Genomic DNA, 110,279 nt, shown 5'->3' on the forward strand with positions numbered 1-110,279 from the left:
CCCATAATCCTATGAAGCAAGCATAGACCAGAATAGAAAAATAGCAGTACAGGAATAGCTCTCCTGTACTGCTACCAATACTCCCGTTCAAAGTGAGCTATTCCTCAGCGAGCTTGATGCTTATGGGACAGCCCCTTCAATTATTTAATCTCCTTTTGCCAAAGCTGCCTCACAAGTTGCTTCAAATAAAGGGACTGCGACCAGCGGTCACTAATCTCCGACTGCCGAGAACCAGCCTCATCTGACGTAATCGCATACGATGCAGGACCCAGCTCAACGACGACAGGGAATAAATCATTCTCTTTTCTTTGTCCATTAAGCCAGTGTCTCATTGCACTGCCCCACCATCTGGAGAAATGGGGTACCATCGGATGATTGCCTGTTTCCCCTGGGTCGATCTGTATTTGCTCGCCATTTGAAATACGGGTATGAATACTGTACGTGTTCGGCAGCAAGCTTTGCAGCATCAGCTCCGCCTCATCCGAAATCGTATGAAGCTCACCAGCTACGACATAATGTGAATAGTCAATCGTAAGCCTCAATTCCGGCAGCGACTGCAAATATTGCCGTGTTCGGATGAGATCCTGTGTAATCGTACCTCGGTGCGTCTCTACATAAACCGGGATGCCCGCCTGCCTCGACAGTGCATCAATTCCTGATAGCAGTTCAATGGCGGAATCACCAATGAGGAAAGGCGTCATCACCTGTGCATTGATGTAGCCGATGTTTTCGAATGCTGCTGCTTTTTCCAAAAACTGAGACATCTCGTTTAGTGAAGAAGGATATGCATTTACACTAAATGACATGTTGTATTTATGAAGCAGCTCCTTCCATAAGCTGCTTTCCTCAGGTGCCGGCACAAAGGCGTTAATGCCGTCGAAACCATTCTCTGCTATTAGCTTGAATTTCCCTTCCATATCTTGCGCATGCCCCGCTGTTCCTTGCAACCCGCTCATACCCCACCAGGACATCTCAACCAACAATTTATCTTCTGTTTTCATCATTAATTAGTGCGGATAGGCCATATCAAATTCAACTCCGCATGGTCCTCCGTCCGGGTTAATTTCCAAATCTACAGCGGTGCCATCCTGTCTAAACAAAGGGCGATAATGATCGCTAATATGAGTTGCTGACGCATTCGCATAATGGCAGATGAAGGCTCTGCGGAATTGATCCTTTGTTTTGTTTCTGTACGATCCATGAATCAAGTTCCCGTTGAAAAATAGCACGTCGCCTTTATCCATAATTACCGGCATCGCCTTGTGATCCTTAGGTGGCTTAACGAAATGGGAAGTGAACGATTCCGTTGAATCCGCAATTTCAGGACAGCTAATTTCATGCTCGCTCGTCTTCGGAACGACAAGCAAGCTGCCGTTCTCCTCATTTGCCGCATCGATCGCCGTCCAAGCTGCGATACAATTGCCTGGCTCCACCTGCAAATAAAAATTGTCCTGATGCAGCGCTTGACCTCGTGAGCCTGGCGGCTTGTAATAAAACATGCTTTGGGCTGCGAGCGCTTCTTCACCATAAAGATCGGCTAATACGTCCATGACCGGTTTATGGAGCAAATATTTTTTGGACGTCTCATTAAAGCGATGCGGATGCATGACCCGCGGATAACGCTTTAACGGATCATCTGTCTCCCCTGACAGATCAGGCTCAAAATAACCCGGCACTGCTTTATGGCTCATTTCCTCGAAAGTTTCTTCTATCGTGCGAATATCTTCCTGAGAAAAAAGGCCTTTTATCACAATGTAGCCCTCAGTACGAAATTGATTAACCTGCTCTTCTGTTAGTGCAATCAATGCTTCTGTCATCGCATAACGCTCCTTCACTGAATTAATCATTGCTCTTGACATAATCATAGTGGTTTCGCTATTTTTAAGGAAGAATGATTACTGCTGAAAACTACTTGTATTATGCTATCTTGAAAATGAAGGAGGAGTTTGTCATGCTTCCAAATCATAGAAAAGAAGCTGAAACAGAAGCACATGGCGGTGTGTTTCTAAGTGGTCTATTTGATGAATCCGACTCCTATCGTTATCGCAGGCCAAACGGAATAAGTGATTGGCTTATCTTTTACACCTTAGAGGGTGAAGGCTATTTACGCACATCCGCTGGAGAGAGGCGCTGCCGCAAGGGACAAATCGGGCTGCTGCGCGCTGGCATTCCCCACGAGTATGGGACGGTTGCGGGAAGCAGCTGGCACTTTTATTGGGCACATTTTCAGAAACTACCTGAAATCGACTATTTGCCAAAGGATGAAAGCATCGTCATCACGATTCCAGACGGCAATATGAGAAGTAGAGTACAACTCACCTTCGACCATATATTGAGTGATTCGAGAGAGCGGGCAAGCTTCTGGCAAATGTTATGTGAGAATGCACTGCGCCAAGTGATATTGCTCACAGCGCAGCAGCTAGATAAACGGCTAGATCCTCGCATCGAGCTTGCCCTGCAATATTTATCACAGCATATGGAGCAGCCGATACGCATTGAAGAGTTGGCTCGGTCAGTTGGATTATCTCTCTCGCGGCTATCTCATCTATTCAAGCAGGAGACAGGAACAAGCGTGGTCGAGCATCTGAATCATCTGCGGCTTCAGCAAGCGGCTCTTCTCATGGAGCATATGGGCCGTTCGGCAACCGAAGCTGCGCTTGATGTCGGCTTTAACAATTACAATCATTTTGCTGCGTTGTTTCGCAAAAGTTATGGCGTAAGCCCACGAACATACAAAAAGGACAAAGCCGCTCATAACGAGTAGCTTTGTCCGTAGGGTTCCATCTATTTAATTAGGAAGTAATCATTAAACCTTTTGTACGGCTAAATCAAGCCAATCCATCTCTTCCTTGGTGAGCGTAATGAGCGAGCCTGCATCACAGGAATGAAGCTCTTCCGCTGATTGCGCGCCAATCAAGGCACAAGTCGGAAACGGTTGGTTTAGCACGTATGCTAGCGCGATCTGGATAGCAGTAACGTTTTTCTCAGCTGCCAACTGCTTTGCACGCGCCAGACGCTCCCAATTCTCATCGCTATAGAACACGCGTACAAGATCCTCATTATCTCTCACTTCGGGAGTAAATCTACCTGTGAAAAATCCTCTTGCCTGCGATGACCACGAAAGCAGCGGGAATTGCTCTTCCTCATGCCAAGCGCACGTTTCCTCATCAGCAGAGACGCAGCCATGCCAGAACGGTTCATTCGCTTTCGCAAGGCTAAGGTTCGGACTGCTGAATGAAAAACCGACAAGTCCATTTGCAGCTGCGTATTCATTCGCTTCCTTAATACGCTGCCATGTCCAGTTTGATACGCCAATCGCTCGAACAGTTCCTGCTTTCACATGCTCATTAAGAATATCGATAACCTCTGCTGCTGGTACTGCTGGATCATCCCGGTGCAGTGCATAAAGGTCGATATAGTCGGTTTGAAGACGCTTCAAGCTAATCTCCAAATCATGAGCAATAGCCTCTTTGCTCACGCGCGAACCCGTATGATCATGATGTGCGCCCTTGGTCAAAATAACCAATTGCTCCCGATTGCCGCGTTCTTGCATGTAGCGGCCAATCACTTCCTCGCTTTCCCCGCCGCAATAAATATGGGCTGTGTCAATTGAATTGCCTCCAATCGCTAGAAAAGCATCTAGATTAGTTGCTGCTTTCTCGTAGGAATCGTTATAGAAATAATCCGACCCTTTCATTAAGCGAGATACCTGCTTGGGTGAACCTTCAATTTGAATATATTCCATCGTAGTTTTGCCTCCTTAATTATGGTTTCGTTATATTTTAATTCGTGTATGCTCGTGAGCAGAAAGCAGGCATGCATCGATTACTTTCATGTTGTTAACCCCATCAGCGCTGCCGAACTGAAGCTCTGATACACCGTTAATGGCATTTGCCATATGATCGGCCTGCAAAGTGTAGGCGTTTACATGCGGCACCTCAACTTCACGGCGCTCTCCTTTTGCATCGACGAAGAAATTGCCGCTTCCCGGCGCGCCAGTCACAAATGCGGAAGGCACTTCGATAATACCCTCTGTACCTAGCACCTCAAGCGGGTTGCGGAATGCTGCCCACATGCCGCAATCAAACGTCAGTGAAACCGCACCTTCAAACTCGATTAATCCAGAGGCCATCATATCGACATGATCATGCTCTGGTGAGAACAAAGCCTGAACGGTAACGGCTTCAGGTTCTTTGCCAAGCAGCAAGCGAGCAGCATTAATTGGATAACAGCCTACATCGTAAATCGAGCCGCCTCCCCACTCCTTGCGGTATCTCACGTTTTCTTTATGTCCTGCATTGTTGAAGGTAAACGCACTGCGAATGCCGCGAATGTCGCCAATTTCCCCATCTGCGATCACTTTCTTGATCATGTCGTATCGAGGGTGATAGCGATACATAAAAGCTTCGGACAATAACACGCCTGCTTTCGCAGCGGCTTCAGACATTTCAGCTGCTTCTTGCGCAGTCAAAGCAAGCGGCTTCTCGCATAAAATATGTTTTCCTGCTTCAGCAGCCCGGATCGTCCACTCTCTATGCAAATGATTTGGGAGTGGAATGTATATAACGTCAATAGAAGCATCTGCAAGCAATTCTTCATAACTGCCGTAAGCAGTCGGGATATTCAGCTCTTCTGCCGTCTTCTTTGCCTTGTCCACGTCACGGCTAGCAATAGCCGCTACCTCATTTAATTCCGAAAGATGAAGGCCAGGTATTACTGCGCCTTTGGCAATTCCAGCGCAGCCCATGATGCCCCATTTTAGTTTCTTTGTCGTCACTCCATCGTCACCTCAACCATTATTTTATTATTATATTGCGATTGCAAGCTGAAACTAGTTACACCATCAGTTCAGAGCGCTGCACCTAAATCGTGAGGTACAAATTAGTATCAAACGATTTCATTGTGCTTGCCTCTAGTTTAAAGTAGATAACCAAAAAATAAAATGATATTATTTTGTTATAAGTTAAAACAATATTGTCATTGAGGTGAGCAACATGCAAAGACAAATACATCTGCTTACGCTGCCAAATAATCCTTTTTTCTGTTTACCTGAATCCGTCGGGAATTACTGGAATGAGCCTGATCATTACACGCTTCGTATGGCGGGAGCGCTCAATAACTTTAATATTCATTACGTTGTTTCTGGAAAAGGTTATGTGGAGTGGGATGGCGAGGTGCACACCCTCGAGGCTGGTGAAGCTGTTCTTTATTTCCCCTTGCAGAGACAGCATTACTACAGCAGCAAGGATGATCCGTGGGATATAAGGTGGGTTCATTTTTATGGGAGCGGGCTTCAGGACTATATGATCGAACGAGGTTTTCACAAAAGCCAGCTCTGGACAATCCGTCAGCCAACCGCTTGGGAACAGGTGCATGAGGATTTGCTGGTCGAAGCAGAAAAGTCTCGCATGCTGCATCCGACCAAGCTTTCTGCTCTCATGTATGCCATACTCGCAGTATTCATCGAGCAAGCTGTACCGATATCCGGCAGCAAAGCTAGTACGTCCGGCAACCGCATCTTAAAGCTGCTCCCTTTAATGCAGCAGGAAGCGGCTGAGCCGTTCATACTCGAGCAATGGGCTGAAAAAGCAGGAGTTAGCCCCTACTATTTTTGCAAATTGTTCCGAAATGTGATGGAAATGACGCCAATGGACTTTATTACACGCTGCCGGCTTCAAATGGCGAAGCAATGGCTTCTGGAGCGCAAGGATGTTAATATCGGACAAATTGCTAGTGATGCCGGCTATCCGAGCGTCAGCTACTTCAACAAAAGATTTATGGCTCATGAAGGGATGACGCCTACGGTATATCGTCAGCTTTACGGGGTGTAATACGAAGGTTACTATTGGCGCTGTAAGAACATATATGCACTTAATGCTCTCTTTCGTGAGTAACCTGGCTGCTCTCGTGCTCTGTAAGAACCTATTGGTTCTTACAGACACTTATGAATGTTACTTTTGGCGCTGTAAGAACATATATGCGCTTAATGCACTCTTTCGCGAGTAACCTGGCTGCACTCAAGCTCTGTAAGAACCTATTGGTTCTTACAGACACTTATGAATGTTACTTTTTGCTCTGTAAGAACATATATGCACTTAATGCTCTCTTTCGCGGGTAACCCAGCTGCACTCGAGCTCTGTAAGAACCTATTGGTCTTACAGACACTTATGAATGTTACTTTTGGCGCTGTAAGAACATATATGCACTTAATGCTCTCTTTCGCGAGTAACCACCCTTCACTTGGGCTCTATAAGAACCTAATGGTTCTTACAGACACTTATAAATGTTACTTTTTGCTCTGTAAGAACACATATGCACTTAATTCTCTCTTTCGCGAGTAACCACCCTTTACTTGGGCTCTGTAAAAACACATATGCGCTTAATGCTCTCATTCATGAAAGTAAGAAGTAATATACACACGCTTAAATTCCTAATGGAACCATATACAGTCCGGTATCTCCGTCGTTTTTCATCACAACATCAACGCCATACGTTTGCTTAATCGTTTCCACAGTCACGACTGTCTCAGGCGCACCTTCTCCTACGATGCATCCTAATTTCATCACAATAATATGGTCGCTGTATCGAATAGCCTGATTCATATCATGCAGAACCATCACTATCGTAATTCCATGCTTACGGTTCAGTGTCTTTACTAACTCTAATATTTCGATTTGATGATAGATATCTAAATATGTCGTTGGCTCATCCAAAAATAACAGCGAGGTTTGCTGTGCCAGTGCCATTGCGATCCAAGCTCTCTGTCGTTCGCCGCCAGATAAATGAGCTAAACTTTGCTTCCGCTTGTTCAGCAGATTCGTGCAGCTAAGCGACCAATCCACGGCTTCATCATCTAATTCGCTCTCTTGTCCCCACCGACCCCGATGCGGCAATCTACCGAAGCGAACCAATTTCTCAACAGTCAAATCTGCAGGCGCTTCCTGCTGCTGATGCACCACGGCCAGCTTCTTGCCAAGCTCCTTCGGCTTAAAATGCGCGAGCTTCTTCCCATTCAGCAGCACCTCACCTCCACTTGGCCGAAGATTTTTCGCCATTACACCAAGCAGAGTTGACTTCCCGCAGCCATTTGGACCGATGATCGTCGTAATCCGGCCTTCCGCGATACGGCTAGTTATTCCGTTCAAATGGAAAGTTTTTTTGTCATATGAAAACCTTATTTCATTAATGTCCATGGACGCGTTCGCTCCTTCGCAGCAAAAAGATGAGAAAAGGACCGCCGATGACTGTCATGACAATCGAAGCTGGAATTTCTGTCGGAGCTAAAAGAGTACGGCCAAGCGTATCCGCAGTCAAAATGAGCAATGCTCCGCCAATCGCAGAGAAAGGCAGTAGCACTTTATGGTCTGAGCCAATGAGCAGCCTCGCAATATGTGGGACAAGCAAGCCTACAAACACGATTAACCCGCCAATAGCTGTTGCGACAGAAGCCAAAAGCACGGCAACAACCGAAACGAGCAGCCTTACTTTCATAACAGACATACCAAGATTTTGAGCGGTTCGATCCTGCAAAACAAGCGTATTGCACCATGAGCCAAGCAGCATCGAGAGTAACAAGCCTACACCGCCATACAGCGCCAACATATGTACATCATCCCAGGTTTTCATTGTAAATATAGAGGAAATCGCTTGATTTACGCTAGTTACCGCATAGCTGCCGCGATAATTAAAGGACTGCCCAAGACCTGTAAATGTAGCGTTAACCGCCACACCAACCAGAATAAGCCTCAGTGGGCTAAGGCCTGAACGCCAAGAAAGCGAATAGACCAATAGACAAGCGATTGCTCCTCCAACAAATGAAAACAGCGGCATCCAAAAAAACAATGCTGGGAATATCGTTACAAGCAGCAAAGAAACCAAGCCTGCTCCTGATGAAATGCCGATAACGCCTGCGTCCGCCAGCGGATTGCGCATTACGGCTTGAAGCAGTACACCAGACACGGCTAGAGCTGCCCCTGTCAATAAAGCAACGATTATACGCGGCAGCCGCAGGTCGCGAACAACCTCTACCTGTTCACTTGGCGAGCCAAGCAACCCTTTCATGAGTTCAACAAATCCTACGCTGATGCTTCCAGTCGTCATGGAATATACGATGGTTGCCAGAAGGAGCAGCGTAATTGCTGTGAAGCTGAATATTGTTTTTGGCATGAAAAACATCCTTATTTATAATCCTGATAAAGCATTGGAGCGAGCGCGGTTAGTGCTTGGACAACAGCCAAATTTCCCGTCGTGCCAAATAAAGTTTCTTCCAGATCATATACACGCCCCGATTGTACCGCTTCAAAATGCTTCCAGATATCATTTTTTTTGAACTCTTCATCAAACATTTTCACAACCTCAGCCGGCATGCCATGCGCTGCTCGCAAAATGACATCCGGATTCGCCTTCTGCAAATATTCCGTATTGGAAGCCAAAAATTCAACCTGCTCGCCCTGTACGATATTTACTCCCCCAAGCAAACGAACAAGATCTCCAATGTAAGAATGCTCCGTCGCAACCAAATAACTGCCGGGCACACCAAGCAGGATCAGCACCGTCGGTTTTTCTTTACCTTCTGCATTCCGCGTGATGGCAGCCAGCATTTCCTTCTGTTCATTTACGATTGCAGCAGCCTGTGTTTCTCGCCCATACCGATCTCCGAGCGTTGTAATTTCAGCTTGCATGCTGGAGATACTCGTTAAATTTAGAAAATCAGCCTTTAACCCTGCACTCTCAAATACAGGCTCCAGCTCATATTGCAGCGTCGAGACAGACAGCACCTCCGTCGGCTTCAAGGATTTAACCATTTCCATATCAGGACTCATTGGATTCCCAACTTTAGTAACGGTGCTGTAACGCTCCGGCAGCGTTTTTACGCTTTTCGGTATGCCAACTAAATCAAGCTCAAGCGCATCCATAATTTGTGTAATAGCTACGGTTGTTGACACGATGCGCTGGCTAGGCTCCTCAGATACTGAGCCTGAAGCCGCAGCTTTGGACGAAGAGTTTGAAGACGGCGCAGCAGTTGGCGCATTTGCTGAACCGCTTCCCCCTCCAAGCGATCCGCAGCCTGCCATCATCGCAGCAAGAATCATTAGGTATAACCACTTCATAAATCGATAGCGCATTTCCTTCTTACCTCCTTAAAAACAGCACAGAGGACACCCGTTAATCAGGGTCCTCCTATGCCATCTGTCTAAATCACCCGCTTCAAGCTCTGCAACAGCTGGAGCCTTCTTTGCTGCCGCTTATGCCGTTTTAGCTTTTTCTTGCTCCGCTGCTTTTGCTTCTAAATAATCGACAGCACGCAAAACGAGAGTAATCGCCTCAGCTCTTGTTGCGGACTTCGTTCCGCCGAACTGATTTTGATCCAGTCCCTTAATTAATCCGTACTTCACGGCCGTAGCAATGTATGCTTTGGCGTAGGAAGGAATTTCCGCTGCATCTGCAAAATTAAGCGAATCCGCTGCTTCCAGCGGCAAATGAAGTGCTCTTACGATCATGACTGCAATTTCCGTACGGTTTACGTTTTGCGTTGGACGGAATGTCTGATCCTCATAGCCATTAATAATGCCTGCTGCTACCGCTTGCTCGATAAAGGACTGTGCCCAAGTAGGAATGTTTTTCATATCTGCAAAAGCAGTTGAAGCGTTCTTGCTTTCCAGCTTCAGAGCTCTGCCGAGAATAACCGTCCACTCCGCGCGATTGACCGTTGCATTCGGTTTAAAGCTTCCATCCGGATAACCCTGAACGATGTTTAGCTTCAATGCGCGATTAATGGCTTCTTTCGCCCAGTTGTTTGCTAAATCTTTAAATGCAGCCGTTGCATCTTTGCCAGCCAGCTTATCTTTTTCCTCTTGTTCCTTTTTCTTTTTCTCAATTTCTTCTGGCGTCTCTCTTGGAACGACAGAGCCAAATGAATCAGAGTCCCAGCTTGCTACTGGCGTTATTGCGCCAAGCTGAATTTGAATGCTGTATTCATGATGGTACTTCACTTCAGGCCAATCAATTTTCACCCAGCCATCCAGCTTAGCCGGTAGATCGGCTACTGTAAATTGTACTCGTCTTGTGTTAGCGGAAGCATCGGATTCGATCGTTGCTGGCGTAGAACCGCCAATCGTAAATCCGGTAATTTCCTTGCTTTGCTTTAGATTCACTTGTACAAGCTTCACACCATTTTGCACGAGCAAACGAGCAGGATGAGCTACATATTCATCCATGACTGACGTTTGTGTTGTACCTTGTTTTAAAAACTGAATATCAATCAAATACTTGCCGTCCGCAAGTGCTCCCGGTTCTGTTGGTTTGACCGGATCAACAACGACAATTTTTGTCGCTTGGAAAGCACGAAGCGCTTGATCCAGCGTACCTTCTGCATCAATGAGCTGCTGCTTTGTAGACAATATGCTGTTTGCGACAGCGTTCGCTGCTGTAATTGCACTAAGCAGTGTATCTTTCGCTGATTGCGGATATTGTCCTACACCTGTACCTGCGACTGCTTCATCATGAGCTGTCTTCGCTGCCGCAATAGCTGCCTTCAATACTGCAGGATCGCCATTGTCAAACAACAGACGAATGTTATGAGTCGCATCATAAGGTTTGCCTGTACGTGGATCAATTACGTTTGGCATAATGATTCTTACTTGCCCTGGCACAATTGCCGTTAAATCATTCACTTTAAATTTGATAACCCTCGTATTTTCCGTCTTGTTTTCACTGACAACGGTCACATCTGTAAGTATGCTGTTTTGAGCAACTTTAAACTCTGTAACGATGCTGCTGTCCTTTATTGCAAAAGATACATAAGTCTCACCATTATTGGACGTAACAGATGCTGGCTTGAGGAAGTAACTGTCCATGCTCGATAACGCTGCATTTGTAGCATGCAGGGCCGCGAAAGAAATATTGCGAATCTGGCTTCCATTAAAAACCTGAACAGATTTCTCTAAAATCTTTGCCGCATTTGCAATTTCTGGACGTGTAGAATTGAGTTTTTTTCCTGTTTGTTCAGCTAATTGAATAGCAGAAAGCAATGATTCTTTTGCTGCCGCCTCATATTGCCCTGTAGCCGTTCCAACAACTGCGGAATCATGCAGTTGACGCGCTGCAGTGATTGAAACGTTTAAGGCAGTAAGATGATTGGCATTATAGCTGAAAAGTACTGTTCTCTTCTCTGTTCCAATTGTGTACTCTAGTTTTGATAAGCCTTGATAAATAGAATCGTCTGCCTTCTGATGTCTTGCCGCAAACTGATAGGCCTGTATCAGTCCTTCATAGCCCTTTTGGATGAGCGTTTTATAACCTGTCAGCGTACTAGAGGAAATCTCGCCGGTTGCGCTTTGCCCATATAACGTTAATTCAGGTGCGATTTCCATCGGCTCTGCAAAAACAACGTGAGCATACGCTTGAAAATAAGGCGCTGCCGATTGAGTAAACATACTTACTTCTGTTTTGAAATCTTTATTGTGTTCGGATATTTCTCCTGTTACAGGGTCCAGCACAAGCAGCGGTAATATCTCCTTCTTGTACTGCTGCTTTTTCAAATCCTCCACATTGGCAGTCAACACATTTAAAGCATTATTTATGGCTGTTTGAGATGCTTGCGGATCAGCAGCAACAGTCTGAGCGTCCGCAATCCATTGCCCAAGCCTTACGCTCGCTCCAACCGAATACTCACCATCTGTTAATACAGCATGAGCGGCTGAAGCTCCATTTGCTGTCCCTATATTTTTCACCGTTGTCGCAAAAACAGTAATTTCTTCTAAGGCACGTACCAAATTCACTTTATTTACAGTAATACGCGCTGCCTCGTACTTCTTTTTGCCCTCTTGCAGAACAAGGTATGCAGCCTTAATCAGATCTTGATTGGAACCTCCAGCGCTATCGGCAATGCTTCTTGCCTGATTGATCGTATTTTGAAAAGTTGCTTTGGAGCCTAGCAAATAGAAGCCATCGCCAGTTCCCTCCGCCGTTGTACTCAGCAGCTCATTCGATGTTGTAAATAAAGCTTCAAGCTGCTCTAATGATACAGTGCCAGTCTCGCCTCCGCCCCCATTGTTTCCTCCATCAACGGGCAGACCTGAGATATCCAGCTGAAGCTGAACATTATACCAATTGTCATAATTTACTGAAGGAATAACGATATGAATCAAAATTTCTTGTTTCTCTTGCAAGTTCTCAATATCATAGCTAACAACGACGTGATCCGGATCTAATCCGTCCCCTGCTGGCTGAGCAGCAACGACTTGATACCCTTCTATGCCGTTGATTGTGTTCCCATTGATTACTGCTTTATCTTTTCCTGCTAATTTAGCCGAAAAATGTTGAAAGGAAGTATACTGCATAACCTCATGCTGAAACTTTGCACTGCCATTATTAATAATCAGCTTGCCTGTGCTCGGATTAAGATAATCGTTAATAATCGATCGTTCATTGCTTCCATCCTTCACATAAAGAAAAGGAACACTATACTCCCCATTTGGCGTTACACCCGCCGCTACACTCACAGGAAAGGCCGACAGCAACAATACGAGCGCCATGAGCAGCGCCGTCAGTCGGCGAAATTTCATTTGCATTTCAAAAACACTCCTTCGTCATTTAACTGCTATCGCTTATGTACCCTAGCATTTTGAACAGGAGAGCGAAACATGCCGCAGCATTGCTCTCCTGTTATTTTTAAAGCGCTATTCTAACCGTAGAGCTCGCTGATGCTTAAACGCTCCAATTGAATTGGATTGTGTGAACCGTATTGTAGCCTTCAAATCCTGGTGATGGCGGAACGACAACGTGGATTTTGGCAACTTGATTCGGTGTGAAATCAGCCACTTCAAATGTAAATTCAACATTGCCGCCTGTATAATTAGCAGCTGCATAACTGTATGTTCCAGTAGCAGGATCTTGCACTTGCAAGTATTGAATGAAGCTTGAACCAGAGAATGTAACCGTTGTCGTTGTGCCATTGCTAGCTACAACTGCATCGCCTACTTTATAGGCATCAGCATAAGAATTGGCTGTATCTCCCGCGTTGCGAACGACATAGCTTACACCAGTACTCGCGAAAGCAGATGGAACAACTAGAGCCAGAGCCATTACGAGCATTAACATAACGAAACTTGTTTTTTTCATCGATTTTACCATTTAGAACACTCCTTATTTTTTAGCGAATTTGGTCTTGCGCAAAAGAATATAGGCTACTCCGACAACAATAATGATTAGGGAAATAACAAGCGGTGACAACACGCGCTTAGAAGAAGCCGAATCTAAATACTGCTGCGCAGCTTCACCTGTTGCAGGTGTATCCATGTCAGCCCCAACAAGCTGAACATCGGCCTTCGGCTCTTCGTGAACAAATTTCTCAGCAGAGTCCACTGCTAGGGTATCCTCTGCAGAGGTAGACTCTTGTGTAGATGGGGTTAAAATCTCCTTAGGCGATGATTGCCCTTCAGCTTCAGCCGCTATCGGACTAACGGTTGGAGCAGGCGAAGCTTCGACCTGTATCTCTTTCTTAGAATCTTCTTTTTTAGAATCGACCGTTTCAGAGCTCGGCTTATTTACCTCAACCTTTGGTTTTTCTGTCACCTTATTTGTGGTTTGAGGAGCTGTTGTACCTGTCTTTACTTCGGTCTCTTTTTTTGGTTCTATTGTGGTTGCTGCTGGTTTCTTTTCTTCTTTGACAGGGGCATCGGCTTTGCTGATCTGCTTCAGACTGCTAGAATCGAAAACTAATCGAATCGTGTAGCTGTGATCATAATCAATATCCTCTACCGTTACGTGGATCTTGGACTCTAACGGCGTTGTAAGATCAGCAATTCCGAACTTAACAATTCTCGTATTGTCAGCTTCGTTGCTAGATACAATTGCCGTATCTATGTACCCGCCGTCACTCGGAACTTTATATTCCGTTACCCATGAGCTATGGTTTATTTGCAGTTGTACCTGCAAAGCTCCTTTGGTCACAATCAGCTTGGCTGGTTTTTCCCAATAGTCATTTGCCATCGATACCGATTCATCTTCGGCTTTCTTGACAACATAGTCTATCGAGTACGTACCATCAGCCAGTTCAGCTGCATGTGCTTCAGGTGCAAACGGAACAACGAGTAAAGTAATCATGATGAAGAAAGCCAGCACTCCAAACTTGCGAATAATTCTCTTCTCCTCCTTTACTCCTGACATCCAAGCTCGCAGCAGATTATCCGAATGGCTCTCTCTCAAATCATGAATATGATAATCATTATCAATTAAAATTTATTTTGATTATGATAATCATTATCATTCGACAATTAAAAAAAAAGCAATCTGCTGCAGAATGCATCCCCATTTCACGAAACGCCATTCTCAGGAATGAAACTATCATGCATGCCCACAATTTGTCAACACAAAAAAAGAAAATTAGCTATTTTCTAAATAATTCCTTTTCAGGTATTGACGTCCTCTGTTTTTAAGCATTATACTCTCGAAGAGATCGTTGAGACTGATTATCAATACCATTTAGCTTGGAGGTACTGCAATTGTTATGAAAACTTGTCTCCCCCTATTTGCTGTGCTTCTGTTGCTCGTTTTTACAGGATGCAGTATCGGCAAAAGCAGCTCTTCAGAAATGAGCGATGGAAGTCTGATAGTAAAAGACTTTGCTGGACGCCAAATTGCTTTTAAGGAACCTCCCGCCAAAATTGTTGCTCTGGGCAGCGGCGAAGCTGATATTGTGGCAGCTTTAGGAGGAAATCTAGTCGGCCGACCTACAACATCCGCTCAGCCCGTTAATCGGGCAGTCCTCGAAGCTGAACAAATCGGAAATGCTCACGAGGTTGATTTGGAAAAAATAGCATTGCTTCGCCCTGATGTCGTGCTTGGCAATTATCCATTGAATGAGAAAGATATTCCCGTTCTTCAAGGAATCGGTGTACAGCTCCTGTTGACGGGTGCCAACTCCATCGAAGACATTAAACGCCAGATTGAGCTGATAGGCCAACTTCTTCGCAAAGAAGAGCAGGCAAAAGCAATTATCGCCAACATTGTTGATAAGATTGCTGTTTATAAACATACCGATGTAACCAACAAGCCGCGAGTGCTGCTTGTATATGGAGCACCAGGTACATTCATGGCAGCACTCCCTAATTCCTTGAGCGGCAACATACTCGAAACCGCTGGCGGAGTAAATATCGCTTCGGATTATCCGAGGCTGCAAAGCTTCCCGCAATACGCGCAGCTAAACGCAGAACGTGTTGTTGAAGCAGACCCCGACATCATTTTTTTCATGACGCATGGCAATCCGGAGGAAATCAAGAACAGCTTCATTCGTGAAATGGAGACTAATTCTGCATGGAGCAGCATATCCGCCGTCAAACAGCAGCGTATTGAAGTGCTGCCGCAGGACCTGTTCGGTACTAACCCTGGAACTCGTGTGATCGAAGCACTTGAGCTTATGGACCGCTTGCTGAAAGAAGTGCCTAACTGAAAGGATGCTAAATAAGGATTATGAATAAAGAAACACGTACAAAAAGACGTAAGCTGGCCTTCATCATCTCACCTATATTTCTGCTTTTAAGCGTTCTTATCGGGTTAATATCTGGATCAATCACGATTCCACTGCACGAGATATGGAGCATTCTTATCACAGGCGATTCATCAGCTCACTACGTAATATTGCTTGATCTTAGGCTCCCTAGAGTATTAGTTGGTTTGTTGACAGGCGCATGCCTTGCTGCATCCGGAGCAATTCTGCAAAGTGTCATGCGCAATCCGCTTGCTGATCCCGGCATTATTGGCGTATCGGCAGGTGGCGGTCTCGCTGCTGTCATTACGATGGTGATGCTGCCGCAATTCAGCTTTTTATTGCCAGCTGCTGCTTTTGTTGGCGCCCTCTCTGCAAGTCTAATTATATATTTTCTTTCTTGGGATAAAGGTGCTTCACCTATTAAGATTGTATTAGCCGGTGTTGCAGTAAACGCGCTCGTGGGGGCCGTTATGAATGGCGTGATGGTCGTTTACAGCGACCGGGTTCAAGCTGTGCTTCCATGGCTTTCCGGCGGATTAAATGGACGAAGCTGGCATCATTTCAACTTTATGCTGCCTTACGCGCTCGTTGGCCTCCTTCTTACGATACCAGCGGTCAAATCAGCTAATCTGCTGCTGCTCAGCGACGATTCTGCTCGCTTGCTGGGACAAAAAGTGGAGTTGCAGCGGCTTCTGCTTATTCTCTTATCTGCTCTGCTTGCAGGAATTGCAGTAAGCGCCGCAGGTCTTGTCGGCTTCGTTGGGCTGGTTGTGCCCCATATGGTCCGCCTTCTCATTGGAGACGATTACCGTTATTTGCTGCCAGTATCCATAATAACCGGTGCTGCTCTGGTCGTCATTGCTGATGCCGCGGCTCGTTCCTTATTCGACCCTGTTGAGCTGCCGGTTGGCATCTTATTAGCTTGCATCGGCGCACCGTTCTTTTTGTATTTGCTGAGGAGGAGTAACTGGCGATGAAGGCGATTCAAACCCATTCGTTAACGCTGGAAGCAGGCATGTTCAAGCTGTCCGATGTTAATGTGGAAATCCCTAAAGGTAAAATAACTGCGATAGTCGGGCCAAATGGCTCAGGAAAATCAACGATGCTTAGATTAATCTCGGGTCTGCTGACTCCAGATAGCGGCAGCATTCTCATTAATGAGAAGAGTACAAGCGATTATAAAAGATCCGAATATGCCAAAAGTCTTTCCATGCTGACGCAAGCCAAAGATATGCTTCCTTCGCTGACCGTTCGCGAGCTGGTCGCTTATGGGCGTGCTCCTTACCAAAAAAGCTTCCGTCAGCGGCTAACTACGGAGGATGAACGTATCATTGATTGGGCACTGCGGGCAATGCGCATTCGGCGGCACGAAGACCGAATGTTTCATACTCTCTCCGGAGGCGAGCAGCAAAAGGCGCGAATCGCCATGGCATTAGCTCAGCAGACCGAAATTCTTTTGTTAGATGAGCCTACTACCTATCTGGACATGTGTCATCAGCTCGAGGTGCTGGAGACACTCGCCAAAATAAATCGGGAATATGGAACGACGATCGTTATGGTTCTGCACGATCTGCAGCAGGCAGCCGCTTATTGCCATTATATGATTGCCATGAAAGAAGGAGAGCTTGCTGACGCTGGAGAACCACGAACCATCATTACGCCTCGTTTCATGCGCTCCGTATTTGATTTGGATGCGAGAATCAGCTTTGCTGAACGTTATCCCATTATCATTCCAATACCCAAAACCGATGAGGAGGAAGAAACGATGATCATTGTGACGAATGTATCGCAAATTACGAAGGGCGAAGGAGAAAAGCTTGTTGAACGTTTTGATCGGGTAGGCAAAGTCGAGGAAATGGAAGGATTTCTTGGACTTGAGGTGCTTCTCACGCAAAACCTAAAGGACTACGACGAGGTTTCCATCGTTACAAGGTGGCAATCCAGAGATGATTTTAACAACTGGACAAAAAGCGAGGCGTTTCGTGAATCTCATTCCCACCGTAAAACGCCGGAATACATTTTATCTAACAAAATTATGTTTCAGGAAGTCAAAGTCAAGCGCACTCCGCTCCCTGCCGCGGAACGCAGCGATGAGCGGCTTGCCCAATAAGTTTCCTTCTTAACAAACAAGACAGCTATTCCTCCTCTAAACGAGGCGGCTGCTGTCTTGCTTTTGTCTGTTCATTTTTTACGAGCTTATCCGGCTGCTAAGTGAATGCTAGACCTTTTACAAGGATACTAGCGTCCCGCCTTCATTGGCAGAGCGCAGCTCTGCTTCAATGATTTCAAGCGTGCCTACCGCGCTCTCAGGTGCACAGATCGAAACTGGCTGCCCAGCATGAATAGATTCAATAAAATATTTGATTTCACGATAATAACCCATATCCTCAGACAATTCAGCGATAAAGCCTGGCGCATCATTTGGATTAACTTTCACTTGCCCATTTTCAAAAACGAGATTTCCGCCTTCAAAATTAACGCGATACGTCATAGCGAAGCCAAAGTCGCCTTCCAGCGTCCAATCTGCCTGAGCATTCAGCACCTTGCCGTCTGGATAAATATAATGAGTAGACACGACATCATAGCCGCTGCCTGGAATGACATTGCGTGCAATCGTTGATACCTTCTCAGGCTTGCCGAATAACCAGTGAACCATGTCTGCATCATGAATATGCATGTCCAGTAAACAGCCTCCGCTTTTGCTGCCATCCAGAAACCAACCCTTTGGCGCGGCAGAGCCTCTGAAGAAATAACCGCCCGTAACAGCTCCATAACGGCCATCCTCTACGCAAGCCTTCAAGTATTCATAAGCTGGCCAGAAGCGCAGGCATTGGCCGATCATCAACGTTTTTCCTGTGCGCTCTGCTGCATGTGCCATGCGCCAGCCATCCTCTGAGCTTCCTGCTACAGGTTTCTCGCATAATACATGCAGCCCTCTCTCAAGCATTGAGCAGGTTAAATCAGCATGCAGATTAGTAGGCAGCGTAATATCGACGATATCTAGTTCCTCGTTCTCTAGCATTGCAGCAATATTATCGTACAAACGGTAAGGCGCAAGATCATAGACGTCCTGCTCTGTCGCGATGTTTCCTGACGCTTTTCCTTCCTTCAACTCCTCGATTAGCAAATCGCAAATCGCTACGAGCTGAACAGGAGCTCCTTCCTTAGCAAGACGGACATAATTGTCAAAGTGCATCCGACCCATAAATCCAAAACCGATTAAACCAACCTTTAACATATTAAAAACCTCCTAATAGTTTTTGAGTAGATGAGTTCTAACGTCCTAATATGGCATCCATCGCTTTTGAAGTGTTGAAAATGATTTGTTCGGAATGGTGATTGTATGGCGGAATCATTTCTCCAGTTACATAATTGTCATAGCCAATTGCATGAAGCGCCTGCATGACAGCTGGGTAATCAACATCACCTGCTAATAGATCAACAAAGCCATGCAATCCGCCTGCTTGACGGCGGTAATCCTTGAAGTGTACCTTCTTGATGCGATGACCTAAAATACGAATCCATTGCTCAGGATAACCATTATGAAGCGCATTGCCGACGTCGAAATACGAGCCTACAAAACTCGAGTTATGCGCATCAATGAAGGAACGCATCTCAAGCGGCGATAACAAGAACTTGTTCCAAACATTCTCAATGCCAATCGAGACACCCGAGCTCTCAGCAAACGGAACAAGCTTCCCGATCGCTTCCAGCGCCCGGTCATATGCATATTCGTAATCAGCAACTTCACTGCCCGGTATAAAATCAACGCCAACAGCGCCTGGAATGACCAAAATGGTATCCACGCCGAGAGCCGCTGCAAGCTCCAGCTGTTTCTTGCACACATCGATTGCTTTCTCGCGTGTAGCAGCGTTTCCACTCGTCATTGGATAGGACCAGTACAAGCCTGTTGCTAAACCTGCAATTTCCAGTTCATTTTGCTGCAGTTCGTTTTTGATTTCTTGAATCTCTTTGTCGGATGCTGCTAGGCTAAGCTCGCCCGTCTCGTTCAATGACAGCTCGATTCCGTCAAAACCTGCTTTTTTTGCTGTACGAATGTTTTCTGCAATGGTTGAATCACCTTTGAAAGACCAAATATTAATCCCTTTTTTCATGTTGAACCCTCCTACATTTATGTTTTAAATAAATAACAGCCTGCCAAATTTACGGGGAAGATGAAAGTTTATCGCTTTGGTAGCCTGCCAAGCCTGGAATTCACGGTTGCCGTGTTTATCCTCATCAATTCGGTAAAAATTCACTCTCCAGCTTAATCCTTGCTCGAGAGGCTTCTTGAAATTCTCAACCGGAATATGCACAAAATAAATCCGTTCAGCATCGCCACTCGTTTCAACAGTTGTCTGAATACCCTCAAACCTCCATGCTAAGTCCGTCGAAGTGATCTCGGCTTCACCATCATTCGCAATCAGAGCATCAAAAACAACATTGTTCGGACTAACTTCTAGCTCTAGATAACGATGCCCAGTCCCATCCTCATCGATAAACAGCTCAACGACATCCTGCTCATAAAGCGGCTCATCGCGTATGGTAAAATCAGATACAACATGTGAATCCTTGCATAAATAGCGAATATGCAAATAGTTCTGGCTCCAGCATGCTCTTACTTCCGTACGCTCCTTAGGCTGCATGGCAGTAACCGTATCAACCAATTCAATCGCATCGAAGCTATCCCAATGGATAGCGCCAAAACCGGCGTCTTCGATGCTGATCGGCACTTGCCTGCAAAGATAGGTTTTACTCTCTTGAAATGCAGGAACCTCCATTTGTTCAAACTCCTTTTTAGATAATTACGTTATATTGAGTTTGCTGCAACTACATGTGATAATACGTTTATAATAAACGATTATTCTTGAAATTTATTTAGCTAGAATAGCGAATTTTTGGACAATTCCGTTCTCTTTTTTATTTTCTTAATGAAAGGAGCCTACCGCTTGGAAAAGTCTGAATCTCCCTTTCCACGCATTCGTTCAACTCCATTTCGCGAGTGGTCGCCCAGCGTCCACTACGCGCAGTTCCAGCGCTTGCCAACGGGTGCTCTGCCAAGACGTAGATTGTATGATTACGAGCTCCTGTACGTGTACCATGGCGAAGCAGCGACGACCATGCATGGGCAGCGCTATAAGATTGAAGCTGGTCAGCTTATCTTTTTGCCCTCTGGCGTCTATCACCAAAATGAAGTCGTTTCCAGCCCAAACGCTCGATTTCTCGGCATTCATTTTGATTTTTTTGATGAGCTCGATATTCAGACAGAGGCTGACATGGTTGTGAACGAAGCTGCTGTTTTGCCGAGTAAATTCATTTATGAGCCCTATGTTGAAGGGTTGGCTCCCTTATCCGATCATCCGGTCTACACGCCGCCTCTCGTATGCGTACAATTGATGGAGCAGCTTGTTCATGAATTCACTATGCGTCCTATTGGGTATGAGCTGGTTTGCAAAGGTCTAATGCTACATATATTGGCCCATTTGCTGCGATTGCCCTCATCTCGATCCGCTGGACAAACCTCACTTCATGGCGGCAGGATTGCCGAGTTAATGGAGGAAATAGAGGCATCACCTGCTGCCAATTGGACAAACACAACGATTGCTGCAAAGCTGAATTTGAGCATCGACCATACCGCGAAGCTGTTTAAGCAAATCGCCGGCATACCTCCTAGCGAATATGTTCAATCGATACGTCACCGTGAAGCTAGAAGGCTTCTTCGGGAATCCGAGCTTTCAATCGAAAACGTCGGCAGCATCGTCGGCTATTCCGATATCCACTACTTCAGCCGGATATTTCGCCGTCATGAAGGAATATCTCCGCGTGAATATCGGAAATTGTCCAAAATATTATAAAAAAAGAGCTCTATATAATGAAAGCCGAATACCTACAGCGGTGTTCGGCTTTTAACTTTTCTTCATGTTTGGACAAACTAAAAAACACTTCTTTGCTTTGTCCATTGAGTACAGCTCGTGTATCTATTACGATAATGTATATCGATAATGATTATCATTATCTTATAACATCTATTGGGGGAGAATTAAAATGTATCAAGGAACAAAATCAGCCGCTCTTTTGGCTACATTCGCACTAATGGGAACCCTATTGCTAGCCTGTGGCAGCAATTCAGCAAATTCGGGCAATACAGCGAGTCCAGCTGCTGAAGCAACAAAAGCACCTGAAGCAACGGAACAAACAGCCGATACCACCCGCTCCTTCACCGACTGGTCGAAGCATGAGGTAGAAGTTCCTGTTACTCCACAGCGTGTTATCTTTCACGGTGAAACTACCGGTGATTTGCTTGCGCTAGGCGTTAAGCCGATCGGCGTCATACAGGATATGATTAAAGGGACGGTATTTGAGCAGCAGCTCACTGGTGTCGAGGACGTAGGTTTTCCGCTCAGCGTCGAGAAATCTTTAACACTGCAGCCTGATCTTATTATTTTCTCGAATTCGGACGAACAGCAGTATGAGGTTATTTCAAAGGTTGCTCCAACGGTAACGTTCAACTCCTTCGCCACGCTAGAGGACAGGATGCGTACGCTAGGGGATTTGTTAAATAAGAAGCAAGAAGCTGAGGATTGGCTTGCAGAGCACGCGGTCAAAACAGCAGATATGTGGAAACAAATTCACGATAGCGGTATAAAAGAAAGTGAAACGGCAGCCGTATTTACAATGTATCCTGGCAACCGCCTGTTTATTATGGCTGGCACTGGGCTACCGCAATTTTTATATGAGAAAGGCGGCTTAAAGCCAACGCCAATCATCCAGGATCTTATTGATAAAGAACAAGGTTTCGCAGAAATATCTTCTGAACTTCTGCCAGAATATGCGGCTGACCGCATCTTCATTCTGAATCCAGTCGCTCCTGAGGCGCAGCAATCAACGAACGAGCTTATGAAAAGCGATTTATGGCTCAAGCTCCCTGCCGTGAAAAATGGACAAGTATACAATTTTGATTTGCTCAAAGCTTCCAGCGACGCACTTTCTAGAGAATGGTTGTTAGAAGAGCTGCCAAAAGCACTTATTAAAAAATAAATGCTGCTTAACGTCTGTTGAAATAGAAGAAGCTCTTCAACTACGGTTGATAAGCTTCTTCTATTTGTTTATAATGAAATTAATTGATAACGATTCTCAATACTGAAATGAGGCTACAGCCATGTCTAACTTAACGCATCAGACTTTACCTCTGCGCTCCTTAAGCTTCCATTTTGTAGATATGAAGCTGTACAGCCATACAGAGGGTGAAGTATTAGCGGAGAAAGTGACTTCCTGCTATACGATGCTTATATCGAGGAGCGGCAGAGGCAGACTGTTTATGGGTAATGAAAGTTCCCTTTTCTCGTCCTACAGTTCTTTCCTTCTATCCCCGAACACCGCATATCAATTTGAAAACATAGGCGACGGCAAATTGGAATATTACCTTATCTCTTTCCACATCCTTCATTTGCTAAACCAAGGTCCTGTGCTTTATACGGAGCAGCTATTTCCGAACCGTCAAGAGCTGCGCGTTTATCCGCTCGCACAATGGATGGATTTGCTGAGCCAGCTTTATACCGGAATTACGGACTGCGATAACATTGAAGCGCATCGTCAGCAAACGCATTTTCAGAAGCTTATCGGATTTGTTCTTGAACATAACCTGCAATTCGACTCGATGAGCAGCTCCACGCAAACGGTTGAACAAACGATTCAATATATGCAAAATCATTTTCAGAACCGAATAACGGTCAAGCAGCTCGTCGATATGGCCAACGTACCTGCTTGGCAGTTCACTTCAATATTCAAGGAGTTGACTGGCAAGAAACCGCTTGATTATTTGAATGAGCTTCGTATCAGTCGGTCCAAGGATTGGCTAATCCATACCGATAATACTTTGCGCGATATCGCAGATCGTGTCGGCTTTACCGATGAGTATTATTTCAGCCGCCGCTTCCGTCTTATAACCGGCTTTTCTCCAAGGCAATATGCCCTATCGATGCGCCAAAATATACTCGTTAAGGATTGGGACGGTCACGAGGTCAGCATTCCCGCTCAGCCCAATCGCATTTTTTATTGTGGTGAAAGTATCGGAGATATGAATACGCTTGGCATTCAGCTTGTAGGAAGCCATATGATCAGCAAAGGCGAGCCTTTTCGTTCGGAAGAGGCTTCTGCTCTAGCGCCTGACTTAATTATATTCGACCATTCTGATGAAAGCTTGTACGCACAAATGTCAGAGCTTGCCCCTACGCTTACCTATAATTCACGCGGGTCGCTTGATGAGAGACTGCTCATGCTTGGAGAGTGGTTTGGCAAAAAAAAAGAAGCCCAGCAATGGCTTCTTCATTATAATAGCAGTACGTTATTGATGTGGCAGCAGCTTCAGGCGTGCATTCGGCCTAACGAAACAGCTTCTGTCTTTATCTATCATCGGGGAAAACGTTTATTTGTCATGGGCAATATCGGTTTATCCTCTATACTGTACCATCCAGACGGTTTCCGGCCTACAGGGAAAGTTCAAGACATTCTGAAGTCTGGCAGACCCTATAAGGAAATTACAGAAAAAACCATCCAACAATACGCAGGCGACCGCGTATTCATGATGCTGCCCGAAAATGAGGAGTCCAAAGCAGCCATGGAGAAATTAGTGAATAGCCCAATCTGGAGAAACCTTCCTGCTGTCAAAAATGGCTTCAGTTACGTGCTTGACGAACGCGACTGGAATCAGGAGGATGCTTCAGCAAGGGATAAGCTGCTGTTGCTTCTCCCCGAGCTGCTGAACCAAACCTCATAAATCCCCTTATGCGCCGAATTGAGCTTGGTGAAGCCTGCTGTAAGCACCACGCGCGTCGAGCAATTCATCATGATTGCCTTGCTCGGCAATCCCTTGCTCAGCTACAACTACGATGCGGTCAGCATTCTTGATCGTAGCAAGACGATGAGCGATAACAAGCGTCGTTCTGCCGCGGGACAGCTCAGCAAGCGCTAGCTGAATCGCCGCTTCCGTCTCGGTATCCAGCGCGGATGTCGCCTCATCCAAAATAAGGATCGGCGGGTTCTTCAGAAACATTCGTGCAATGGAGAGCCTCTGCTTCTGTCCTCCCGACAGCTTAACCCCTCTCTCGCCTATCATTGTATTCAATCCCTCAGGCTGCGATAAGATTAACTCCTCCAGCTGCGCCTGACGAGCGGCTTGCATAATTTCTTCCTCCGACGCTCCGAGCTTGCCGTAAGCAATATTTTCTCGAATCGATCCATCAAAGAGGAACACATCCTGCTGCACAATCCCAATGTTGGAGCGCAGTGATTCAAGCGTCATATCCCGCAAATCAATGTTGTCGATCGTAATCGAGCCTTCTTCGACATCGTAGAAACGCGGAAGCAAGCTGCATAACGTTGTTTTCCCCGCTCCCGATGGCCCTACAAGAGCTACCGTCTCACCTGCGCGAATCGATAGGCTGAGACCTTGCAGCACCTTATCTTTATTCTCATAACCAAACGTCACTTTGTTAAAGCGAATATCACCTTTGAGATGGCTTACCACTTGTGCATTCGGCGCATCGGCAATATCTGGTTCCGTTTCGAGCAATTCCAAATAACGTTTGAATCCGGCTATTCCTTTTGGATACGTCTCAATGACAGAGTTGATCTGTTTAATCGGACCTAAGAATACGTTCGAGAGCATTACAAATGCGATAAACTCGCCATAGCTCATATCGCCTTGAATAACGAACCACGTACCGCATACGAGTACAAACAAAGAAATGAGCTTCATTAGAATAAAGCTGATTGACGAGTTCCATGCCATCACGCGATATGCAATGAGCTTCGTCAAACGGAAACGACCGTTATTTTCAGCAAAACGTGCCATTTCATGCTTTTCATTTGCAAACGCTTGAACGACACGAATGCCGCTCACGTTATTTTCAACGCGTGCATTGTAGTCAGCGATATCAGAAAACATCCGATTAAAGGCTGCTGACATTTTACGGCTGAAGTACAGTGACAAATAAATCATAAGCGGTATAATAATAAAGGTCATTAACGCAAGCTGATAGTTAATGCTCAGCATAATACCAAACGCACCAGTCAGCGTCATTAAAGCAATAAATAAATCCTCCGGCCCATGATGGGCGATCTCTCCAATATCCATCAAGTCATTTGTCATCCGCGATACCAAATGTCCTGTCTTGTTATTGTCGAAGAAACGGAAGCTCAGCTTTTGTACACGATCAAACAGCTGCTTGCGCATATCGGACTCGATGTTGATTCCGAGCTTATGTCCCCAATAGGTAACGACATAATGCAGCGCAGAGCTGAACACATAAATGACTAATAGTCCGATACAAGCATACAAAATCCATTTCCAGTTGCCGCTCGGCAAAAGATCATCCACAACCCGGTTAACGGCAAGCGGAAAAGCAAGCTCAAGCAATGCAGCCAAAATGGCGCATGAAAAATCTAAAATAAACAGCTTCTTGTAGGGCTTGTAATAAGCAAAAAAACGACGCAGCATATCCAGCTTCCTTCCTAATCTATTTTATGACACATTCAATGATAACCATTATCATTTGTGGCTAATCTATCGTAGAACAAAAGGGTAAGGGGAGGCAATGGACAAATGTGATCATTTTTTTGTACAAAATGAAGCAACATCATCCGGAAAGATGTCATGATTTTGTAGATGTCATGTCCTTTTCTCACCATTTCATGCCTAATACAGCTGTGCTAAAGTAGAATCACTACAATGAAATGAGGGATATTGAAATGACAAGAACGATCCGAATCGGAATTATTGGAAGCGGCGGTATTGCAAGAGCGCATGCTTCAGCTTATAAAAAAATGCCTCTTCACGTGGAAATCGTGGCGGTGGCAGACAGCATAGCAGGAAAAGCGCAAGCTTTTATTGATCAAGAGGAACTTGTAAACGCCGTTGCTTTTGATGATCATAAGAAATTATTAGAGCTTGACCTAGACGGCGTCAGCATCTGCACACCAAACTTTGCACATTCTGAAACTTCAATAAACGCTTTGAATGCAGGCAAGCACGTGCTCGTAGAGAAGCCGATGTCTGTCACACTCCAGCAGTCCATCGATATGGTCGAAGCCGCTGAACGCAGTGGAAAAATTTTGACGGTTGGCTTCCAGCCGAGATACGATCCCAATATGTCGTTGATTCAAGAAATTGTTCAATCGGGAAAACTTGGTAACGTTTACTTTGTTGAAACAGGCGGCGGCAGACGGCGCGGTATGCCTGGCGGCACTTTTATTTCCAAAGAGCTTGCAGGTGCTGGCGCAATGGCTGATATCGGCTGCTATTCGCTTGATATGGCGCTTAATGCGCTCGGCTACCCTAAGCCGCTTACTGTATCGGCATATACATCAAATCATTTTGGAACAAACCCGAAATACCATCGTGAAGCGGCCAACTTTGAAGTTGAGGATTTTGGCGTGGCGATGATCCGTCTTGAGGGCGACATCGTTCTCAATTACAAAATCAGCTGGGCTATGCACATGGATTCATTAGGTGCGACAATGTTCCTTGGAACTGACGGCGGCCTTAAAGTCACTCCAGCAGGCACAGGCCCTTGGAGCGGTGTTTGGGATGGTAGCGTAGGCAGCATGACGCTTTATCACGATGTCGTTGATCAGCATATCCATTCGACTATTCCTGTTATCCAACATGGACTAAACTTGTTTGATGAGAAAGTAAGAGACTTTGTTGCAGCGATCGCAGAAAATCGTCCAGCTCCTATTCCTGGAGCAGAAATTTTGTACAACCAAGCGATTATCGACGGTGTGCTCCGTTCAGCTGCAAGCAAGCGTGAAGTTACAATAGAGCTGCCTTAAGCTCATCACACACAAAAAATGGCGGTGCAAGATTACTCTTGCCCGCCATTTTTGTATTCTTTTCTAAGCTTTCGACCGCAAGTAGAAAAAAAGAAGCAATCATTTCGGCGGGTATCCTTCCATACATTAATCTATAACCTGTAAGACGGAAAGGAGCCTGCAATGTACAGCAATCAAATTTACTATACCGCTATTCCTATTCCCTGCAAAAGCGTGTCCACGATTGAAGTTTTGGGCGAAGGGATCGTTACAGCTGCTCCAGATACAGCCTTGGTTATCCTTGGTGCTGTTACCGAAGGCAAGGAGCTGCAAGCGATACAAGCTGAAAATGCACAAGTTACAGCAGATATCATACAATCCCTTCTCGATTTAAGCATCCCGCGCGAACATATCCAAACGAATGATTATCGTATCGAAATGATGTATGATTTTCCGGACGGAAAGCAAGTCTTTCAAGGCTACAAAGTAACTCATCTCCTGCAAATCACCATTGATCAAATTGCACTCACTGGAACTGTAGTAGATACCGCCGTTTCTCACGGTGCCAATACAGTCACTTCCATTCAGTTTTCGGTTTCCGATAGAAAACCGTTGGAAAATGAGGCCTTGTCGCTTGCTGTCCAGAACGCCCGACTGAAAGCTGCTGCTATCGCAAATGCATTAGGAACATCCATTTCTGCAGTTCCCAGCAAAGTTCAGGAAGTCTCAAATTCATCTGAACCCTTCCCTATCCAGAGAACCTTCCAATCCGATGTTATGGTCACACCAATCGAGCCTGGACAACTGAAGATTTTTGCGGCTGTTCGTGCATGGTTCGCGCAAATCACATAAAAAAAAGAAGCCGCTCCATCCCGGAGCGGCTTCAACCCATTCTAATTATACAGATGAAATAATGCCGCGGTTACTATTTTTTGCGAAGTTGATAATGGACTCATATTGCGTTTTAGCAATGCGACGGTCAGACATGGGAAGCTGAGGATTTTTGACTATCTCGGCTAGTTTCTTAAGCTCATGCATTTCCTCAGTTGTCACTTTGACCGTTATTTTCCCCACACGCTCCACCCTCCTTCGATATTTTTGTAAAAAATCGATTAGTCAAGCAAAAACGCCTTCGGCGTCCTTTAGACGCTGAAGTAGCTTTGACAGTGAAATATAAGATAAGTATGAGAAAATGATATACTTTCTTATATTTAAGCAAAAGGATTATCAGCTATGGTCATTATACGCAAAACTTAAGTAAACTTGCATGTTATTTCGGTGGCGTTTGCGGATTTGAATCATCTATTTCTTCAGGAAACAAATCAGCAAACTCTTTGTTCTGCTTGCTCTTCAGGTAAGATAAGCCTGCGTAGCCTGCCAGCAATGAACTGCTCACGACTGCAAAGTTGTCCGATGTATTGGCCATAGCCAGCGCTGTTTTTGCTAATATGCCTGTTCCGATTGCGATCAGCAAATCGCCGAGAAAGCCGAGATCAAAAAATATCTTTTTTTTCGCATTGCTATGATCTCTGAAGCCGATGACAAAAATAACAAAATAATAACAGCGCTGAATCCACTTTACTAACCAATTTGAAGAAAGGGATAATCCTTCTTCATCATATTCTATGACGAGTTTCGGCATTTCGATAATCCCATTTTTCACAAAATGTCCGATGAGGCCGCCTACTAAGCTCATGGAGATTGATAAGCCAAACACCTGAATAAAGGCTTGAAAGCTTGAAATAACCATCGCCGCATGACCACCTTTCAACAACACTCGTTTGGCAGCACTTTTTGGCACTACTCTCACTTTATGTTGCTGATGCATGGTTCACGACTATTATTTTTTGGTTCCATCCTCAAAAAGCTCTAACAGCATGTTTGGAATGGAGCCGCTTTGATTATTCATGATCAGCCGAAGCATCTCATCGCCCAGATCATCCTCACGCTCTTCTTTAATGGCTGCGATCTCATTATGCAGTCGCTCCATCTTCTGGTCCAGCGCGGATGCAGAATCTGCTGCTTCTTTTAGTTCATTCAGTAAGCGAGGAGGTATCGCCTGTTTATATTTATAATAGATTTTGTGCTCCAGGCTCGCCCAGAAATCCATCGCTATCGTTCGAATTTGAACTTCTACACACACATTTTCCACTCGATCCGATATGAACACCGGCACCTCAATGAGCAAATGCAAGCTTTGGTAGCCGTTTGGCTTCGGATTTTTTATATAGTCTTTAACCTCCAATAAGGTCAAATCACTCTGATTGCTTAACATGTCGCTAATCCGGTAAATATCAGAAATAAAAGAGCAGGTTATTCGCAGGCCTGCTATATCTTTTATGTGATTCCGAATGCCGTTAAAAGAAAGCTCGCTTTGCTTCCGATATAGCTTTTCGACAATGCTTTTAGGCGACTTTAGGCGCGAGCTTGTATGCTCAATCGGATTGTATTCATGCAGTAAATGAAATTCTTCCTTTAATATTTCGACTTTTGTCTCAAGCTCTTGAATCGCAAATTTGTACATCATTAGAAACCGTGTGATTTGCTGCTTCATGTCTTTCATTTTTTGCATTTGATCCATAACCATACTTCCGTATTCCCCTTCCAATTCTTGCTGCTGAAATGTTTCGATTAGATCCCGCTAATCATCTAGCGATGTAAATATTCGTCTCAAATGCTCCAAATCCTCTTGCGAGATCCTCTCACTCATATATCGGATAATAGCATCATCATTTTCATTAAAAGCCTTCACAAATTGTTTGCCTTCATCTGTAATTTCCAAATAAACGACTCGTCTATCATCCTCGCTGCGATTTCTGCGAATAAGCCCTCTTTCCACGAGCTTGTCCCCGATGAGCGTAACCCCGCCCGCAGTAACCAAAAGCAATTCAGCTAGGTCCGTCGACTTCATGGGACTTTGTTTATCTAAATGTTGAAGCATTCTTGTTTGATTAATGGAGAAGCTGCAATCTATTCCTTTATACCATTCGGTTTTTAATTTTTTGTAAACAACCTTTAATTGCGGAAACAATTCTTTCCATTCCTCGTAGTTGTTCATGTTCCACCTCATTTCTGTTGTTTTGTTGACTTCCTATCATAATAATAACTATAATTACGTAGGTAACCTAATTACTTTATAAAATAAGTTCACCGAGGTGAATCCAATGTCCGCAGATAAATATGAAAATGTGACAGACTTAATCGATGTTTTCCATAAATTCGCTAAAGCCGACTGGCGGAAAAAAACGATGTGGGGCGGTCTTAAAGCGAGCGAGGTTCGAATGCTCGTATGTGTGAAAAAAAGCAATGATAAAGGTTCAACAGGAACGACAGTTACAGAAATCAGCAAATTGCTGCAAGTCACCTCTCCAACCGTTACACAGATGCTTAATAGCTTAATCGCATCTGGTCATGTGGTTCGTACATCCGATAACATAGATCGAAGAATTACCGAAATAAAATTAACGGAGACTGGCGAAGAAATTGCCCAAAAAGCAATAGACCGTTTTATCTCCATGTTCAAAGGCTTGATTGATCATTTAGGCAAGGAGCAAAGTGATCAGCTTGTCGTCATGTTAAACCAAGTATTCCACTATTTGGACTCTGCCAAAACAAATGATGACTTTTAATAAACAAAGGGATTTCACTTCCTGCAAAGCTGCAGGAAGCGAAATCCCTCCTATAGGAGCCGCTCTTATTAATTATTAAGAGCAGGCTCTTTTTTCAACTTTTCAGATGGCTCTACAGTAACTGCTTCTTTCTTGTCAGAAGAGCGAAGCGGAATTTCTTTCAAGAAGAACACGAGTACAAACGCGACGATCAGCAAGGACATACCGAACAAAAATACAACCGTCAAGGAATCGCTTAGTACCGAGCGAACCATCTCGATGATGTGAGTGAACAAAGGCTGAATTTGTTCCGGCAGCGTCGCATGAAGCTCCTTCAGCTTCGGTTGATCGAGCAGCATTTGCGGGTTAAGGAAACTAGACAATTTCTCAGCTGTAGCCGCATCTACTTGACTTAAATCAGGTCCTTGCCCTGCTGCGACAGCATCCTTCAGCTTACTGGTTAAAGTGGAGTTCATAACCGTACCCATCACTGCAATACCAATCGTACCGCCCAGGTTACGGAACAACGTAGCTGTTGCTGTAGCCACACCAAGCTGTGAAGGCTCTACTGCATTTTGAACGGTTAATGTAAATACTGGCATTGAAATACCAAGTCCAATACCAAATACGATCATTGCAGCAACCGCAACGCCAACATTAGTCATGAATGCCATCATAAGCATACCCGCGACCATGAATGGCATACCGATAAGGGCGAATCGTTTGTATTTGCCTGATTTGGAAATCCAACGACCAGACATTGCACTTAGGAAAATCATGGCGATCGACATCGGCATGTTTACAAAGCCCGAGTTCGTTGGTGAAATACCAAGCACACCCTGCACGAAGAATGGCAGATACATCATCGCACCCATCATGCCGGCATTCATAAGGAAACCGACGGAGTTGGAGATCGTTACAATGCTGTTTTTAAACATCGACAAAGGCAATACTGGGCTTTTGGCTTGACGTTCTACAAGAATCAATAGAACTAATAACACTGCCGCAGAGGCGAACATGCCAATAATTTGTGGCGAGCCCCAGTCATATTTTGTACCTGCCCATGAGAAGCCGAGCAGCAATGCAATAAGCATTAGTGAAAGCAATAATGAACCCCAATAGTCAATGGATTCCGTTGTTTTACGCGCTGTTTTTGGAAACATGGACCAAATCATACCAAATGCAATTATGCCAAGCGGTAGGAAAATCCAGAAAATCCACTTCCAAGCGATATGATCGACCATAAAGCCGCCTAATGTTGGCCCAATTACACTTGAGAAGCCGAATATGGCCATCATTAATCCAGTCCATTTCGCCCGTTCTCTAGGTGCAAACAAATCACCAACCGCCGTAACGGTTGCTGACATCAGAATACCGCCGCCTATACCTTGAATACCACGATAAGTGATGAGCTGGAATACCGTAGTTGAAGTGCCGCATAAGAAGGCTCCGATTATAAATAACACGATACCGACTAACAAAAACGGCTTCCTTCCGTAAATATCCGAAAGCTTACCTACAAGTACAGTAGCAATCGTTGATGTGAGCATATAGATGGTAATAACCCATGTGTAATACTCGATGCCACCCAAAATGGCAATAATGCGCGGCATAGCCGTACTTACGATTGTCTGATTGATAGCTGCGAAAAACATAGCTGCCATCAGAGCAATCATGATTGTTAACTTTTTCTTCTGACTCAGTTGCTCCATATGCTCTGCACTCCTAAACATTTTTATTTATTATGGCCTATTGGCCGCCAAACTACTTCGCGAAATAGTTAGGTTGCCTACCTATTAGACAATGATACAATAACTTTAGTACTAAAACAACTGTCAATTCATTGTCGTGCTGGATACACTTAAATAAGATTAAATCGTTTAAAAACGCAAAAAAAACAGGTCAAGAAATACTTGACCTGTTTTCCTGTCATCTATATTAATCGCCTAGCGGAAACCAGCCTGGCGTATGAACAATTGCCTGCCAGAGCGGGGTAGGAACGACCAATCGATCTTGATCATCCTTGCTGAGCGTTGTTTTTATTTCCGATTCGCGGCCTTCTTGCACCTTCTCGACCCAATCCGGTTCAACAATAATTTCGCGGCCAATCGCAACAAGCGGAATGCCGATATCTAATGCCTTTACAGCATCTTCTGGGGTATGAATGGACCCAACGCCAATAATCGGTATTAAGTGACCTACACGATCTTTAATCCATTGCATACGCGTTTTCGTTTCTTCAGCGCCTCGTTTAGGCAATGACCAGAAATCCATTAACGAAACATGAAGATAATCGAGCTCTTTGTTGGTAAGCTCATCTAGAAGCCTAAATGTATCCGACATGGTAATACCAGGCGTAGTCGCCTCCTCAGGGGAGAAGCGATAACCAACTAGGAAAGGTTTTTTCGCATAGGCAGCAACCACTCGCTTCACTTCATCAACGACGGCTAATGGGAAACGCAATCTGTTCTCAATATTGCCTCCCCAACGATCCTCACGTACATTGGAATGCGGAGAGAAAAATTGTTGGACAAGATAACCGTTTGCACCATGAATTTCAACACCGTCGAACCCTGCCTCAATTGCTCTTCTAGTCGTTTCTCCAAAGTCGCGAATAATTGATTCAATTTCCTCATCTAATAACGCTCTAGGTGTAACCCCAGCGTTCTGCTCCGAAGCTACAGCGCTCGCACTTACCACATCACCATTTGGCACGAGGTTAATTGGGCATTCTCTGCCGCCATGAAAAATTTGAAGCACCGCTTTGGCGCCCTTTTCTTTAATTGTTGCTGCCAAGCGCTGTAGACTCGGAATCATGTCATCGCTGTCGCTTGCAAATTCGCCGTGAAATCCTTTTCCGTTTGGTGAAACGTAAACACAAGCTGTAATGACTAGGCCTACTCCACCCGATCTGCGGCTATAATAGCTCAGCTCCGTCTCCGATACCGTTCCGTCTTCGTTTGCTGAGAAATTAGTCATTGGTGCCATAACAATCCGATTTTTTAACTCAACACCGTTCTTAAAGGTCAATTGTTCAAACAATGGCAAATAAGTTGATTTCATTTATTTCATCTCTCCCGTTATCCTCTGTTTATCTAACTAACTGTAACTTTTTTGTATACTGTAATATTATTTCATACAGTTAGAGATGTCAAGCAGCAAAAAAAGCATCCCAAACCATAAGGCTTAGACATGCTTTTTCTACTCTTCCCCATTAGTCTTGCTTATATAAATACTCGACTTCACTTCTATTGATGTATAGATTCCAAAATTGTTCTGCAATTTCATCTGGATCATAGAAGCTTGCTTTGGCAACAAAACCAGCAATCGTTACGGTACCAACATAAATGCCATGCGGTTGTAGTTCTTGTGAAAGTGAGAAAGCAAGAGAGCGAATGCCCGCTTTACCGATCGACAATGAGGACAATTCAGCGGCAGGTGCCAGCGCCAATCCGCCGCCAGTAAACAGTATTGCTCCATTCTTATGCTCAATCATATGAGGAATGACTTGATTCGCGCTCGTTAACGCCCCAACAACATTTACTTTAAACTCCTCAAGCAGCTGCGTTTCAGTTAAATGTGTAGGTGTAGCCTTAGATATGACAGCCGCATTATAAACCAGAACATCAGGGGAACCATAAAGCTGCTTAATTTGTTCAAATGCAGAAGTTAATGATGATGAATCGGCTGCATCAGCTTTAATACTATAAGCTTCAATCTTGCTATTATTGAGCTCCTTCGTATAGGTTTCCAGAGCATTCGTGTTCCTCGCTGCAAGCACAACACGAAATCCTTCGTTACCGAACTTCCTTGCAACACCCGCACTTACACCTGGTCCAGCGCCAACAATTACGACTAAAGGTTTGCTCATCTCGCTCTCTCCTTCTAGTTAAATCATATAATTTCCAGTTTATTGCACTTGTAGGTAGAGTCAAATTTTATCATTTTTCGCATCATTCCTCTAATTCAAATATTTTATATCCTTAATACGAAATCGCTCTGTTGTTTCAAAACAAATAGCTCCCATATTCAACTACACTGCAGAACTCACTGTGTGTAATTGATTATAGAGAGCTTCGTTTATTTTACGATTGACTTCTAAGCGGTTGTTGAAGATGATTTGGTCTTCTCAAGCTTTGTCTGCAAAGCTGCTTGATCACGTGATGGTCTGAATAGCAAATAATACAAGCCAACAATGATTGCAGCCAAGATTGCTAAGGAAAAGAAAATATTACTATATAGGTATGCCCCGTTATGAATGGCAAATGGGTTAAAATGGACTGCCGTTTGCTTCAAATCCAGCATCTTGCCGATAATGCTCGTTGTCATTGCTCCCGAAATAAAGTTAAGCAAGGACATGAGCCCCATCCCTACTCCAATTTGCTCCTTGGCAAGCGTTCTTGATATCGTGTTGGACATCGCAATTTGCATAAAGGTTTGACCTATATTGCCGAATATTAACAAAAACACGATTAGATATGGCGATAATCCAACAAACATTGATAACAAAATAAAACAAGTAAAGCTTAATGAAATCGCAAGGTATACTAAAAACGAGTTGCCTTTCTCATCTGCAAGCCTGCCTCCGCGACGCCCCATCAATGCAGAGGTAATAGCTGCAGGAAACATGACAAAGCCGATAATCGCAGGGGACAACTGGTTAAGACCCGCCAAAAACTGTGGGGTTACAAAAGGCATGCTAAAGCTTAACGATGTAGCTAGAAAGGTCATGATTAAGCCAAACGTATATTTCTTATTGCTGAACAGCTTGGGCTGGATAAACGGCTCAGACGCTGTTCGAATGCGCACAATAAATAAAACAAGCGTTACAGCACCGCCAAGAGCAATAAACCAACTTCCAACTGAAATGGACATCAGTAATAATGCGACGGATCCTCCAAGCAGAATGCCGCCCAAATAGTCAATTTTTTGAGCTTTTCCTCTGTCGTTGTCCAAATATTTTCTAAAGAACGGAAGTGCAATCAGCGGAATGACTGATATTAAAAATAAAAATCTCCAATTGATGAAACTTGTAACGATTCCGGCAACAATGGGCGCGAGTGCGGTTCCAAGAGCAAGACCCGCCGCAACCGTACCTAACGCCCTGCCACGCTTCTCAGGAGAGAAATAACGTACAGGGACAATCATCGCAGTAGCTGGGATAACGGCTGCCCCGCTTGCTTGCAGCACCCTCCCAAGCACGATCATCCAATATTCAGAAGCGAGCAAACCTACAATCGATCCAAGTGCAAAAATAATTAATCCGAAGGTCAATAGATCCTTTAACCGGTATTTGTCCGCGAGCTTTCCGTATGTAACGGAGCCTACTGCAAAAACGATCATATAACCCGTAATCAGCCAGCTCACCTGTGAGGCGGTAATGCCAAATTCCTTGCTGATGACAGGCATAACAACATTAAACATTGAAGCATTCATAATGGAGAAGACTAATGTAAAAGCTAATATAGGCAGCAGCTTTTCGCCTATTTTTTGTTTATCTGTAACTTCCATATCCCGTTACGTCCTTTCCTGTTTTAGAATGCATGTAGTTTGAATTCAAACTATATGTCCGAATATAACGAGCGTATCGCTTATTCATACGCTTTAATGATTTTTCTGAGTAAAACATGTAGAAGTGCCGCTTCTTCCTTGGTTAGCAAATGGTCCGATTTCTCTTTCGCTTGTGCAACAGCACTTGAAGCTTTCAAGGACATTTCTACCCCTTGCTCGGTTAAATAAATTCTTTTCATTCTTGCATCCGAGTCATGCGCACGCCTTACAACCCAGCCTCTCTTCACCATCCCGTTAATTAAGCTGGTTACACTCGATTTGTCTATAAATAGCAGCTTCTCCAAGTCGGCATTCATCACGCCTGGTTTCATGGCGAGCAAATGAAGCGACTGTGATTGCTGAGGAGTGAGGCTGAGCGGCCTGAGCGAAGTTTCAATCTCACGCCGAATATTCGTAAATGCCAGCTTTATAAGCAATGTACTGCTGTCCTCTTGCTCCCAAGGAAAACGAGTAATGTGATTGTCTTCTCCCATTCAGAGCACCGCCTAAACTAGTTTGAATTCAAACTAATAATAAGGATGTAAGATTGCTTTGTCAACGAAAATTAACTGGACTGCGCTCGTTAATCTCCTTTTTCTAGTCTATAACTTCAATTCTCTTGTTTCATTTCATATAAAAGAGGTTATAAACAATAGAATTAACTGCATATAATCAAATAGCTTGTTTCACATTACAAGGAGGATTCAATCATGGACTATATTATTAACAAAACATTTAAAAACGTGGATGTATACTTTGACGGCTCTCATTATATTGGCTGCTCATTTATAGACTGCACGATTCATATAACATCACTGCGTTTTAACTATGATCGCTGCACGTTCTCTGGTTCAAAATTCAAACTCAGCCCTAAAATGCTTATGCTGAGAAACGTTTATTCATTATTGCCTTCATCTATAACTGGATAAACGAATGTACAAGCCTAAACCTAATGTCCAGCTTCAGGGAAACTAAAGTTTAAAAACTTTAATGCCTCTGAGCGCTGGGCATTTTCTTTTCCCCCCTTAAAAAAGATATTCCATCGCGTTCACATTTCGGTTTAATTTCCTAATTGAGGAAACATTAATGAGTAAGTAGGCTATACTTTATGTGTCCCACATGGCAAAATAATGAAGAGTAAGGGACAAACCATACATAAGGGGAATATTAATGAAATGGATTCGCGAAATAGCTTACAAGCTGCATCTAATTAAGCTTGTATCCATCCTATACCGTACAAGAGTACTGCGTTATCTATTGCCAGTTGCCATTATCGCCTTTGTATACTTCGAAGGAAAAAAACAGTTCCGTGAGATCCACTGGGGAAGAATGATCCATGAGTTTCATCACATGCACCCCTTCACGATTTTTCTTCTGCTCAGCTTCTCCATGCTCGCTGTCTCTGTCATGAGTACTTATGACTTGTTGATTCGCAAGCATTTTCATTTAAAGATTGGAATTTGGGATACGATTCGTTATGGATGGATTGCAAACACCTCTAACAATTTGATTGGTTTTGCGGGTCTTACAGGTGCAGGCCTGCGATCCATTCTATATCGAAATCGAGAGGTTCCCATCGGCAGTATTGCTGCTTCTGTTGCCTTTCTTTCGACGATAACGTTCACAGGACTATCGCTGCTAGCATGGCTGTGTATTATCGGCATTTTCCCTGTTCAAGCATTGTTGGATGCTCATCCATGGCTCACCTATGCGATGTGGGCAATTGCACTGTATTTACCGCTATTCGTGCTGCTTCAAAGAACCTCGCTTTTCTCCAAATGGATTAATCGGAATCGAGGACAATTGACTTGGCGCATTATGACCGCTTCTGTTGGTTCATCCTTTTTGGAATGGTTTTTTGCTGGGATGACCTTCTGGCTTATTGGAGCAACATTTATTCCTGAACTTACATTTACAAACGCGCTTGGAATTTATACGTTAGCAGCAATAGCCGGCATTATAAGCATGGCGCCTGGCGGTATCGGTGGATTTGATTTAACGGCTATATTAGGCTTACAGCTGCTCGGCTTTCCACCTGATAAATGCGCGGTCATCCTTGTTCTGTTTAGAATTCTGTATTATTTTGTACCATGGTTAATTGGCCTTATGATGGCCGCATTCGAGTTTCCTATGAACCGGAAACGAACGGAGCAGTCTGATAGCGGCATTATGGATCGAGCATTAAATATTTGGCAGAGCGTATGGCGCTGGCCGGGACAATTTGCGTTTATCGGCGAGGTTGGGGCATGGTCACTCGGTAAGCTTGTATTTGCGAGTGGGGTCATATTACTGCTGTCCGCGGCGACACCCGCTTTACTTTACAGGATACATTTCACGGAAGAACTGGTTTCGTTTCAAATTATGAGGCTGTCCCATCAATTAAGCATCATCATCGGCATTATGCTGATCATGCTGTCTCGCGGCATCTCACTTCGTGTGAAGCGAGCCTATTATTGGACACTCTTCCTGCTTTGTGCCGGTTCCTTCTTCGCACTTGCCAAAGCGTTTGATTACGAGGAAGCTATATTTCTTCTCATTGTCGCTTTGCTGTTATGGATTTCAAGACATCGATTTTATCGTTTGGCTATACCCGTAGGAATTTATAATGTGCTAGGCTGGGGGTTTATTACACTCTTAATCACCTATGGCTATTACCTCATCGCATCCCATTCGTATCCGGCATTTCTCAAACATCTGCCAAGAAAGGCTCACACCACTTGGCTGATAGATCCAAGCCAGCATACGATAGCTGCGATATTTGGTCTCTTGGTTGCTTGGCTCTTCCTATCCTTGCTTTATATGTTTCGTCCTAAGCCGCTCGCCGTTTTAGAAACAGCCGAGGATGAACAGTTGAAATTAAAAGCTTTTCTTGAAAAGGAACAAGGAAATTTATTGACGCATATACTCTTTACCGGTGACAAGAGCTTCTTCTGGGCGATAAATGATCAAGTGTTAATACCCTATGCGAAAATTCGAAATAAACTTGTTGTGCTTGGTGATCCTTTAGGTCCCAAAAGCATGATTAGTGAAGCGATACAACAGTTTCAGCAATTTGCCGATCAATTTGCGGTAGAGGTTGTATTTTATCAGACGACACCTGACTATTTACCGTTCTATCACGAAAACGGCTATCGCTTTTTTAAACTGGGTGAGGAAGCATTGGTTCATCTGGACAATTTCACGCTTGTCGGAAAACAAAATGCCAGTCTTCGGGCAGTTAAAAACCGCTTCGAACGTGAAAATTTTCAATTTGAAATCGTACATCCGCCTCATGATAAGCAGTTGTTAAAGAAACTGTCGTTCATCTCTGACCAATGGCTGGATGGAAAACATGAGAAGGGTTATTCTCTCGGATGGTTTGATGAAGATTATTTGCAGCTCGCGCCCATTGCGCTATTAAAAAATTCAGATGATCAAATTATTGCTTTCGCTTCTTTGACACCTGCCTATGATGATTCGACCTTATCTGTAGATTTAATGCGCTATTTAAAATCCACCCCAAATGGAACGATGGATCAGTTGTTCATTTGCCTTATGGAGTGGGCAAAAACAGAAGGGTATGCGCAGTTTAATTTAGGGATGGCTCCACTTTCGAGTGTAGGCCAGAGCCAAAACGCAATAAAAGAAGAGAAGCTGGCACGCATTCTGTTCGAGTATGGCGGAAGCTGGTATGGCTTTGTTGGACTCCGGCGATACAAAGACAAGTTCTCACCACATTGGGAGCCGCGCTATTTGGCGTATCCTTCGACAGTATCATTACCGCTATTGCTTGTCGAGCTGGTACGGTTAATCTCACGGCATCCAAACAAAAACAAATAAAGCAAAGCCCATGGAATCCCATGGGCTTTGCTTTATTTATAAAACAAGCTCTAATTAATGCTGCCTACAAGCTTCATAACGGCGTCTCGCGTTAATTTGTTACCGCCAACTGCAATGAGGTTAATGGTTGCATGTGCCAGCGTAAGCGGAATTTTGCAAAACTCTAGCGCAGGACCACCTTTTAAATCAGATATATACGAATCCGCCAACTTCAGGTTGCGGCGCGTGTACTTAATCATTTCTTTTTGTCCCCAGCCTTCAGGGAAAAAGTCTACGCCACGTTCAAGATCCTCTGTGCGATTACGCAGAATGTTTACGGCTTGTAAGCCTCTTCCGAAAGCAACTGCTTTGATTCGGTCTGATTTCGTGCCATCGTGCCAGAACCATATGTCAGACAACATTTCCCCCACCATACCTGCAACACTATAAGTATAATTATCCAGATCCTCTTCCGTTCGGATATCCCAGCCTTCATGAACCCAATCAGCCATCTGCTTGGCCATTGTCGCTGTATGGTTATAAACGACATTCGTAACCGTCGGAGGACATAAAAGCGCCCATTCATGAATTCTCATCGTAACTTCCGGCAGTGTTTCTGCATAAGGAGAAAGGAGTTTTTGCGATTCATTAATCACATCATCGGAACTAAACGCATCATGAATGCCAAGCAATAATTCTGCTTTCACCTCATCTGCTAGCGTTTCATGATCCTCAATTTCATCAATTGCTCTCATACACAAATAAGCGGATGCAACTGCATCCTTTAAACCTGACTTCAACCTGCTGATGGGAATATAAAAAGTACGACTTGTTTGCTTTAACATGATCATCGCATCATTCAAAATAAAAACTCCTTCATTATGGCAGCTTTACTTTTAACTTGTTTTAATCGTTAATAATATAATACCATACATGGATTTAGATGTGCACCGCAACTGTGATTTCCTGCGTTTATCCTTCTTGATTTAGGAAGAACCTGTAATCGTATCCTTAATATCGGAGGCTTTTGGCATAATTATTCAGTTAGGATGACACGTTTCCCTCTCCTTTCATTTAAACGCAGACTTACTTCCTGAAACGATACCCTTAATAAAACACAAAATCCCGAATGTTAAACTCATCCTATTGAGTGTTTAACTTTCGGGCTGCAAAAAAGATGAGCTGTGAAACAGCAGTTTATTTATAATAAGTGGCTTCTTATATTCTTACTTTAAAAATAACATTTTCAGCTGATAACCTATTAAGAAGAACGTTTCTCTTAAAAGAAAAGGAAGCTTAGTACCCAAACTCTTGTAGGCTGACGTCTGAGTTGGTGAAGAGTAAGCATCCATCCCTAAGTGTCTAGTCATAACAAAAGCACGCTTCATATGCAAAGGATCGCTGACGATGGTAAAGGTATTGATTTGTTGTTGTCGTGCTAACGCATGAGAATTAGCTAAATTTTGTTCCGTGATTTTTGAATGCTCTTCAAGAACAATATTCTCCCCCGGCACCTTATACTGCATAACATATCGTTTTGATACTTCTGCTTCAGACAAGGAATCTCCCTTACCTGTACCTCCAGTAACGATTATTTTCTTTATGTATCCATTGTTATAAAGCCAAATGGCATGATTTAATCTGTTCTCTAGAACTGTCGACGGTTTATCGTCCCAGACTGCTGCCCCAAGCACAATTGCGGCATCTGTGTGAATGAGTTCATTCACCTTTGCAAACGAAATAATGCTCCATACTGCATAGAGAATATAAACAAAACATAAAAGCACAGCAATTGCTGTGCCTTGTATAAGTCTCCTTCTCACTGCTGTACCCTCCTAACATGGCATATAGGTTTATAGGTCACCTTTATGGCCGAATATATTTTCTCCGAAACTCTCGAGGTGATTTCTCATACTTTTTTTTAAACGCTCGTTCAAAGTTAGGCAATGTATTAAAGCCCGCGGCATAACATACTTCCGTTATCGGCAAGATTGAACTGCTGAGCAATGCAGAGGCAAACTGAAGCCTTTTTCCTTGTAGATGCTCTTGAAATGATGTACCTGTATGCTTTTTGAAGCATTCGCTAAAATAATTCGCTGAAATTCCAGCATATCTCGCTATTTCATCTAATGAAAGCGGCTCTCGAAAATGATGTTGTATATAGATGATCGACTTTCTAATGGAAGAAGGGATTGTGCTGATGGCTACATAGTCGTCAAGCAAGCGCTGATGCCCGTTATTTCTATAGAGATGGATGAGTATTCTCTCGAAACTTCCCTGCACCAGCATGCTGCTGCCTAGCTGCCACATCTGTGATTCATTCCAAATCCGAGTAAATTCCATTTCAATTTCACTAGCACTCTCGTCATGAAAAGTATGCAAATGGAGCGATACCTGTTCAAATAACATTTCTGTCAGCTCTGGGCGGATAAATGATTCATCAAAAATAAGATTAAACAAATGAATCGTTTGTCCTTCATCTGGGATGATCTCATGGAAATCTGCCGTTGTCAGCAGAAAAGTCATTCCTTTCTCTAAAGGAAATGGCTCTCCGTTTATAACATGAGTTCCTGTGCCAGACACAACAAAGCCCATTTCAAAAAAATCATGCCAATGGGCAGTAATTTTGTTATCGATCACATGTTTGAAAATCTTATAGGGGGATGACAAGGTCAAAAAGTTTTTACCAAGCAATCTCTCAGGTGTTAATTCATACTTCATGACGATTTCCCCCTATCAGACTTTTATTGGTCAAACCATTCGGCATATTTGGCAGCCATATAATCGGTCATCCATTGATTTACTTCTATTAAATCAACAATAGGCTTATTGGTAAAGGGCACCGTCGGCATATAATTCGGTGGACCGAACTCTGCTGTAAATGTTGTCCAAGTTCTTTCCTGCGCAGCTTGTTTCATAAAAATCCGCTGCCACCAGCCTGTAAATAAAGCAAGCTCCGATGCGTATTCAGGTGCGCCAGGATGTGGAACTTGAGGTCCCTGCGGAAATCCGACACGGCCATGAACATGTATGCTGCGATCAATAGCAAGAGCAAGCTCATCCGAATGATTATCCAGATGCGACTCACATACGTTCACCCAATGGCTGAAGTCTGCAGTGATGCGCAAGTCAGGAAAACGCTTCAGCAATCTTGCAGTTGTCCAGGGTGTAAACATCGCTCGGCTGCGATGGGTTTCATGCCCGACCTGCAGACCAGACCTTTGCTCAATTGTAAGTGCTCCTTCAAAAAAACGATCCTGCTCAGCTTCTGACATGCTATCTCTAGCGCTTTGCGAGTTAATAAACAGCGGATTAAAATCCGTTGCTCGCATGACTTGTTTCTCGAAGCTATCGAGATGGTCATCATGTGTACTTACCTGCGCGATGAAGGCCAGCTTATTTGTTTCCAATGCCGCTTTAAAGGACTTTTCTTCAGAGGCAGGCGGCAGCGGCGCTTCTATTCCAAAATAACCTGCTTCTGCTGCATATGTCAAAAGCTCCTCATAGCTTCCCTGCATTCCCCACAACGCTTTTATTCGTCTCAATTCCAATACCTGTCCCCCCTTTTGTTAAGCCTATTATACATTGACAAAAGGATTGCCGGCTAAATCTTTTCCACGCGCTAGCCAGATTTTATGACCACGGTTCTTTTCAGTATAGACTTGCGCATCCGTTGAGAAATAACGCATCGTATAACCACAGCGGCGGAATTCACTTTTGTTAGGAGCTGCACCATGTATGATGCGAGAATCATGCACAGAGCACTCGCCTGGCTCAAGCTCGAAATAAACGGCCTTTGACTCATCCTTATTGCGAATTTCCGTATCGAAAATATTGTCATTGCCATCTACCTGCTCGTACTCTGAGAAACCATTGTTATGCGTTCCCGGAATGACGCGCATACAGCCATTTTCCTTAGAGCTGCGGTCAATAGCCAGCCATACGGTCACAATGTTATCAAATCGGCTAAGTCGTCCGTTCCAATACGCGGAGTCTTCATGCCATGGCGTTTGCTTGCCAATAAGCGGCTCTTTGCAGATGAAATGACTAGACCACAAGCCAATGTTAGGACCAATTAAAGGCTCTACCAGATCTAGCACTTCATCGCTTAATAGAAACTTAAGTAGTCGCTCATCACGGAAATGCGGGGTATCGAGCTCGCTGTTCAGCTTCCGGCCTACAAGCTCCCATTGCTCCTCAAAAATATTAGTCAGCTCCGTCATCTTATCTGCGCTAAACAACTGCTTCTTATGCAGCGCGTAACCATTTTCCTTATAAAATTGCACTTCTTGCTCCGTCAATGTAGATATCGACATCCATATCGCCTCCAATAAAAGTGGTGTACTGCTATGAAATGATCATAACGGAGCAGGAGCAAACTTACTTCTTATCCCATCGGCAAAAGTATGCATATCTTCTGATCCAACTGCTCGCTTATCCAGAAATTAAATTTAATATGCAAAGAGCCGCATCCTAATGGACGCGGCTTATTCGTTGTTTATCCTGCAATATTTGGAATGCATTCTTGAACAATAAGATTCCTTTTCCTTGCTGGAATCCTTATATGGACAGTTGTTCCAATACCAATACGACTGAATATGGAAACCCCATATTCTGAACCATAGTGAAGCTTGATTCTCTGGTCGATATTTCGAATCCCATATCCAATGTTTCCTTTATCTAGCCCGCTGAATATTTCATCAATTCGCTCCTGCGGCATTCCGAACCCGTCATCGATTATCTTATAATGCACTGTGTTTTCTTCCATATAGGTAACAATCCGAATATGAATGCGATCTCCGCTCCATGCGTGCTTAAGCGTATTTTCAATGAAAGGCTGCAAAATAAGCTTCACCGTCTCAAAATGCCATATATTCTCATCAATCTCGAATAATACTTCCAGACGTTTCCCGTACTTCACCTTCTGTATGCTTACATATGCGTTTGCCTGCTCCATCTCCGCTGCGATTGGGATCATCGTACGGCCTGAATTCAGCGTAAGCCTATAAAACTTCGCGAGCTCCAACACCATTTTTTGCAGTTTTTCATTTTCCCCGAATTTTGCGAGCTGGTTGATCGATGAAAGGGTATTGTATAAAAAATGCGGATTGATCTGAAGCTGCAGCATTTCCAGCTCAGCCTCTTTTTTCTGAAGCTGCGTCAAATATACCTTATTAATTAATGCCTCTACATCCTCGCCCATTCCGTTTAGCGCCGTTGCAATTTGAGAGAATTCATCCTTCCCTCTGTAGGCAATTCGCTTATGCAAATCCCCCTCGCGGAAAGCATTCAACACCGACACAAATTTTAAGATTCGTTTGGAGAAATATCGTGAAATAAAGACACCCGCAAACGTTAACAAAACGAAGCTCAGTACGCAGATAAAAATAATAAATGCCCGTACCTTCGCAGCTTCCTGCTCGATAATCGTTAGTGGAACTTGCGCCACTAATGTCCAATTCTGATTGAGCAATTTCTCTTCTATTCTTAAGTATTCTTGCTTATCGCTATTTTCATTTGTTGATACATTTTTGTTTATTTTCGAAACTGGTCTGGTTGAGCCTTCCGGAAGCTGCCCAGAGGAGAAAATAACGTATCCCGTAGAATCCACGACAGACAGCTTGCTGCCGTCGCCAAGCTTCGAGAAGTCAACGCTATTAAACAGCTCCTTCATCTGAACGCTAAACCGCATAATAGCCAGCTCTTCAACTTCCAATGGATTATCGGTGTCGACGATACGTCGTATCATTGAAATACGATGATCTCGTACATCCTCTTCGACCTGTTTCCACTCCATAGTCACGCCGTATTCTTCTTTTGGAATGGATTTGTACCATAACTTATCCTGAATGCGGCTCATATGATAAATATCATAGGTTTGCTCTTTGGATTCATCGTTATCGGAAGCATTGTCTTTCTTCCATCGATTCTCATAAATTTGGTTCACCGTTTTATTATGAAAGTAGACAGACAACCTTAAATTCATCCCAATAGATTTCGAGGCGCTTTCTAGCTTTGGGCTAATGATCTGATTCATTCGATTTAAATTTGCAATGCCTATTTCATCAACTCGAATGCTTTGAACCAGATTATAATCATCATAGAGCGTAGACGATATTCGGACAATATCATCTAGTTTATATTTCACGTTGTCGCGCATTTGCTCCATCGTTCCTTCAATATTCATACGCGTCTGCTTACGCATGGAAGAGTCATACATCGAATGTGACACATAGAAATTGACAACAACCAAAATAACGATAAAAATCATATAGGACAGCATAAGCTTGTATCCGATCGGCATATATCCGAGTCTCTTTCTATTCTCCCGGACTATTTTCATCTAAAGCTCCCCCATTAATGATCAATTCTCTCTCTTCCGATATTCCATAGGCGTCATGCCAAACTTCTCCTTAAATTGTCGGCTAAAATAGGGAAGATAACGATAACCAACCTGATCGGCAACTTCATAAATTTTTATCCCGGGTTGATTGAGCAGTTCACATGCTTTCTCCATACGCAAATGCACGAGCAGTTCATTAAAGGTATGACCTGACTTTTCTTTTATTAAAAACCCCATATAGCTAGGCGAGAAAGAAAACTGCAGCGCCATATCTTTAAGCGTGATATTCTCACTCATCCTCTCCTTAATTGACTTCGTGACGCTGCGTATAAACTTGCTGTCTTTCATAACATTTTTCTTCTGCAGGCGTTCAGAAATTTCATATAAAAGCTTTACAAGCCAAGATCGTATATCGTTAATCGTTTCGAATTGCATTAAAACTTCGAGATGGTGAATATCAATGCCTAGCAGTTCAAATAAATCCTCATTCATTTCACTTAAATATTGATCCAGCTTCCATATAATATAGCTGGTCATATGATGAACAGTAAATCTGGAGCGAAGACTAGAAGCCGATGCAAACAAGTTCTCAAATTCGTCGTAAATCCGAACAAGCTCATATCCTTCCATGGCCTTTAATAGTGCTTTCATTCGTGTATCCAGAATCCGAGCGTCCAGCATGCCTGGCTCCGCTCTGACCTCTTCATATTTGATGATATCCCCTTTTCCAAGAAACATTTTGCCTTCAACAGCTTCTATCGCTTGTCTGTAGGATACTTGCAGCTGTTCTATCGAATGAACCGCTTCACCGAGGCCGGTTGTTATCGATACCGTTAGATGCTGCGAAAGCGCATCGCATAACGTTTTGACGGTTTGACCAATAGCTTTGTCTTCCAGTAATATAGCAATGCGTTGAGATGACAGCTTGCAGTATGGAAGCATCCCTATCTTTTGAATTGTTTCATGTACAATTTGAAGAGAGTTGCGCGACCATTCTCTCTGCGAAGATGCGTTCTCGGTTTGTCTCAACGACTGATTATCCAGTTCCATAATCGCAACACGGATAGGCCAGTTCAATTGATCGAAGCCATAGTGTAAAATCAGCTTGGACATGGAAACGCCCTCTGTCGTTTCCAATCCTTCCAACACATGAATCAAAAAGTCGCTTTTGGCAATCGGAATCATTTGTTGATAGGCTTCTTCCACTTCACGCTGCTTGTTCTCCTCATCAAGATCCTGCTTCACCTTTAACAAAGACGACACCAATTCATTGTCATCCATTGGCTTTAGTACATAATTGTAAGCCTTTAAAGATAACGCCTGCTGTACATAGCTGAACTCCTGATAGCCGCTAACGAATATAATACGCATATTAGGCTTGCGTTCGAGTGCAATTCGGGCAAGCTCAAGTCCTGACATATAAGGCATATTAACATCGCTGACTAATATATCGATGGGCTGCTCATCTATGATTTCGCATGCTGATAATGCATTATTTACGCTGCCCTTCACTTCCATTCCAAGCTCAGACCAAGGAATAAACCGTTTCATTCCTTCCAGATCGAGTTCTTCGTCATCGACTAACAATACCTTATACATAAGAGCAGCTCCTTCAAGTTAACAAATTTACGTTACTCTTGATTTAAAACTTTTAAGTTTTCTTGCCACTTCGACGTAATAAAATCTAAATAATCTTGAAAACCTGATTCCATCGAATCCTTATGCGCTAAATCCAAAATCTCTAATACCTCTTCATCCGTTTGCCCGTACATCGCATATGAGCGCGCGCTTAACCATATTTCTTTCACCCGGGCAAAGATTCTGCCTTCGTCAGAATTTGGAGTCGGTTGCAAATTGATAAACGGTGTTGCATCCCCTTGAGATTCCCAAGTTACCTTTTGCTGCCAGTATGTAGACCAGTTTCGCTTGTCCTCAGGCAATGTTTTTTCATAATCGCTTTTAGTTTGATCGAGATATACCGTGTTGCCAACCCAAATCAACTCGCCAGAGATTGCTTGTATTTCACTCAGCCCATCCGGGTCTGATGTGTATTTGCTCGTAAATTTTGGCGTTATTCCATCTTCTTTGAAGCCATCCCAGTACCCGTTTGGCCCCGGCGGGCCCCACATCTGAACAGCAGAACCTTCTGGCCCTGTCATCCAATCCAGCATAGCGAATATCGCTTCTGGATTTTTTGCGCTTGTCGTTATCGTAGAGACATTCCAGCCAAGCACATTGTATGTGCCAGGATAAATCTTGTTCGGATCCAATCCTTCCTTATAAATAGGATCGATAAAGATATAACCGTCCTCCGGATTTTTCCTTACAAGCTCCGCATTGGCCAACATCACTTGACGCATAGGGTCCGCACTGGCATAAACCGCCACTTTGCCGCTCATAAGCTTCTCACTTACCTGATCATCCGTTTGGGTCCAAGCATCCGAGGTAATTAGCCCCTCACGCACAAGCTTTGCTACAAATAATGCCGACTCGCGAAATCCTTCGTCTTTATAAATCGATGTCATCTTATCTCCGCTCGTTACTGCGTAGTAGCGAGTAAAGCTATAATTATTTTCCTTGAAAGCGGAAAATAATTGATCAATGCCTTGCCCCTCACTCGCAATTCCTGTTTCAAAAGGTACGACGTCAGGATAGTTGGCTTTCACTTTATTGAGGTAATCATAAAGCTCATTTGTCGTAGATAGCTTAGGGGAACCTAATTCCCGATATATTCGTTTATTAACGACATAACCTGCGTTGCCGTACGGTTTATTAGTGTAATAATTTGGAAAATAATAAATATGACCATCTGGTGCTCGAAGCAAATCTAAAATTTTAGTGCCTGCCCATTTTTTTAAATTTGGATATTTTTCTATATAATTATCGAGCGGTACGAGTAAGCCCGCTTCACGCAAACGTTCCAGATCATAACCGCGATCACCCCAAATGATATCCGGCAGCTGCTTGCTGGCAATCATCTTTCGAAGCTTCTGCTTTCCGTTTCCTTCTACGTCGATTCCTTTGATGTGAATGTTAAGATTATCCTTAATCCACTTCGAAGAGGGATCTGCGCCCCACTGCGGCATCGAATAATAACTGTAGTGACCATAAAAAGAAATATCAAGCCTTTCTTTGCCTAGTTCATAGAGCTGATCGGGAGGTAGATTTAATTGTATATCTTCCGTTGTTCCCTCTTCAGTTGTTGGAACTGGTTTACTGTCTACTCCACTGCAGGCGACAAGCATACTAACAATGAAATAGACCAACATGAAACGCAGGAACCTCTCTTTCTTCGCGTACACTGACCAAGCACCCCTTATATGAGCAGCATTTTTTGAAAAATCTCCCTTTAATAATATCAAAATAAATGCAAGCTATATATATAAAAGTTAAGTATAACCAAAAATACAGAGATATCCCAAGTGATCCAAATGGATCCCTTGGGATGATCTCTTTCACAATTAAACCTTATTATTCTCCAAGAATAGTTCTGTTAGCATGCCATCTTTCAGTACGCCATTCTAGAAGCTCTTTGTATTTATACGAATTAGCTTTCTTCTCAGCTGCATCTAGAATACGATCAACATCTGCATCACTCTTAGCTGTAGTTGATTCTGCTAGAGTCTCAAGAGTAAGATCGACAATTTGTTGTCTGGTATCACCGTATGGAGAATCCGGCTCAATATTAATGTTGGTAAGCGCTGTTGTATCATTAGATGACGGCCAAGTAATATCTCTCTGCCAACGTGCTGCCCAGTTTTGTTTTTCTAATGGCAGTGAATTAACGTATTTCAATTTTGCTGGGTCGATATACGATACGTTTCCTACGATGTGAACAACATCGTTTGCAGCTTGAATTGCTGTTACTTCCTCTTCATTGTAGTTTTCAGTGAAGATTGGTTGTTCATTTTCATCGAAACCTTTCCAGTTGCCGCCCTCAGGTCCGAAGAATGAGATTGTCATGCCTTCAGGTCCTGTCATCCAATCAAGTGCTGCGAAGATTTTTTCTGGATCTTTTGCATGTTTAGTAATCGTCACAACGTTCCAACCAAGTGCATCGTAACCACCTGCAAAGATTTTGTTCTTATCAAGTCCAGCTTTGCGAACAGGCCAAATCATGAAATAACCAGCATTTGGATCTGCCTTTCTAAGCTCAGAATCTCCGCGTGAAGCAAACGTAGTAACGCCTGATCCTGCATAAACAGCTACTTTACCGGTTACGATTTTTTCCGCAACGACATCTCTCGTTTGTGTCCACCAATCTTGTGCGATCAGCTTCTCACGGTACAATTTTGCAAGGTATTTTTGAGACTCACGGAAAGAAGGATCTGTAAAGAATGAAACGAGATTATCGTCTTTGATCACACCCTGTACATCACTGCTTAATGATTTGTAAAGGTTGTTTTCTCCAAATCCTGCGTAAACAACGCCTTGTCCTTGAATTTCAGAACCACGATCCAGTTCCAATGGAATCATATCCGTGTATTTCTCTTTTACTAATTTTAGGTATGCGTACAAATCATCAAATGTTTCAAGTGCTGGCGATCCAAGCTCAGCATACACTTTTTTGTTCACTACATAACCAGCTGTACTAGTTGGTTTATCTGTGTACCAGTTAGGGAATTTGTACAGCTTGCCATCCGCGGAACGAAGAAGTTCCATGGACTTAGGATTAAGATATTTCTTCAAATTTGGATACTTATCAAGATAAGGATCAAGCGCTACGAGCTGATCATTTGCAATAAGTCTTTCAATATCCGGATTGTAACGATCACCATAAATAACATCTGGCATTTGACTAGAGTCAGCCATAAAGGTCTGCATCAGCTGTGCAGAGTTCCCTTTTGCGTGTATCGGTTTGATCGTTACTTGTTTATTTTCTTTCAAGTATTTCCAAAAAGGGTTTGCATCCATGGTGTCAGGAAAATCTTGCCAGCTGTAGTGCGTATAAGCTGAGAATTCAATCGGGCTAGAACCAAATACCCATGATTGATCTGCTGGAGCGTCTGTAGCCTCACTCCCTTTATTTGTGTTCGTTGCTGAATCTGTTGCTGCTGGTTTTGGATCATTGCCCCCCGAATTGCTGCATCCTGCAAGTACAGTTACCAGTAGAAATACCGCAGAGACTACCATTAACAGCGGCTTTTTCATTTTCTTCATGCTGATTTTACCCCTCTCATGATTAATATATATGTCCAAAGCGACATTCGCCTTAAACCGCTGGTCAACAAGCTATTCTTTTAGAGATCCAACCATAACACCCTTCATGAAAAATCTTTGAAGAAAAGGATATACAGCGATAATGGGAAGTGACACAATCATAATCATTGCGCTAATAAGAGATTTGGAGGTAAGGGCTTTCGATGCCATTTTCTCACTAGCAATGCTGTCATTTCCGATCGCATCCGTTAGAACATTAGAGTTCAGTACTTTCCGCAATATCGTTTGAATAGGCAGCAAATCTTGATTAGAAACATAGATCGATGGCGCAAACCAATCATTCCAATGGGCAATGGCTGTAAACAAACCAAGTGTGGCGATTACTGGCATAGACAACGGGAGCGCCATTTTGAAAAATATGCCCCAGTTGCTGCAGCCGTCAATTTGAGCCGACTCTTCCAATCCCACAGGCAAGCTCTTAAAGAAGGTTCGGAATACGATCATATTCCATACACTGATTAGACCGGGAATAATGTAAACAAGGAAACTGTTCATCAAACCGAGTGATTTAATCAATAGAAAGGTTGGAATCAACCCGCCGCCGAAGTACATCGTAAAGATGAAATAAAAGGAATAATAGCCACGACCCATTAAATAGTTTTTGGACATGCCATACGCGAGCAATGCAGTCAAAAAAGTTGCTGATATGGTTCCAATGATCGTTCGGCTAAAGGAAATGTAAAATGCATTTAAAATTTTGTCATCTTGAAAAACAATTTCATAGTTTGCAAATGTAAACATCCTTGGCCAAAATGTAATGCCGCCTTTGGCAGTATCTGTTCCTTCATTCAACGAAACAACGAGTGTATTCCAGAACGGATACAATGCGGAGAAAGCTAACAAAATGAGGAACACATATATGCATACAACCATAGCTCGGTCGTTATAGCTCAAACGCTTGAAAGTCAATTGGTTTCGCCCCCAGTTATGAAGTAATGTTCTACCATAAGCCGTTGCCGGACCTACGGGCTAGGTAGTTAGCCGCCGTCAAGAGCAATACGCTAATCACTGCTCTAAATAAACCAACTGCAACACCGTAAGAAAATTTCCCATTCTGCAGGCCGACCCGATATACATAAGTATCAATAACATCCGACACCGGTCTTAGAATTGGATTCTGGGCAAGGATCAAAATATCTTCAAAACCAGCACTCAATAAATTCCCCATTGCTAGAATCATAAAGATGATAATAACCGGCATAATCGTTGGTATCGTTATGAGATAAATTTGCTTAAACTTGCTGGCTCCATCAATATCTGCCGCTTCATACAAATGCGGATCTACACCTGCGATTGCAGCAAGGTAAATAATCGAGCCAAAGCCGATTTCCTTCCATACCGTGGTCGAAACCAGTATGCCCCAGAAGTATTCCTTTAGGGACAGGAAGTTGACCGGTTCATCTATCGCTCCAACACCTTCGAGCAGCATATTGACACTGCCGTTTTCAGTTGAAAGCAACGCCATAACCATACCGCCTACAATAACCCATGACATGAAGTACGGTAGATATGTAATTGTTTGTACGACTCTCTTAAACATCATATGCCTTACTTCATTCAGCATTAGCGCCAATATAATCGGTGCTGGAAAACCTATTAATAGCTTTAAAAGGCTTATCATAAGTGTATTTCTCATGACCGTAGCGATATCAGGTGCAGTAAGGAACGCTTCAAAATGTTTAAAGCCCACCCAAGGGTTATCGAATATTCTCGATCCCGTAAAAAGGTTGTAATCCATAAACGCCGTCAATACACCATACATAGGTATATAGGCAAATACGAATATCAGCAAAATACCCGGCCACACCATCAATTGCACATCCATTTGCTTCATCAGACGGTTGAAAAAGGTTTTTTTTCTCGGGCTGTTCTCCGACGGAGTCGCTGTGTACTTTACCTTCGTTGTTGCTTGCGACATGCTCATCCTCCCATAATAAAATGATATAATTTTTGCAAATTAGCACTGAAGCGTCCTGCATCTTCAGCAGCAAATGCCGTTCATTAGGCTCATTTACATTCTAACTCTGTCAAAAAGTTGAAACTATATAATAAAAACCCGATTTTTTATACTTTCACAGGCTTTTATGATAAATTCGATCATTTTATTGATTTTTGCAAACAAAATCGGCGAGGATGGTTTCAAAAATGGCCTTAAAATGACAAAAAAAACACGCCTTAAAAGGCGTGTCGTGTGTTGTAAAGCTATATGTTCAATCCACCCAAGCTGGCACCTTTAACAAATAATCGCTCGATGCTCTTCAGAACCGAAGGATCTGGAATTAATGGCGGTGCTTGATGCGGTTTAATACGAGCGTCAATAATCAAATTGTCACAAGCCCAATGCTTGTTCTCATAATGACTATTCACGCCATACATATCGTGTGATGGATTGCTGCGCGTAAAGGTAACCCATAGGAAGTTTTTAATCGTCTCGCTAATGAAATGACTATCATCACCTACTATAATCATAGGGCATGAAGAAAGAGCTCCCTTTTCTTGTATAGCATCACATAACGATTGCATTTCCTGCTTAGCACTGGCATAACTCACAAATGTAGAGCCTTGGATGACTACAACTCCCGGCATGACCATACGCGCATTCTCAAATCCGCTTATTTCTTTGAAAACATCGGGCACTTCTGTACATAAGTCTCTTTTTTTGTCCCCATATGCTGCGATGACTACTTTACTGCCGCTGTTTAATCCCGTACCCGAATAATCGAGTGTATCAATCGTCGTATTTGTATGGAAATGAATGTCTCGGCTAAGGTCGATACGTTCTAGTATATACGTTAAAAAATCCACTTCATCATGTGAATCCAGCGGCCTTTGATCTTCAGCTGTAATAAATAGATATTTGGCCAAGCTCAGTTGTCCTGTACCCAGAATACGATTGGCAATGGTGAGCAGCTCTGCTGGCTGTTTCACTTGCTGATAAGGCGTGTACCGTTCGCTGCCTATTGCAAAGAGCAGAGGATGAACACCCGCTGCATCTACAGCATGCACTTCCTTTACACCAGGAATTTCTTGTCTAATCGCATCACCTGTCAGCTCATGAATGAGCTCTCCAAACGCAGTATCCTCCTGCGGCGGGCGGCCAACAACGGTAAATGGCCAAATCGCTCCCGGCTTCGCGTACACTTTATGAACTTTCATGACAGGGAAAGGATGAGTAAGACTGTAATACCCCAAATGATCACCAAATGGTCCCTCGGGTTTCGTCTCGCCTTGATGAATTTCTCCAGTTATAACAAAATCAGCATCGTTGCTAATACAGAACCCATCCAAATAACTGTAGCGAAAACGGTGCCCTGACAGCATTCCGGCAACAGTCATCTCTGTCAGCCCTTCCGGCAGCGGCATAACAGCTGCCAGCGTATGTGCTGGAGGGCCGCCTACAAAACAGCTCACTTTTAAAGGGATACCCTTTTTATTCGTTTTATCTTGATGCACGCCGATGCCGCGATGAATCTGATAATGTACGCCAATTTCTTTGTTCGTTTCATAATCATTGCCGCTCAGCTGTACACGATACATACCCAAATTGGAGTTCATTATCCCTGGCTTGTCCGGATCTTCCGTGTAGACTTGAGGCAGGGTTACAAATGCACCGCCATCCATTGGCCAGCTTTGAATAAGCGGCAAATCCGAAATTTGTATTTCCTGCGCGGTTACTGGCAGACTGCTCGACTTCTTAACCGGAAGAGCTTTCCAAGCGGCCAAACCGGTTCTGACATGCTTAAACGGATTTTTTAATGCCTTCATGGGATCATTGCGCAGCTCCATCACACTTTGCACCGATTCCCAAGTGTTGCGGAATATGAATTTGCTGCGCTCTACCGTTCCGAACAAATTAGAAACTGCCCGGAATTTAGAGCCTTTTACATTTTCGAATAGCAGCGCTGGACCGCCAGCCTCATAAACTTTCATATGGATAGCAGCCATCTCAAGATACGGGTCAACTTCTTCTTTTATACGAACCAAATGTCCGTTTTTCTCTAAATCAATGACACATTCTTCTAAATTGCGATACATTTGAAATTCTCCAATCTCAGCCTGATAGGGTGATCAAAACTCACGCTCTTTTTATTAAAATTAATTCATATTGTTGCCTATTGTCAAACGCGATCAAAAACCAAATGTTACATACGGCCACGCTTTCGCAAATAACAAAAATACGCCATAAATGGCGTATTTTTATCATCTTATTAACGAAGTTTATAGTATTGATTATATACTTACTCTACTACAAAAGTATAGGCAGGCATCCTTTAACAGACGCCTCTCTTGCCTTACAATTCGCTTTTTGCAGTATACAATACAGGCCATGCTTCGCCCTCGTATATTTCTCCCTCTCTTCCGTTCATCATCTGTGCATTAAAATGATTATTGCCTTTAGCGTCGTATTTATATTTGGTTTCACCCGTCATGAGATGAACCGCCATCGAGCGGCGTGCTTGATCACTCGTATTAGGCCCGCTTCCATGAATGGTCAATGCATGATGAAAGCTTACTTGTCCAGCTTTCATAATAACAGGTACTGTTGAAAACTTTTCGTTTTCCGGAATGTCCATTGCTTGCTGCTGCTTCTCCAAATTTTGCTCGAAGAAATCATTTACATTCAACAAGCCCCACTTGTGGCTGCGCGGCACCATCTGCATACAGCCATTCGATAGATCCACATCCGTAAATGCAACCCAAGCCGTAATGAGCGTCGGCCCCGCGCAGCATTGCCAGTAAGCGTAATCTTGGTGCCAGCCTACATTTGCTGTTTCCTTACCTGTACCTCTTCCTGGTTTATACAGCAGCTGATCATGAAACAACCTTATCGTTTCCGTCTCCATCAGAGCAGCGGCAATTCCTCCGATCGTAGCGTTTACTGCTACGTTACGCAAAGTCAGATCTGACCAATGCGAATTATCTGTTTTCCTCAGAGCCCGCGGATTATCCTGTCCCTCCAGCCAATTGCATACCGGCGCTTTTCCAGTCTCGTATTCGCCGCGATATAGACGATCCTGATGTGCAACGATTTCCGCTAGCTCATCCTCAGAGAAAATAATAGGCGAAATCCAGTAACCATTTTCAGAAAAAAATGTGACATCTTCTTGTGCAGGGAGACAATCTTTACGCAGTTGACCATTCATAGACATATTATGCACCTCATGCATTCATATTTTAAACATATGATCATTATAAACCGGTTAAAATACGTTGTATTTTGCAATTCCATGCATAGATTTAAAGTTCTTGATCATCATTGCTTGTTGTGATTTTGTGCTGAAAAGGTATAATCGGAGGTAATTGTTTTGAAAAGGAGAAGAGGTCATCGCATGAAGGAAATTAAATCATTAAAGAACGAGGTACCCAAACAGCATCTTGTTATTGAGAACGAAAGTGAGTTTCGTATTGAATTGCCCTTCGATTCTGATGCGAGCCATATTTATTATCTCGGTGTGAACCATTATGAAAACTGGAGCACATCGATTCATTATCATGATCATTTCGAATTGTGCTACGTGGATGAAGGGTACAGCCAGTACAAAATCGATAAAACGGTTTATGAAATTGAGAAAGGCCAGCTCCTGCTTACTAAGCCTGAAGAAATTCATTTTGGATTAGCAGGAAAACATAAGCCTTTCAAGCTCTATTACATCGGGTTTAGGCTGGAGCGGCTACATTCCTTGTTTCCTGAATTTTACCGGATTGGACTTCAACGAATCGCTCATGATCAAGATAGCCGAGTAAAAGCACTATTCGAGCATATGATTACCGAAATTAAAAATAAAGCTTATTTAAGCTTGCCTATGGTGGAAGGGTTGTTTCAACAGCTGCTTGTGACGACGCTGCGAAATTTTCTTGATCCAGCATTAGCAGCAGAGGCCCCTCCGAGGCCGCTTAACGACGCGATTACTGAAGTAATGAATCAGCTGCATCGTGAGGTTCGTTATAACTATGATCCCGAGCAGCTAGCGAAATCTATCCATATTAGCCGCTCCCATCTCGCAAGGGAATTCAAAAATGCCGTTGGCATTCCCCTTGGTGAATATATTCGTCACTTATGCTTGGATAAAGCGAAGTCTGAGCTTCGAAGCACATCGAAAGCGATCTCGCAAATCGCAGAAGAGCTGCAATTCTCATCCATTCATACGTTTAGCATATTTTTCAAACGATTTACAGGGCAAACGCCAACTCTCTATCGTCAATCTACAAAATCTAATCTATAAATAAATGCAGGACTTTTAATCTCATGTCCAGCCCAAAGAAGCCTTCCCATCGGCATGACAGGAAAGCTCCATCTGGATAAATAAAAGGGACAGCATACAAGTTTATTTCATCCTTACACTATAAAACCTCATTGCACGAGGCACTCCCTTGATTTCTAATTTGCCTGCGTAAATAAGCTCGCGCAATCTAAATTCAAAATATTGATCCCCTACATATTGTTCACAGTAGCCGAGTGCCTGTCCGACTACTCTGGCAGCTTTAATAAATTCGCCTTTAGGCTTTTCACTCAGCAGCTGCTCTACCGTCTCTAATAAATAGGCATCAAAATAATGTTCGTCAACGCCAACCAGTTTGTTGTCGTGCCAAATGCGCAGCACCTCTTGCTGCTCGGCAAGCGTTAACCATTCACGCTCCAGCTGCTCTCTTGTTTCACGGGATAACGGACCATTTTCCTCCGACTCGCCAAATACAGCCTGCAGCTTTTCTATCGGAACTTCTCCTAAATGAATATAATCGATAAATCTATCCGGTGTATTAAACCTTCTGCTGCAAGCATCCTCCGCATTAAAAACAAAAACCTTATTCAAGCAATTTCTGAGCAAATAAATGGTATAGCGCAAACCAGCATAATCATGAGCATTGTTACCAACCCAAAGTACAATGGAGGCTTCTGCTGGAATTTGGGCAATTATACTTTTAGGATAAACTTCCTCTTCTACATCATCTTCTGGACTATCGTAGCCATTATTAATATGATCTCTCAGCCATTCGTATCTTTTCTTTCTTCCCTCCTCCTCATGAAGCTGCCAAATCGGTCCTATCGAGTATCTGTCATTAAATGAGACAACTTTGTTTGTATCCGATAATCCCATCTGCTTTACTGCATATCTCAAACTACCAGCAGCTGAGTCCCCAAATAAAATATGAATCTTAGCGGCGTCTGCACTCCATTCTCCAGTCTTCTCATTGTTTTGAGCAAGGAGCAAATCATCGTAAAATCCCTTCAAGTTATGGAAGATATTCTCTTCCAATTGTTTATTTCCGTTAGCTAAATCAATTTGAAACATAACCAGCTTAAGAGCCGTCCTTACATCCTCCGATGACAGCTCATCGATCACATTACGTATTTCCATCACTTTTTTCAAAATGTTCAACTCCTGTTCTTCACTTTTTACTAATCAATAAAGCGATCTTCATTCCTTTATTTTGGTGATACACATGGATAAGAATAAGCCAGAAGATCAAAGCCCCTTTTCTTCAAAATAGGAAGACTCATCGGACTAGCATCTACCGTCAGCAAGCGAAATCCATTTTCCCAAGCTGCCTGTGCTCGTACAGCAAGTAAAGAAGTATACATCCCTTTGTTTCGATAAGCCGACAAGGTTGACCCGCCCCATAAGCTTCCAAAGGAAGTTCCATTATGCAAATACATCCAAGCTGCACTGACTGCTTTTCCATCTTCATAAGCTGCATAGATAAACAGGCTATCCGGATCATTTTTCAGATTTCGTATTAATTCCTCTCCAAGCTCGCGATGTGATTCTCCCCAAATTTCTTCTTCCAGTAAGACGATGTCATTGATTCCTGCTTCATCGGCGATTCGAATGATAGAGGATGGAATTTCACAGGATAACATAAAATCACCTTCTGTTAGCTGCATAACCATCAATCCCTCGGGATCTCCAATCGTAAATCCATGCTCACTAAGCTTATCCTTTAAATTGGCAGGCTGATCGTAGTCATATAGCTTCCACTCAAACCGCTGATCCAATTGCTTAAAGTAAGATAGCTGCTCATTAATCGCATGTTGAACCGTTTCATTTGTTAATGCTGAGTAGGTTACATAACCTTCACCGCCTGTAAGGGAAACCTGCCTTATCAGTCCACCTTCTTCTTCACGGCGAAAGCCAGCAATGGTCTGATCTATCCGTTGTTCCTTATTAAACAATGCTATAAGCTGTTCTTTATTCATCGAATGCCTCCGTCGTCCATTTGTCTTACCGTCTTACTTAGGTACGTGACTGCCGGCTAAAAAGATTCATGTCCGTCTTGATCAGTATGCCATAATGAAAGACCAATCAGCAAAACAAAACGAGCCTATAGTATGATTACTATGGCTCGTTTTGTTAGTTTTTGACTGAAAGTCTAACACCCTGTATAAAAAAGCTGCTTCTTATATTTATTGTGATTCACGATTTGGTAGATGAATAAACCCACCCTCGAATGCGGTGTACCTAGCATAATCCAGACTCAGCGCTTCTCCAACCGGCTTCATCGTCTTTCTATCCATATGATAGATCCCGAATGTATCAATCCAATTATTATGGTTCACGTACCAGTCATACATAATCCAGAAATCGATGCCAACAAGAAAACCATCACTTCTCAGCTGGGCCTCTCCATCTTCAGATATGACCGCTCGCTCCATCAGCGCCTGCAGCGTTTCCTTATAGGTTTTCAGCTGCTCTGCCGCCATCGTATCCTGATCAGAGGACCAGTGGCCAAACTCGGTATTCCATATCGGCTTGTCCGGCCAAAGCTCATGCGCTTTTTGCAGAAAGTCTTTTGTGCCTTCATAATACGTACTGCCATGGAATATGCCAAAATACATCGTCCAGCCCGCCACATCCAGCGGCTCCATGGAAGGATCATGCCCACCTGGCTGATCTGCTGCCGCACTTTGGGTCGTGAGACGTCCATCCGCATAATTTTCCTTCAGGTCGTTTACTAAACGTTTGTTGTAAACCGTTCGCAGCTCTACCTCAACGGATTCATTTTGCGTGCTCCACATGAGAACGGAAGGCGAGTTGTATTGGGAGAAAATCATCTCCCTCCACATTTGATCGGAAAGCCGCTTTTGCTCCTGTGCCTCAAAATGCTCACGAGTGAATTGCCAAAGCGGAATTTCACTGACGGTTGCAAGTCCGAGCCGATCCGTCAATAACGATGTGTATACATGGTTTGGGTAATGTGCCGTTCTAACGAAATTAACATGCATGGACTGCTTCATTTGAACCAAGTCATCTCGGATTTGCTTCCACGTCGCAGAACGCCCTGTATCCGGCCATTCTTCATGGCGAGCAACGCCGGCAAGAAAGGCCGGGCGTCCATTCAACAGCAGCTTGGTACCTTCCGTCGTAACTGTACGTATGCCAAACTGCGACGCATAACGATCCAACTGGGCAGTACGATCCCCATATACAACTGCAAATTCCGCTACATACAGCTCTGGCTGCCAAAATGCCCATAAGCGAGGCTCTTGAATATAGACTATCGCTTCCATCACCTTCGTCTCATAAGGAGCCAGCGCTTCCGTCCAGTTTAAATCGCCCGTCCATCTTGTTTGCTTCCCTTTAATATCTGCTGCGAGAGGTGAATTTAAGAATGCATCGGCTTCATGATCCACATCAAAAATTTGCCCGCTAACGTTCACCTCTACAGCATCTGCTCCACGGTTTTCCAGAACTACACTAAACTTTACACGCCCCTCAATATCGAGCGGTACGATGTTTACTCTTGGTATATGGCATTTGGCAGTTCCGCTAATGTATAGGTCATGGATCACACCGGTGTAGTTAAAAAAATCCGTTCCAGGTGTTGCCGGTATGATATCCGCTCGGCTTCCCCAAGGCGGATTATCGATTCGAAGCACAATCGTGTTCGCTTCACCAATCTTCACAAAAGGCGTCAAATCAAGTGCAAAAGGGGTAAAGCCACCCTCATGATAGCCAACCCACTGCCCATTGACCCAAACGTCAGCTACATAGCTAATCGCGAGCGCACGCAGTGTAACTGCTTTATTTGCCCATGCTGCATCGAGACAGAACGTACGACGATACCATACGCCGTCTTGATACGTTTCGCTGGAGCCTGCTTCCTCTTTCCCGCGAATTTCATTTTCCGGAAAGGGCAGCTGACGCTGCGCCCAAGCAGAATCATCAAAGTCGACTTCAGTACGGCCGCCAGCTTCAAGGAGGACGTGCTCGAACCACCGATCATTGCGCTCGGACAATGAGAAATCATGATCCGCAGCAAATCTTTCTTTCTTCCACATGCCCTTCAAGTCAAGCTTCAAACGCTGCTGCGCATCAAATGACGGTACAGGAATGCCATTTTGAAACGGAACTGCCACTCCGCTTACCTCGCGCAGTTCCATCGTCGTTTGAATCATGTTCATCTTTTCTTGCTGTACCAAACGAAGATCCATCGGTTTCTCCTCCAATTCACATCTATCATTCCTATTTCGCTGTATCGTTTGCCGTCTCATAATTTCCGTCTGCCGGCTGATACACCCGAACGTACTCCAGCTCGAATGTTTGCGGGAAAACCGTCGTCTCATCTGGATAACCCGGCCAATTGCCGCCAACGGCCAAATTCAGCTGCAAGAAAAACGCACGATCGAAAGGTGCAGGGAATGGCTCGTTATCCGCAGCCTCATCCTTGCGCGTGAACCATGTCGTCGTCTGATAAAACTCCTTATCGTCGACGTACCACTTCATCCCGCTTGGCGTCCATTCTAGAGCAAAGTCATGAAACGCTTCTGCGAACGTTCCTTCTTCCAGACTTACTTTCCCGCCTCTATAAATGTGAGGATTACCCATATGCAAAGTACCATGCACCTGCTCAGGCTCGTGTCCAAGATACTCCATAATGTCAATCTCGCCGCTGCTTGGCCAGCCGCCGTATTTCTCCATGTCCGTCGGCATCATCCATATGGCAGGCCACATACCTTTGCCAAGCGGCATCTTAGCCCGGAACTCGAACCGGCCGTACGTCCAATCCGCATGGCCCTCCGTAATTAATTTCGCGGACGTATACGGCTTGCCCCCATGCTCCTGCTTCAACGCTTTGATGACTAGCTTGCCGTCTTCAATATAAGAGTTTGCCGCATCCTCTGTATAAAACTGATCTTCATTATTCCCGAAGCCTGATCCTCCGGTTACATGCTTCCACTTGGTCTTATCGATTTCTTTGCCGTCAAACTCATCGTTCCATACGAGCTTCCACCCATTTTTCTGCTGCGGAGCTTCTTTTTTATTACCCATGCTGCACCCCATTATAAATAAGATAATTGCTAGAAAAATACTCGAAATCTTGAAAAGTCTCTTCACCCAAGCTCCTCCTCTTACTCACCGGTAATACCAGCCCGATCAACGCCTTCCACAAACCAGCGCTGAAGCACAAAGTAGAGAATGAGCAGCGGTGCGATCGTCAGCAGCGTTCCAGCCAGCTTAATCGCTTCGTTCAACTGACTGCCAGGAGTGCCCGGCGGGTATACCTTATTGTAGCTGTCCGTAAACTTTTGCAGCTCCAGCGGCAATATGGTCAGCTCGTTTCCGAAATAAAGACCTGCTAAATACGTTTCATTCCAGTACCATACAAACGAGAATAGAAATACGATAATGATTGCAGGAAGAGCCATAGGAACGGCTACGCGATAAAAGATTTTCAAGCTGCCCGCTCCATCAATTTCTGCAGCCTCCTCCAGCACATCCGGTATGCTTCTAAAAAACTGATAAAAAATGAGAATAAACAATGCGCTTTTTAGTCCTTGCCCGAGAATGGCCGGATATATAAACGTCTCCAGCGAGCCGAGCAGCCCGTATTGCTTAAATAAAAGGTACGTCGGCATCATCGTAATTTGCGGCGGGATAACAAAGGTTACGAGCATAAGCACGAACAATATCTTTTTAAAAGGAAACTCGAATCGAGCAAAGCCATAACCGATAACGCCCGCCGATATCGTTTGCAGCAAGGCCGGAAGGCCTGCCACCCCAATCGTTTGCAAAAGTGTTTTTTCATAATCGAGCACGTTCAGCGCCTTCGAATAATTCTCGACATACAGCGTTGATGGAATCCACTTGATCATGGAGTTAACCAAATCGTCCAAGCTCATGAAGCTGTTCACCAGCATAAATAACATCGGATACAAATAGACAAAGCCGATCGCAATCAGAAGGAGATATACTACAGCCTTGAACACAAATCCGTCGTTTTCTCCCATGCCGAACAACAGCTTACGGACTTTGCTCGCAGCGACTAACGTCTGTCTTTTCCACATGCAGCTCTCCTCCTTATCGTTTCTTCATTCTGAGCAGTCCAGTCCATATCGCAAGCACGATCATGATAATGATGAAATATATCCATGCAATCGCGGTAGCGTAACCGAATCCGGTAATGGTGCTGAACATATTGTTTTTGATCAGAATAATAATTTCATTAAGCGCGAATGTCGAAACGTAAACGATCGTATAGATTACATTTACGATCACGAGCGGCATAAGCACAGGCAGCGTCACTTTCCAGAAGGACTCCCATGCAGACGCGCCATCGATGCGAGCCGCTTCATACATGGATCGGTCTACCTTTTGCAGCCCTGCTAGGAAAATAAGAATTTGAACGCCGGAGAACCAGAGGACCATAATGATTTGCTTAAACAAATACAGAATAGGCTCCGCAATAATTGGGCTCAAGCTGTTCTCAATCATCGTGAACATGCCGTACTGCTCTATATTCGGAATGGAGGACGCACCCTGGCTAAGCAGCTCGTTAATGACCGGCCCGCTTGTTATAATGACTGGCAGGAAAAATATCGTCCGAAACATGCCGCGAAATTTGATCTTCTGATTGATTAATAGAGCAATGATCAATGAAAAAACGATAATGATCGGTACGTTCAGCATCATTTCCATAACATAATTCAATATTTTCTCTACAAATACGGGGTCGGAGAAAAATGCATAATTGAAATTTTCAAAGCCAATATACTTTGTTTTCACGCCGACAGGTGTAATTTTCACTTGATGAAAGCTTAGAAATAAGGAGTACAGCATCGGATATAAAGTGAAAACAAAAAATCCTACGATCCATGGCGACACAAACGCCAGTCCGATAATCGCCTTTCTACGTTTGTTGGTCATTATGATTTTGGCCATCAGCGGTTCACCTCGATTACTTGAAAGCCTTTTGGCGGAACGCTAACGCCTTCCCATTGATAGTCGCGATTTGTGTAATTAACGAGCACTTCGGCTCCGTTGTCATACGAAACCCTAACCAAGCCATCGCTTAGACGTTCATGGTTCTGCATCTTCGCACCTATTGTCGGCTTCAGCGCTTCATCTAAAATGCGATAAGTCTCCGTCATCGAATCACGCCAATCCTTATATGCGGACGTGTAAACATCATTCGAATTAGTATGCTTCAGCTTGTACGATGTCTCATGCGTCAAATAATAGGATGGATAAGAACCTGTCTCGATCATGCGCAGCAGGCTTGCCTGCGGATTAGCGAAGAAGTTGCTGTAAGGGGCAAAATAATCCTTATAGCCCTTCAGCACCATTTGTACGAATGGCACCGTTTCACTAATATAAATGTATTGCGATGACTCCATCGGCACGTCTAGCACTTGATCGGCATAAGGAAGCATATAATCATTTGGCGCATACATGAGCAAGGATGGAATGGCATCCGACAAGCCTTGCACAGCAGCTTTATAAAATTCTGCTGTTTGGCTGCGGCTTGAACGGCTTTTGCCCGCCATCTCGGAGAACAATACGGACCCCGTCTTATCCACAGCAATTCCGCTTACGTTCTGGCTCACATATTGCTTTGTATTTTGTTTAACCAAATTGCTCGTTGCTTCGGCAGATAAGTAATAGATGGTCCCGTATACTTCCTCATAGGTTGGTATCGTCAATATGGACTTATCGATTTTTTTGGCGGCATCCGTCTGCGCAGAGAAACGTTTGGACGCTTCATTGCCCGTCGTAAAGTCGCTGTACAAATGAAGCGGATTTCCGCTTTCCCGAAGCGATGCTGAGAGTCGCTCGAAATCCTTTTTCGAGCCAAGCGCCGACTCATATTTCACGGGCGATGGATTCGTTCCTGAATACCCGCCTTCATTCCAGCCCTTATAAACTACATTCACATTTCCGATGCCATTTTTCTTCATATCTCCGAGCATCTCTTCCAGCTGCGATACCGTCGTCATCGGAATAAGGCGCTTGGCGAACATGCCATTTTCGGTTTCAGCGCCAAGAACATCCATTTGCAGAGGAATCGCAGTGTCTGCTTTCCCTTCATCTCTCACAAGAATTGATTTTCCTTCCAGATACGCTTGATACGTCTTGGCCATGCCAACATAACTTGCGTCCTTGCCGCTCAAGAACGTATAGCGAATTTGAATATCCTCTGGATTGCGAGCCTTCTCATAGACGATGACACCGCCAAGTGAACGGCTTGTTGGCTGAAGATATGATTCTCTAGATAGAAATTGTGCCGTCGTCCAGTTGTATGGCGTATTGACTCCATTCGGATATGCAACGATTTTGGCATTGTATTGTCCATTCTCTACGATGCCGAATAGTCCGTTGCCGCCTTCCGCGTGAACCATTCCGAATACAGGATATTGCACGGTGAGCGGCGGATTTGTGAAAATATCACGGTTAACCGTTTCGATGCCTTCGTTCGTGCCATAAACTTTCGCTTCATACGGGATTTTGAATTTCCCCTTATTGTCTGCAAGCCGGATTAATGCCCCTGATCCATCTGGAATGAACATATAACCATCTACTTCACCGGCCTTGGTCGCTCCAAGAAACGGATAAACATAGACGGACCCAAGCTTCGTTTTATTTCCCTCAAGAATGCTTTGCTGTGGAATCCGAACCACCAATTGATCCTTCTCCAGCGATACATGCAGCTCCATTCCAAGCTTCAGATCGTTTAAACGAATAATCGCTTTAAAACCTTTTTCAAGCGATTCGAACATTATCGATTTATTGGTTTGAGAGACAAGATCCGTTCGCGTCGCATTCGGCTTGCTCTCCTCGAAATAATCAAGAGACAATCCCGATGCCATAAAATTTTTCCACGATTCATTGGATTCCGTGTCGATGATTTCAGAAGACCACATGTAGCCTGAGCGCTTATCCTTCACTTGAATGGACAAGCTTTGTTCTTTGAGATACAGCTCAAGATGTTCATTCTCCGCCACCTTGCGATAATCGGAGGATAACTTTGCCCCTGCCTCTACATGATCAGGAAATACGGACTGCAGCTCCGCTTCCGGAATCGCACCCGTCTCCCTGCTAGAGCGGCCGTTACCAAAAAACAGGACATATACGATGGCAATGGCTGCTGCTATGATGACGGCGGTTATGACTGGTCTAATCCATTTAGAGTTCCGCACGTATCATCAGCTCCCGTATGACAGAATAAACAAAATCAAATACTTGATCGAGCAGCACATACACAATAAATGCAACTAAGCTCAGAATCAGCATGCCAAATAAAGTGATCAAAATATTGCGAATCGTCTCGCGGACCGTGTAGTCATGGACTTCCTTCACCATAATAAATAGGAGAACCGCACACCACACGACGATGATGTTGCTTGAGAAGGTGTACAGAAACGCGTCATTGTTCGTCAGTACATTCGAGACGATGACAATGATAGGGCTGAACAACAAGTACGGTGCCATAGCATAAATGGTACCTTTGTAAACTTCTGAAAACTTACCCTCTCCTTCATTGATTGTACTAACCAAATAGTTCGCGATAATCCATAGCGCAATCGGCGCAAATACTTTGGCAATCTCCTTCATCAAAATCAAGCTGGAAGGCTCCACATTGTTGAATATAAAGCCGGTGTAATAAAGTGCAAACACATACTCGGCAAAGAAAAGCACATACAAGAAAGTCGCTGACCAAAGGGATACCTTCCGTTCCTCCTTGATGCCATAAAAGCCTTCAAACGGGCTTTTAATAAATCGGGAAACAAACATAACATGCCGAATAAACGCTGCTGAGAAAACTTGCTTTTTCAACCGAATGACGGAATGAAATACCCCTGTTTTCCGATGCAGCCAGCGCACCAATATCCGCAGCACGAACAAAATAATTCCGACATACAGCACATAAATCAAGTTGTTTTGCAGCCAGCGATTGCGAATTTCCCAGAAGGCATTGGAATACCCTTCCTTATCGTTCGCAATAACATATTCCTCGATCGCTTCCGCATATAATTGCTGCTTGTAGTAGGCATCTGCCAGTCCTTTATGCGCAAGGTCGAACAAGTTGTTTTTGTTCAGTACCTGACTCCACGGCTCACGGCTCTTGACGTAGTGCCCTTCCTTATAAAGCTCAAGCGCGTGATGAACCATACTTGTAAACTCGGTTGGCTTAAAGATTTGAATATTATTTCTTTCTTTGTCGACGACATAAATATTTTCACTTGCATCTACTGCAATGCCAGCCGCATTAATGAACATGCCGATCCGCGACTTCCCATCATCGGGTGCACCGAACGAGAACAGCAAATTGCCCTCTGTGTCATATTCGAAAATAATGCCGTTTTGGCTAATCGTATAAATGTTGCCGCTCTTCGAAATAAATAGATCCGTATACAGCGGATGGAATGTCATATCCGAAGGCAATAAATTGAAGCCGGAAATGTTAAATCGTTTGACAGATCTTCCCTCGTCGCCTTGGGTGATGGTATAAATTAACCCCTTCTGATCAATGTCGATGCTTGTCGCAGAAGGCGGTACATTTTTGAATAACTTCGCTCGCTGTGCATCGGTAAACAAAAACCGCTCCAGCATAATACGAAAGCTCGCTTTGGATTCATTGCTGCCAAAATAGCCAAGAAAATCGCCATTCGAGCTCATCTGGACGACGCCGTTTGTCGATCCCTCGCTTATGATATATACGTTTCCGCGCTTATCGACCGTTACCTTCATCGGCTTAAAGGGATTGTTCTTGCCAAAGAGCGGCAATTCCGGCCTCGCAAATATTTGCTTTACCGCGTTGTCAGCTCCAAATTTAACGACTTGATTCAGTCCGCTATCCGCTGCGTACACATCGCCTTGATGGTCAACGAATACACCAACTGGCGTTTGCAAAACCTCTTCACCGATGACTCGAATGAATTGTCCCTCGTCATCGAGGACGACGATACGATGATTGTTCGTATCTGCTACATAGATGCGGTTGCGCGCATCGATATAAATATCGGAAGGCCCGGAAAACTCAAGATCTCCTACCTTCTCGATTGAACCTGCGGGATGATAAGCATCCTGCGTACGTACAAATTGCCTGTTATGGTCTTCCGTATAGGTCTTGTAAGGCGCTTCAGCGAGCACCATGGATGAGGAATCAAGCCATAGGAAGACGGCGAGAACAAGCAACAAAACCTTGCCGTTAATGTTCTTCATCGGAGTCTCCTCTATTTCAGTCCTGAATGCGCCATTGTGTTCATCACTTTGCTTTGCAGCAGTATAAAAATGACGAGGTTCGGAACGAACATAAGCAGCGATGCAGCTGCCGACATGCCTTGACCCGCGATGGTGTTGCCGGACCCCGACGCAACCGAGCTCATGAAGAACGATAATGTCTTCAAGCTTTCATCGTTGACATAATAATTTGAAGTCTCAACATTGTTCCATACCGCCTGAAAAGCAAGAATGGCGACTGTAGCTAGTGCCGGCATAATGACAGGTACAATGACCTTCCTGAATACCGTAAATTCACTCGCTCCGTCGATAATGGCTGCTTCCTTCAGCTCCTCGGGCACTTGATCAATAAATTGCTTCAGCAGGAACAGCCCAATCGGCATCGCCAGCAGCGGCAAAATATGAGCAAAATAAGTGTCCAGCATACCGGTCTGATCTACGACCAAGTAGCGCGGAATTTGTACCGCGATTGGCACGAACATGAGGGCAAGCGTGTTCACCTCAAACAACACCTTGCGCAGCTTGAATTTCATCTTGGCCATCGCATAGGCAGCCAATGCGCTAATAAATACCGAAAAAAACATGACAGAGATCGTTACGAGCAAGCTGTTGAATATAAAACGGCTGAACGGAATACCTGATGTCGACGTCGTAAAAAACAAATCTCTAAAGTTATCAAATGTCGGCTTCTGTACGAGAAAGCGCGGCGGGAATGCAAACAGCTCATCAATCGGCTTGAATGCATGCGAGATGATAAATATAATCGGCAGCATCATAAAAAACGCCAAAGGAATAAGAATGGCATAAAATTTCAGCTGACTCTTGTGGAACTTGGTCGGATTAACTTTTGTACCTTGATAAGACAAAACTTGCACCCCCTACTCTTTCTCACCGAATAATTTCCACGAAAGCTTAGACAGCATATATACCCCGATCAGCAGCACAACAGAAATCGCGCTCGCATACCCCATCTCATATCGAATGAGGCCATAATCAGCAATATGGTTGACGATCAACTGTCCTGAGTTTTGCGGAGTTGGGTTGCCGCCTGATAGCTGAACGCCGATTTCACCGGCTTGGAAAGTCGTTACAACCGCCATGACTGCGCCAAACAGCATCTGCGGCCTCATCGAAGGAATCGTAATATAAATAATTTCTTGAAAACGATTCTGAATTCCATCGATATAACCCGCTTCATATATCGTTTGATCGATGTTCAGAACACCTGCAAGCATGGCTAGGAAACCAACTCCCATGCTGCTCCATAATGACACAACAATCATGATCGACATCAAATATTCTGGTGACTGCAGCCACTGTATCGGAGCGTTGATCAGCCCTAAATTAAGCAGCAAGGAGTTAATATATCCCGCTTGATCGCCGCTGAAGATAATCGTCCATACGACTGACATCGCTACTCCCATTGTCATCGAAGGAGAATAAATAATAAGGGCAAGAATGGTGCGCGGCTTGCTCGGAACTTGCGCGAGCATCCAAGCAAGCAGAAATGAAATGACATAGCCGCCCGGTCCTACGATCAAAGCAAACTTTATCGTGTTGGGCAGAACATTTTGCATAAAGATTTCATCGTGCGTAAGCAGATCGATATAGTTTTTGAAGCCGATCCACTCCGGCGCCTCTACCGTATTGAAATAAGTAAGGGAGAGTCCTGCCGCCACCACAACCGGGATAATAATAAACGTGCCAAACATCAAAAGATAAGGCGTCAGAAATAGGTAAGCCTCATTAAATCTGCGTGTCTTCATTTTCGCTCAACCCACTTGTCTATCGATGATATGGTCGGAACCGGATACGGCCTGATCATTTTGCCATTCGCATAATAACCGAACTCTTCCATCTTCCGCATAATTTCACGATTAGTCCGTACTACAGCATCATCAATGGCCGTTCGCGGATTATCCCCGTTAAAGACAACCCTGTTCCAAACATTGCTAATTTCCCGCTCGACCATATAAGCGCCTGGCACGCGAGAAGGTTCTCTCACCCATTTGAACTGCTCGGAAATAACCTCTTTGTCTTCCTCCGGCCATGGTACCTGCTCGAGCGCTTCCAGATTGGCCGTGTTCCACATAAAGGTCATGCCATAGGTAGTCTGCATGAGATTGGCAAATTCGACCTGAACCGGTGTTGACAACCACCAATCGAGGAACTTCCAAGATTCCTCTGCATAGTCAGTGCCTTTAAATATCATTCCCGTCTGTCCGCCTGTCGGCGCCCATCTTGCTACCGTTCCATCCGGCTTCTCCACGCCCGGATGCAGCGCGATCTTCCATGTGTTGGCGATTTCCGGTGCGGCCGCCTTCAACTGAATGTACGTATTGAAATCAGATATCCCTACCGGCATCGTGCCGTAACGGAAATGGTGATAGAAATTCGGTACGTCCTGCGGCAAGTTGTAGATAGTAAACAAGTCGGTCATAAACTTCATGCCCTCAAGCGCTTGCTCACTGTCGATTGCGGTGTTCATCCCGCTCTCATCAAACAATTCTCCGTCGAATTGATAAATAAACGGCGTCGTTGCATTAAAGGGCTTGAAGCCCTTGTACTGGGCAAGCGGCTCATAGAAGTTCATACCAAGCCGCTGCAGCTCAGGCAGCATCTCAACCACGTCCTGCCACGTATCCGGCGGCGACAGCTTCAGCGAATCCAAAATATCCTGCCGGTAAAACAGCACCCAAAAATTTTGCGTTTCCGGCAATGCATATACGCCTTCCTCGAACGAAAATGGAATAATCGCACCTTTGGAGAACCGCTTGATGCTCTCCTCGTAACCAGCGAATTGCCGCAAATCCATAGCCGCATTCCGAATGGCCAGTTCATATGGAATCCAGTTGCTCACTCCAAGAGCAACATCCGGCTGACGATTGGATGCGTTAGCCAGAACGAGCTTATTCTCGTCCGGCATAATGGACAGCTTAACGGCAATGCCCGATTCCGGCGTAAACTGCTCATCGATCATCTTCTGCATGAGCTCAACGAAAGGTCTTGGGCGATTGACCCAAACCTCCAGCTCACCATTTATTTTGTTTGAGCTTGAATAGGATTGTTTCGTAAAGGATAAGAAAAAGCGTTTAACCGTTTCCCCTGACTTTTTGAAAAAACCTGCATTTGGAGATGGCAGCTTGCCATCCTGAGAAACATAAATCCGGTCAAGTGCAAGCGGCGACTCTGAGATGCTCTGCAAAAGCGTACCTAGCAATTGAGAAGCAGACGCCGACCCTTCAGAAAACAGATTTAGGCGATTGGGCAATTCGTTAGGGTCCTTCGCAAGGGATCGCAATTGCTTCGATGCCAGCTTCAAATTGACAATTGCGCCAATTTCCTTCACCATCGGGTTAAGCAGGCTAATTTCTTCGAAGCGTTGATCAAGATCATCCGCCCAGCTAGAGAGCTGTTTATCTAACTCCGGCATGTACTCAAGTAGATTCCAATCTCTATACAAATCTAGTTTATTTCCTGTCAGCTTCTTGATTTCCAGCGTCATTCGGCTGATCTCTCTCATTTTGGAGAAGATATCCTCTGCTAGAGGACGCATATGAGATAGATTCACTGTCATGCTAAGCGTATGCTTGCCCTTCGTCATATAAAATTGATAAGGCTTATCCTCACTGCCAAGCGTCTCATTCCGCCATTTTTTTGTATAAGGAAAAGCATAATTGTCCACTTCGCGGAAAGGAACTACGCCATCGAGCTCAATTCGGCGAAACACGGGCAAATCATATTGTGTATTTTGCAAGTATTTTAAAGCAATTTGATAGTATCCATCCTGCGGAACCTCCAGCTCCCACGTCAGCGATTGACCGCCCTCTTCATAGGAACCCGCATCGATCATATTGAGCAGCAGCTTGTTCGTTTCGTAGGGCGTCACCTTGCTATCGCGTGACGAGGCTGCTCTGATGGAGGAATCGTTTTTATACAGCATTTGCTCCGCTTCGGTTATGAGCAGTGTGTCGATGCGCTCAGCACCTATTTCTTCTGCCGGGAAGCTCTTTAAATAGTTTTCATATGTTTGTATTTGGGCAGGGGCTTCTACTCTCACATCGCCAAGCAGCAACTCTCCCCTGGTATTGACTAACGTAACGGTGTTCAAGCCTTCTTTTAATTGAAACTTTAAAGGCTCCATATGAAAATAACTAGAATCCATGGCATATACCGTCTGCCATAACTTCACTTTCTGGGAACGCGGCAGCAGCTCGTTGCCATAACGATCCCACTTTTCTGCAAGAGGTTTGTTCTCCCACCTGCTAGGAAACAAAATATGACGGCTTTCATAGAACTGGTATTGTCCATTGATTTGCAAATAACCCTCTGTGGGCAAAATGCTGTCATCCAGCATGTAATAGTCAAAAGCTAGCTGATATAACCCCGTTTTTTCAACATGGATGTCGAATGTAATCTTTGCGTCTTTATTCCAACGAAGTGTCTCCTGACCGTAATTGAAACTTTCTTGTAGAGAGACTAGTAATGCTGCATTTTCCTCATTTTTGGAAGGTGAAACGATGATGTTCGCGTTTGGAATGATAGGAACCTCAGTCCACTCTTGAAGCTTTTCTGAATAGTTCTTCTCCAGCAGATTAAGCGCATCCGCTGAGCCTTCTGCCTTGGGCGCTGCCGCTTGCTCCGATTCAGCTTGTACTAACGATCCTGGGAGTCCGCTAGCAAGAAGAGCTGCAATCATCAAGCATATCAGTAAGATTTGATAAGTTTTTTTCATGGTCTCTTCCCTGCCTATGCTTCATTAATGCCGCAGATGCGAAAGATCATAAAGCTTCTTCCGCATCTACGGTCCATCAGTATTATTGACTTAATCTTTGCAGCGCTTGACCTACGAACTCATTTGCTTTGTCTTCCATTTCTTTCGCTTTATCAGCAGGCTTTAATTCACCGTTTGCGAACTTCTCATATATTTTTTGTTCATCGGATGCCCAAGCACTGAATTCTCTCCAGCCCGGAAGAACCTTGTTATAATCTGGAACAGCATCGCCGAGCAATCCAATGGCTGCTTTCGCACCGTCTAGTTTCAGCTCGCCCGTCAGCTTCTCCCATACCTCAGGGAAATCAGCAACTGGGAATTTATCGATGTTGATGTTCAATTCCTTGTTCAGCTCAAGACGCTTCAGCCAGCCATCCTTGCTCCATGACATAAATTTCATCAGCTCATAAGCAGCTTCTGGATGTTTGGTTGTGGAGGATACACCGATGTAGTCAAGAACTACAGGCATCTTTTGTCCCGCATTGCCAGCTGGGTATGGATAGAAATCTACGACGCCAGCTCCCGACTTTTCCATTTCCGGCGGCAAGGAATTCATATTCCATGAACCGTCAATTCCGAGTGCGACATGCCCTTTCTGCAGCGGCCAAGCTCCTTCTTCGCCAAATACTTTTGTTTTTTCTTCGCCAGTCATTTTTTCTTCCACTTTCAACCTGCGAAGCTCAAGCTGTTGGTTGTAGCCATCGATCCACTGCTGATTCGTGAAATGGAATTTCTCACCGTCAAATGTGTTGTAGCCTAGCGCACTATCATTCGCCATTGGCCAGTGTTCATTGAAAGATAGATTGCCCCACGGGCCTGAAATCCCATAAATATGTTCAGAAGGCTTGGATACCTTCTTCGCGATGTCGATCATCTCTGTAATGGTCCAATTATATCCAGGAAGCGGAATGTTGTTTTTCTCAAGCAGCGTTTTATTCACATAGACACCCATAATAAACTGGAAAGTAGGCGATGCTAGGCGCTTGCCGCCATAAACCGCTTGCTTCGCGATATTCGGATAGATAGCTTGCGTTTCCTCATCTTGATCCCAGTACGGGGACAGATCGAGCAGCCATTCATTTTCTACGCCTACAGGTACACTCTCTACCCAGAACACGTCAGGCAATTTGCTCGCGCTGGCAGCTGCAGTCAACGCATCTGTCCAAGGCCAGTTGATCGTTTCGTCTTTCTCTACTGTAATATTCGGATATTTTGCCATGAAGGCTTTCATCAATTCGCCTTCCATCTTCGGGTCTTCCCAGCTTGCAAACTTCAATGTAATTTTCTCTGTTTGCCACGATGGCGTTTCTTCTGCCTTGGTATTATCCTCTGTCGGCTTATTCGTAGCAGTAGAAGTGGATCCTTCATTTGTTTTGTTGTTCCCGCCCGAACAGGCAGCTAATACGGTGACGAATAACGACAATACCAGTAATAATGAAAATATTTTCTTACTGTTCATTTCACTATCCCCTTTTTTTCAAATGATATATGGATACACTTGCATGTACCTAAGTTTAGGCATTACTTTTTGAAAACGATTTCATAAATGATTGCTGTCGCATACGAGAACATGTAAGTCGTGTCTCTTGTATGCAAAGCGGCTATATTAATTAATGGTATCGATTTCATTTTGTAAAAAAGAGATATTCATAATCTGAAATTATGATTGCACTCTTTTGTAATTAGAAGAAGCACGAATGCACAGCTGAGAATCAACAACGACAATACGCTCATCATCGTCCGCCATCTCGCCTTTAATTTTCTTGATCAGCATTTCCGCAGCAGCATAGCCCATCTCAATCTTCAATTGATTAACCGTGCTCAGCTGAGGCACCAAATATCTCGAAACTCTTTCATTGTCTACGCCAAAAACAGCTAGATCCTGAGGGATTCTTACATTCGCTTCTCTGCACGCGGCATAAATGCCTAATGCCATCTCATCATTGGCAGAGAAAACAGCTGTGAACTTCTGCCTTGCATCCCAAAGGCGCTTTAAAGCTGAGTATCCGCCTTTTTTGTTGAAATCGCCATTTTCCACAAGCTCTGGCCGGAACGGAATTCCGTGTTTTTCTAATCCTTTGATGTAGCCTTCCAGACGATCCAAGCTATCGATCGCATCATTATAGCCGCTTATGAATGCTATATCTTTGTGTCCCTGCTCGATGAGATGCTCAACCACGTGCATGGCGACCTCTGTCGTATTCGTTTGGACGTTATAAATTCTGGAATCCAGGATACTGCGTCCAATAGACCCTATGACATAACCTCTTTCAAGCAGCTCCATAACCGTCTCTTTCGGCAGTAACGACTCAATCAGGATCATGCCGTCAACCGTTCTGTTCGTTAACATTTGAAGATATCCGAGCTCAATTTCTCTGCTGTTTTGGGTATCGCAGATAATGACTTTAAATTTTTCCAAATGCGCCTTATTCTGAATTCCTTTTACTAAATTAGAGTAATAGGCAACCATAATATCAGGCACAATTATTCCAATGGTAAACGTTTTTTGCTGGCGTAGATTTTTGGCTGCAGCATTGGGAACGTAGTTCATTTGCTCAATAACCATGAGAACCTTTTCCCTCGTTTTGTTCTTAACGAGCGGGTTATTGTTTAACACGCGCGAGACAGTAGTCGGTGATACCTTTGCCGCTTTAGCTACATCCACGATATTAACATCCATAAGATTCGACCTTTGCTATAAATTTTGGCAGATATAAACAAATAAAGCGCTATCAAGTTGATATTTAATAATATAGCAAATAATGAAATCGATTTCAATAGTTATTTTGAGCAATATTTCCAGTGTTTCCAGATCCGCCATTACCATAAGAAAAGGTGATCCACACCGCATTTTACGGATAGAATCACCTTGAGCTTTTTTTATGGATAACCTTAAATGAATTATTCTTTGCCTAGAAAACGCCAGAAGTTTCGATTCAGCATATCATCCAGATCCCGCTTGATCTCCTCTTCCGTCACCGTCCATCCACTATGATGCAGCTTCTCGTATTTCGCAGCAAGAACATTGCCAATGATTTTTCTAGAATGCTCCCATTTGTAAATCAATTGCTCAAACACACGGCAATCGGAGTGCTGCGGAATCATTGAAGTGCCTAGAAGCTCTATGCGAAAACGTGTCATTTCCTCAACCATCGATTCAATATGCAGAAACCACCAGCAGCCAAATATCATTAGATTCCGGAACTTACGGGCAAGCACCGTTAATTCATGCTGATTTTCCCTGGCCAGCATCGTGATGAGAAACTTCTGCTCGGGGTAACGTCGGCATAAGGCTTCCACTGCCGATACATCAGACAACATGCTCATATCGCCTGCTAATCTGAGTGATGGGTTCACCCGTCTGCGTACGCCAATCATTAACGCAAACGGAATACTTTTTGCTTGGCATACAGGAATCATAACCTCGTCAATCATCTTGCTTCGATGATCATCGGCTGGATATTCAAAATCACCAGGCATCGACACTGCAAGATAAAGAGCATCCATCCGAGTAATCCATTCCGAAAGAAAACGTCTCGTTTCTGCCTTTGTCCGCTCAGACCATTCCGCTTGTACATCATAACCAAGATTTTGCAGCTCTTTCACCGCATGATCCCAATCATTAAGAAGCGCATCAACTCGCAGCGCCGCGTAGAAACGGGCATCCGTTTTTCCTTTGCCTGACAGCCAAACGGGACGTTCAACAGGATCAAACGGGTCGTTCGTCATGACGATCTTCTCAATTCCAGCGAGCTGCATGACCGTATCTACCTGCTGTTCTACCGTACGCTTTGCAAGAGCTTGCCGGTAATCATCCAGATTGCGTGAGGATACATCGAATCCAAGACGTTTAAGAATCGTAATAAAGCCGCTTGCGGCTTCGCTTACAGGAGAATGATCAATGAACAGCAGCTTCCATATCCAGTCCGCCTGCTCGCGCTTTGTCATCGACCAGAATTGGCTGTACTCCTCCTCTGACCATCTGAACGACTCTGAAATTAAATAATGATAAGTTAACAGCTCATCGATGCCCCATAAAAGCAGTTCTCCAAATTCAGGAGCATATAGATGAGTATGCATATCCGTAACAGGCGTGCTCATAGCTAAACGATCAACCGTCGCTTTAATATCTGCTAGGCTTGCAATGGTTTGAGTACTCATTTTCTTTTCCCCTCTCTTATTGGCTACAACACTTTCCTCCCAAGCTTTATGCGCCTTATGTGTTCAAATGCAGTCGTTGTTGTCCGTTCCCTTTAGCTGTAAACGCGGTCATGTTATATCGTCATCGCGCCAAATCCGCCATCCACGCGGAGGAATGAGCCGGTAACAAATGAAGAGGCTTTAGATGAAGCCAAATAAACAACCGCGCCCTTCAGCTCATCCGGATTTCCGAATCGATTCATTGGCGTATGCTGCATAATTGACTCTACTCTTTCGGGCGAAAGTATTTTTTTGTTCTGCTCTGCCGGGAAAAAACCTGGAATAATAGCGTTAACTCTTACGCGGTCTGGCGCAAATTCACGTGCTAAAAATTGCGTGATGCTGTTAACTCCTGCCTTCGATGCTGAGTAAGTAAACACGCGAGAGAGCGGTGGTGCTGAGGAGACTGATGAGATATTGATAATAGAGCCGCCGCTGCCCTGTTCAATCATTTGTTTACCGAACACTTGGCATGCCAGCACGACACTCTTTAAATTGACGTCCATAATTCGATCCCATTCATCCATCTCCAAATCAAAAAAAGGTGTGGGGCTGTTTGTTCCTGAAGCATTTACAAGGGTATCTATACGTCCTCCCCATTGCAGCACATCGTTCAGCACCGCTTCTAGTTCATCTTTTTTTGTCGCATCTGCTTGCAAAGAGATCGCCGTTCCGCCGCTGCTATTTATTTGATCGCATACTAATTTTGCTTTCTCCATATCGCGGCCAACGATGGCTACTTTTGATCCCGCTTCAGCCAGTGCAGAAGCCATGGCACTGCCAAGAACACCATTTCCGCCGATTACAACGGATACGGTTTCTGTTAAATTAAACATGAGAAAACCACCTTATAATCAAAATAACAACGTTGTTATTTTTCATAATATCGCAATAAGCCCCTACTGTCTACACCAATTATACCGCTTTCATTTGCATAATAATTGTACTATGATAGGATGAATGAATTATGATAATAGTCGTTAAAGTTCCTTTCGGAGGGAAGCTATGGTAACCATCAAAGATATCGCAGAGCGTGCAGGCGTCAGCTTTTCTACAGTATCCAAGGCACTTAGAGACAGCCCGCTCGTACAAAATAAAACGAAACAGCATATCCACTCCATCGCCAAAGACATGGGTTATCAACCCAATATTGCTGCTCGAAGTCTCGTCTCGAGAAAAAGCGGCGCGATTGGCATCGTATGGCCATCAATAGAACGTGCAGCTCTATCATCCCTTCTTACACGGCTCAATGAGGAGCTCGAGAATTACGGCTATATCACGTTGCTCTCTATTAGCAACATCGAATCCGCGATCGAAACTTTTCGCCGCTATCAAGTGGATGCCATACTCGCCTTTGGAGACAGAGATAATAAACCTAGTCCAATCGAATCCAGCTCCATGCAAATCCCAATTCTTACGTATGGCGCCGCTGACTATACACCCTATTCCGCAGTTGATGTTAACCGTGGACAAGCCATTCGTCTAGCGGTTCGTCACTTGGCAAATTTAGGTCATAAAGAAATAGCGTACATTGGGGAACCGAAATCGCATGACCCGCTGCAAGCTGTAAAAATCGAAGCCTTTCAAGAAGAGATTAGACATCATGGGCTGCGCTTAACGGATGATTCCATTCTCCAAATGAACGGTTTAGAATTTCACGATGGTTATATTGCTGCACGAATGATGATGGATCGTCCTCTTCGTCCAACAGCTGTCATAAGCGGCGGTATCGATCTCACTCGCGGCATCCTTCGCGCCGTCAGTGAACTCGGCCTCTCCGTCCCTCATGATGTTTCTGTCGTTAGTTACGACAATCTTCCGCAAATGGAGAACCTTGAGGTTCCAATGACCGTCGTAGGTGTTGCCCTCTCCTCCATCGCAGCGGCAATTGCCAAAACTATTCTTTATCTTATCGATGCTCCAAACATGACTAAGACGGTCCACTTGGAACCCGAACTTGTTTTGCGTGCTTCTACTTCTAAACGGTTCTCAAATGTTGAATAGGGCTGTCCCATAAAGTAGATAACACTACTTGAGGATAGCCCTGTTGTTTGTATATCTATAAACTTTTTCCTCATTCCTGGACTTGGCGAAACACCGGCAAGCTTCTTAACGCTTTTGCCACAATTCTTTTCGTTTCCTTCGACTTTGAGCGCTCCAACCAGTCATTACAAATAGCTCTTACCCACTCAGGATTAGTTTTGCTAGCGTCATTCATCCAGTTGCCTACTGAATCCTGAACATATTTGGCTTCATCGCTGTTCACAGCTTCTAATAGGGAAAGAGCCATAGCAGGATTTTCTTTCAGCTCAGCAATATGTTTGGCCCATACGCCTCGCGGTCGAGTGGATTCAATGGCAAATCTCCTAATATTCGCATCATGGTCACGCACCCAATCTTCGAGTAAATGAAGTGCTTCCACCAAATTATTGGAGATGGATTCCCTTACAGCCATCCAAGCAATCTCGCGAACGCCAAAATGGTGATCTGCCGCAAAAGGACGAATCGATGCAAGCTTCTCTACTAAACTTAAACGTTGATCCGCTCCGATAATAAAAGCAGCCCAGCAGCGAACACTGTCTGAAGGATGAGCAGCTAATTTGTCGGAAAGCTTATACTGCTTTTCTTCTGCTAGTCGAGCGAATAAGCTAAGCCATTCCTTTGCGATAGCAGGTATGATTTTCATAATTTTTTTCTCGTTCAAATGTCTCAGCCTATCCAGAATGGGATCGGATTCTTGATGCAAACCAAGCTCGTTAAGTACATTTTGCAGCAGTACAATATGATCAACAACGAGCCATTCCGTCAAATTGACCGACTCCAGTTTCCCCATATAAATAAGTTCTACCACTTCATTTGGAATATCACTCAACTTTTTTGCACCTTTGCGGTACAAAATGGAGTCAGAAATGACCGTCGCTTTCTCATTATTCATAACACGGTTCCCTCGCTTATACGACATTTAAAATTGAAAGTACGCCAATCATACTTCTTATTTATAAGCGAAGATGTAATCTAGTTTACAACCATTCCTACATGACCTAGTTTTGCAACAACATTTTTTTATGGATGTAGATGGTTTTAAAACCTGTCTTAATGCGTTTTTGTTCCGAAAGCTCTTGTAAGGCTACTGTTACCGCTTCTCTTGTCGCTCCAACCAGATTTGCAATTTCTTGATGTGAAAGTGGAAAATCAATTTTGCAATACTCATCCCTATCCATGCTCGTAAGTCCAAATTGATTAGAAAGCTTCATGAGAATATGCAAAATTTTATCATGAAGACCTCCTAGAGCTAAATTTTGTGTTAAACGACTCATCGCACTAATTCGATCACTAAGAACCTGTAATAAGTTCATCATGAAGCGAGGCCGCTGCATTAAAAAATTTTCAAACCTATCTTTACTCATCAAACAAATATGGCTTTCTTCAATCGTTTCAATATAGTGATCCCGCGTACCAAATGAAATAATATTCATCACGCCAAATACATTTCCTTCACCCAATATATCCGAAGTAAATTGCTTGCCTTCCTCACTCAGCTTATATAAACGAACCTTTCCCTTTTTCACAAAATAAAGCCCTTCTGAAAAAGATTCCGGTGTTTGAATAAACGTCTTTTTCGGGATAACGGTAATAGAGGTCATTTCATCCATCTCTATCAAGTCTTCTATTGTGAGTGATTGAAGCAAATTGAATTGCGATAAATATTGAATGTTATCCATTTCTCCTCCAGTTCGTTAAACGAGATGAAAAAATAAAGATTTTAAGACAGCTTCTTTTTCACAAAATGACCAATATGGTCGATAGCCTGCTGCGCTTCCGGAAGCATGTAGGCGAGAAAATGAAATACACTCCACATCTGAACCCATACTTCCAGCGTAACAGCGACACCTGCTGCTCTTGCTTGATCCGTAAACCGTGTAGAATCACTTAATAGAACTTCATGATCGCCTACTTGGATAAACAAATCGGGCAGTCCGCTCAAATTCATCCTAAGGGGGGATAATAGCGGGATTTCATCCGTACTGTTACCTAAATATGTGTCCAATATCCTGCGATTTCCCTCCAAGCTCCCTGTAGGATCAAGCTCCGATCGAGTCGTATAGGATTCACCATCCAAATGCACTAGATCCGTATGCGGGGAGATGAGAAAAGCACCTGCTGGAAGCGTCTCTCCTTGATCTCGAAGTGAAAGCAAGGTCATAAGCGCAAGGCTTCCGCCTACCGAATCTCCGCCAAATAGCATATTAGCAGCGGAATAACCGTTTTCAAGCAACCAACGATAGGCAGTGAGGCAATCCTCGTTTGCAGCTGGATACGAATGCTCCGGTGCAAGTCTATATTCAATGACAAGTACTTTCACTCCACTGGAATTCGCTATTCTTGCCGTCAAATCACGATAGAATGCACAGGTGCCTGCTATGAAACCACCGCCATGGAAGTAAAGAATGACCTTGTTCACATCTACAGTCAAATTGGCAGGAGTAATCCATTCACCATATAGGTTTCCGATTACTACCTCTTGGACGATAATATCCGTATTCATTTGCATTGCAGCTGCGGTATTGTTCATTTCATTTCGTATTTTGTCCACTGGCATTTCACTAAAATTGCTCGTTTGTTTTAGAAAATGTTTAATCGCTGTAAGCTGTTCGGTACTCGTTTTTTCCATGTAATACTCCTCCTACAGGCTTAATAACGTAAGTTTACAGCCTGTAGCATAGTACAACGTCAAGCTAAGATTCCATATGAAGGATGTGAAGTGTTTGCTGAGTTTCCGGGTGCTTTTCTTCTGCTTGCAAATTTATTTTTAAACTTGTGAGCATTGCTAATGTTTGTTCTTGCCGTTCCATATCTGAACGGATTTTATCCATTTTTTTATCGATCACAGCCAAAAAGTCAGCGAGACTAATTTGACTGCTGCTAGACTTTGTTAATGCTTTTTTGATTTCTTTTAATGTAAATCCACAAGCCTTAGCATTTTTTATAAACGTAAGATGACTTAATATTTCCTCAGAGTACATCCGATAACCTGATTCAGAACGCATCGGCGCCGGAATTAGACCGTGACTCTCGTAGTATCTTAACGTTTCGATATTCACATTCGCCATTTTTGCAATTTGCCCTCGCAAATAACCGGTCATTTCAATCCCCCTCTTATGTTGGTTGAAAGATTATTCTGAAGAGACACACAGGCTGATCATAGGTCTTAACGTTTAATTAGAAAATAGCATTGTAGTTATGCCAAAACGAAAATGCTATAATATACTAATTATGGATCGAAAAAGTAAAAACTGAACGAATTTTAAAGTCGATAAAGGATCAGCCATGAACAAAAAAACTCGTAAACCAAAATTAAAAGTCATAATGAAATTCGTAGTGTCCGTTGTCATCCTTCTATTTATAGGAGGAATTTGGCAATTCAATATGATGAATAAAGAATCGCAAATGTTTTTGCCGCCAGGAAAACGATATACGATAAACTCGCATGACATGCACATATACAGTGTTGGTACTGCTGGTAGCCGAACCATTGTTTTTGTTGCTGGGTCTGGAACACCTAATGCTTTTACCGATTTTTACTACTTACAAAACGAACTGCAACAATATGCGAGAACCATAAGTTTTGACCATGCTGGTTTTGGTTGGAGCGAGCAAACACATATCCCTAGAACGATTGATACATTAGTTGATGAACTGCATGAACTGCTTAATAAATCAAATGAAACCGCGCCCTACGTTATAATTGGACACTCGCTCGCATCCTTAGAGGTGCTTCGTTTTGCACAACGATACCCTGATGAAGTAGAGCAAATCATTTTATTAGACGGCGGCAGCCCTGAATATTATGCAAATGCCGGGGAGCTGCAGCCCTATTTGATAAATCGCTTTATGGCAGGCTTGCGTGTAACTGGGATAGCTAGAGCTTTAGGAAATATAGGCGTTTTACTTCCATTTACCGCAGAGAACCTACGTAATCAACGGCTCCCAGTCGAATGGAAAGCCACTGACTTAGCCATGTATTATAATCATATTGGAGAGTCCAATAATTTGAGTGTCATAAAAAATATGAATGAGAATGCTCGTGCTGTATTAGATGGCGGTTACTTAAAAGACACCCCGCTGCTTAGTTTATCTTCAGATAGCGGAGGCGAATGGGCGAAAGTGCAGCGACAGCTTTTACAATGGTCCAGCCTTAGTAAGCAAGAAACCATTTCTGATTCTGAGCATTACATTCATTGGTCCAATAGAGAAGAAGTATTGCAAAAAATAGTGAACACAATTAATAATAATTAAAGCTAATTTTAAAAATATGGCATTCATACTAGAAACCTTCTTCAACTATTTCTCGGGAAATGAATCATCCAAAACTTCCTTATATTTATTCTCTTTATAGCCAATAACCTCAGACATGACATCACTTATACTTTTGCCTTGTTCTCTCATCTCGTCGATATAAAAGTCCGCTTTAATTCTGCCCTTATGAACAATAATGGCACGGTCGATAACATGCTCAATTTCTTCTATTAAATGTGTCGTAAGCAGGATCGTCTCATCGCCTTTTAAATTGGAAACCATCAGCTTTAAAAAATCCTTTCTAGTGAACATATCTTTGCCCTGAAAAGGTTCGTCCATCAGCATATATTTTGCTTCCTTAGCAAACCCCGCACAAATTTCAAGCTTCAGCTTTTGCCCTTTGGAGAATGTTTTGATTTTTTGCTGCGGTTCAAGCTCATAGAAGCTGATCAGCTTGTCATAATGTTTTCTATTGAATCTAGGGAAAAAGCCAGCCAAAAACTCTGCATACTGAACGGGTGTCAGATCAGGAAGGAAGCTGCCTTCCTCCGTAATCAATGCAATGTTGTCATATTGCTCCGTTACTGGTCTGCCTTCTACTGTTATGGTACCATTCTGAATTTCTCCAATTCCCATAATTGCCTTCAGCAATGTTGTTTTCCCGCTGCCGTTACCGCCAAGAATACCAACGATTTCACCTTTGTTTATCGTTAAGCTATCCACGTATAAGTACTCACTGCTTCCAGGATAGCGCTTTTCCACATATTTTAGCTCGATCATCCGTGCCCCTCCTGCCTGCAAACCTTTTATTCAATCTTGAGGTTATCGTAATACCTATACTCTGATTGGCTGTATCCAAACCCGCCTGGCAGCGGCGATAGATTCATCGCTCTAATATTATCGTCATTCAGATCAGTCATAAGCTCGCCTTTGTAGAGCAATGTAGAGGCTTGATACACATAAATTATAAATCGTTTAGGAAGCACAATATCATATTGAAACTGAGTTCCTTCTTTAGGCTTGCTTCTCATTGTCTTGACGACATATAACTTATCGTTACGATAGCTCATCGCGAGCATACCGCTGAAATTGTCCTCTTCTCCGTCCGCAAAGCTTTCTTTTATCGTTTCGTTTAATTTCATTTCATTCGATAAATGAAAACTAAACATTGTTTTGTTATTATTATTGGCAGCAGCATCCTCTGCGGAAGAGGACCGGCTAAAACTCAGATTTAGCATGTTCTGATCGTGATCGCTAAATGCTTCATAGTTTTCATAATAGGTATCCCCGCTCGGATTATTGAATGAGCTCGCTCGATCCCGTCCTGCCAAGTAAAAATGAGGAACTATCGTCTCACCTAATTGCTTCCCGCTGACGCTGTCATATGCACGAATAGTAAGCTGGTTATTTTCAACTGCAATTAATGCCAAGCTGCTGCCAACGGCTTCTAATCCAAGAATTTCAATGCTTGAATTCGGATTATCTTTGTTTTTATCCAGGCTGAAGGTTGCCACGGTACGCGGCTCCTGCCCTTTGTCTCCGGTTATGCCTCGATAACCCCAATTATCTGAAAACTTTAACTCATAGATCCCGTTCTCTCCTGTGTAATGCGTTGTCGTTGGCAATGTAAAATATACGTTATCGCCAATTTTGGCAAGTCCATATTCAAGAGCATTCGTATAAGTGACGCTGTTATCCTTCTGATCCGTTCTATTATAATGAACAGGCGGGTTAACCGTTGCCGTACCGGTAGGAATGGGAATCGTGTTCCTTCGATCACGAGCAACAATTTCAAAAAGTGGACCAGTATTTGAAATATCATATTCAATGCCATTCATTAATTTAGCATTTCCCGGAATAAATCGTTTTGGGGTTTGCTGCTGCATCTGCTCAAATAACACGGTACTCGTATTCACTTGGCCTTTCTCAATACGGAAGCTAGTCCGATGGCTCCCATCCTTCAGCTCTCCACTTATGACTGTATCCTCAATCGCTTGGCGTGAACCCTGCAAATCTTTTAAATAAAATGTCCCTTGATCCTTCTTCGCGTAGATACTGCCGGACATTATCCCTATGACAGCTACCGCTGCAATTAATGCAACGAGAACTGCATGATTTTTCAGCTTTTTCATAGCGATCCCATCCCTTTCTTAAGCGATAGCTGCTTTTTTTATTAGCTTGATGCTGTGCCATATGAAAAATCCGCTTAAAATAAGCATAATTGAACTGCTAATATACAAATGACTTGGTGCTGCAAAAGAATAGGATTCACTCATTCGATAGCTCAGTACTTTAATTCCCACGATAACCGCGGCTCCAATAGCGACTAAACCCCAGTACCTTTTGCTTCGTTCGCATAAAGCCACGTAATATAGAGCTGTTGTGATCATAATTAAAATACTTGCTGATGATATGATTCTGCTTAGGTTTAATGGCATGATGATTCGAAAAAAATCAGAACGGATAACCGCTAAAAAAAGTCCATTTGTCATCGAAAAGCGGCCTTCACCATAGCTTGCAAACTTCGCCGATACCACATCGTATCCAAGCTTTATGCTAATTAGCTGCGACCCGAGCAGCATGAGCAAGCAAATGACAAAAACAACGATTTTGCTAAAATAAATCGATTCACGCCTTACAGGCAGTGATAAAAACATGTATATACTTTTACTGCCCCAATAACCTGCATAAATCGTCTTTAAGAAAAATCCGCATGCTGCTGCTATGCATAGGAGGAATACGATGATGCAGCCTGAAGAGGCATAAATATTTTCATAACGCTCGTGAACGGTATATTCACCATATTCTTTGACAAACATGTGGAGCAGATAAAGTGGAATAACGATTACAGCTGTGCAAAGCAGCAAGATCGCTTTCAGCCAGGTTGAAAATTCATATTGCAGCAGTCGATAAAAGGTTCTCATGATACCACCTCAATTGTATTATAGTAGTAGTACAGATACGCCAAAAAAACTATTCCCAACGCTCGCTAATGAGGGAGATGACTTGTTGGAACGACAAATGAATCTCCTTAGCGGAGCCAATAAACGCTTTCACTAACTCATCCGTCAGCTCAGCTTCAATTTGCTTTAAGATCGCCTCATCTACATAAATGACACTGCCGAGCGTACTGCTCGTGCGAACATAACCTTCATCCTCCATAAGCTTAAAAGCCTTTTGCACTGTATTCGGGTTGATGTTCAGTTGTGCAGCTATTTCTCGCCTAGACGGCAGCTTATCTCCCGATTCAGCCTTACCCAGCAATATTTGCCTCTTCACATACAATGCGGCCTGCACGTATACGGGCTCTTTGTTGTTTAGCTTTAATTCATAAAAATGTAGCACGTACACATCACCTGCCTTATCTCTTGGTTGTATTATTGCACTAGTACAATTTAATTGTCAATATGTAACAAAAAAAGGAGCATGATTTTGAAATCTGCCCCTCCTCTTCAATGATATGAAATAAACCTTTCTAAACCTTTTAAAAATGAAACCGTTTCTTTATTTCCTCTTTAAATTGCCGATCCGAAAAAATAATCATGCCGATGATCGTGAGCAATGAGTACACAATCGCGGCCACACTAGGCCAGATAACATCCGCTAATTGAAAAATAAATAAAATCGCAGGACATAGACTGATGAAAAACATCGCTAATAAATAACCGATATCATTATGCCATAACGATTTTTTTATAATGGCGAGCAGAGTCATCATAAAAGTCGCTGCCATGCCAAAGAGCGGAATGGCATAGGTGGTTGACCACTTCATAAACCCAACAAAAATATCGATTACGAGTAAAAAAAGCGCTAAAATCGCGTAATGAAACAATATCTTTTTGCCGATATGTGCCTTTGACAATATCGTATCTTTTACGATCACCCATGCATAGATTAACCCGGTCGTCACAATCGCAGACCACAATGTAGGATTAAGCTGCAAGGTTAATAAATTAATCGTAATCGAGAGTACAATAGCCGATATCGTTAAAAATAAAAACAGCTTTGTACGTGTAAATACGGCTGTTTCTTGATGTAATTTTGCATAGGAGGGGTACTCTGACGCACTATTCCCGCGATTCCCAAGAGGCCTCGAGCATAACGGACAATAATCGTGCTGATCGTCAACACTCACATTGCATCGATTGCATAACCTCATCCATTCCTCCCCCAATCATTTGAATATACTCTCACGTCAAGCCCAGCCTGATCCGCTAAATAAGAGAAAAAATATTGCAGTATATCGGCTTCTACAATACTTCTTGTAAACGTAATCGTCAGCTTATCATTAACCGTACAGACGCCGCAGCTTACTGGGCTTTTATTCGATGGATAGACTACAGCCTCAATAACGTCGATATAGTCATACATTTGCTGCGGCAAAATGATGTTGCCAACATTGGATAACGTCATCGTTCTTCTGCTTTCTCCTAGTGTGCGAAAACCAAAATCAACAAACCAGCTTTTGAGAAACAAAGGAATAAAAAGAGTAGCTTTGTTGCGTTCGAGCGCTACATTGTTATAAATGATATTTTGCAAATTTTCTTTTCCTGATTTCTGCTTTAACATTTCATTCACTCGAATAATGAGCTCATCAAATGAAGCGTCCTCGGTTACTTTTATTCCGATATTTACAACGCCAAAAAAATTGCGAAGCGTCCGCGACGGGAAGGCTTTGCGTAAATTGGCTGGAATTGATATGACCACCGGCGCATTCTGCTCACTGAATTTAATCCTCGTTTGATAAATAGAGTAAATGAGCAATGTCGTTAAATACGCTGTTATCGTACAGCCCTTTTGCTTGGCAAGTGCATTCAATGCAGAAGCGCTAACAACGCCGTGCACCACATTGTTTCCGAAGTGCTCAAAGCGTGTACCTTTAACATGATAAGATTTGCTCGTTATCACTCGTTCAACATAGCAATCCTGGTAATACCTGCGAAAGCTGTCCTCCATATCAAGCACATCCACTCCAGTATCCGCGAGCAAAATTTTTCCTTCAGGATCGATGTTTTTCCCCAAATATATGAGGTAATAGTATAAAAGTGACTTTAAAAATTCAATGGTTCCATTGCCATCCGTAAGGGAATGAAAAACTTCAATCGATACTCTATTTTGATAATATAAAACCTTAAATAAGTAACCGTTATTCGTATTCGGATCAATATCCCGGCATGGATACTGCTCGTCCTCTTCGATTACAATTTTCTCCGTATTTTCATCTAAGTAATTCCAAAACACACCTTTACGTAGTTTAACGGTAAACATCGGAAAACGATCAAATACGGTATCAGCCGCTTTCTGCAAGGCGTCAGCATCTATTCTATCCTTCAATACGGCTGAAATGCGATAAACAGAAGTGTTTTTTGTATTCGTAACGGATGGAAAAAGCTTTGCAGCATTATCGAGCTTATACCATTTGTTCAATTGGAATTTCTTCCTTTCTAGATTCATGCTGTTTAGCTCTTGTTTGTATAATCAATCGAATTTATTTACAATGAAAATCATAAACTCTTGTGTAACATAAGAGTCAATAGGAGCAGATTGACATGAGGACATACTACTCTATCGGAGAAACTGCCAAACGAAGCAGCACGACCATAGAAACCTTACGGCATTATGACAGAATTGGCTTGTTGAAGCCTGCAAAAGTAGATGTTCTCACGGGTTATCGCTATTATTCAGATGAGGAATTGGTTTATCTGAACGTGATTAACTTTTGCAAACAACGAAGTATGCCTTTGAACGATATTAAAGAGTTGTTCGCAAATGACCATTATGAATATATTATTCCTTGTCTAATAGCGACTGAAGATAAAATAGACCAGGAAATCAAACAACTGCAACATACTAAAAAATTGCTTTTAGCTTTAAGAGAACAGTACGAAACGCGCACGACACTAGTACCCGAGCAGCTTTCCGATCATATTTTTTCGTGCAAACAAATTCCGAAAAGAATGATCTTAACGTTTCCTTCTATCCAGCAGCCGAGCATTGAAAATTTCCAGCAGCTGCAAGATCTGCTCCTGCAATATAGCAGTGACGGCGAGGGTGATTCATTTATTTTCGAACATACAGCGTTTATATTGACGACTTTAGAGAAAGAGCAGTCTGAAAACCATTCTGTTCTATTTGCTGTCTGTGAAAAGTGGCCTGCTGAGGCAGACAATATGGCCGTATTGCCAGCCGGAACGTATATTTATGGTTATTGCTCCGAAGATCAAAAAGCATTGGCCATGCAAAATATGATAATCGATGCAAAAACGAAATATGATGCTGAACTAGCATTTATTGTCCAATCCGTTATTTTTACAGGCATTTTTCAATGGGTATATGAGCTTCAAGCGTTATTGGTGCCCTGTTCAAAGTAAAATGCAAACGGGACTGTCTCTCAAGGTCATAGACCTAAAGAGACAGTCCCGTTTTTTGTAAAATTAAATATAGTCCATAATCCAGCTTGTCCAAGCAGCTGCAAACATTAATTAGCAAATTCAAACTATAAAATAAAAAAATGCGTCGGCAGATATAAACCATACACTCTGCCGGCGCATTCATTTTCTCCCCCCCAAAATGGGGAAAGCTAATTTTGTTCAGTGCGTATAAAAAAATCATAGTTTTACCTTGTTTTTCACAACTGCACTCTTATGAATTTTCAGTTCATCGCGGTATTCCACCGTCTCAATTTCACAGTCTATACCTATAATTACATTCTCTCCTCTAACGATACTTGCCTTCGTATAATGAAGCTCGATGTAATCGCCCTCGATCAACCTGGCATTGAATATGACCCCGTCCATCGATTTCATCAGCCTCAGCAATGTTCCCACTTTGCTTCTTTTAATTTTGATTTTGCTGCCTCCGACCTCTTTGGCAAAGCTAGGTCCGAACATACTAATAGCCAGCTGATCTGAGCTTAATAATCCATCGATATTTACTGCGCCAGTTATGTGCAGCTCTTCCGCTTCGCAATCACCTGCTGCATCCAATTGACCCGTTAACTTAATTTTGTCTACTCTAACTCTTCCTTTTGACTTCATCTCACCTCGTCCTTGCAAGCTAAGCCCGTTTAAGCTGCCGTCAACGGCACATACGCCCGTTATCTTCATATCTTTCGCAATTAAATTTCCAGCGATCTTGACTTCTCCCGTCAGTCTGAGCTTCTCACAATTCACATCGCCGTTAAATTTACATTCGCCTGTTATATTCACATTTTGATAAAACCCGCCCGCTGACGTTGTTTCACCTAATACTTTCAATGGATTCCGTATAGGCTCAGTCACTAACCTTCTCCTCCTTCATAATTGCAGCGCCGGGATGTACGGACAGCTTCGAGCGATATTCTACTCGTCCTATCGAGCAGCCCTGACCAATGATGACAACATTACCCCTAACGATATCTGCAGTTGTAAATTCAATATCAATATTGTCGCCTTCAATGACCCCAACACGCAGCTCAGGCTTTAGCTTCGGAATAATTCCACTGAATAATTTATTCCATATTCCCACGTCTGCCTGCCTGATGACCAGGTTTTCCACGCCAATCTCATTCGCTTTTCCTTGGCCTTGCAGTTGAAATTCCAGCTGACCCGCACTAAGCAAGCCGCCAACCGTGAAGCCGCCCTTACCTGTAAAATGCTCTAGCTCACAATCACCTTTTATGCTCATCATGCCATTTAATTCACAGCTTTCGCCGCTAACTCCGCCCGCGATAGTAAGCAAACCATCCGCCTTCAAATTTCCAAATTTCATATTGCCTTTTACATCCATCGTACCATTAACTTCAAGCTCATCTGCCGTAAGATGCGCCTTCATTCTTATATGTCCATTTCCCTTAAATCTACGCGCAACAATAGCTCCGCTTACTTTGCCAACACCATCTATAGATACGTTATCGTAATTTCCACCTGCAGCACCGCTAACTCCGCTAATCTTTAAATCTGACAGCTGATATTCCGTCATCGCTCTTCCCTCCATTAAGAAAGCTTCCCTTTTAATTGTTCAATCAAATCACCTAAGCTTAGCTTGGCAACAAGTCGGACGCCTTCGTCAAACACTAATTCAGTTGGGGAGTGCGCCATGATAAAGGAAGTCATCCCCATTTTCCGAATAAAAAATAGATCCCAGCTCTTCCCCTCGAACTTCCTGACCTTCTCGTTCAAGGTTTGAAACAACAGTTCTGCTTCCTCTAAGCTCAGCTCTCCGAGGCCAAGCAGATAGTCAACTGCAAATAAATGCACAAGCTCGTCAAAAGAATATTGTCCACCAATTCCAGATAACGCTCCGAAACTGCTTAGGGTCATAGACGAAACAATGTTACGTTCTCCAACTTCTGCAGCAGTCAGTGTCATATCGTTAATAGCGGACGTATCAGATAACTTACCCGCTAGATCATCTAACGAAAGATCATCCTTCATATTAATGATGTTATGGATGCGCGCTAATATCGTCTGTTTTGGAAAAAAGGTTTCTTGTCCTGTAAACGTTGATTTTCGAATAAACCATTCCTCAGGAATAAGCTTCTTTCGTTTCCAACGATATAATTGCCCATACGAAATGCCGGTTAAATCCAGCAGCTCCTTTTTCGAAATTAAATCCTTATCCACTATAATCACCTCTCGAAATGATCGTAACATAACACTGTTACGTTGTAAATGAGAATATCGCAATAAAGAATGGTTAGGCTGGTTTGCTATTCTTCATTTATATAAAAGAAAAAGGCAGCTCCCGATTCCATTACGAATCAGAAGCTGCCTTTTGATAAAAAAACATTTTAGGAATTTATGCCATGTTCATTTCGGATGTTATACATGCCTTGAATCAGCAGCTCCGCAGGATCCCGGTTCAACTGCAAATGTGTCAACAATAGATGTAACGGAATAGCGCAAACGTTGTTTCCATCTTTAATCGTTGGAAATCCAGCTTCAAAGACTGGACCGTGTTCTTCGTTCCAAGCTAGACCCGCATGTACCTGTTCCGGAGCAAACTCTTCCGTCACAGCTGTTATACATTGCGGAACGAGGATTTTATCGATTACCGCTTTAGCCTCCTCTTCGCTTGCAGCTGCTTGTGAGAGAGGTTTCCCACCCTCGATCTCCATAAGATCGACGAAGAAAGACGCCATCCACACCGCAGGATCATTCCCCGATTGGAATCTATTGACCAACTCATGCAGGAAAAATCCGCAGGAATATACGCTGTCCGACTCATCCTTCACATGAAATACAAAAACTGGGCCATAAGCTTCGTGGTTCAACACTTGTCCTTCAACATCGTTAAATTGCATTTTTAAAGCTACGATGCCATTATGGTGAACAGCCTTAATAAGCTCCGCCCATTTCTCCTCGGTCATCGCCGAATCCTTACTGTTTACTTCCTCATTTGTTGTCTCATTGTTTATTGTCATAGTTCTACTCGTCTCCTATAACAGCTTCATCTTGTAAATCTCGTTTTTTTCACTAGCCTATCAATCAGCAAGCTTTCTGCTCATTGATTATAGATTACCACAATTGCTTACTTTGTTTATATGCAAGTATTTTCCATACTCATAATTGCCCACGAAGAAACTCAGCCACATTATGATTTCCTTGCTTGACTGCCAAAGACCAGGCTGTATTCCCTTCTCGGTCTTCAGTGTTTATATTTGCTCCATGCTCAATCAATACCCGAATGATTTCAATATTATCATCATGAAAAGCTGCAGTATGCAAGCAAGTGTGACCATTACTGTCCAGAAGATTAGTATCGGCATGATGCTTCATAAACAAATTAATGAGATCTATATTTCTTTCGCCAGCTATCGCAGCATGCAAGGCTGTATTAGAGGGAATGAAAGAAATCTTGGAATGAGATACTGCATTAATGTCAGCACCATAGTCAAGCAATACCTGTGCCGCTTCTTTATTGCCAAAATGTGCTGCGAAACCGAGTGGTGTAAGACCATCCTTATTTTCGGCATTTGCAAGGCTCGGATTCGATTCTAATAGACTATTTAGCTGAGTTCCTGACTGAATCGCTTGAAATAAATCTTCGATTAACGGACCATTCATTTATTTCCACCCCATTTCAACTGGTTTCATTCTACAACATTACCAAACTTTAATAGATGATTTCAAATATAATAAAATACACTTATAAACTATTCTTTACTGCTTCTGCTTCGAGCAAATGTGATAGATTAAAATAGATAGTCATTTTTGTTTGCATGAGGTAAATGCAGGGATTAGAGAGGCGTGTGAAGCATGGAATTATATATATCAAATGAATGGAATAACGATGATAAAACATATGTTAGCAGCAATATGTTTGCTTTTAATTTAAAGCATTTCCCTGAAAACTTGAAAGGGCGGTATCAGGAAGTTAATTTGTTTCTAAAAAACGCTGATGGTCAAATTTTCGGCGGGCTTATTAGCGAAATATGCTGGAACTGGATGCAGATCGAGTATTTATTTATTGCGGACGAAATTCGCAAATCAGGCTACGGTAAGCAGCTTTTAGACGAAGCCGAAAAAATAGCTAAAGCGAAAAACTGTGATTTCATAAAGCTGGATACCTTAAGCTTTCAGGCGCTCGATTTTTACAAGAAGCAAGGTTTCGAGGTGTTTGGATCGATACCAAATGCTGGAGGTTATACGCACTATTATTTAAAAAAAGACCTTTAACCGCTTTGCTTTTCTAATTAGAGCGCCATATAAAAAAACCTCCATCGAAGGATGGAGGAAACCTTATCGATACTGCTTATAAGAAAAACAGTTGGTTCATGCTCCTTCCTCATCTTTACTGCTTACTTAATAAATGAAGAATTGAAACGTTCATGTCCACTAGTGAGCGAGCTGCTTCCATGTTTTATTGAGCCACTCCGCAAATAACTCCTTCTCCTCGAATTGCGGATAATGAGCCGATTGTTCGAACAGTACAAAATCTTTCATTGGCGCTTGCAGCACGTCAAAATATTGTTGTGCAGCATTCACCGATGTCATATAATCATATTTCCCCATCACAAAATAACAAGGAATATCCAGTGACTTCACTACATCAATAATATTATTGCTCGCTTCCTCAGCCAGCAGCATCTTTTGCGTTACAGAAATTCCTCTTAAATAGCGAACAACATCAAGCAAATTATACTCAGGCTGAAACAGAAACCCTTTGTAATAATCCATGTTGTCATCAATTAACCTTGCTGCCCCGCCATATTTTCGAATGATCGATCTAGGCGTCGTTTCCTCCCCTTTTTCGATTGGTTCTCGAAGAGACTCTAATCTTTCCACTTCCTTGGTATTGTCAGCCAGCTTCGCCTGTTCTATAACGTATTGCAAACTATCCAATTCGCTCGTTACCGTATCAGCCACTTGCCCAACGCCGATATAAGCCGCAAACTTGTCAGGTGCCTTAGCCGCCGCTTTCATTCCAATGTATGTGCCAAAAGAATGACCGATCAGCAGCACTTTCTGTTGTCCAAATTTCGCGGTAACATAATCGGTCAACGCAAGCAGATCTTCCACAAGCACGTCAGTCGTTAGATTAGAATAGTCTTCATTAAAATGATAAGATTTCCCGCTCCCGCGCTGGTCATAATGTACGATCGTATAATTTTTCTCAAGCAAATCTTGATATTTCCTTACATACGGAATTTCAGAACAACCCGGACCGCCATGTACAAAAATAACAATCGGATTGTGTTTGTCTACTCCTCTAATCATCACTTCATGCCCAGTACCATTGATTTCAACTTGCTCTAACGTACTTATGCTGTTGTCACCTTTAATGCCAGGTGTCCATGTTGGGAATATCAATCCGACCAGAACAATCAGAACGATGATCATAATAGTGACCTTCCCTATTTTTATTATTTTCCTATTCAAGAGCTGGCTCCTTCAAAACGTTATTATCCTTTCATTATAAATGATTTCATTTTGACTTCATAATTAACGATTTCCTTGCTAAACTTTGCTGTTGCATGAAGAAATGAAAAAAACGACATCGCTGTCGTTTCTCATGGCTTTGATGATATAGAGGTATCGAATTAAAAAAACTGATCACTATTATGATGCAGCTTCATCTGATGAAGAGAGCCTTTTTCCATAAACCCGATATAGAATGAGACCAAACAGCATGCCGACAAAAGATATGGTGGAAATAGACAAGTACAATGTTTTGCCTCCAAAGCTACCATACACGGCTCCGCCTACATAGGAGGCTAAAATGCCTGAAACACCAAAAAACAGCAGCGCAAGCACCGTTTGACCTGTCGCGCGCCATTCGGTTGGTACTATTCGATAAAGATACTGAATAGCTGCTGAATAGAACACAGGGAAAGTCAACAGCTGTAAAATTTGCAAATACGCAAGTATGTGCGGATCGGTAATCCAAGCTGACAGGAAAAACCGAAGGAAATAGAACACGGCTGAAAACGAAATAATAAGCAGCTCTTTACCTTTGCGCATCCACCAAAAGCTCAGAGCGAACACTACAATTTCACTGCCTGCTGCCAAGAAGAACGCTTGACCAACCAATTCGGTACTCCCGCCAAGCTCACGAATGTATACGCCAAGAAAGGTATCATTCATCCGTGCAGGGACCGAACAGATAAACACCAAGAGCAGAAACATTAGTGTCTCTTTATTGCTAATAAAATGCTTGAGACTCTTTAAGGTAACCGGCTTGCCTGTTACAGGCGCATCCGGCATGATCCAACCTATAATGAAACTGATTAACCCGATTCCTCCAAAAAGCAGCGCCAAGCTATGTTCACCGAAATAAGAGATAACATAACCTGTAAGCAGCGCTGCTAAGGCATAACCCAATGCGCCATAAGTACGAATAGAGCCATAGCTGGTTCCTGAAGATTCGGCAATTGTAAAATTCAAGCTTTCCGTTAACGGATCGATGGACATGAGAAAGAAGTACAGCAGCATAGCGTACAGAATGAGCTGCGGATAACTGCTGGAATCATAAAGCAAGTAACCAATGATGGTTGAGAAAAATAACAGTACCAACAAAACTTTACGAATGGATTTGGTTCTATCGCTTATCATCCCCCATAAAGGTTGAGCGATAAGCGTAACAAATCCGCCTGTTCCTATAATGAAGCCAATTTGCGAAGGACTTAGTCCTTGTACATCTAAATAAACCGGAAGGAATGAAATAAACATAGCCAGTAGTGCAAAATACAAAAAATTAAAGCCTCGTAATAAGTTTGATGCCTTCATAAAAGTTTAGTTCCTCCACTTGTTTCTTAAATATAGCTATCTCAATCTTTTATTCTACCATGAAATGAACTTTTATATGTGGATCAAAATCAAAAAACGGCATCTCTGCCGTTTTTGATTACCAACTTATACAGTTGAATACATTTTCACCGCGACATATATCTTTGATCATGCAAGCTCTAGATTATACGGTTCCCCAGCTACAAGCATCTCACGCAAAAACTTACCGGTAAGTGATCCTTGTGTCTGTGCTACCTCCTCAGGCGTACCGCATGCAACGACCATCCCACCGTTATTTCCACCTTCCGGTCCCATATCTATGATGTAGTCCGCTACTTTAATCATATCCAAATGATGTTCAATAACGAAGACAGAATGGCCAGCGTCTACGAGCTGATGAAGACAATCGATCAGCTTCTGGATATCCTGCAGATGCAAGCCCGTTGTCGGCTCATCGAGAATATAAAGATTATGGGATCCCCTAGATAATTTACTTAGCTCCGTGGCGAGCTTTATCCGCTGAGCTTCTCCACCAGACAGCGTCGTTGACGATTGCCCGAGTCGTAAATATCCTAGACCCAACTCATTTAAAACATTCAATTTATGCAAAATATATGGTTGGTCAGAGAAAAACAAAGCCGCCTCCTCTATGCTCATCTCCAAAACCTGAGCAATGTTCTTCTCGCGAATGCGAACATCAAGAACTTCCTCGTTGAACCTAGCTCCTTGGCATACCGGACAAACGGATTCTACATCCGGCATAAACTGAAGCTGTGTCGTTACCATTCCTTCACCTTGGCAATTTTCGCATCTCCCCCCATTTTTCTGATTGAAGCTGAAGTCATTTTTGGTCAATGTATGTCCGCTTGCGCTAGCCGCCTTCGCATATAAATCACGAATTTTATCAAAGAAACCCACATAAGTTGCCGGATTGGATCTTGTGCTTCTTCCGATCGGAGATTGATCAATGTTGATCGTGCCAGTTAAATGCTCATGCCCCGACAATGAATCATGCTCTCCAGGAACAATTCGCGCATCACGGATGACGGCATGAAGCTGCTTGCCGATTACTTCGTGGATGAGTGTGCTTTTGCCTGAACCAGAGACGCCTGTTATACAAACCATAACGCCAAGCGGAATATCGACATTAACATTGCGCAAATTGTTCGCCCTCGCTCCTCGCAGCGATAAGGTCATCCCACTTGGCTGTCTGCGTGTTGCCGGCACCTCAATACTCCGTTTGCGCGTCAAAAAAGAACCTGTGATGGAATCTGGGTTGTCTCGTAGCTGTTCTGCCGTGCCCTCTGCCACCACATTTCCTCCATGCAAGCCTGGACCTGGGCCGATTTCGATAATGTGATCGGCACTGCAGATCGTATCCATATCATGCTCCACGACAATAATCGTATTGCCGATATCACGAAGCTTTCTCAAGGTGTCGATGATACGAATGGAGTCTCTCGCATGCAGGCCGATACTCGGCTCGTCCAGTACGTAAAGCATTCCCATAAGCCCCGAACTAATTTGCGTAGAGAGACGAATTCGCTGTGCCTCACCGCCAGAAATCGTATCGGAGCGGCGTCCAAGGCTTAAATAATCAAGCCCAATATCAAGCAGCAAGTTTAATCGCGATTGGATTTCGGAAGCAACCTGCTGACCCACATTAGCCTGCTGCTCCGCATACTTAACGGATGACAGAAATTCATTCAATTCGATAAGCGAATAGTTGCTCAGCTCATGTATGTCTGCGCCTCCTACCTTCACACGGAATCGCTGCGGCCGCAGCTTCTTCCCTTCACAGTCGGGGCAAGTATGCTCGACCATCACACGCTTGTAAAACTCATCCTCACCTGTGGATTGTGTTTTGCGTTTTAAGTATAGCTTGTACCACCCATTGATAATATGAACTAAACCAGCAAAGCTCATTAGCTTGCCAGCATGACGGAATTGTGACTTCGAGGCTTCCTCTCCTGGTAGGAAAGGGAATTTCTCACCTTTGGTACCGTACATCAAGATGTTCTTGATCTCCTCCGGCAAATCCATGTAAGGTGTATCCAAGCTGAACCCGTAATGGCTCGCAAGACTTCTTACGCTTGACCAATGCCAAGTGCCGGTGCTCGGACCAAGAAGCTTCGCATCAATTGCTCCTTTGTTAATGCTTTTGTCCGCGCTCTTAATCAGGAACCTAGCTTCGGCTCGCATAAATGTTCCAATGCCGCCGCAAGTGCGGCAAGCGCTGCTTGGATCGTTAAAAGAAAAGTAATTCGCGCGCAGCTCTCCCATCGTAAGCTGATGTTCTGGACATGCAAAGCCCTGGTAGAACCGATCACGGTCGAGCTTCGTTTCATCTGAAGTATTTGCGATATCGAATCGGATAAAACCTTCCCCGACCAGCTTTAAGCTGTTCTCAATTGTCTTCACAAGCGCCTTAAACGAATCCGTCTGGACAATAATCTTGTCGACAACAACTTCTATTCGGTAATCTGCCTCTTCATCCAGCTCGATCGTATCACTGAGACTATGCTTATTCCCGTTTATACGAATCATTCGAAACCCTTTGGAACGAATTTCATCGAAGGTTGTTTCATAATTTTCACCATAAATTTTATAAACCGGAGCAAGCACCTCAAGTTCTGTTCCGATTGGCAGCTGACGGATATGATCGATCATTTGTCCTGCTGATCTAATCGGTACGGGATGCTCACAGAAAGGGCAGCAGGCTTCTCCAACCGATGCGAAGAGCAGTCTCATAAAGTCATAAATATCCGTCATCGTACCAACGGTTGAACGCGGATTAACAATTCCTTTTTTTTGCTCGATAGCAATAACAGGGGACAGTCCAAACACAAAATCAACATCCGCTTTCTTAAGCTGGTTCATCCGGCTCTTAGCAAACGTTGAAAGCGATTCCAAAAATCTGCGTTGCCCTTCTCCATAGATCACCTCAAACGCCAGCGACGACTTCCCAGACCCGCTGACACCCGTGATGACCGTCAGCTTGTCCCGCGGAATGTTCACGTCTATATTTTTCAAGTTGTTTTGTCTTGCACCCTTAACTTCAATAAACTGTCTCATAAGTTAATCACATCCCCCAGATTGGTTCATCGAATTCCTCATACAAATAAGCGGGCTCGAGCAGCATGATTCGGCTTTTCGGCGTCGCTTTTCTCTCCGATTCCAGCTTCATTAGAAGCCCTTTCTCAGCCAGCCAATCGCAAGCTGTTGCTATGGTGCCTGCATCAATATCAATAACCGTGCTGAACTTCATGACGATATCCGTCACAGTACGAACGTCGCCTTCCTCTTTCAAGTAAGCGAGCACTGGCTGAAACAATAGCTCCGCTCTTTCATCTAAATACTGGTTAACAAGCTCTATAGCTGCACGAACCTTCGGTTCGGTAACCTGTTCGCATACTAGCTCCGTGTAGACCTTGGTAAAGAAATCCGGATGATGTACCAATGCCTGCTGAACCGCCTCCCGCATCGGGACTTCCGCATGAAGCAGCACTTCGATTTGCGCCAGTACATCAACCATTTTGATCAACCAGAAAGCGCTGTAAGCTGTATCTTGCTTCACATACAGCCATTTCTCCGATTTGGAAAGCAGGCTGAGCACATGACAGCCAAGACGCTGCAGCTGAAGCTGCCTGTCGCGATCGCCAACATAACGAATTTGTTCAAAATATTCCGTTATAGACTCATCCTTTGTGAACAGCAGTGTACTGCGTACAAGCATTGACTGCTGAAATGAGCCGCTGACGGAACGTTCCATCCACCTTTTAAACTCATTGCGCGTCTGAATGCTGGTGTTGATCGGAACATCATTTTCTACAAAACAAACATAACTGTTCTTTAGTTTCTGGTCGTGAACGATCAGCTTGAGGTCAATGTCTGATTTCTCCCATACTTGATCATAGGACAGGCTGCCGAAGAGTACTGCTGCAATGATCTGCTCATCCTGCTTAATTTTTTCGACAAATTGACTCAGTGACTCTATAAGCAGCTTCCTTTTGTCCTCGCCGACTTTTTGCAATTCCATGAGCCTCCCCTTTCCGAGCTTTCGACTATCTTCTATTAATATATACCAGAAATAGGATGAATCTATCAATTGTAATATGTTTGTTCCATTTATTTGTTGGTCAGTCTCCGAACATAATTTCGAGAATGTTAATGTGGATTTTATATTTTATTAATAACTGGTTTCTTGGGCGTTTAACTCTATCCTCTATTATAGAAACAGGCAATAACAACCGAAACGATCTGAGGAGGATTTACTAATGAGAAACTATAAGAAAAAAGCAGCAGCCCTTTTGGTTGCAGCAGCACTAGGAGCATCGACCATTCCGTATGCTGTTATGAACGTATCCGCAGCACCAGCAGTCATTGCAAAAGTTTCTGCATCCTCACCATTATCCAATAAAGATATAGAAGCAGCTGTTAATGAGCTCGTAAAGCTTGGTGTTATGCAAGGTTATCCCGACCAATCCATGGGCACCCTAAACCCAATTAATCGTGCCGAACTTGCCAAAATGATCGTAAAAACTTTCCTTCTCGAAGACACTGCTCCAAATGCAGTAACCTTAACGGATGTGAGTCCGAATGCTTGGTATGAAGATTATGCTGCAACGGTTGTAGCGCTTGGCATCATGCAAGCTGAGAACGGTCAATTTGGGCCTCGAGCTGTGGTCTCAGATGAAGAGCTGATTCAAGCCGTATCCAAAGCATTAAAGCGTGATCTCAAGTCCGTGAATGCATGGGCCAGTCCGTTCAGCACTACGAATAATAACTTAACCCGCGGCGAAGCTGCTTATTTGTTGCAAACCGCTCACAAGGCTATTCCTTCAGACCAAGCTAAAATTACAAACGTCCAATCGCTAAATGCCATTACCCTCATCGTGACTTTCGATAAACCGCTTACGACAACGGATGAAGAATTCACGAAGGCAAAAACAGATTTTGCATTTAACGATGGTCTTACTTTAACCAATATGCCGCGTCTAAAAACGGGCTCCATCGCAACCTATATTGTCCCTACTTCCGTTCAGCAAGCAGGCACAACCTATAATCTAACATATAAAGGACAACATGCTGCTTCTTTTACTGGAAATGCAACGAAAGTAAATATGACAACAGCAAGCCAAGTAACAAATGATACGTTTGAGGTAGAAGCGCTGCAAGCAAACGGAGTAACTGACTATGGCTATATCATCTCAGCCTATAGCGGCGGTCGAGGTGCGAATGCATTCATCCTCGATGAGAACAACCAAGCAGGCGGCAAGACATTCCAAATCATTTCTTCAATGCAAGCTCGCCAAGTGACGATTACACCTGAAGGCGGTCAACCGATCATTGCGAAATATGTACCATTCACACAATCAACAGATGGCAAGCAGGAGCCTAAATTCCGCCTTCCCGAAGGGCAAGCATTGAAGCCGGGCGTGACTTATATGGTAACATCAGATTGGGCTGCTATCGCGAACGCTTCCTTTGTAGCAAAAGAAATACCAACCTTGCAGTTAACTGGTGCTGAAGCTGCTAGTGAAACTTCGATTCTCTTGACTTTAGCACAAGATCCTGAAGATGAACTATTCTCTGGCCGCAGTGTCGAGTTAACGGCGCCAACTGGCGAGAAGATCATTGCTTCCTATAAATATTCCAGCCGTAAAGGCGCTGTTGGCGTATTTGATTTGGCGAAAGACACGAAATTAACGCCAGGAACAACGTACACAGTAAAACCGATAGGCTCGTGGGCAACCGCTCAAGATGTTACAATGTCCTTAAACTAAATTAATTTCTAAGAAAGGATGGGTGTGTGATGTTGCGATTAATTATAATCATGCTGGCTCTTATCATTTCGGGCTGTCAGGAAAATAATGATCAGGAGTTAACAAATGATGAGCAGCATGCAGCCCAAGCGGTGAACAACGAAATGGACAAGTTGAATAAAGCTTTGTTAGCAGCAGCAAAACAAGGAGATCGAGCGTCAATAACTGAGCTGCTAGCCGAAGGTGCCGACATCAACGCGACCGACGATCAAGGCAGAACCTCTGCAATGATCGCCGTGCATACGAACCAGCTCGATGTGTTTAACCTCTTCATAGAAAAAGGAGCAAATATCAACATTCAAGATAATCGCTCTGACAACCCGCTCCTTTATGCAGGTGCAGAGGGGCTGATGGACTTCGTTCAAGCATCGATAGCTGCCGGCGCAGATACAACCATCACCAATCGCTTTGGCGGTACCGCACTCATTCCAGCTGCAGATCGGGGACATGTTGAGATTGTAAAGGAGCTGCTAACCACATCCGACGTTAATATCGATCATGTGAATCAGCTTGGATGGACCGCACTTCTTGAGGCTATTATTCTCGGGGATGGTGGAGCAGACCATCAGGCGATCGTGCGATTATTAATCGATCACGGCGCTAATGTAAATCTTGCGGATTCAGAAGGCGTAACCCCACTGAAGCATGCCCAGAACCGGGGTTTTAAAGAAATGATTGAAGCCTTGCAGCAAGCTGGTGCACAGAAATAGCGGAACGATAATTTATACAAGAACAACCCACATGAAGTGGGTTGTTCTTTTGTTTATTTTGCAATCATTAAGTAAACAGATATTTCAATTTCCCATTTTTTGAATATCTCTATTACTTCAACGAACATGTTTATTACTTTTAAATTTCTGTACTTTGTAATCATATGAATGTAGTATCTTATCAATTATTGGCTTTCGTTCTGATTCGAATTTGTGATTCCATACAACCATGCTATACAAGTTCTTAATCGTTTGGTTGTAATTCCCTTTTTCCAATCCGAGTTTTTGTTTGAAATATCGTTTTAACATTTGAATATCTCGTATAAAAACATTTGTTTCTAGATAGATGATTATGTCTGCAGACTCGAAGCATCGTTGAACCCATTTGTAATGAACACCCTCAATAATCCATTTCTCTTGATTTACAATATCCCCAAGAATCGCATCACGCACTTCCTGAGAATTTCGAGTATCGCTTTCTTCTCCTCTTCTCCAAACAACGTTATCCAGTTGATAATAATTAATGTCTAATTGCTTTGATAACTTCTCTGCTAGATAAGTTTTACCACTCCCAACTTCGCCAATGATATGTATCTTATTGCAGTTTTTCAAAGCAAGTATCCTCCTTTCCCCCTATACCTAAGTATCATTCAATCCAGTGTTTTATTTTCATTCAACGCTTTAATACTAAGTGAAGGATCGGAAATGGTCGTCCTGAACTGTCTAGTTCAGATCGTCCATGCTGCACAAAACCATATCGTTTGTAAAAGGTGAATGCTCCTTCGTTTTGCTCATTGACATCGACTTGGAGATTGCTGCCTTTTAATGCTTCGGCATGTTTTATTAATCGACTGCCTATTCCCCTTCCGTGGTTATCGGGGTGTACGAAAAGCATCTCGATCTTTGTTCCGTCAAGCCCAATGAACCCTGTCGGTACTTGGTTTTCATTCAGCTCTACCCAAATCTCAACTTCCTTTAACGCTCCGTTTTGAAGCATCTGATGATAGAATGCAATATCCTCATCTGTCAAAAATGTGTGGGTTTGTCGCACAGCATGATACCAAATATTCACTAATTTATCGTGATCTTTTTCTTGATAGGGAACAATTTTGTTTATCATAACTCATCCTCCGTATTCATTCACTCATTTGTCAGAGAGTTGTTTTATCCAGGAATAACTAATACTAACCTGCGAGAATCCAAGTGATTTATATAAACCTGCATCCGATGCGACATATACATTTTCAGCACCTAAAAGCCTGCATCTCCGCATTCCTTCCATAAGTGCAACGCTTGCTAGTCCCATTCGCCGGTAATCCGGATCTACACAAACCGGTTCAATATAGGCTGCTCGACTAAGATGATCATACCAGAACCCTGCATAAGCAACAAAATTCCCTTCTGCATTTTCAATCACGATATTTATAAAAGGATCATATCCAGGTGCACTCTGCATATAGTCTGACTTCCATAAATCATTGGGGTCTGGTTCGCCAGCATGATCAAATCCGCGCCATAAAACGCGCAGCCTACGTCCATCATCTTCTTTTTTTCGAATATTTCTTACCTGAAGTCCTTCAGGCAGCTTCAGATCAAGGAGCTCGTCTAAGATTGACCTGCCGGAGTAAACCTCATAGAGGGCAGCATCCCGTAAATATCCTCTTTCTTCTAATAAAGCTTTCAATGTTTCATTGCTCTCATCCGCATGAAACTCTATACTTTTCCGGCCATCTTCTTTTATTTCATATAAATTCGCTTCCGCGTATTCAATCATTTCCGAATACAGAAATGTATAATTCGGGTCTACAACCAAATATACCTCGCCCAGTTCGCTTTCAAAATGAGCAACTGCTACTATTTCTCCATCTTCTTCCCACAGTCCGATTTGTTCGAACACTCCAGCTTGTTTCAGCGGAACGATATTGGGATGAAAAACGATATATTCCCACCGGGCTGGCATAAATACATGGCCAACCGACCATTTTCCAAATATATTTTTCAGAAAATCTCTAACCCTGATAAAATCATCTTCTTTATAATGCCTGCTCTGTATTCTCATTTGCATACATTCCTCTCAAACTGCTATTCGGTTGCGCCTTTGACAATCTACAACTATTTAAGCATAGTTACTGCAAAACAGAGATACTAGGGATAAAATAGATATAAACAAATAATCCTGCGCAATAGTTATCAAATCCCTTTCAATCCTTCATTTTATGCAAGTTTACATAACCCTCGTTTTAGCTTTTAAACAGCAGGAAAAATATTTTTAAATTGTTTATGAAATGGTGTCGATATTCCCATCAGCGGTTCGTCGTCTTAATAAAGACATAAGGTTATTTATTCTAAGGAGGCAATCAAATGTATACCGCAACTTCTAAAGACGGAACCAAAATCGCATATGACAAAATGGGTAAAGGGCAAGCACTCCTATTAGTAGCGGGTGCTTTCAGTTACCGAAAATTCCCCGCACAAGTACAGCTAGCACAATTATTGAGTGAGCACTTTACGGTTTTCAACTACGACCGCCGCGGCCGCGGCGATAGCGGAGATACACAGGCATATGACACAATCCATGAAATCGATGACCTTAAGGCGATGATTGAAGAGGCTGGCGGCTCAGCATATGTTTGGGGACTGTCATCTGGAGCAGTTCTCGCCCTACAGGCCGCTTCAAATGGAGCTAATATCACGAAACTGGCTTTGCATGAGCCGCCATTTGTGGTCGATGCAGCAGATCGCAAAGCTCCGAAAGACTTTGCACAACAGGTCAAGAAGCTGATTGCACAAAATCACCGTGCCGATGCCATCAAATATTTTATGACTAAAGGCATGGGAGCCCCCTCCTTCATTGTTGCCATGATGCGCATGATGCCAAGCGTTTGGTCTAACCTTATGGCTGTCGCTCATACACTCCCCTACGATGCGGCATTATTGGATGGCTTTATGGATGGAAAACCACTTCCTGCCAAGCTTTGGAGTACAGTTACTATGCCCACGCTGGTAATTGAAGGAACCGAAAGTCCAGCTTCACTGCGACGGGGTGCCCAGGCCACTGCGAAGGTGCTCCCACATGCCCAGCTCGTTAGTAAAAAAGGGCTTGGACATACCAAGAAGCTCGACGCCAAACGAATTTCTGCGGAGCTTATTGCTTTTTTTAAGAACAATCACTAAATACAAATGAAAATAATAACGAATAGATGTAGATACGATGTCGATCTAATGAGGATTAATTCGTCGAATAAGTAGAAGCTGAATTATCGGACTTTCTTCAATCGGCATAAGCTTCACTAAAAAATAGGAGGAATACACATATGAGATTTATGATGATTGTAAAAGCTACAACGGATTCAGAGGCTGGGGTTATGCCGAGTTTGGAGCTCATTAATGCGATGCAGAAGTATAACGAGGAATTGGTAAAAGCCGGTGTCTTGCTTGCTGCTGATGGACTGCTGCCGAGCTCCAGCGGCATTCGAATTTCATATCCGGAACCACGCGGCAAGCCGAAGGTCATAGACGGGCCGTTTACGGAAGCCAAAGAATTAATTGCCGGTTACACGTTAATTGAGGTCAAATCTAGAGAAGAAGCTGTTGAATGGGCGCTTCGTTTCCCGGACCCCCATGGATTTGGCCAAGGCGTAATTGAGCTGCGACAAGTATTCGAGGCAGAAGACTTAATGAACAATCCCGAAACCCTTGCAAAGGAAATGAAGCTTCGCAAACAAGTTGTCGAGCAGAAGAAAGCGTGAATTCATCCTTTCTTCACCACACTATTGATTAGTTAAAAACGCTAAGTTTTGAGAAAGGAGATCCCTGTCGATCTCCTTTTTCATTTTCCAACTAACAATAGTCTGGATTCCCTTTGTAAGCATAACAAATTTTGTCCTTTTTTCGTTCAAGGGTCTACAGGACATACTAATTTCATATAGATAGACAAGCTAGATGCCTGTACTAGTTGGGCGAATCATATTAGAAAGGATGCGATTGTCGTTATATGGAGCATCTGTTGCCTTTAAAAGTAGAGTTTCTTCTCATGTTTGGGGTAGCACTATTTTGGACGATCGTCTATATTCTCGTTATTTACAAAGGGTTTAAGGATCAAGCCTGCGGAATGCCGCTCGCCTGCATATGTGCAAATATTACTTGGGAATTTCTATTTACCTTTATTATGCCGTTTCACCCGCTTCAGCAAATCGGGACCTTAGTATGGTTCCTGCTTGACTGCATTATTCTGCTTCAATTCCTCTACTATTCCAAAGGCACCTATCCTAAACGCGTTATTCACGCTTCTGTTTTCGCGCTGCTTGTGATCGCATTTCTGCTGCATTATGGTATGGCGGTTGAATTCCATGATAAGATGGGCATTTATTCGGCCTTTGGCATCAATCTGCTCATGTCGATTCTCTTCATCCGAATGCTGATAATTAAAGACTTAAAGGGACAATCCCTGTCTATCGCTTATTTCAAAATGATAGGTACCTTATTCGCCTCGATCCTCTGCTTCTCGCTCTTCCCGCAATCACTATTATTGTTTATTATGTATGTTCTGATCCTTGTACTGGACATTGTTTATATCCTACTTGTTTATAGGCTTTCAATTAAAACCGTTCACAAACATACAATCAATAAAACACCGCATATCAATGCCTGATGCCTGTTAGCGAAAGCTTAGAAAGCGTAAACTTTCGCTAGCGGATTTCTATACCGGCTGCTTATTCTGCTGTGTAACCACCATCAACCATCTCAGCAAATTTCCTGCTAAAACCTCCAGCATCATAAGTCCTTTCCTTCTGAACAGCCCTCTTTATAAACTCCCTCCATTATGCAAACTACCTGAGAGTTGCATATTAGCCACTGGGTGAATACCCTATTGCAATGAACTCAAATGGAGGATACCATGATGATTCCGTTTTATCCCTATTATGGCTACGAAACAAAGTGCAAACAGGAGCCCCTAACCTTTCCGCCCCAGCATCAAGACAGGCAGCCTGGCCTTGAATACAAAATGAACCCGCTTCCGATTTCCGACAACCCCGCCTATAAAGGAAGTGGAAAGCTGTCCGGCAAAGTAGCGATCATTACTGGAGGAGACAGCGGAATTGGCCGAGCTGTTGCCATTGGTTTCGCCAAAGAGGGTGCTGATGTCGTTATCGTTTATTTGTACGAACGTCAAGATGCGCTTGCAACTCAGCAAATGGTAGCGCAATACGGTGGTCGCTGCCTGCTAATTGAAGGTGATCTCCGCAGGCCAGAGCTCTCCACCGAAATCGTCAGAATAACACTTGAGCATTATGGAAAAATCAATTGCTTGGTGCTTAACCAAGGGGTCCAGTTTCCTCAGACGAGTATTTTGGACATCTCGAATGAGCAGCTGGAAGATACTTATCGGACCAATATTTTTCCTCACTTTTATTTGACGAAAGCCGCGCTTCCACATCTTCATCCAGGAAGCACCATCATCAGCACAGCCTCTGTAACTGCTTATGCAGGTGCCCCGCTTCTGGTCGATTATTCTTCAACAAAAGGAGCAGTCGTATCTTTTACCCGTTCGTTATCGCTGCAGCTCGTTAATTGCGGGATACGCGTTAATGCTGTTGCACCGGGTCCGATATGGACCCCTCTGACCGTCTCCAGTTACCCAGCTGAATATGTGCAAACATTTGGCGCCAATACGCCAATGAAACGCGCAGGTCAGCCATTCGAGCTTGCTCCAACCTACATTTATTTAGCTTCAGACGATTCATCATTCGTTACAGGGCAGGTATTGCATGTCAATGGCGGAGTTATGACAGAGACTTAATCCTTCGTTGCCTGCTTGCCTTTCCGCAAAACAAGGGGCTGTCTCAAAAGTCATTTTGCGATTTTTTGAGCACTACTTAGAACTTATTTTCATCGAGAAAAAGGACCTTAAGCTCCACTATACAGTGGAATTTGAAGTCCTTTCATTTGAAAACGGGGATGTTTCCCTGATGCAAAGACTTTTGCG

97 protein-coding genes are annotated in these 110,279 nt (G+C 43.5%); 24 read left to right on the top strand and 73 right to left on the bottom strand.

What is annotated here, in order from left to right:
- Positions 1 to 140 precede the first annotated feature (140 nt).
- Both BK120_RS28430 and BK120_RS28435 read right to left on the bottom strand, forming a co-directional pair.
- Positions 141 to 971 (bottom strand): apurinic/apyrimidinic endonuclease family protein, encoded by an 831-nt coding sequence (locus BK120_RS28430; RefSeq protein WP_076270961.1) that lies wholly within the window; start codon positions 969 to 971, stop codon positions 141 to 143.
- 36 nt (positions 972 to 1,007) lie between these two features.
- Positions 1,008 to 1,817, bottom strand: coding sequence for a phytanoyl-CoA dioxygenase family protein (locus BK120_RS28435; protein ID WP_076270877.1), 810 nt, complete (start codon positions 1,815 to 1,817; stop codon positions 1,008 to 1,010).
- Positions 1,818 to 1,951: 134 nt separating this feature from the next.
- Here BK120_RS28435 and BK120_RS28440 point away from each other — a divergent pair, with 134 nt between their 5' ends.
- Positions 1,952 to 2,764 carry a helix-turn-helix domain-containing protein gene (locus BK120_RS28440; protein ID WP_076270878.1) on the top strand — a complete coding sequence of 271 codons (813 nt, stop codon included), beginning with the start codon at positions 1,952 to 1,954 and terminating at the stop codon, positions 2,762 to 2,764.
- Positions 2,765 to 2,806: 42 nt separating this feature from the next.
- Here BK120_RS28440 and BK120_RS28445 read toward each other — a convergent pair whose 3' ends face one another.
- Together BK120_RS28445 and BK120_RS28450 are read right to left on the bottom strand one after the other, a co-directional pair.
- A complete protein-coding gene (locus BK120_RS28445; RefSeq protein WP_076270879.1) occupies positions 2,807 to 3,745 on the bottom strand; it encodes an aldo/keto reductase in 939 nt (312 codons plus the stop codon).
- Between the two features lie 30 nt (positions 3,746 to 3,775).
- A complete protein-coding gene (locus BK120_RS28450; protein WP_179089919.1) occupies positions 3,776 to 4,747 on the bottom strand; it encodes a Gfo/Idh/MocA family protein in 972 nt (323 codons plus the stop codon).
- Between the two features lie 247 nt (positions 4,748 to 4,994).
- On the opposite strand from BK120_RS28450, the gene BK120_RS28455 reads away from it, so the two are divergent.
- Positions 4,995 to 5,831 (top strand): helix-turn-helix transcriptional regulator, encoded by an 837-nt coding sequence (locus tag BK120_RS28455; RefSeq protein ID WP_076270881.1) that lies wholly within the window; start codon positions 4,995 to 4,997, stop codon positions 5,829 to 5,831.
- Between the two features lie 591 nt (positions 5,832 to 6,422).
- Here BK120_RS28455 and BK120_RS28460 read toward each other — a convergent pair.
- The 6 genes from BK120_RS28460 to isdC form a co-directional block, all read right to left on the bottom strand.
- Entirely contained in the window at positions 6,423 to 7,193 is a 771-nt protein-coding gene (locus BK120_RS28460; RefSeq protein ID WP_076270882.1) for an ABC transporter ATP-binding protein, read from the bottom strand.
- Positions 7,183 to 8,166, bottom strand: coding sequence for a FecCD family ABC transporter permease (locus tag BK120_RS28465; protein WP_076270962.1), 984 nt, complete (start codon positions 8,164 to 8,166; stop codon positions 7,183 to 7,185). The genes BK120_RS28460 and BK120_RS28465 overlap by 11 nt, the downstream gene beginning before the upstream one ends.
- An 11-nt stretch (positions 8,167 to 8,177) precedes the next feature.
- On the bottom strand, positions 8,178 to 9,110 hold the full coding sequence (isdE, locus tag BK120_RS28470) for a heme ABC transporter substrate-binding protein IsdE (protein WP_144376883.1): 933 nt from the start codon (positions 9,108 to 9,110) through the stop codon (positions 8,178 to 8,180).
- Between the two features lie 135 nt (positions 9,111 to 9,245).
- A complete protein-coding gene (locus tag BK120_RS28475; RefSeq protein WP_076270884.1) occupies positions 9,246 to 12,572 on the bottom strand; it encodes an NEAT domain-containing protein in 3,327 nt (1,108 codons plus the stop codon).
- 136 nt (positions 12,573 to 12,708) lie between these two features.
- Entirely contained in the window at positions 12,709 to 13,134 is a 426-nt protein-coding gene (locus BK120_RS28480) for an NEAT domain-containing protein (RefSeq protein WP_076270885.1), read from the bottom strand.
- 12 nt (positions 13,135 to 13,146) lie between these two features.
- Positions 13,147 to 14,169, bottom strand: a complete 1,023-nt coding sequence (isdC, locus tag BK120_RS28485) for a heme uptake protein IsdC (protein WP_076270886.1) — start codon at positions 14,167 to 14,169, stop codon at positions 13,147 to 13,149.
- Positions 14,170 to 14,509: 340 nt separating this feature from the next.
- Here isdC and BK120_RS28490 point away from each other — a divergent pair, with 340 nt between their 5' ends.
- Genes BK120_RS28490 through isdG form a run of 3 tightly spaced genes read left to right on the top strand, consistent with a single transcriptional unit; the run spans position 14,510 to position 17,600 of the window.
- The gene (locus BK120_RS28490) at positions 14,510 to 15,451 is read left to right on the top strand and encodes an ABC transporter substrate-binding protein (protein WP_076270887.1); all 942 of its coding nucleotides are present in this window, start codon (positions 14,510 to 14,512) and stop codon (positions 15,449 to 15,451) included.
- A 20-nt stretch (positions 15,452 to 15,471) separates the two neighbouring features.
- Positions 15,472 to 16,467: a FecCD family ABC transporter permease gene (locus BK120_RS28495; protein WP_076270888.1), complete on the top strand. Its 996-nt coding sequence runs from the start codon at positions 15,472 to 15,474 to the stop codon at positions 16,465 to 16,467.
- Positions 16,464 to 17,600: a heme oxygenase gene (gene isdG, locus BK120_RS36315; protein ID WP_076270889.1), complete on the top strand. Its 1,137-nt coding sequence runs from the start codon at positions 16,464 to 16,466 to the stop codon at positions 17,598 to 17,600. Before BK120_RS28495 ends, isdG begins: the two co-directional genes overlap by 4 nt.
- A 117-nt stretch (positions 17,601 to 17,717) precedes the next feature.
- Here the strand turns inward: isdG and BK120_RS28505 are convergent, their stop codons facing one another.
- Genes BK120_RS28505 through BK120_RS28515 form a run of 3 tightly spaced genes read right to left on the bottom strand, consistent with a single transcriptional unit; the run spans position 17,718 to position 20,271 of the window.
- Positions 17,718 to 18,728, bottom strand: a complete 1,011-nt coding sequence (locus BK120_RS28505; protein WP_076270890.1) for a Gfo/Idh/MocA family protein — start codon at positions 18,726 to 18,728, stop codon at positions 17,718 to 17,720.
- Positions 18,729 to 18,765: 37 nt separating this feature from the next.
- Complete coding sequence (locus tag BK120_RS28510) at positions 18,766 to 19,605, bottom strand: sugar phosphate isomerase/epimerase family protein (protein ID WP_076270891.1); 840 nt, start codon at positions 19,603 to 19,605, stop codon at positions 18,766 to 18,768.
- Positions 19,606 to 19,629: 24 nt separating this feature from the next.
- Positions 19,630 to 20,271, bottom strand: coding sequence for a carbohydrate-binding family 9-like protein (locus BK120_RS28515; protein WP_076270892.1), 642 nt, complete (start codon positions 20,269 to 20,271; stop codon positions 19,630 to 19,632).
- A 168-nt stretch (positions 20,272 to 20,439) separates the two neighbouring features.
- On the opposite strand from BK120_RS28515, the gene BK120_RS28520 reads away from it, so the two are divergent.
- The 3 genes from BK120_RS28520 to BK120_RS28530 all read left to right on the top strand — a co-directional run bounded on the left by BK120_RS28520 (position 20,440) and on the right by BK120_RS28530 (position 24,266).
- Positions 20,440 to 21,345, top strand: a complete 906-nt coding sequence (locus BK120_RS28520; RefSeq protein ID WP_256711053.1) for an AraC family transcriptional regulator — start codon at positions 20,440 to 20,442, stop codon at positions 21,343 to 21,345.
- A gap of 190 nt (positions 21,346 to 21,535) precedes the next feature.
- Complete coding sequence (locus BK120_RS28525; protein WP_076270893.1) at positions 21,536 to 22,528, top strand: ABC transporter substrate-binding protein; 993 nt, start codon at positions 21,536 to 21,538, stop codon at positions 22,526 to 22,528.
- Between the two features lie 121 nt (positions 22,529 to 22,649).
- On the top strand, positions 22,650 to 24,266 hold the full coding sequence (locus tag BK120_RS28530; RefSeq protein WP_076270894.1) for an AraC family transcriptional regulator: 1,617 nt from the start codon (positions 22,650 to 22,652) through the stop codon (positions 24,264 to 24,266).
- Between the two features lie 6 nt (positions 24,267 to 24,272).
- Here the strand turns inward: BK120_RS28530 and BK120_RS28535 are convergent, their stop codons facing one another.
- Positions 24,273 to 25,988, bottom strand: a complete 1,716-nt coding sequence (locus tag BK120_RS28535) for an ABC transporter ATP-binding protein (protein WP_076270895.1) — start codon at positions 25,986 to 25,988, stop codon at positions 24,273 to 24,275.
- A 251-nt stretch (positions 25,989 to 26,239) separates the two neighbouring features.
- On the opposite strand from BK120_RS28535, the gene BK120_RS28540 reads away from it, so the two are divergent.
- Together BK120_RS28540 and BK120_RS28545 are read left to right on the top strand one after the other, a co-directional pair.
- A complete protein-coding gene (locus BK120_RS28540; RefSeq protein WP_076270896.1) occupies positions 26,240 to 27,322 on the top strand; it encodes a Gfo/Idh/MocA family protein in 1,083 nt (360 codons plus the stop codon).
- Between the two features lie 162 nt (positions 27,323 to 27,484).
- Complete coding sequence (locus tag BK120_RS28545) at positions 27,485 to 28,153, top strand: SIMPL domain-containing protein (RefSeq protein ID WP_076270897.1); 669 nt, start codon at positions 27,485 to 27,487, stop codon at positions 28,151 to 28,153.
- A gap of 45 nt (positions 28,154 to 28,198) precedes the next feature.
- Here the strand turns inward: BK120_RS28545 and BK120_RS35575 are convergent, their stop codons facing one another.
- The 4 genes from BK120_RS35575 to BK120_RS28560 form a co-directional block, all read right to left on the bottom strand.
- Positions 28,199 to 28,375, bottom strand: coding sequence for a hypothetical protein (locus BK120_RS35575; RefSeq protein ID WP_161807520.1), 177 nt, complete (start codon positions 28,373 to 28,375; stop codon positions 28,199 to 28,201).
- 196 nt (positions 28,376 to 28,571) lie between these two features.
- Positions 28,572 to 29,129: a hypothetical protein gene (locus tag BK120_RS28550; protein ID WP_144376882.1), complete on the bottom strand. Its 558-nt coding sequence runs from the start codon at positions 29,127 to 29,129 to the stop codon at positions 28,572 to 28,574.
- A 12-nt stretch (positions 29,130 to 29,141) separates the two neighbouring features.
- A complete protein-coding gene (locus BK120_RS28555) occupies positions 29,142 to 29,888 on the bottom strand; it encodes a GTP pyrophosphokinase (RefSeq protein WP_076270899.1) in 747 nt (248 codons plus the stop codon).
- A gap of 54 nt (positions 29,889 to 29,942) precedes the next feature.
- Positions 29,943 to 30,359, bottom strand: a complete 417-nt coding sequence (locus BK120_RS28560; protein ID WP_076270900.1) for a MarR family winged helix-turn-helix transcriptional regulator — start codon at positions 30,357 to 30,359, stop codon at positions 29,943 to 29,945.
- Positions 30,360 to 30,465: 106 nt separating this feature from the next.
- On the opposite strand from BK120_RS28560, the gene BK120_RS28565 reads away from it, so the two are divergent.
- Positions 30,466 to 30,930 (top strand): MarR family winged helix-turn-helix transcriptional regulator, encoded by a 465-nt coding sequence (locus BK120_RS28565; RefSeq protein ID WP_076270901.1) that lies wholly within the window; start codon positions 30,466 to 30,468, stop codon positions 30,928 to 30,930.
- A gap of 68 nt (positions 30,931 to 30,998) precedes the next feature.
- Here BK120_RS28565 and BK120_RS28570 read toward each other — a convergent pair whose 3' ends face one another.
- The 5 genes from BK120_RS28570 to BK120_RS28590 form a co-directional block, all read right to left on the bottom strand.
- On the bottom strand, positions 30,999 to 32,621 hold the full coding sequence (locus BK120_RS28570) for an MDR family MFS transporter (protein ID WP_076270902.1): 1,623 nt from the start codon (positions 32,619 to 32,621) through the stop codon (positions 30,999 to 31,001).
- Between the two features lie 226 nt (positions 32,622 to 32,847).
- Positions 32,848 to 33,972 carry an NADH-dependent flavin oxidoreductase gene (locus BK120_RS28575; RefSeq protein WP_076270903.1) on the bottom strand — a complete coding sequence of 375 codons (1,125 nt, stop codon included), beginning with the start codon at positions 33,970 to 33,972 and terminating at the stop codon, positions 32,848 to 32,850.
- Positions 33,973 to 34,123: 151 nt separating this feature from the next.
- Complete coding sequence (locus tag BK120_RS28580; RefSeq protein ID WP_076270904.1) at positions 34,124 to 34,780, bottom strand: SDR family NAD(P)-dependent oxidoreductase; 657 nt, start codon at positions 34,778 to 34,780, stop codon at positions 34,124 to 34,126.
- Between the two features lie 227 nt (positions 34,781 to 35,007).
- Positions 35,008 to 36,420, bottom strand: a complete 1,413-nt coding sequence (locus tag BK120_RS28585; protein ID WP_076270905.1) for an MFS transporter — start codon at positions 36,418 to 36,420, stop codon at positions 35,008 to 35,010.
- 80 nt (positions 36,421 to 36,500) lie between these two features.
- Positions 36,501 to 36,953 (bottom strand): MarR family winged helix-turn-helix transcriptional regulator, encoded by a 453-nt coding sequence (locus BK120_RS28590; protein WP_076270906.1) that lies wholly within the window; start codon positions 36,951 to 36,953, stop codon positions 36,501 to 36,503.
- A gap of 216 nt (positions 36,954 to 37,169) precedes the next feature.
- Between BK120_RS28590 and BK120_RS28595 the strand changes: the two genes are divergently transcribed.
- Together BK120_RS28595 and mprF are read left to right on the top strand one after the other, a co-directional pair.
- Complete coding sequence (locus tag BK120_RS28595; RefSeq protein WP_076270907.1) at positions 37,170 to 37,388, top strand: hypothetical protein; 219 nt, start codon at positions 37,170 to 37,172, stop codon at positions 37,386 to 37,388.
- A 241-nt stretch (positions 37,389 to 37,629) separates the two neighbouring features.
- The gene (gene mprF, locus BK120_RS28600) at positions 37,630 to 40,278 is read left to right on the top strand and encodes a bifunctional lysylphosphatidylglycerol flippase/synthetase MprF (RefSeq protein ID WP_076270908.1); all 2,649 of its coding nucleotides are present in this window, start codon (positions 37,630 to 37,632) and stop codon (positions 40,276 to 40,278) included.
- 50 nt (positions 40,279 to 40,328) lie between these two features.
- On the opposite strand, the gene BK120_RS28605 is transcribed toward mprF, so the two are convergent.
- The 13 genes from BK120_RS28605 to BK120_RS28665 form a co-directional block, all read right to left on the bottom strand.
- The gene (locus BK120_RS28605; RefSeq protein WP_076270964.1) at positions 40,329 to 41,108 is read right to left on the bottom strand and encodes a squalene/phytoene synthase family protein; all 780 of its coding nucleotides are present in this window, start codon (positions 41,106 to 41,108) and stop codon (positions 40,329 to 40,331) included.
- 375 nt (positions 41,109 to 41,483) lie between these two features.
- Entirely contained in the window at positions 41,484 to 42,080 is a 597-nt protein-coding gene (locus tag BK120_RS28610) for a YdcF family protein (RefSeq protein ID WP_076270909.1), read from the bottom strand.
- A gap of 43 nt (positions 42,081 to 42,123) precedes the next feature.
- Positions 42,124 to 42,978: a helix-turn-helix transcriptional regulator gene (locus BK120_RS28615; protein WP_076270910.1), complete on the bottom strand. Its 855-nt coding sequence runs from the start codon at positions 42,976 to 42,978 to the stop codon at positions 42,124 to 42,126.
- 23 nt (positions 42,979 to 43,001) lie between these two features.
- Positions 43,002 to 43,808: a sugar phosphate isomerase/epimerase family protein gene (locus BK120_RS28620; protein ID WP_076270911.1), complete on the bottom strand. Its 807-nt coding sequence runs from the start codon at positions 43,806 to 43,808 to the stop codon at positions 43,002 to 43,004.
- Positions 43,809 to 43,835: 27 nt separating this feature from the next.
- Positions 43,836 to 44,573: a phytanoyl-CoA dioxygenase family protein gene (locus tag BK120_RS28625; RefSeq protein WP_083682577.1), complete on the bottom strand. Its 738-nt coding sequence runs from the start codon at positions 44,571 to 44,573 to the stop codon at positions 43,836 to 43,838.
- A gap of 182 nt (positions 44,574 to 44,755) precedes the next feature.
- Positions 44,756 to 46,600: a cache domain-containing sensor histidine kinase gene (locus tag BK120_RS28630; protein WP_076270912.1), complete on the bottom strand. Its 1,845-nt coding sequence runs from the start codon at positions 46,598 to 46,600 to the stop codon at positions 44,756 to 44,758.
- Positions 46,601 to 46,621: 21 nt separating this feature from the next.
- Positions 46,622 to 48,199: a response regulator gene (locus BK120_RS28635; protein WP_076270913.1), complete on the bottom strand. Its 1,578-nt coding sequence runs from the start codon at positions 48,197 to 48,199 to the stop codon at positions 46,622 to 46,624.
- Between the two features lie 32 nt (positions 48,200 to 48,231).
- Positions 48,232 to 49,869 carry an extracellular solute-binding protein gene (locus BK120_RS28640; protein WP_076270914.1) on the bottom strand — a complete coding sequence of 546 codons (1,638 nt, stop codon included), beginning with the start codon at positions 49,867 to 49,869 and terminating at the stop codon, positions 48,232 to 48,234.
- Positions 49,870 to 50,071: 202 nt separating this feature from the next.
- Entirely contained in the window at positions 50,072 to 51,760 is a 1,689-nt protein-coding gene (locus tag BK120_RS28645; protein ID WP_076270915.1) for a type 2 periplasmic-binding domain-containing protein, read from the bottom strand.
- Positions 51,761 to 51,832: 72 nt separating this feature from the next.
- Complete coding sequence (locus BK120_RS28650; RefSeq protein ID WP_076270966.1) at positions 51,833 to 52,693, bottom strand: carbohydrate ABC transporter permease; 861 nt, start codon at positions 52,691 to 52,693, stop codon at positions 51,833 to 51,835.
- A 67-nt stretch (positions 52,694 to 52,760) separates the two neighbouring features.
- Positions 52,761 to 53,738: an ABC transporter permease gene (locus BK120_RS28655; protein ID WP_076270916.1), complete on the bottom strand. Its 978-nt coding sequence runs from the start codon at positions 53,736 to 53,738 to the stop codon at positions 52,761 to 52,763.
- A gap of 284 nt (positions 53,739 to 54,022) precedes the next feature.
- Positions 54,023 to 55,855: a UbiD family decarboxylase gene (locus tag BK120_RS28660; protein WP_076270917.1), complete on the bottom strand. Its 1,833-nt coding sequence runs from the start codon at positions 55,853 to 55,855 to the stop codon at positions 54,023 to 54,025.
- 257 nt (positions 55,856 to 56,112) lie between these two features.
- The gene (locus BK120_RS28665) at positions 56,113 to 56,970 is read right to left on the bottom strand and encodes a phytanoyl-CoA dioxygenase family protein (protein ID WP_179089917.1); all 858 of its coding nucleotides are present in this window, start codon (positions 56,968 to 56,970) and stop codon (positions 56,113 to 56,115) included.
- 180 nt (positions 56,971 to 57,150) lie between these two features.
- Here BK120_RS28665 and BK120_RS28670 point away from each other — a divergent pair, with 180 nt between their 5' ends.
- Entirely contained in the window at positions 57,151 to 58,044 is an 894-nt protein-coding gene (locus tag BK120_RS28670) for an AraC family transcriptional regulator (protein ID WP_076270918.1), read from the top strand.
- A 102-nt stretch (positions 58,045 to 58,146) separates the two neighbouring features.
- On the opposite strand, the gene BK120_RS28675 is transcribed toward BK120_RS28670, so the two are convergent.
- The 15 genes from BK120_RS28675 to BK120_RS28745 form a co-directional block, all read right to left on the bottom strand.
- Positions 58,147 to 59,181, bottom strand: coding sequence for a DUF1835 domain-containing protein (locus tag BK120_RS28675; protein WP_256711056.1), 1,035 nt, complete (start codon positions 59,179 to 59,181; stop codon positions 58,147 to 58,149).
- Positions 59,182 to 59,246: 65 nt separating this feature from the next.
- On the bottom strand, positions 59,247 to 60,017 hold the full coding sequence (locus BK120_RS28680; protein WP_076270920.1) for a GNAT family N-acetyltransferase: 771 nt from the start codon (positions 60,015 to 60,017) through the stop codon (positions 59,247 to 59,249).
- A 207-nt stretch (positions 60,018 to 60,224) separates the two neighbouring features.
- A complete protein-coding gene (locus BK120_RS28685) occupies positions 60,225 to 62,252 on the bottom strand; it encodes a glycoside hydrolase family 2 (protein ID WP_076270921.1) in 2,028 nt (675 codons plus the stop codon).
- Positions 62,253 to 62,283: 31 nt separating this feature from the next.
- On the bottom strand, positions 62,284 to 63,156 hold the full coding sequence (locus tag BK120_RS28690; protein WP_076270922.1) for a glycoside hydrolase family 16 protein: 873 nt from the start codon (positions 63,154 to 63,156) through the stop codon (positions 62,284 to 62,286).
- 14 nt (positions 63,157 to 63,170) lie between these two features.
- A complete protein-coding gene (locus BK120_RS28695) occupies positions 63,171 to 64,106 on the bottom strand; it encodes a carbohydrate ABC transporter permease (RefSeq protein WP_076270923.1) in 936 nt (311 codons plus the stop codon).
- Positions 64,107 to 64,119: 13 nt separating this feature from the next.
- Positions 64,120 to 64,980, bottom strand: coding sequence for a carbohydrate ABC transporter permease (locus BK120_RS28700; RefSeq protein ID WP_083682581.1), 861 nt, complete (start codon positions 64,978 to 64,980; stop codon positions 64,120 to 64,122).
- Complete coding sequence (locus BK120_RS28705) at positions 64,980 to 67,235, bottom strand: DUF5696 domain-containing protein (protein ID WP_076270924.1); 2,256 nt, start codon at positions 67,233 to 67,235, stop codon at positions 64,980 to 64,982. The genes BK120_RS28700 and BK120_RS28705 overlap by 1 nt, the downstream gene beginning before the upstream one ends.
- A complete protein-coding gene (locus tag BK120_RS28710; RefSeq protein WP_076270925.1) occupies positions 67,222 to 69,261 on the bottom strand; it encodes a YIP1 family protein in 2,040 nt (679 codons plus the stop codon). The genes BK120_RS28705 and BK120_RS28710 overlap by 14 nt, the downstream gene beginning before the upstream one ends.
- 11 nt (positions 69,262 to 69,272) lie before the next feature.
- Positions 69,273 to 70,145 carry a carbohydrate ABC transporter permease gene (locus BK120_RS28715; RefSeq protein ID WP_083682583.1) on the bottom strand — a complete coding sequence of 291 codons (873 nt, stop codon included), beginning with the start codon at positions 70,143 to 70,145 and terminating at the stop codon, positions 69,273 to 69,275.
- A 12-nt stretch (positions 70,146 to 70,157) separates the two neighbouring features.
- Positions 70,158 to 71,045 (bottom strand): carbohydrate ABC transporter permease, encoded by an 888-nt coding sequence (locus BK120_RS28720; protein WP_076270927.1) that lies wholly within the window; start codon positions 71,043 to 71,045, stop codon positions 70,158 to 70,160.
- The gene (locus tag BK120_RS28725) at positions 71,042 to 74,014 is read right to left on the bottom strand and encodes an extracellular solute-binding protein (protein WP_076270928.1); all 2,973 of its coding nucleotides are present in this window, start codon (positions 74,012 to 74,014) and stop codon (positions 71,042 to 71,044) included. Before BK120_RS28725 ends, BK120_RS28720 begins: the two co-directional genes overlap by 4 nt.
- A gap of 82 nt (positions 74,015 to 74,096) precedes the next feature.
- Positions 74,097 to 75,512: an ABC transporter substrate-binding protein gene (locus BK120_RS28730; RefSeq protein WP_076270929.1), complete on the bottom strand. Its 1,416-nt coding sequence runs from the start codon at positions 75,510 to 75,512 to the stop codon at positions 74,097 to 74,099.
- A gap of 201 nt (positions 75,513 to 75,713) precedes the next feature.
- Positions 75,714 to 76,718 carry a LacI family DNA-binding transcriptional regulator gene (locus tag BK120_RS28735; protein WP_305953911.1) on the bottom strand — a complete coding sequence of 335 codons (1,005 nt, stop codon included), beginning with the start codon at positions 76,716 to 76,718 and terminating at the stop codon, positions 75,714 to 75,716.
- Positions 76,719 to 76,954: 236 nt separating this feature from the next.
- Positions 76,955 to 78,214 (bottom strand): glucuronate isomerase, encoded by a 1,260-nt coding sequence (locus BK120_RS28740; RefSeq protein WP_076270931.1) that lies wholly within the window; start codon positions 78,212 to 78,214, stop codon positions 76,955 to 76,957.
- A gap of 113 nt (positions 78,215 to 78,327) precedes the next feature.
- Complete coding sequence (locus BK120_RS28745; RefSeq protein WP_076270932.1) at positions 78,328 to 79,089, bottom strand: SDR family oxidoreductase; 762 nt, start codon at positions 79,087 to 79,089, stop codon at positions 78,328 to 78,330.
- 169 nt (positions 79,090 to 79,258) lie between these two features.
- Here BK120_RS28745 and BK120_RS28750 point away from each other — a divergent pair, with 169 nt between their 5' ends.
- Positions 79,259 to 80,257 (top strand): LacI family DNA-binding transcriptional regulator, encoded by a 999-nt coding sequence (locus BK120_RS28750; protein WP_076270933.1) that lies wholly within the window; start codon positions 79,259 to 79,261, stop codon positions 80,255 to 80,257.
- A gap of 70 nt (positions 80,258 to 80,327) precedes the next feature.
- Here the strand turns inward: BK120_RS28750 and BK120_RS28755 are convergent, their stop codons facing one another.
- The 4 genes from BK120_RS28755 to BK120_RS28770 all read right to left on the bottom strand — a co-directional run bounded on the left by BK120_RS28755 (position 80,328) and on the right by BK120_RS28770 (position 83,397).
- Positions 80,328 to 81,188 carry a DNA alkylation repair protein gene (locus BK120_RS28755; protein ID WP_256711054.1) on the bottom strand — a complete coding sequence of 287 codons (861 nt, stop codon included), beginning with the start codon at positions 81,186 to 81,188 and terminating at the stop codon, positions 80,328 to 80,330.
- Between the two features lie 106 nt (positions 81,189 to 81,294).
- Positions 81,295 to 81,975, bottom strand: a complete 681-nt coding sequence (locus BK120_RS28760; protein ID WP_076270934.1) for a Crp/Fnr family transcriptional regulator — start codon at positions 81,973 to 81,975, stop codon at positions 81,295 to 81,297.
- 41 nt (positions 81,976 to 82,016) lie between these two features.
- Positions 82,017 to 82,925, bottom strand: coding sequence for an alpha/beta hydrolase (locus BK120_RS28765; RefSeq protein WP_076270935.1), 909 nt, complete (start codon positions 82,923 to 82,925; stop codon positions 82,017 to 82,019).
- Between the two features lie 64 nt (positions 82,926 to 82,989).
- The gene (locus BK120_RS28770; RefSeq protein ID WP_076270936.1) at positions 82,990 to 83,397 is read right to left on the bottom strand and encodes a MerR family transcriptional regulator; all 408 of its coding nucleotides are present in this window, start codon (positions 83,395 to 83,397) and stop codon (positions 82,990 to 82,992) included.
- Between the two features lie 184 nt (positions 83,398 to 83,581).
- Here BK120_RS28770 and BK120_RS28775 point away from each other — a divergent pair, with 184 nt between their 5' ends.
- Positions 83,582 to 84,550 carry an alpha/beta fold hydrolase gene (locus tag BK120_RS28775; RefSeq protein ID WP_076270937.1) on the top strand — a complete coding sequence of 323 codons (969 nt, stop codon included), beginning with the start codon at positions 83,582 to 83,584 and terminating at the stop codon, positions 84,548 to 84,550.
- Between the two features lie 45 nt (positions 84,551 to 84,595).
- Here the strand turns inward: BK120_RS28775 and BK120_RS28780 are convergent, their stop codons facing one another.
- The 6 genes from BK120_RS28780 to BK120_RS28805 form a co-directional block, all read right to left on the bottom strand.
- Complete coding sequence (locus tag BK120_RS28780; protein WP_076270938.1) at positions 84,596 to 85,330, bottom strand: ATP-binding cassette domain-containing protein; 735 nt, start codon at positions 85,328 to 85,330, stop codon at positions 84,596 to 84,598.
- 26 nt (positions 85,331 to 85,356) lie between these two features.
- Complete coding sequence (locus BK120_RS28785) at positions 85,357 to 86,682, bottom strand: hypothetical protein (protein ID WP_076270939.1); 1,326 nt, start codon at positions 86,680 to 86,682, stop codon at positions 85,357 to 85,359.
- Positions 86,683 to 86,700: 18 nt separating this feature from the next.
- The gene (locus BK120_RS28790) at positions 86,701 to 87,474 is read right to left on the bottom strand and encodes a hypothetical protein (RefSeq protein WP_076270940.1); all 774 of its coding nucleotides are present in this window, start codon (positions 87,472 to 87,474) and stop codon (positions 86,701 to 86,703) included.
- Between the two features lie 49 nt (positions 87,475 to 87,523).
- Positions 87,524 to 87,895, bottom strand: a complete 372-nt coding sequence (locus tag BK120_RS28795; RefSeq protein ID WP_076270941.1) for a GntR family transcriptional regulator — start codon at positions 87,893 to 87,895, stop codon at positions 87,524 to 87,526.
- Positions 87,896 to 88,034: 139 nt separating this feature from the next.
- Positions 88,035 to 88,709, bottom strand: coding sequence for a DUF6320 domain-containing protein (locus tag BK120_RS28800; protein WP_076270942.1), 675 nt, complete (start codon positions 88,707 to 88,709; stop codon positions 88,035 to 88,037).
- Positions 88,706 to 89,977 (bottom strand): alcohol acetyltransferase, encoded by a 1,272-nt coding sequence (locus BK120_RS28805; RefSeq protein ID WP_076270970.1) that lies wholly within the window; start codon positions 89,975 to 89,977, stop codon positions 88,706 to 88,708. The genes BK120_RS28800 and BK120_RS28805 overlap by 4 nt, the downstream gene beginning before the upstream one ends.
- A gap of 122 nt (positions 89,978 to 90,099) precedes the next feature.
- On the opposite strand from BK120_RS28805, the gene BK120_RS28810 reads away from it, so the two are divergent.
- Complete coding sequence (locus BK120_RS28810) at positions 90,100 to 90,921, top strand: MerR family transcriptional regulator (RefSeq protein ID WP_076270943.1); 822 nt, start codon at positions 90,100 to 90,102, stop codon at positions 90,919 to 90,921.
- Between the two features lie 237 nt (positions 90,922 to 91,158).
- On the opposite strand, the gene BK120_RS28815 is transcribed toward BK120_RS28810, so the two are convergent.
- The 5 genes from BK120_RS28815 to BK120_RS28835 form a co-directional block, all read right to left on the bottom strand.
- Entirely contained in the window at positions 91,159 to 91,830 is a 672-nt protein-coding gene (locus tag BK120_RS28815; RefSeq protein WP_076270944.1) for a hypothetical protein, read from the bottom strand.
- Positions 91,823 to 92,509: a hypothetical protein gene (locus BK120_RS28820; RefSeq protein WP_076270945.1), complete on the bottom strand. Its 687-nt coding sequence runs from the start codon at positions 92,507 to 92,509 to the stop codon at positions 91,823 to 91,825. The genes BK120_RS28815 and BK120_RS28820 overlap by 8 nt, the downstream gene beginning before the upstream one ends.
- Before the next feature lie 14 nt (positions 92,510 to 92,523).
- Positions 92,524 to 93,153: a DUF4004 family protein gene (locus BK120_RS28825; RefSeq protein WP_218639607.1), complete on the bottom strand. Its 630-nt coding sequence runs from the start codon at positions 93,151 to 93,153 to the stop codon at positions 92,524 to 92,526.
- 167 nt (positions 93,154 to 93,320) lie between these two features.
- The gene (locus tag BK120_RS28830) at positions 93,321 to 93,953 is read right to left on the bottom strand and encodes a hypothetical protein (RefSeq protein ID WP_076270946.1); all 633 of its coding nucleotides are present in this window, start codon (positions 93,951 to 93,953) and stop codon (positions 93,321 to 93,323) included.
- A 139-nt stretch (positions 93,954 to 94,092) separates the two neighbouring features.
- On the bottom strand, positions 94,093 to 94,596 hold the full coding sequence (locus tag BK120_RS28835; protein WP_076270947.1) for an ankyrin repeat domain-containing protein: 504 nt from the start codon (positions 94,594 to 94,596) through the stop codon (positions 94,093 to 94,095).
- 192 nt (positions 94,597 to 94,788) lie between these two features.
- Here BK120_RS28835 and BK120_RS28840 point away from each other — a divergent pair, with 192 nt between their 5' ends.
- Positions 94,789 to 95,208 (top strand): GNAT family N-acetyltransferase, encoded by a 420-nt coding sequence (locus tag BK120_RS28840; RefSeq protein WP_076270948.1) that lies wholly within the window; start codon positions 94,789 to 94,791, stop codon positions 95,206 to 95,208.
- A 159-nt stretch (positions 95,209 to 95,367) separates the two neighbouring features.
- On the opposite strand, the gene BK120_RS28845 is transcribed toward BK120_RS28840, so the two are convergent.
- The 4 genes from BK120_RS28845 to BK120_RS28860 all read right to left on the bottom strand — a co-directional run bounded on the left by BK120_RS28845 (position 95,368) and on the right by BK120_RS28860 (position 101,797).
- Positions 95,368 to 96,372 carry an alpha/beta fold hydrolase gene (locus BK120_RS28845; RefSeq protein WP_076270949.1) on the bottom strand — a complete coding sequence of 335 codons (1,005 nt, stop codon included), beginning with the start codon at positions 96,370 to 96,372 and terminating at the stop codon, positions 95,368 to 95,370.
- 219 nt (positions 96,373 to 96,591) lie between these two features.
- Positions 96,592 to 97,758 carry an MFS transporter gene (locus tag BK120_RS28850; protein ID WP_076270950.1) on the bottom strand — a complete coding sequence of 389 codons (1,167 nt, stop codon included), beginning with the start codon at positions 97,756 to 97,758 and terminating at the stop codon, positions 96,592 to 96,594.
- A gap of 168 nt (positions 97,759 to 97,926) precedes the next feature.
- Entirely contained in the window at positions 97,927 to 100,833 is a 2,907-nt protein-coding gene (gene uvrA, locus BK120_RS28855; protein WP_076270951.1) for an excinuclease ABC subunit UvrA, read from the bottom strand.
- Positions 100,834 to 100,840: 7 nt separating this feature from the next.
- On the bottom strand, positions 100,841 to 101,797 hold the full coding sequence (locus tag BK120_RS28860; RefSeq protein WP_076270952.1) for a nucleotidyltransferase domain-containing protein: 957 nt from the start codon (positions 101,795 to 101,797) through the stop codon (positions 100,841 to 100,843).
- Positions 101,798 to 102,035: 238 nt separating this feature from the next.
- Between BK120_RS28860 and BK120_RS28865 the strand changes: the two genes are divergently transcribed.
- Positions 102,036 to 103,544 carry an S-layer homology domain-containing protein gene (locus BK120_RS28865; RefSeq protein WP_076270953.1) on the top strand — a complete coding sequence of 503 codons (1,509 nt, stop codon included), beginning with the start codon at positions 102,036 to 102,038 and terminating at the stop codon, positions 103,542 to 103,544.
- Positions 103,545 to 103,573: 29 nt separating this feature from the next.
- Positions 103,574 to 104,293, top strand: a complete 720-nt coding sequence (locus BK120_RS28870) for an ankyrin repeat domain-containing protein (protein WP_083682587.1) — start codon at positions 103,574 to 103,576, stop codon at positions 104,291 to 104,293.
- Between the two features lie 117 nt (positions 104,294 to 104,410).
- Here BK120_RS28870 and BK120_RS28875 read toward each other — a convergent pair whose 3' ends face one another.
- The 3 genes from BK120_RS28875 to BK120_RS28885 all read right to left on the bottom strand — a co-directional run bounded on the left by BK120_RS28875 (position 104,411) and on the right by BK120_RS28885 (position 106,352).
- A complete protein-coding gene (locus tag BK120_RS28875; RefSeq protein ID WP_076270954.1) occupies positions 104,411 to 104,905 on the bottom strand; it encodes a P-loop NTPase family protein in 495 nt (164 codons plus the stop codon).
- 61 nt (positions 104,906 to 104,966) lie between these two features.
- Positions 104,967 to 105,413 (bottom strand): GNAT family N-acetyltransferase, encoded by a 447-nt coding sequence (locus BK120_RS28880; protein WP_076270955.1) that lies wholly within the window; start codon positions 105,411 to 105,413, stop codon positions 104,967 to 104,969.
- Positions 105,414 to 105,437: 24 nt separating this feature from the next.
- Positions 105,438 to 106,352, bottom strand: a complete 915-nt coding sequence (locus tag BK120_RS28885) for a GNAT family N-acetyltransferase (protein WP_179089918.1) — start codon at positions 106,350 to 106,352, stop codon at positions 105,438 to 105,440.
- A gap of 302 nt (positions 106,353 to 106,654) precedes the next feature.
- Between BK120_RS28885 and BK120_RS28890 the strand changes: the two genes are divergently transcribed.
- The 4 genes from BK120_RS28890 (at position 106,655) to BK120_RS28905 (ending at position 110,093) form a co-directional block, all read left to right on the top strand.
- Positions 106,655 to 107,467, top strand: coding sequence for an alpha/beta fold hydrolase (locus tag BK120_RS28890; protein ID WP_076270957.1), 813 nt, complete (start codon positions 106,655 to 106,657; stop codon positions 107,465 to 107,467).
- A gap of 140 nt (positions 107,468 to 107,607) precedes the next feature.
- Positions 107,608 to 108,042 (top strand): YciI family protein, encoded by a 435-nt coding sequence (locus BK120_RS28895; protein ID WP_076270958.1) that lies wholly within the window; start codon positions 107,608 to 107,610, stop codon positions 108,040 to 108,042.
- Between the two features lie 245 nt (positions 108,043 to 108,287).
- Positions 108,288 to 108,944, top strand: coding sequence for a transmembrane-type terpene cyclase (locus BK120_RS28900; protein ID WP_076270959.1), 657 nt, complete (start codon positions 108,288 to 108,290; stop codon positions 108,942 to 108,944).
- 249 nt (positions 108,945 to 109,193) lie between these two features.
- The gene (locus BK120_RS28905) at positions 109,194 to 110,093 is read left to right on the top strand and encodes an SDR family oxidoreductase (protein WP_076270960.1); all 900 of its coding nucleotides are present in this window, start codon (positions 109,194 to 109,196) and stop codon (positions 110,091 to 110,093) included.
- Positions 110,094 to 110,279: the final 186 nt, after the last annotated feature.

It is taken from the genome of Paenibacillus sp. FSL A5-0031, from assembly GCF_001956295.1.
Lineage (GTDB): Bacteria > Bacillota > Bacilli > Paenibacillales > Paenibacillaceae > Pristimantibacillus.

What these genes read in the sequence shown, in the direction of transcription:
- mprF (WP_076270908.1), top strand. Translation starts at nt 37,630, where the DNA reads ATGAAATGGATTCGCGAAATAGCTTACAAGCTGCATCTAATTAAGCTT.
- BK120_RS28750 (WP_076270933.1), top strand. Translation starts at nt 79,259, where the DNA reads ATGGTAACCATCAAAGATATCGCAGAGCGTGCAGGCGTCAGCTTTTCT.
- BK120_RS28605 (WP_076270964.1), bottom strand. Translation starts at nt 41,108, where the DNA reads ATGATCATGTTAAAGCAAACAAGTCGTACTTTTTATATTCCCATCAGC.
- BK120_RS28885 (WP_179089918.1), bottom strand. Translation starts at nt 106,352, where the DNA reads ATGAGAATACAGAGCAGGCATTATAAAGAAGATGATTTTATCAGGGTT.
- BK120_RS28625 (WP_083682577.1), bottom strand. Translation starts at nt 44,573, where the DNA reads ATGTCGATATCTACATTGACGGAGCAAGAAGTGCAATTTTATAAGGAA.
- BK120_RS28465 (WP_076270962.1), bottom strand. Translation starts at nt 8,166, where the DNA reads ATGCCAAAAACAATATTCAGCTTCACAGCAATTACGCTGCTCCTTCTG.
- BK120_RS28480 (WP_076270885.1), bottom strand. Translation starts at nt 13,134, where the DNA reads ATGGTAAAATCGATGAAAAAAACAAGTTTCGTTATGTTAATGCTCGTA.
- BK120_RS28775 (WP_076270937.1), top strand. Translation starts at nt 83,582, where the DNA reads ATGAACAAAAAAACTCGTAAACCAAAATTAAAAGTCATAATGAAATTC.
- BK120_RS28430 (WP_076270961.1), bottom strand. Translation starts at nt 971, where the DNA reads ATGTCCTGGTGGGGTATGAGCGGGTTGCAAGGAACAGCGGGGCATGCG.
- BK120_RS28900 (WP_076270959.1), top strand. Translation starts at nt 108,288, where the DNA reads ATGGAGCATCTGTTGCCTTTAAAAGTAGAGTTTCTTCTCATGTTTGGG.
- BK120_RS28505 (WP_076270890.1), bottom strand. Translation starts at nt 18,728, where the DNA reads ATGTTAAAGGTTGGTTTAATCGGTTTTGGATTTATGGGTCGGATGCAC.
- uvrA (WP_076270951.1), bottom strand. Translation starts at nt 100,833, where the DNA reads ATGAGACAGTTTATTGAAGTTAAGGGTGCAAGACAAAACAACTTGAAA.
- BK120_RS28460 (WP_076270882.1), bottom strand. Translation starts at nt 7,193, where the DNA reads ATGGACATTAATGAAATAAGGTTTTCATATGACAAAAAAACTTTCCAT.
- BK120_RS28440 (WP_076270878.1), top strand. Translation starts at nt 1,952, where the DNA reads ATGCTTCCAAATCATAGAAAAGAAGCTGAAACAGAAGCACATGGCGGT.
- BK120_RS28510 (WP_076270891.1), bottom strand. Translation starts at nt 19,605, where the DNA reads ATGAAAAAAGGGATTAATATTTGGTCTTTCAAAGGTGATTCAACCATT.
- isdC (WP_076270886.1), bottom strand. Translation starts at nt 14,169, where the DNA reads ATGTCAGGAGTAAAGGAGGAGAAGAGAATTATTCGCAAGTTTGGAGTG.
- BK120_RS28455 (WP_076270881.1), top strand. Translation starts at nt 4,995, where the DNA reads ATGCAAAGACAAATACATCTGCTTACGCTGCCAAATAATCCTTTTTTC.
- BK120_RS28640 (WP_076270914.1), bottom strand. Translation starts at nt 49,869, where the DNA reads ATGTTGGTCTATTTCATTGTTAGTATGCTTGTCGCCTGCAGTGGAGTA.
- BK120_RS28545 (WP_076270897.1), top strand. Translation starts at nt 27,485, where the DNA reads ATGTACAGCAATCAAATTTACTATACCGCTATTCCTATTCCCTGCAAA.
- BK120_RS28475 (WP_076270884.1), bottom strand. Translation starts at nt 12,572, where the DNA reads ATGCAAATGAAATTTCGCCGACTGACGGCGCTGCTCATGGCGCTCGTA.
- BK120_RS28770 (WP_076270936.1), bottom strand. Translation starts at nt 83,397, where the DNA reads ATGACCGGTTATTTGCGAGGGCAAATTGCAAAAATGGCGAATGTGAAT.
- BK120_RS28565 (WP_076270901.1), top strand. Translation starts at nt 30,466, where the DNA reads ATGTCCGCAGATAAATATGAAAATGTGACAGACTTAATCGATGTTTTC.
- BK120_RS28790 (WP_076270940.1), bottom strand. Translation starts at nt 87,474, where the DNA reads ATGAGAACCTTTTATCGACTGCTGCAATATGAATTTTCAACCTGGCTG.
- BK120_RS28835 (WP_076270947.1), bottom strand. Translation starts at nt 94,596, where the DNA reads ATGAATGGTCCGTTAATCGAAGATTTATTTCAAGCGATTCAGTCAGGA.
- BK120_RS28740 (WP_076270931.1), bottom strand. Translation starts at nt 78,214, where the DNA reads ATGAGTACTCAAACCATTGCAAGCCTAGCAGATATTAAAGCGACGGTT.
- BK120_RS28530 (WP_076270894.1), top strand. Translation starts at nt 22,650, where the DNA reads ATGTCTAACTTAACGCATCAGACTTTACCTCTGCGCTCCTTAAGCTTC.
- BK120_RS28575 (WP_076270903.1), bottom strand. Translation starts at nt 33,972, where the DNA reads ATGAAATCAACTTATTTGCCATTGTTTGAACAATTGACCTTTAAGAAC.
- BK120_RS28515 (WP_076270892.1), bottom strand. Translation starts at nt 20,271, where the DNA reads ATGGAGGTTCCTGCATTTCAAGAGAGTAAAACCTATCTTTGCAGGCAA.
- BK120_RS28570 (WP_076270902.1), bottom strand. Translation starts at nt 32,621, where the DNA reads ATGGAGCAACTGAGTCAGAAGAAAAAGTTAACAATCATGATTGCTCTG.
- BK120_RS28665 (WP_179089917.1), bottom strand. Translation starts at nt 56,970, where the DNA reads ATGTCTATGAATGGTCAACTGCGTAAAGATTGTCTCCCTGCACAAGAA.
- BK120_RS28820 (WP_076270945.1), bottom strand. Translation starts at nt 92,509, where the DNA reads ATGACGGAATATCAGCTGTCAGATTTAAAGATTAGCGGAGTTAGCGGT.
- BK120_RS28895 (WP_076270958.1), top strand. Translation starts at nt 107,608, where the DNA reads ATGAGATTTATGATGATTGTAAAAGCTACAACGGATTCAGAGGCTGGG.
- isdG (WP_076270889.1), top strand. Translation starts at nt 16,464, where the DNA reads ATGAAGGCGATTCAAACCCATTCGTTAACGCTGGAAGCAGGCATGTTC.
- BK120_RS28660 (WP_076270917.1), bottom strand. Translation starts at nt 55,855, where the DNA reads ATGTATCGCAATTTAGAAGAATGTGTCATTGATTTAGAGAAAAACGGA.
- BK120_RS28635 (WP_076270913.1), bottom strand. Translation starts at nt 48,199, where the DNA reads ATGTATAAGGTATTGTTAGTCGATGACGAAGAACTCGATCTGGAAGGA.
- BK120_RS28630 (WP_076270912.1), bottom strand. Translation starts at nt 46,600, where the DNA reads ATGAAAATAGTCCGGGAGAATAGAAAGAGACTCGGATATATGCCGATC.
- BK120_RS28490 (WP_076270887.1), top strand. Translation starts at nt 14,510, where the DNA reads ATGAAAACTTGTCTCCCCCTATTTGCTGTGCTTCTGTTGCTCGTTTTT.
- BK120_RS28695 (WP_076270923.1), bottom strand. Translation starts at nt 64,106, where the DNA reads ATGTGGAAAAGACAGACGTTAGTCGCTGCGAGCAAAGTCCGTAAGCTG.
- BK120_RS28755 (WP_256711054.1), bottom strand. Translation starts at nt 81,188, where the DNA reads ATGAATAATGAGAAAGCGACGGTCATTTCTGACTCCATTTTGTACCGC.
- BK120_RS28560 (WP_076270900.1), bottom strand. Translation starts at nt 30,359, where the DNA reads ATGAACAACTACGAGGAATGGAAAGAATTGTTTCCGCAATTAAAGGTT.
- isdE (WP_144376883.1), bottom strand. Translation starts at nt 9,110, where the DNA reads ATGAAGTGGTTATACCTAATGATTCTTGCTGCGATGATGGCAGGCTGC.
- BK120_RS28700 (WP_083682581.1), bottom strand. Translation starts at nt 64,980, where the DNA reads ATGGCCAAAATCATAATGACCAACAAACGTAGAAAGGCGATTATCGGA.
- BK120_RS28710 (WP_076270925.1), bottom strand. Translation starts at nt 69,261, where the DNA reads ATGAAGAACATTAACGGCAAGGTTTTGTTGCTTGTTCTCGCCGTCTTC.
- BK120_RS28780 (WP_076270938.1), bottom strand. Translation starts at nt 85,330, where the DNA reads ATGATCGAGCTAAAATATGTGGAAAAGCGCTATCCTGGAAGCAGTGAG.
- BK120_RS28890 (WP_076270957.1), top strand. Translation starts at nt 106,655, where the DNA reads ATGTATACCGCAACTTCTAAAGACGGAACCAAAATCGCATATGACAAA.
- BK120_RS28905 (WP_076270960.1), top strand. Translation starts at nt 109,194, where the DNA reads ATGATTCCGTTTTATCCCTATTATGGCTACGAAACAAAGTGCAAACAG.
- BK120_RS28830 (WP_076270946.1), bottom strand. Translation starts at nt 93,953, where the DNA reads ATGACAATAAACAATGAGACAACAAATGAGGAAGTAAACAGTAAGGAT.
- BK120_RS28785 (WP_076270939.1), bottom strand. Translation starts at nt 86,682, where the DNA reads ATGAAAAAGCTGAAAAATCATGCAGTTCTCGTTGCATTAATTGCAGCG.
- BK120_RS28615 (WP_076270910.1), bottom strand. Translation starts at nt 42,978, where the DNA reads ATGAAGTATGAATTAACACCTGAGAGATTGCTTGGTAAAAACTTTTTG.
- BK120_RS28580 (WP_076270904.1), bottom strand. Translation starts at nt 34,780, where the DNA reads ATGAGCAAACCTTTAGTCGTAATTGTTGGCGCTGGACCAGGTGTAAGT.
- BK120_RS28435 (WP_076270877.1), bottom strand. Translation starts at nt 1,817, where the DNA reads ATGACAGAAGCATTGATTGCACTAACAGAAGAGCAGGTTAATCAATTT.
- BK120_RS28680 (WP_076270920.1), bottom strand. Translation starts at nt 60,017, where the DNA reads ATGAATAAAGAACAGCTTATAGCATTGTTTAATAAGGAACAACGGATA.
- BK120_RS28670 (WP_076270918.1), top strand. Translation starts at nt 57,151, where the DNA reads ATGAAGGAAATTAAATCATTAAAGAACGAGGTACCCAAACAGCATCTT.
- BK120_RS28585 (WP_076270905.1), bottom strand. Translation starts at nt 36,420, where the DNA reads ATGGAAGTTACAGATAAACAAAAAATAGGCGAAAAGCTGCTGCCTATA.
- BK120_RS28850 (WP_076270950.1), bottom strand. Translation starts at nt 97,758, where the DNA reads ATGAAGGCATCAAACTTATTACGAGGCTTTAATTTTTTGTATTTTGCA.
- BK120_RS28590 (WP_076270906.1), bottom strand. Translation starts at nt 36,953, where the DNA reads ATGGGAGAAGACAATCACATTACTCGTTTTCCTTGGGAGCAAGAGGAC.
- BK120_RS28645 (WP_076270915.1), bottom strand. Translation starts at nt 51,760, where the DNA reads ATGAAGAAAATGAAAAAGCCGCTGTTAATGGTAGTCTCTGCGGTATTT.
- BK120_RS28450 (WP_179089919.1), bottom strand. Translation starts at nt 4,747, where the DNA reads ATGGGCTGCGCTGGAATTGCCAAAGGCGCAGTAATACCTGGCCTTCAT.
- BK120_RS28730 (WP_076270929.1), bottom strand. Translation starts at nt 75,512, where the DNA reads ATGAACAGTAAGAAAATATTTTCATTATTACTGGTATTGTCGTTATTC.
- BK120_RS28685 (WP_076270921.1), bottom strand. Translation starts at nt 62,252, where the DNA reads ATGGATCTTCGTTTGGTACAGCAAGAAAAGATGAACATGATTCAAACG.
- BK120_RS28860 (WP_076270952.1), bottom strand. Translation starts at nt 101,797, where the DNA reads ATGGAATTGCAAAAAGTCGGCGAGGACAAAAGGAAGCTGCTTATAGAG.
- BK120_RS28880 (WP_076270955.1), bottom strand. Translation starts at nt 105,413, where the DNA reads ATGATAAACAAAATTGTTCCCTATCAAGAAAAAGATCACGATAAATTA.
- BK120_RS28800 (WP_076270942.1), bottom strand. Translation starts at nt 88,709, where the DNA reads ATGAGGTTATGCAATCGATGCAATGTGAGTGTTGACGATCAGCACGAT.
- BK120_RS28655 (WP_076270916.1), bottom strand. Translation starts at nt 53,738, where the DNA reads ATGTCGCAAGCAACAACGAAGGTAAAGTACACAGCGACTCCGTCGGAG.
- BK120_RS28870 (WP_083682587.1), top strand. Translation starts at nt 103,574, where the DNA reads ATGTTGCGATTAATTATAATCATGCTGGCTCTTATCATTTCGGGCTGT.
- BK120_RS28810 (WP_076270943.1), top strand. Translation starts at nt 90,100, where the DNA reads ATGAGGACATACTACTCTATCGGAGAAACTGCCAAACGAAGCAGCACG.
- BK120_RS28865 (WP_076270953.1), top strand. Translation starts at nt 102,036, where the DNA reads ATGAGAAACTATAAGAAAAAAGCAGCAGCCCTTTTGGTTGCAGCAGCA.
- BK120_RS28845 (WP_076270949.1), bottom strand. Translation starts at nt 96,372, where the DNA reads ATGATCATCGTTCTGATTGTTCTGGTCGGATTGATATTCCCAACATGG.
- BK120_RS28725 (WP_076270928.1), bottom strand. Translation starts at nt 74,014, where the DNA reads ATGAAAAAAACTTATCAAATCTTACTGATATGCTTGATGATTGCAGCT.
- BK120_RS28535 (WP_076270895.1), bottom strand. Translation starts at nt 25,988, where the DNA reads ATGCTGCGTCGTTTTTTTGCTTATTACAAGCCCTACAAGAAGCTGTTT.
- BK120_RS28760 (WP_076270934.1), bottom strand. Translation starts at nt 81,975, where the DNA reads ATGGATAACATTCAATATTTATCGCAATTCAATTTGCTTCAATCACTC.
- BK120_RS28495 (WP_076270888.1), top strand. Translation starts at nt 15,472, where the DNA reads ATGAATAAAGAAACACGTACAAAAAGACGTAAGCTGGCCTTCATCATC.
- BK120_RS28540 (WP_076270896.1), top strand. Translation starts at nt 26,240, where the DNA reads ATGACAAGAACGATCCGAATCGGAATTATTGGAAGCGGCGGTATTGCA.
- BK120_RS28445 (WP_076270879.1), bottom strand. Translation starts at nt 3,745, where the DNA reads ATGGAATATATTCAAATTGAAGGTTCACCCAAGCAGGTATCTCGCTTA.
- BK120_RS28595 (WP_076270907.1), top strand. Translation starts at nt 37,170, where the DNA reads ATGGACTATATTATTAACAAAACATTTAAAAACGTGGATGTATACTTT.
- BK120_RS28525 (WP_076270893.1), top strand. Translation starts at nt 21,536, where the DNA reads ATGTATCAAGGAACAAAATCAGCCGCTCTTTTGGCTACATTCGCACTA.
- BK120_RS28550 (WP_144376882.1), bottom strand. Translation starts at nt 29,129, where the DNA reads ATGCATCAGCAACATAAAGTGAGAGTAGTGCCAAAAAGTGCTGCCAAA.
- BK120_RS28840 (WP_076270948.1), top strand. Translation starts at nt 94,789, where the DNA reads ATGGAATTATATATATCAAATGAATGGAATAACGATGATAAAACATAT.
- BK120_RS28765 (WP_076270935.1), bottom strand. Translation starts at nt 82,925, where the DNA reads ATGGAAAAAACGAGTACCGAACAGCTTACAGCGATTAAACATTTTCTA.
- BK120_RS28720 (WP_076270927.1), bottom strand. Translation starts at nt 71,045, where the DNA reads ATGAAGACACGCAGATTTAATGAGGCTTACCTATTTCTGACGCCTTAT.
- BK120_RS28555 (WP_076270899.1), bottom strand. Translation starts at nt 29,888, where the DNA reads ATGGTTATGGATCAAATGCAAAAAATGAAAGACATGAAGCAGCAAATC.
- BK120_RS28745 (WP_076270932.1), bottom strand. Translation starts at nt 79,089, where the DNA reads ATGTTTAATTTAACAGAAACCGTATCCGTTGTAATCGGCGGAAATGGT.
- BK120_RS28650 (WP_076270966.1), bottom strand. Translation starts at nt 52,693, where the DNA reads ATGGTTGTATGCATATATGTGTTCCTCATTTTGTTAGCTTTCTCCGCA.